The 105908-nt window shown below is 70.5% G+C and carries 116 protein-coding genes, 2 tRNA genes, 1 pseudogene and 2 riboswitches (2 of these 121 cut by a window edge); of the genes and pseudogenes, 60 read left to right on the forward strand and 59 right to left on the reverse strand.

The window, feature by feature from the left end:
- Both AC3ANR_RS07625 and AC3ANR_RS07630 read right to left on the reverse strand, forming a co-directional pair.
- Nucleotides 1–68: the 5' portion of an alpha/beta fold hydrolase gene (locus AC3ANR_RS07625; RefSeq protein ID WP_488291282.1), read on the reverse strand. The gene continues 739 nt to the left of window position 1, outside the view; 68 of the gene's 807 nt are visible here — the first part of the coding sequence; its start codon is at nucleotides 66–68; its stop codon lies off the left edge, out of view.
- A 1-nt stretch (nucleotide 69) separates the two neighbouring features.
- Nucleotides 70–1368, reverse strand: coding sequence for an O-acetylhomoserine aminocarboxypropyltransferase (locus tag AC3ANR_RS07630; protein WP_488291283.1), 1299 nt, complete (start codon nucleotides 1366–1368; stop codon nucleotides 70–72).
- Nucleotides 1369–1473: 105 nt separating this feature from the next.
- Here AC3ANR_RS07630 and AC3ANR_RS07635 point away from each other — a divergent pair, with 105 nt between their 5' ends.
- From AC3ANR_RS07635 to AC3ANR_RS07655, 5 genes are all read left to right on the forward strand, one after another.
- Nucleotides 1474–1938: a CBS domain-containing protein gene (locus AC3ANR_RS07635; protein WP_488291284.1), complete on the forward strand. Its 465-nt coding sequence runs from the start codon at nucleotides 1474–1476 to the stop codon at nucleotides 1936–1938.
- Nucleotides 1939–1959: 21 nt separating this feature from the next.
- Complete coding sequence (aroC, locus tag AC3ANR_RS07640; protein ID WP_488291285.1) at nucleotides 1960–3057, forward strand: chorismate synthase; 1098 nt, start codon at nucleotides 1960–1962, stop codon at nucleotides 3055–3057.
- A 7-nt stretch (nucleotides 3058–3064) separates the two neighbouring features.
- Nucleotides 3065–4243, forward strand: coding sequence for an MFS transporter (locus AC3ANR_RS07645; RefSeq protein ID WP_488291286.1), 1179 nt, complete (start codon nucleotides 3065–3067; stop codon nucleotides 4241–4243).
- Between the two features lie 186 nt (nucleotides 4244–4429).
- Entirely contained in the window at nucleotides 4430–6547 is a 2118-nt protein-coding gene (locus AC3ANR_RS07650) for a hybrid sensor histidine kinase/response regulator (protein WP_488291287.1), read from the forward strand.
- A gap of 101 nt (nucleotides 6548–6648) precedes the next feature.
- Entirely contained in the window at nucleotides 6649–7674 is a 1026-nt protein-coding gene (locus AC3ANR_RS07655; RefSeq protein WP_488291288.1) for an SDR family oxidoreductase, read from the forward strand.
- Here the strand turns inward: AC3ANR_RS07655 and AC3ANR_RS07660 are convergent.
- The 9 genes from AC3ANR_RS07660 to AC3ANR_RS07700 all read right to left on the reverse strand — a co-directional run bounded on the left by AC3ANR_RS07660 (nucleotide 7671) and on the right by AC3ANR_RS07700 (nucleotide 18034).
- The gene (locus AC3ANR_RS07660; RefSeq protein ID WP_488291289.1) at nucleotides 7671–8111 is read right to left on the reverse strand and encodes a response regulator; all 441 of its coding nucleotides are present in this window, start codon (nucleotides 8109–8111) and stop codon (nucleotides 7671–7673) included. The two genes, AC3ANR_RS07655 and AC3ANR_RS07660, sit on opposite strands and share 4 nt — an antisense overlap.
- A 95-nt stretch (nucleotides 8112–8206) precedes the next feature.
- Complete coding sequence (locus AC3ANR_RS07665; RefSeq protein ID WP_488291290.1) at nucleotides 8207–8599, reverse strand: response regulator; 393 nt, start codon at nucleotides 8597–8599, stop codon at nucleotides 8207–8209.
- 75 nt (nucleotides 8600–8674) lie between these two features.
- A complete protein-coding gene (gcvP, locus tag AC3ANR_RS07670; protein ID WP_488291291.1) occupies nucleotides 8675–11581 on the reverse strand; it encodes an aminomethyl-transferring glycine dehydrogenase in 2907 nt (968 codons plus the stop codon).
- A 28-nt stretch (nucleotides 11582–11609) separates the two neighbouring features.
- The gene (gene gcvH / locus AC3ANR_RS07675) at nucleotides 11610–11984 is read right to left on the reverse strand and encodes a glycine cleavage system protein GcvH (protein ID WP_488291292.1); all 375 of its coding nucleotides are present in this window, start codon (nucleotides 11982–11984) and stop codon (nucleotides 11610–11612) included.
- Between the two features lie 34 nt (nucleotides 11985–12018).
- A complete protein-coding gene (gcvT, locus tag AC3ANR_RS07680; protein ID WP_488291764.1) occupies nucleotides 12019–13080 on the reverse strand; it encodes a glycine cleavage system aminomethyltransferase GcvT in 1062 nt (353 codons plus the stop codon).
- 120 nt (nucleotides 13081–13200) lie between these two features.
- A riboswitch (glycine riboswitch) is annotated at nucleotides 13201–13307 on the reverse strand.
- Between the two features lie 11 nt (nucleotides 13308–13318).
- Nucleotides 13319–13409, reverse strand: a riboswitch (glycine riboswitch).
- Nucleotides 13410–13439: 30 nt separating this feature from the next.
- Nucleotides 13440–14717 (reverse strand): TRAP transporter large permease, encoded by a 1278-nt coding sequence (locus AC3ANR_RS07685; protein WP_488291293.1) that lies wholly within the window; start codon nucleotides 14715–14717, stop codon nucleotides 13440–13442.
- The gene (locus AC3ANR_RS07690) at nucleotides 14714–15208 is read right to left on the reverse strand and encodes a TRAP transporter small permease (RefSeq protein WP_488291765.1); all 495 of its coding nucleotides are present in this window, start codon (nucleotides 15206–15208) and stop codon (nucleotides 14714–14716) included. Before AC3ANR_RS07690 ends, AC3ANR_RS07685 begins: the two co-directional genes overlap by 4 nt.
- A 27-nt stretch (nucleotides 15209–15235) precedes the next feature.
- The gene (locus AC3ANR_RS07695; RefSeq protein WP_488291766.1) at nucleotides 15236–16162 is read right to left on the reverse strand and encodes a TRAP transporter substrate-binding protein; all 927 of its coding nucleotides are present in this window, start codon (nucleotides 16160–16162) and stop codon (nucleotides 15236–15238) included.
- A 189-nt stretch (nucleotides 16163–16351) separates the two neighbouring features.
- Complete coding sequence (locus AC3ANR_RS07700; protein WP_488291294.1) at nucleotides 16352–18034, reverse strand: electron transfer flavoprotein-ubiquinone oxidoreductase; 1683 nt, start codon at nucleotides 18032–18034, stop codon at nucleotides 16352–16354.
- A 137-nt stretch (nucleotides 18035–18171) separates the two neighbouring features.
- On the opposite strand from AC3ANR_RS07700, the gene AC3ANR_RS07705 reads away from it, so the two are divergent.
- Together AC3ANR_RS07705 and AC3ANR_RS07710 are read left to right on the forward strand one after the other, a co-directional pair.
- Nucleotides 18172–18954: an SDR family oxidoreductase gene (locus tag AC3ANR_RS07705; protein ID WP_488291295.1), complete on the forward strand. Its 783-nt coding sequence runs from the start codon at nucleotides 18172–18174 to the stop codon at nucleotides 18952–18954.
- A 5-nt stretch (nucleotides 18955–18959) separates the two neighbouring features.
- Entirely contained in the window at nucleotides 18960–19379 is a 420-nt protein-coding gene (locus tag AC3ANR_RS07710; RefSeq protein WP_488291296.1) for an acyl-CoA thioesterase, read from the forward strand.
- Nucleotides 19380–19639: 260 nt separating this feature from the next.
- Here AC3ANR_RS07710 and AC3ANR_RS07715 read toward each other — a convergent pair whose 3' ends face one another.
- The gene (locus AC3ANR_RS07715) at nucleotides 19640–20590 is read right to left on the reverse strand and encodes a glycerophosphodiester phosphodiesterase (RefSeq protein WP_488291297.1); all 951 of its coding nucleotides are present in this window, start codon (nucleotides 20588–20590) and stop codon (nucleotides 19640–19642) included.
- A gap of 141 nt (nucleotides 20591–20731) precedes the next feature.
- On the opposite strand from AC3ANR_RS07715, the gene AC3ANR_RS07720 reads away from it, so the two are divergent.
- The 4 genes from AC3ANR_RS07720 to AC3ANR_RS07735 all read left to right on the forward strand — a co-directional run bounded on the left by AC3ANR_RS07720 (nucleotide 20732) and on the right by AC3ANR_RS07735 (nucleotide 25595).
- Nucleotides 20732–22426 (forward strand): long-chain fatty acid--CoA ligase, encoded by a 1695-nt coding sequence (locus tag AC3ANR_RS07720; protein WP_488291298.1) that lies wholly within the window; start codon nucleotides 20732–20734, stop codon nucleotides 22424–22426.
- Between the two features lie 134 nt (nucleotides 22427–22560).
- On the forward strand, nucleotides 22561–23442 hold the full coding sequence (locus AC3ANR_RS07725) for an NAD(P)/FAD-dependent oxidoreductase (protein WP_488291299.1): 882 nt from the start codon (nucleotides 22561–22563) through the stop codon (nucleotides 23440–23442).
- Nucleotides 23443–23632: 190 nt separating this feature from the next.
- On the forward strand, nucleotides 23633–24745 hold the full coding sequence (locus AC3ANR_RS07730) for a mandelate racemase/muconate lactonizing enzyme family protein (protein ID WP_488291300.1): 1113 nt from the start codon (nucleotides 23633–23635) through the stop codon (nucleotides 24743–24745).
- 1 nt (nucleotide 24746) lies between these two features.
- Complete coding sequence (locus tag AC3ANR_RS07735) at nucleotides 24747–25595, forward strand: ion transporter (RefSeq protein WP_488291301.1); 849 nt, start codon at nucleotides 24747–24749, stop codon at nucleotides 25593–25595.
- Between the two features lie 27 nt (nucleotides 25596–25622).
- On the opposite strand, the gene AC3ANR_RS07740 is transcribed toward AC3ANR_RS07735, so the two are convergent.
- On the reverse strand, nucleotides 25623–25985 hold the full coding sequence (locus AC3ANR_RS07740; RefSeq protein WP_488291302.1) for an SPW repeat protein: 363 nt from the start codon (nucleotides 25983–25985) through the stop codon (nucleotides 25623–25625).
- A gap of 93 nt (nucleotides 25986–26078) precedes the next feature.
- Nucleotides 26079–27416, reverse strand: a complete 1338-nt coding sequence (locus AC3ANR_RS07745) for an NAD(P)/FAD-dependent oxidoreductase (RefSeq protein WP_488291303.1) — start codon at nucleotides 27414–27416, stop codon at nucleotides 26079–26081.
- 57 nt (nucleotides 27417–27473) lie between these two features.
- On the opposite strand from AC3ANR_RS07745, the gene AC3ANR_RS07750 reads away from it, so the two are divergent.
- The 3 genes from AC3ANR_RS07750 to AC3ANR_RS07760 are packed head-to-tail and all read left to right on the forward strand — an operon-like array spanning nucleotide 27474 to nucleotide 30054.
- Nucleotides 27474–28481 (forward strand): LLM class flavin-dependent oxidoreductase, encoded by a 1008-nt coding sequence (locus AC3ANR_RS07750; RefSeq protein WP_488291304.1) that lies wholly within the window; start codon nucleotides 27474–27476, stop codon nucleotides 28479–28481.
- Nucleotides 28482–28516: 35 nt separating this feature from the next.
- Nucleotides 28517–29551 (forward strand): methionine synthase, encoded by a 1035-nt coding sequence (locus AC3ANR_RS07755; RefSeq protein ID WP_488291305.1) that lies wholly within the window; start codon nucleotides 28517–28519, stop codon nucleotides 29549–29551.
- Nucleotides 29548–30054: a cupin domain-containing protein gene (locus tag AC3ANR_RS07760; protein ID WP_488291306.1), complete on the forward strand. Its 507-nt coding sequence runs from the start codon at nucleotides 29548–29550 to the stop codon at nucleotides 30052–30054. Before AC3ANR_RS07755 ends, AC3ANR_RS07760 begins: the two co-directional genes overlap by 4 nt.
- 3 nt (nucleotides 30055–30057) lie before the next feature.
- Here the strand turns inward: AC3ANR_RS07760 and AC3ANR_RS07765 are convergent, their stop codons facing one another.
- A complete protein-coding gene (locus tag AC3ANR_RS07765) occupies nucleotides 30058–31386 on the reverse strand; it encodes an erythromycin esterase family protein (RefSeq protein ID WP_488291307.1) in 1329 nt (442 codons plus the stop codon).
- Between the two features lie 149 nt (nucleotides 31387–31535).
- On the opposite strand from AC3ANR_RS07765, the gene AC3ANR_RS07770 reads away from it, so the two are divergent.
- Complete coding sequence (locus AC3ANR_RS07770) at nucleotides 31536–31688, forward strand: hypothetical protein (RefSeq protein WP_488291308.1); 153 nt, start codon at nucleotides 31536–31538, stop codon at nucleotides 31686–31688.
- Complete coding sequence (locus tag AC3ANR_RS07775; RefSeq protein WP_488291309.1) at nucleotides 31685–32086, forward strand: hypothetical protein; 402 nt, start codon at nucleotides 31685–31687, stop codon at nucleotides 32084–32086. Before AC3ANR_RS07770 ends, AC3ANR_RS07775 begins: the two co-directional genes overlap by 4 nt.
- On the opposite strand, the gene AC3ANR_RS07780 is transcribed toward AC3ANR_RS07775, so the two are convergent.
- Nucleotides 32076–33128 carry an NADP-dependent oxidoreductase gene (locus AC3ANR_RS07780; RefSeq protein WP_488291310.1) on the reverse strand — a complete coding sequence of 351 codons (1053 nt, stop codon included), beginning with the start codon at nucleotides 33126–33128 and terminating at the stop codon, nucleotides 32076–32078. The two genes, AC3ANR_RS07775 and AC3ANR_RS07780, sit on opposite strands and share 11 nt — an antisense overlap.
- A gap of 148 nt (nucleotides 33129–33276) precedes the next feature.
- Between AC3ANR_RS07780 and egtB the strand changes: the two genes are divergently transcribed.
- Genes egtB through AC3ANR_RS07795 form a run of 3 tightly spaced genes read left to right on the forward strand, consistent with a single transcriptional unit; the run spans nucleotide 33277 to nucleotide 35802 of the window.
- Nucleotides 33277–34533: an ergothioneine biosynthesis protein EgtB gene (gene egtB / locus AC3ANR_RS07785; protein WP_488291311.1), complete on the forward strand. Its 1257-nt coding sequence runs from the start codon at nucleotides 33277–33279 to the stop codon at nucleotides 34531–34533.
- Nucleotides 34527–35501: an L-histidine N(alpha)-methyltransferase gene (gene egtD, locus AC3ANR_RS07790; RefSeq protein ID WP_488291312.1), complete on the forward strand. Its 975-nt coding sequence runs from the start codon at nucleotides 34527–34529 to the stop codon at nucleotides 35499–35501. Before egtB ends, egtD begins: the two co-directional genes overlap by 7 nt.
- Before the next feature lie 19 nt (nucleotides 35502–35520).
- Nucleotides 35521–35802: a DUF427 domain-containing protein gene (locus AC3ANR_RS07795; protein ID WP_488291313.1), complete on the forward strand. Its 282-nt coding sequence runs from the start codon at nucleotides 35521–35523 to the stop codon at nucleotides 35800–35802.
- 316 nt (nucleotides 35803–36118) lie between these two features.
- On the opposite strand, the gene AC3ANR_RS07800 is transcribed toward AC3ANR_RS07795, so the two are convergent.
- Entirely contained in the window at nucleotides 36119–36586 is a 468-nt protein-coding gene (locus tag AC3ANR_RS07800) for a bacteriohemerythrin (protein WP_488291314.1), read from the reverse strand.
- A 198-nt stretch (nucleotides 36587–36784) separates the two neighbouring features.
- Here AC3ANR_RS07800 and AC3ANR_RS07805 point away from each other — a divergent pair, with 198 nt between their 5' ends.
- On the forward strand, nucleotides 36785–37513 hold the full coding sequence (locus AC3ANR_RS07805; protein WP_488291315.1) for a 2OG-Fe dioxygenase family protein: 729 nt from the start codon (nucleotides 36785–36787) through the stop codon (nucleotides 37511–37513).
- A 55-nt stretch (nucleotides 37514–37568) separates the two neighbouring features.
- Here the strand turns inward: AC3ANR_RS07805 and AC3ANR_RS07810 are convergent, their stop codons facing one another.
- Together AC3ANR_RS07810 and AC3ANR_RS07815 are read right to left on the reverse strand one after the other, a co-directional pair.
- Nucleotides 37569–38342 carry an SDR family NAD(P)-dependent oxidoreductase gene (locus AC3ANR_RS07810; RefSeq protein WP_488291316.1) on the reverse strand — a complete coding sequence of 258 codons (774 nt, stop codon included), beginning with the start codon at nucleotides 38340–38342 and terminating at the stop codon, nucleotides 37569–37571.
- A gap of 16 nt (nucleotides 38343–38358) precedes the next feature.
- Nucleotides 38359–39024 (reverse strand): RluA family pseudouridine synthase, encoded by a 666-nt coding sequence (locus AC3ANR_RS07815; protein ID WP_488291767.1) that lies wholly within the window; start codon nucleotides 39022–39024, stop codon nucleotides 38359–38361.
- Between AC3ANR_RS07815 and AC3ANR_RS07820 the strand changes: the two genes are divergently transcribed.
- The 3 genes from AC3ANR_RS07820 to AC3ANR_RS07830 are packed head-to-tail and all read left to right on the forward strand — an operon-like array spanning nucleotide 39023 to nucleotide 41117.
- Nucleotides 39023–39391 (forward strand): DMT family protein, encoded by a 369-nt coding sequence (locus tag AC3ANR_RS07820; protein ID WP_488291317.1) that lies wholly within the window; start codon nucleotides 39023–39025, stop codon nucleotides 39389–39391. The genes AC3ANR_RS07815 and AC3ANR_RS07820 overlap by 2 nt on opposite strands.
- Nucleotides 39392–39451: 60 nt before the next feature.
- Nucleotides 39452–40099: a DUF47 domain-containing protein gene (locus AC3ANR_RS07825; RefSeq protein ID WP_488291318.1), complete on the forward strand. Its 648-nt coding sequence runs from the start codon at nucleotides 39452–39454 to the stop codon at nucleotides 40097–40099.
- A 7-nt stretch (nucleotides 40100–40106) separates the two neighbouring features.
- The gene (locus AC3ANR_RS07830; protein ID WP_488291319.1) at nucleotides 40107–41117 is read left to right on the forward strand and encodes an inorganic phosphate transporter; all 1011 of its coding nucleotides are present in this window, start codon (nucleotides 40107–40109) and stop codon (nucleotides 41115–41117) included.
- A 183-nt stretch (nucleotides 41118–41300) separates the two neighbouring features.
- Here the strand turns inward: AC3ANR_RS07830 and AC3ANR_RS07835 are convergent, their stop codons facing one another.
- The 3 genes from AC3ANR_RS07835 to AC3ANR_RS07845 form a co-directional block, all read right to left on the reverse strand.
- Nucleotides 41301–41840 carry a GNAT family N-acetyltransferase gene (locus AC3ANR_RS07835; protein WP_488291320.1) on the reverse strand — a complete coding sequence of 180 codons (540 nt, stop codon included), beginning with the start codon at nucleotides 41838–41840 and terminating at the stop codon, nucleotides 41301–41303.
- 101 nt (nucleotides 41841–41941) lie between these two features.
- Nucleotides 41942–42388, reverse strand: coding sequence for a hypothetical protein (locus AC3ANR_RS07840; RefSeq protein ID WP_488291321.1), 447 nt, complete (start codon nucleotides 42386–42388; stop codon nucleotides 41942–41944).
- Entirely contained in the window at nucleotides 42385–42909 is a 525-nt protein-coding gene (locus tag AC3ANR_RS07845) for a GNAT family N-acetyltransferase (RefSeq protein WP_488291322.1), read from the reverse strand. Before AC3ANR_RS07845 ends, AC3ANR_RS07840 begins: the two co-directional genes overlap by 4 nt.
- Before the next feature lie 143 nt (nucleotides 42910–43052).
- Here AC3ANR_RS07845 and rpsP point away from each other — a divergent pair, with 143 nt between their 5' ends.
- The 6 genes from rpsP (at nucleotide 43053) to AC3ANR_RS07875 (ending at nucleotide 47053) form a co-directional block, all read left to right on the forward strand.
- Entirely contained in the window at nucleotides 43053–43316 is a 264-nt protein-coding gene (gene rpsP / locus AC3ANR_RS07850) for a 30S ribosomal protein S16 (RefSeq protein WP_488291323.1), read from the forward strand.
- Nucleotides 43317–43323: 7 nt separating this feature from the next.
- Nucleotides 43324–43893 carry a ribosome maturation factor RimM gene (gene rimM, locus AC3ANR_RS07855; RefSeq protein ID WP_488291324.1) on the forward strand — a complete coding sequence of 190 codons (570 nt, stop codon included), beginning with the start codon at nucleotides 43324–43326 and terminating at the stop codon, nucleotides 43891–43893.
- A gap of 51 nt (nucleotides 43894–43944) precedes the next feature.
- Entirely contained in the window at nucleotides 43945–44712 is a 768-nt protein-coding gene (gene trmD / locus AC3ANR_RS07860; protein ID WP_488291325.1) for a tRNA (guanosine(37)-N1)-methyltransferase TrmD, read from the forward strand.
- A gap of 134 nt (nucleotides 44713–44846) precedes the next feature.
- Nucleotides 44847–45239 (forward strand): 50S ribosomal protein L19, encoded by a 393-nt coding sequence (gene rplS, locus AC3ANR_RS07865; RefSeq protein WP_488291326.1) that lies wholly within the window; start codon nucleotides 44847–44849, stop codon nucleotides 45237–45239.
- 67 nt (nucleotides 45240–45306) lie between these two features.
- Nucleotides 45307–46026: a CoA pyrophosphatase gene (locus tag AC3ANR_RS07870; protein WP_488291327.1), complete on the forward strand. Its 720-nt coding sequence runs from the start codon at nucleotides 45307–45309 to the stop codon at nucleotides 46024–46026.
- A gap of 34 nt (nucleotides 46027–46060) precedes the next feature.
- Nucleotides 46061–47053, forward strand: a complete 993-nt coding sequence (locus AC3ANR_RS07875) for a CobD/CbiB family protein (RefSeq protein WP_488291328.1) — start codon at nucleotides 46061–46063, stop codon at nucleotides 47051–47053.
- Nucleotides 47054–47060: 7 nt separating this feature from the next.
- On the opposite strand, the gene rsgA is transcribed toward AC3ANR_RS07875, so the two are convergent.
- From rsgA to AC3ANR_RS07890, 3 genes are read right to left on the reverse strand one after another with little or no spacing between them, the layout of a single operon-like run.
- Nucleotides 47061–47984 (reverse strand): ribosome small subunit-dependent GTPase A, encoded by a 924-nt coding sequence (rsgA, locus tag AC3ANR_RS07880; RefSeq protein ID WP_488291329.1) that lies wholly within the window; start codon nucleotides 47982–47984, stop codon nucleotides 47061–47063.
- A gap of 18 nt (nucleotides 47985–48002) precedes the next feature.
- Nucleotides 48003–48341, reverse strand: a complete 339-nt coding sequence (locus AC3ANR_RS07885; RefSeq protein ID WP_488291330.1) for a 4a-hydroxytetrahydrobiopterin dehydratase — start codon at nucleotides 48339–48341, stop codon at nucleotides 48003–48005.
- Nucleotides 48338–49609: a M48 family metallopeptidase gene (locus tag AC3ANR_RS07890; protein ID WP_488291331.1), complete on the reverse strand. Its 1272-nt coding sequence runs from the start codon at nucleotides 49607–49609 to the stop codon at nucleotides 48338–48340. The genes AC3ANR_RS07885 and AC3ANR_RS07890 overlap by 4 nt, the downstream gene beginning before the upstream one ends.
- A gap of 32 nt (nucleotides 49610–49641) precedes the next feature.
- On the opposite strand from AC3ANR_RS07890, the gene orn reads away from it, so the two are divergent.
- Together orn and AC3ANR_RS07900 are read left to right on the forward strand one after the other, a co-directional pair.
- The gene (gene orn, locus AC3ANR_RS07895) at nucleotides 49642–50229 is read left to right on the forward strand and encodes an oligoribonuclease (RefSeq protein WP_488291332.1); all 588 of its coding nucleotides are present in this window, start codon (nucleotides 49642–49644) and stop codon (nucleotides 50227–50229) included.
- Between the two features lie 199 nt (nucleotides 50230–50428).
- Complete coding sequence (locus tag AC3ANR_RS07900; protein ID WP_488291333.1) at nucleotides 50429–52117, forward strand: DEAD/DEAH box helicase; 1689 nt, start codon at nucleotides 50429–50431, stop codon at nucleotides 52115–52117.
- A 70-nt stretch (nucleotides 52118–52187) separates the two neighbouring features.
- Here the strand turns inward: AC3ANR_RS07900 and AC3ANR_RS07905 are convergent, their stop codons facing one another.
- Together AC3ANR_RS07905 and AC3ANR_RS07910 are read right to left on the reverse strand one after the other, a co-directional pair.
- Nucleotides 52188–53426 carry a multidrug effflux MFS transporter gene (locus AC3ANR_RS07905; RefSeq protein ID WP_488291334.1) on the reverse strand — a complete coding sequence of 413 codons (1239 nt, stop codon included), beginning with the start codon at nucleotides 53424–53426 and terminating at the stop codon, nucleotides 52188–52190.
- 62 nt (nucleotides 53427–53488) lie between these two features.
- Nucleotides 53489–53758: a hypothetical protein gene (locus AC3ANR_RS07910; protein ID WP_488291335.1), complete on the reverse strand. Its 270-nt coding sequence runs from the start codon at nucleotides 53756–53758 to the stop codon at nucleotides 53489–53491.
- Nucleotides 53759–53833: 75 nt separating this feature from the next.
- Between AC3ANR_RS07910 and AC3ANR_RS07915 the strand changes: the two genes are divergently transcribed.
- The 4 genes and pseudogenes from AC3ANR_RS07915 to AC3ANR_RS07930 all read left to right on the forward strand — a co-directional run bounded on the left by AC3ANR_RS07915 (nucleotide 53834) and on the right by AC3ANR_RS07930 (nucleotide 54942).
- Nucleotides 53834–54064, forward strand: a complete 231-nt coding sequence (locus AC3ANR_RS07915) for a hypothetical protein (RefSeq protein WP_488291336.1) — start codon at nucleotides 53834–53836, stop codon at nucleotides 54062–54064.
- 78 nt (nucleotides 54065–54142) lie between these two features.
- Nucleotides 54143–54316, forward strand: a complete 174-nt coding sequence (locus AC3ANR_RS07920; protein ID WP_488291337.1) for a DUF2188 domain-containing protein — start codon at nucleotides 54143–54145, stop codon at nucleotides 54314–54316.
- Between the two features lie 371 nt (nucleotides 54317–54687).
- Nucleotides 54688–54741 (forward strand): annotated as a pseudogene (locus AC3ANR_RS07925) (hypothetical protein); the annotation flags it as partial.
- Between the two features lie 48 nt (nucleotides 54742–54789).
- Complete coding sequence (locus AC3ANR_RS07930) at nucleotides 54790–54942, forward strand: hypothetical protein (protein WP_488291860.1); 153 nt, start codon at nucleotides 54790–54792, stop codon at nucleotides 54940–54942.
- 62 nt (nucleotides 54943–55004) lie between these two features.
- Here AC3ANR_RS07930 and AC3ANR_RS07935 read toward each other — a convergent pair whose 3' ends face one another.
- On the reverse strand, nucleotides 55005–55403 hold the full coding sequence (locus tag AC3ANR_RS07935) for a TerB family tellurite resistance protein (RefSeq protein ID WP_488291338.1): 399 nt from the start codon (nucleotides 55401–55403) through the stop codon (nucleotides 55005–55007).
- Between the two features lie 11 nt (nucleotides 55404–55414).
- Nucleotides 55415–55846, reverse strand: a complete 432-nt coding sequence (locus AC3ANR_RS07940) for a TFIIB-type zinc ribbon-containing protein (RefSeq protein ID WP_488291339.1) — start codon at nucleotides 55844–55846, stop codon at nucleotides 55415–55417.
- Here AC3ANR_RS07940 and nhaR point away from each other — a divergent pair.
- The 7 genes from nhaR to AC3ANR_RS07975 all read left to right on the forward strand — a co-directional run bounded on the left by nhaR (nucleotide 55769) and on the right by AC3ANR_RS07975 (nucleotide 61805).
- Nucleotides 55769–56683, forward strand: a complete 915-nt coding sequence (gene nhaR / locus AC3ANR_RS07945) for a transcriptional activator NhaR (protein WP_488291340.1) — start codon at nucleotides 55769–55771, stop codon at nucleotides 56681–56683. The genes AC3ANR_RS07940 and nhaR overlap by 78 nt on opposite strands.
- Before the next feature lie 325 nt (nucleotides 56684–57008).
- Complete coding sequence (locus AC3ANR_RS07950) at nucleotides 57009–57365, forward strand: universal stress protein (RefSeq protein WP_488291341.1); 357 nt, start codon at nucleotides 57009–57011, stop codon at nucleotides 57363–57365.
- A gap of 64 nt (nucleotides 57366–57429) precedes the next feature.
- Nucleotides 57430–57936, forward strand: a complete 507-nt coding sequence (locus tag AC3ANR_RS07955) for a universal stress protein (protein ID WP_488291342.1) — start codon at nucleotides 57430–57432, stop codon at nucleotides 57934–57936.
- A gap of 99 nt (nucleotides 57937–58035) precedes the next feature.
- Nucleotides 58036–59109 carry an NAD(P)-dependent alcohol dehydrogenase gene (locus tag AC3ANR_RS07960; protein WP_488291343.1) on the forward strand — a complete coding sequence of 358 codons (1074 nt, stop codon included), beginning with the start codon at nucleotides 58036–58038 and terminating at the stop codon, nucleotides 59107–59109.
- A 46-nt stretch (nucleotides 59110–59155) separates the two neighbouring features.
- The gene (locus AC3ANR_RS07965) at nucleotides 59156–60217 is read left to right on the forward strand and encodes a TerC family protein (protein ID WP_488291344.1); all 1062 of its coding nucleotides are present in this window, start codon (nucleotides 59156–59158) and stop codon (nucleotides 60215–60217) included.
- Nucleotides 60192–61070, forward strand: a complete 879-nt coding sequence (locus AC3ANR_RS07970) for a universal stress protein (protein ID WP_488291345.1) — start codon at nucleotides 60192–60194, stop codon at nucleotides 61068–61070. The genes AC3ANR_RS07965 and AC3ANR_RS07970 overlap by 26 nt, the downstream gene beginning before the upstream one ends.
- A gap of 39 nt (nucleotides 61071–61109) precedes the next feature.
- Nucleotides 61110–61805 (forward strand): 3-hydroxyacyl-CoA dehydrogenase NAD-binding domain-containing protein, encoded by a 696-nt coding sequence (locus tag AC3ANR_RS07975; RefSeq protein WP_488291346.1) that lies wholly within the window; start codon nucleotides 61110–61112, stop codon nucleotides 61803–61805.
- Here the strand turns inward: AC3ANR_RS07975 and AC3ANR_RS07980 are convergent.
- The 4 genes from AC3ANR_RS07980 to AC3ANR_RS07995 all read right to left on the reverse strand — a co-directional run bounded on the left by AC3ANR_RS07980 (nucleotide 61774) and on the right by AC3ANR_RS07995 (nucleotide 65770).
- The gene (locus AC3ANR_RS07980; RefSeq protein WP_488291347.1) at nucleotides 61774–62766 is read right to left on the reverse strand and encodes an acyl-CoA dehydrogenase family protein; all 993 of its coding nucleotides are present in this window, start codon (nucleotides 62764–62766) and stop codon (nucleotides 61774–61776) included. The two genes, AC3ANR_RS07975 and AC3ANR_RS07980, sit on opposite strands and share 32 nt — an antisense overlap.
- A 13-nt stretch (nucleotides 62767–62779) precedes the next feature.
- A complete protein-coding gene (locus AC3ANR_RS07985; RefSeq protein ID WP_488291348.1) occupies nucleotides 62780–63937 on the reverse strand; it encodes an acyl-CoA dehydrogenase family protein in 1158 nt (385 codons plus the stop codon).
- Nucleotides 63938–64034: 97 nt separating this feature from the next.
- The gene (locus tag AC3ANR_RS07990; RefSeq protein WP_488291349.1) at nucleotides 64035–64937 is read right to left on the reverse strand and encodes a LysR family transcriptional regulator; all 903 of its coding nucleotides are present in this window, start codon (nucleotides 64935–64937) and stop codon (nucleotides 64035–64037) included.
- A gap of 38 nt (nucleotides 64938–64975) precedes the next feature.
- The gene (locus AC3ANR_RS07995; RefSeq protein ID WP_488291350.1) at nucleotides 64976–65770 is read right to left on the reverse strand and encodes a crotonase/enoyl-CoA hydratase family protein; all 795 of its coding nucleotides are present in this window, start codon (nucleotides 65768–65770) and stop codon (nucleotides 64976–64978) included.
- 140 nt (nucleotides 65771–65910) lie between these two features.
- Between AC3ANR_RS07995 and AC3ANR_RS08000 the strand changes: the two genes are divergently transcribed.
- Both AC3ANR_RS08000 and AC3ANR_RS08005 read left to right on the forward strand, forming a co-directional pair.
- On the forward strand, nucleotides 65911–66873 hold the full coding sequence (locus AC3ANR_RS08000; protein ID WP_488291351.1) for a Bug family tripartite tricarboxylate transporter substrate binding protein: 963 nt from the start codon (nucleotides 65911–65913) through the stop codon (nucleotides 66871–66873).
- Nucleotides 66874–66913: 40 nt separating this feature from the next.
- A complete protein-coding gene (locus AC3ANR_RS08005; protein ID WP_488291352.1) occupies nucleotides 66914–67648 on the forward strand; it encodes a hypothetical protein in 735 nt (244 codons plus the stop codon).
- Nucleotides 67649–67662: 14 nt separating this feature from the next.
- On the opposite strand, the gene AC3ANR_RS08010 is transcribed toward AC3ANR_RS08005, so the two are convergent.
- The 7 genes from AC3ANR_RS08010 to AC3ANR_RS08040 form a co-directional block, all read right to left on the reverse strand.
- Nucleotides 67663–68634 carry a Bug family tripartite tricarboxylate transporter substrate binding protein gene (locus tag AC3ANR_RS08010; protein WP_488291353.1) on the reverse strand — a complete coding sequence of 324 codons (972 nt, stop codon included), beginning with the start codon at nucleotides 68632–68634 and terminating at the stop codon, nucleotides 67663–67665.
- A gap of 16 nt (nucleotides 68635–68650) precedes the next feature.
- Nucleotides 68651–69862, reverse strand: a complete 1212-nt coding sequence (locus AC3ANR_RS08015) for a CaiB/BaiF CoA transferase family protein (protein ID WP_488291354.1) — start codon at nucleotides 69860–69862, stop codon at nucleotides 68651–68653.
- A 541-nt stretch (nucleotides 69863–70403) separates the two neighbouring features.
- A tRNA-Lys gene (locus tag AC3ANR_RS08020) sits at nucleotides 70404–70479 on the reverse strand.
- A 13-nt stretch (nucleotides 70480–70492) separates the two neighbouring features.
- A tRNA-Ala gene (locus AC3ANR_RS08025) sits at nucleotides 70493–70568 on the reverse strand.
- A gap of 59 nt (nucleotides 70569–70627) precedes the next feature.
- Nucleotides 70628–71986: an NAD(P)H-dependent oxidoreductase gene (locus tag AC3ANR_RS08030; RefSeq protein WP_488291355.1), complete on the reverse strand. Its 1359-nt coding sequence runs from the start codon at nucleotides 71984–71986 to the stop codon at nucleotides 70628–70630.
- A gap of 108 nt (nucleotides 71987–72094) precedes the next feature.
- Nucleotides 72095–72976, reverse strand: a complete 882-nt coding sequence (locus AC3ANR_RS08035) for a phytanoyl-CoA dioxygenase family protein (RefSeq protein ID WP_488291356.1) — start codon at nucleotides 72974–72976, stop codon at nucleotides 72095–72097.
- 11 nt (nucleotides 72977–72987) lie between these two features.
- Complete coding sequence (locus tag AC3ANR_RS08040) at nucleotides 72988–73674, reverse strand: GntR family transcriptional regulator (RefSeq protein ID WP_488291357.1); 687 nt, start codon at nucleotides 73672–73674, stop codon at nucleotides 72988–72990.
- Between the two features lie 97 nt (nucleotides 73675–73771).
- Between AC3ANR_RS08040 and AC3ANR_RS08045 the strand changes: the two genes are divergently transcribed.
- The gene (locus AC3ANR_RS08045) at nucleotides 73772–74590 is read left to right on the forward strand and encodes an alpha/beta hydrolase (protein WP_488291768.1); all 819 of its coding nucleotides are present in this window, start codon (nucleotides 73772–73774) and stop codon (nucleotides 74588–74590) included.
- 128 nt (nucleotides 74591–74718) lie between these two features.
- On the opposite strand, the gene AC3ANR_RS08050 is transcribed toward AC3ANR_RS08045, so the two are convergent.
- The 3 genes from AC3ANR_RS08050 to AC3ANR_RS08060 form a co-directional block, all read right to left on the reverse strand.
- On the reverse strand, nucleotides 74719–75627 hold the full coding sequence (locus AC3ANR_RS08050; protein WP_488291358.1) for a hypothetical protein: 909 nt from the start codon (nucleotides 75625–75627) through the stop codon (nucleotides 74719–74721).
- Nucleotides 75628–75653: 26 nt separating this feature from the next.
- Nucleotides 75654–76631: a GMP reductase gene (locus AC3ANR_RS08055; protein ID WP_488291359.1), complete on the reverse strand. Its 978-nt coding sequence runs from the start codon at nucleotides 76629–76631 to the stop codon at nucleotides 75654–75656.
- A gap of 136 nt (nucleotides 76632–76767) precedes the next feature.
- Nucleotides 76768–77454 (reverse strand): hypothetical protein, encoded by a 687-nt coding sequence (locus AC3ANR_RS08060; RefSeq protein ID WP_488291360.1) that lies wholly within the window; start codon nucleotides 77452–77454, stop codon nucleotides 76768–76770.
- Between the two features lie 31 nt (nucleotides 77455–77485).
- Here AC3ANR_RS08060 and AC3ANR_RS08065 point away from each other — a divergent pair, with 31 nt between their 5' ends.
- Nucleotides 77486–79882, forward strand: a complete 2397-nt coding sequence (locus AC3ANR_RS08065; protein ID WP_488291361.1) for a UvrD-helicase domain-containing protein — start codon at nucleotides 77486–77488, stop codon at nucleotides 79880–79882.
- A gap of 55 nt (nucleotides 79883–79937) precedes the next feature.
- Here AC3ANR_RS08065 and AC3ANR_RS08070 read toward each other — a convergent pair whose 3' ends face one another.
- On the reverse strand, nucleotides 79938–80501 hold the full coding sequence (locus AC3ANR_RS08070; RefSeq protein WP_488291362.1) for a hypothetical protein: 564 nt from the start codon (nucleotides 80499–80501) through the stop codon (nucleotides 79938–79940).
- A 254-nt stretch (nucleotides 80502–80755) separates the two neighbouring features.
- On the opposite strand from AC3ANR_RS08070, the gene AC3ANR_RS08075 reads away from it, so the two are divergent.
- On the forward strand, nucleotides 80756–82129 hold the full coding sequence (locus AC3ANR_RS08075) for an SRPBCC family protein (protein WP_488291363.1): 1374 nt from the start codon (nucleotides 80756–80758) through the stop codon (nucleotides 82127–82129).
- A gap of 20 nt (nucleotides 82130–82149) precedes the next feature.
- On the forward strand, nucleotides 82150–82635 hold the full coding sequence (locus AC3ANR_RS08080) for an aromatic-ring-hydroxylating dioxygenase subunit beta (RefSeq protein WP_488291769.1): 486 nt from the start codon (nucleotides 82150–82152) through the stop codon (nucleotides 82633–82635).
- Between the two features lie 125 nt (nucleotides 82636–82760).
- Here AC3ANR_RS08080 and AC3ANR_RS08085 read toward each other — a convergent pair whose 3' ends face one another.
- The 3 genes from AC3ANR_RS08085 to tsaE all read right to left on the reverse strand — a co-directional run bounded on the left by AC3ANR_RS08085 (nucleotide 82761) and on the right by tsaE (nucleotide 84994).
- Nucleotides 82761–82967, reverse strand: a complete 207-nt coding sequence (locus tag AC3ANR_RS08085) for a YMGG-like glycine zipper-containing protein (protein WP_488291364.1) — start codon at nucleotides 82965–82967, stop codon at nucleotides 82761–82763.
- A gap of 186 nt (nucleotides 82968–83153) precedes the next feature.
- Nucleotides 83154–84488, reverse strand: coding sequence for an N-acetylmuramoyl-L-alanine amidase (locus AC3ANR_RS08090; RefSeq protein WP_488291365.1), 1335 nt, complete (start codon nucleotides 84486–84488; stop codon nucleotides 83154–83156).
- Entirely contained in the window at nucleotides 84485–84994 is a 510-nt protein-coding gene (gene tsaE, locus AC3ANR_RS08095; protein ID WP_488291770.1) for a tRNA (adenosine(37)-N6)-threonylcarbamoyltransferase complex ATPase subunit type 1 TsaE, read from the reverse strand. Before tsaE ends, AC3ANR_RS08090 begins: the two co-directional genes overlap by 4 nt.
- Before the next feature lie 27 nt (nucleotides 84995–85021).
- On the opposite strand from tsaE, the gene queG reads away from it, so the two are divergent.
- The gene (gene queG / locus AC3ANR_RS08100) at nucleotides 85022–86101 is read left to right on the forward strand and encodes a tRNA epoxyqueuosine(34) reductase QueG (protein ID WP_488291771.1); all 1080 of its coding nucleotides are present in this window, start codon (nucleotides 85022–85024) and stop codon (nucleotides 86099–86101) included.
- Here the strand turns inward: queG and AC3ANR_RS08105 are convergent.
- Nucleotides 86045–86950: an AEC family transporter gene (locus tag AC3ANR_RS08105; RefSeq protein ID WP_488291366.1), complete on the reverse strand. Its 906-nt coding sequence runs from the start codon at nucleotides 86948–86950 to the stop codon at nucleotides 86045–86047. The genes queG and AC3ANR_RS08105 overlap by 57 nt on opposite strands.
- Before the next feature lie 117 nt (nucleotides 86951–87067).
- On the opposite strand from AC3ANR_RS08105, the gene AC3ANR_RS08110 reads away from it, so the two are divergent.
- Genes AC3ANR_RS08110 through AC3ANR_RS08125 form a run of 4 tightly spaced genes read left to right on the forward strand, consistent with a single transcriptional unit; the run spans nucleotide 87068 to nucleotide 90936 of the window.
- Nucleotides 87068–88039, forward strand: a complete 972-nt coding sequence (locus tag AC3ANR_RS08110) for a tripartite tricarboxylate transporter substrate binding protein BugE (RefSeq protein WP_488291367.1) — start codon at nucleotides 87068–87070, stop codon at nucleotides 88037–88039.
- 5 nt (nucleotides 88040–88044) lie between these two features.
- Complete coding sequence (xerD, locus tag AC3ANR_RS08115) at nucleotides 88045–88971, forward strand: site-specific tyrosine recombinase XerD (RefSeq protein WP_488291368.1); 927 nt, start codon at nucleotides 88045–88047, stop codon at nucleotides 88969–88971.
- A 7-nt stretch (nucleotides 88972–88978) separates the two neighbouring features.
- A complete protein-coding gene (locus AC3ANR_RS08120; protein WP_488291369.1) occupies nucleotides 88979–89959 on the forward strand; it encodes a Bug family tripartite tricarboxylate transporter substrate binding protein in 981 nt (326 codons plus the stop codon).
- 8 nt (nucleotides 89960–89967) lie between these two features.
- A complete protein-coding gene (locus AC3ANR_RS08125; RefSeq protein ID WP_488291370.1) occupies nucleotides 89968–90936 on the forward strand; it encodes a threo-3-hydroxy-L-aspartate ammonia-lyase in 969 nt (322 codons plus the stop codon).
- 12 nt (nucleotides 90937–90948) lie between these two features.
- Here AC3ANR_RS08125 and AC3ANR_RS08130 read toward each other — a convergent pair whose 3' ends face one another.
- Nucleotides 90949–91545 carry an NAD(P)H-dependent oxidoreductase gene (locus AC3ANR_RS08130; protein WP_488291371.1) on the reverse strand — a complete coding sequence of 199 codons (597 nt, stop codon included), beginning with the start codon at nucleotides 91543–91545 and terminating at the stop codon, nucleotides 90949–90951.
- Nucleotides 91546–91680: 135 nt separating this feature from the next.
- On the opposite strand from AC3ANR_RS08130, the gene AC3ANR_RS08135 reads away from it, so the two are divergent.
- A complete protein-coding gene (locus AC3ANR_RS08135; protein WP_488291772.1) occupies nucleotides 91681–92859 on the forward strand; it encodes an MFS transporter in 1179 nt (392 codons plus the stop codon).
- Here the strand turns inward: AC3ANR_RS08135 and AC3ANR_RS08140 are convergent.
- The 3 genes from AC3ANR_RS08140 to AC3ANR_RS08150 form a co-directional block, all read right to left on the reverse strand.
- Nucleotides 92825–93523: an alpha/beta hydrolase family protein gene (locus tag AC3ANR_RS08140; protein WP_488291372.1), complete on the reverse strand. Its 699-nt coding sequence runs from the start codon at nucleotides 93521–93523 to the stop codon at nucleotides 92825–92827. The two genes, AC3ANR_RS08135 and AC3ANR_RS08140, sit on opposite strands and share 35 nt — an antisense overlap.
- Entirely contained in the window at nucleotides 93508–93804 is a 297-nt protein-coding gene (locus AC3ANR_RS08145) for a hypothetical protein (RefSeq protein WP_488291373.1), read from the reverse strand. The genes AC3ANR_RS08140 and AC3ANR_RS08145 overlap by 16 nt, the downstream gene beginning before the upstream one ends.
- A 354-nt stretch (nucleotides 93805–94158) precedes the next feature.
- The gene (locus AC3ANR_RS08150) at nucleotides 94159–94950 is read right to left on the reverse strand and encodes a ferritin-like domain-containing protein (protein ID WP_488291374.1); all 792 of its coding nucleotides are present in this window, start codon (nucleotides 94948–94950) and stop codon (nucleotides 94159–94161) included.
- A 73-nt stretch (nucleotides 94951–95023) separates the two neighbouring features.
- Here AC3ANR_RS08150 and AC3ANR_RS08155 point away from each other — a divergent pair, with 73 nt between their 5' ends.
- Together AC3ANR_RS08155 and hslO are read left to right on the forward strand one after the other, a co-directional pair.
- Nucleotides 95024–95548, forward strand: coding sequence for a gamma carbonic anhydrase family protein (locus AC3ANR_RS08155; RefSeq protein WP_488291375.1), 525 nt, complete (start codon nucleotides 95024–95026; stop codon nucleotides 95546–95548).
- A 35-nt stretch (nucleotides 95549–95583) separates the two neighbouring features.
- Nucleotides 95584–96561 (forward strand): Hsp33 family molecular chaperone HslO, encoded by a 978-nt coding sequence (gene hslO / locus AC3ANR_RS08160; protein WP_488291376.1) that lies wholly within the window; start codon nucleotides 95584–95586, stop codon nucleotides 96559–96561.
- Between the two features lie 3 nt (nucleotides 96562–96564).
- Here the strand turns inward: hslO and AC3ANR_RS08165 are convergent, their stop codons facing one another.
- The 6 genes from AC3ANR_RS08165 to pyrG all read right to left on the reverse strand — a co-directional run bounded on the left by AC3ANR_RS08165 (nucleotide 96565) and on the right by pyrG (nucleotide 101835).
- A complete protein-coding gene (locus AC3ANR_RS08165) occupies nucleotides 96565–97203 on the reverse strand; it encodes an AAA family ATPase (RefSeq protein ID WP_488291377.1) in 639 nt (212 codons plus the stop codon).
- Between the two features lie 22 nt (nucleotides 97204–97225).
- Nucleotides 97226–97507 carry a cell division protein FtsB gene (gene ftsB, locus AC3ANR_RS08170; protein WP_488291378.1) on the reverse strand — a complete coding sequence of 94 codons (282 nt, stop codon included), beginning with the start codon at nucleotides 97505–97507 and terminating at the stop codon, nucleotides 97226–97228.
- 139 nt (nucleotides 97508–97646) lie between these two features.
- Nucleotides 97647–98930, reverse strand: a complete 1284-nt coding sequence (eno, locus tag AC3ANR_RS08175; protein WP_488291379.1) for a phosphopyruvate hydratase — start codon at nucleotides 98928–98930, stop codon at nucleotides 97647–97649.
- A gap of 36 nt (nucleotides 98931–98966) precedes the next feature.
- On the reverse strand, nucleotides 98967–99272 hold the full coding sequence (locus tag AC3ANR_RS08180) for a DUF1330 domain-containing protein (RefSeq protein ID WP_488291380.1): 306 nt from the start codon (nucleotides 99270–99272) through the stop codon (nucleotides 98967–98969).
- Nucleotides 99273–99296: 24 nt separating this feature from the next.
- Nucleotides 99297–100154: a 3-deoxy-8-phosphooctulonate synthase gene (kdsA, locus tag AC3ANR_RS08185; RefSeq protein WP_488291381.1), complete on the reverse strand. Its 858-nt coding sequence runs from the start codon at nucleotides 100152–100154 to the stop codon at nucleotides 99297–99299.
- Between the two features lie 13 nt (nucleotides 100155–100167).
- Nucleotides 100168–101835 (reverse strand): CTP synthase, encoded by a 1668-nt coding sequence (gene pyrG, locus AC3ANR_RS08190; RefSeq protein ID WP_488291382.1) that lies wholly within the window; start codon nucleotides 101833–101835, stop codon nucleotides 100168–100170.
- A 125-nt stretch (nucleotides 101836–101960) separates the two neighbouring features.
- On the opposite strand from pyrG, the gene coaBC reads away from it, so the two are divergent.
- The 3 genes from coaBC to AC3ANR_RS08205 all read left to right on the forward strand — a co-directional run bounded on the left by coaBC (nucleotide 101961) and on the right by AC3ANR_RS08205 (nucleotide 104352).
- Nucleotides 101961–103181, forward strand: coding sequence for a bifunctional phosphopantothenoylcysteine decarboxylase/phosphopantothenate--cysteine ligase CoaBC (coaBC, locus tag AC3ANR_RS08195; RefSeq protein WP_488291383.1), 1221 nt, complete (start codon nucleotides 101961–101963; stop codon nucleotides 103179–103181).
- Entirely contained in the window at nucleotides 103178–103624 is a 447-nt protein-coding gene (gene dut, locus AC3ANR_RS08200) for a dUTP diphosphatase (RefSeq protein WP_488291384.1), read from the forward strand. Before coaBC ends, dut begins: the two co-directional genes overlap by 4 nt.
- Nucleotides 103625–103791: 167 nt before the next feature.
- Nucleotides 103792–104352, forward strand: coding sequence for a glycine zipper 2TM domain-containing protein (locus AC3ANR_RS08205; protein WP_488291385.1), 561 nt, complete (start codon nucleotides 103792–103794; stop codon nucleotides 104350–104352).
- A gap of 77 nt (nucleotides 104353–104429) precedes the next feature.
- Here the strand turns inward: AC3ANR_RS08205 and AC3ANR_RS08210 are convergent, their stop codons facing one another.
- Nucleotides 104430–104948, reverse strand: a complete 519-nt coding sequence (locus AC3ANR_RS08210; RefSeq protein WP_488291386.1) for an FKBP-type peptidyl-prolyl cis-trans isomerase — start codon at nucleotides 104946–104948, stop codon at nucleotides 104430–104432.
- A gap of 21 nt (nucleotides 104949–104969) precedes the next feature.
- Between AC3ANR_RS08210 and AC3ANR_RS08215 the strand changes: the two genes are divergently transcribed.
- Nucleotides 104970–105908: the 5' portion of a JmjC domain-containing protein gene (locus tag AC3ANR_RS08215; RefSeq protein WP_488291387.1), read on the forward strand. The gene runs 186 nt beyond the window's last position; 939 of the gene's 1125 nt are visible here — the first part of the coding sequence; the start codon lies at nucleotides 104970–104972; its stop codon lies beyond the right edge, outside the window.

Below are 105908 nucleotides of genomic sequence, written 5' to 3' on the forward strand. Positions count from 1 at the left end.
CTGGCCGGATCGAACGGCTTGCCGCCCGTGTAGCAGTAGGTGCGTTGCCCGTTGACGGTGATGTCCATGTCAGGCCGCCTTTTCCGCCGCCCGCAGCGCGCGCTTGAGGTCGTCGATCAGGTCGTCCGGGTCCTCCAGGCCGATGGACAGCCGGATCGTGCCCTGCGTGATGCCGGCGCCGGCCAGCGCGTCGTCCGTCATCCGGAAGTGCGTGGTGCTGGCCGGGTGGATCACCAGCGAGCGGCAGTCGCCCACGTTCGCCAGGTGGCTGAACACGCGCAGCGCCTCGATGAACCGGCGTCCCTGCTCGCGGTTGCCCTTCATGTCGAAGCTGAACACCGAGCCGGCCCCGCGCGGCAGCAGCTTCTGCGCCAGCGCATGGCTCGGGTGCGAGGGCAGCATGGGATGGCCGACCCGATCGACGAACGCATGCCCGGCCAGGAACTGCACCACCTTCTCGGTGTTGCGCATGTGCCGCTCCATGCGCAGCGGCAGCGTCTCGATGCCCTGCAGGATGAGCCATGCGGTGTGCGGGCTCATGCTGGCGCCGAAGTCGCGCAGGCCCTCGCGGCGCGCGCGCAGCAGGAAGGCGCCGACGGTCGACTCCTCCGTGAACACCATGTTGTGGAAGCCGTCGTACGGCGCGCTGAGCTCGGCGAAGCGGCCCGAACGCTCCCAGTCGAAGCTGCCGCCGTCGACCACGATGCCGCCGATCACCGTGCCGTGCCCGGAGAGGAACTTGGTCGCCGAGTGGTAGACCAGGTCGGCGCCCAGCGACAGCGGCTGCATCAGCCAGGGGGAGGTGAGGGTGGAGTCGACCAGCAGCGGCACGCCGGCCTCGTGCGCGATCGACGCCACGACCGGGATGTCCAGCACGTCCAGCCCGGGATTGCCCACCGTTTCGCCGAACAGCAGCTTGGTGTTCGGCCGGATCGCGGCCCGCCAGCCGTCGATGTCGCCCGGCTTGACGAACGTGGTGTCGATGCCGAAGCGCCGCAGCGTGTAGTGCAGCAGGTTCTGCGAGCCGCCGTACAGCGCCGTGCTGGCCACGATGTGCGAGCCCGAGCCCATCAGGGTGGCGATCGCCAGGTGCAGCGCGGCCTGGCCGCTGGCGGTGGCGATGGCGCCGATGCCGCCTTCCAGCGCCGCCACCCGCTGTTCGAGCACCGCGTTGGTGGGGTTGCTGATGCGCGAGTACACGTGCCCCGAACGCTCGAGGTTGAACAGCGACGCCGCATGCTCGCTGGACTCGAACACGAACGAGGTGGTGAGGTGGATCGGGACCGCGCGGGCGCCGGTCGCGGGGTCGGGCGCGGCGCCGGCGTGCAGCGCCAGGGTGTCGAAGCCGGGGTCGGAATAGCCGGGCATGTTGTCTCCTTCGGGTCCCTCTCGAGGTGCGGTTCCGGGGGATTGTGGGCTATATTGCAGACGCGGCCCGCGCCGCCGCAACGCCAACGCCATGAGGAGACAGCCATGAAGGTCAGCGACATCCTGCGCGTCAAGGGCAACACCCTCTACACCGTGGCCCCCGACGAACCGCTTTCCCGCGCCATCGAGACGATGGCCGACAAGGACATCGGCTCGCTGGTGGTCATGGAGCACGGCGACCTGGTGGGCATGCTCACGTTCCGCGAAGTGATCCAGTGCATCGTCAAGAACAACGGCGTCGTGGGCGAGCGCCTGGTGCGCACGGCGATGGACGACCACCCCCTGACCTGCACCTCCGAGACGGAACTGGACGAGGTGCGCCGCATGATGCTCGAGCGCCACGCGCGCTACATGCCGGTGATGGACCGCCGCATGCTGATGGGGGTGATCAGCTTCTACGACGTGGCCAAGGCGGTCGTCGACAGCCAGAACTTCGAGAACCGGATGCTCAAGGCGTACATCCGCGACTGGCCGGCGGCCGAGGATTCGCAGCCCTCGGCCCAGCTCTGACGCTCGGGGATAATCGCCGCCATGAGCGGCAACACCTTCGGCACCCTGTTCGCGGTCACCAACTTCGGTGAGTCGCACGGGCCGGCCATCGGGTGCGTCATCGACGGCTGCCCGCCGGGCCTGGAGCTGTCGGAGGCCGACATCCAGCCCGACCTCGACCGGCGCCGCCCGGGCACCAGCCGGCACGTCACCCAGCGGCAGGAAGAGGACAAGGTCGAGATCCTGTCGGGCGTGCACGAAGGCCGCACCACCGGCACGCCGATCTGCCTGCTGATCCGCAACACCGACCAGCGCAGCAAGGATTACGGCGACATCGCGCAGACCTTCCGACCCGGCCACGCCGATTACGCCTACCTGCAGAAGTACGGCTTGCGCGATCCGCGCGGCGGCGGGCGCTCGTCCGCGCGGCTGACGGCGCCCATGGTGGCCGCCGGCGCGGTGGCCAGGAAATGGCTGGGCCGCAAGCACGGCATCGTGTTCCGCGGCTGCATGCAGCAGGTGGGCGACATCGAGGTCGGCTTCGAGTCCTGGGATCACGTGCCGAACAACCCGTTCTTCGCCCCGGTGGCCGACGTCAGCCGCCTGGAGGCGTACATGGACGGCCTGCGCAAGGCCGGTGACTCGTGCGGCGCGCGCATCCGCGTGACGGCCAGCAACATGCCGGCCGGGCTGGGCGAGCCGCTGTTCGACAAGCTCGACGCCGACATTGCCTGGGCGATGATGGGCATCAACGCGGTCAAGGGCGTGGAGATCGGCGCCGGCTTCGCCAGCGTCACGCAGCGCGGCACGACCCACGGCGACTCGCTCACGCCGCAGGGCTTCGCCAGCAACAACGCGGGCGGGGTGCTGGGCGGCATCAGCACCGGCCAGGACCTGGACGTCTCCATCGCCATCAAGCCCACCAGCTCGATCATCAGCCCGCGCGACTCGATCGACGTCCATGGCCGGCCCACCCAGGTGGTGACCAAGGGGCGCCACGATCCCTGCGTCGGCATCCGCGCCACCCCCATCGCCGAGGCCATGCTGGCCCTGGTGGTGATGGACCATGTCCTGCGCCACCGGGCGCAGAACGCGGACGTGCAGCCGCCGCTGCCACCCATCGCGGCGTCGTACCTCTGAGGCGGCGATGACCGCCGCCCCGGCGCCGCGGCGCCAGCTCGCGCCGTTCGCCGCGCTGTCGGCGACCTATTTCGCCCACATCGGGTTCTTCAACCCGTACCTGCCGCTGTGGCTCAAGCACCTGGGGCTGCCCATCGTGGTGATCAGCCTGCTGACCTCGGTGCAGTCGTTCACCCGCGTCTTCGCGCCCTACGCCTGGGGCGCCCTGTCCGACCACACCGGCGAGCGCGTGCGGCTGTTGCGCTGGTCGGCCGCCATCGCGCTGGTCTGCTCGCTGGGCCTGTGGTGGCAGGGCGGGGCGTGGTGGGTGGCCCTGGTGCTGCTGCTCATGTTCACGCACACCAGCTCGATGATGTCGCTGACCGAGGCGGCGATGGCGCACCTGGTGGCCGGCGACTGGGGCCGCTACGGGCGGGTGCGCCTGTGGGGCTCGGCGGGCTTCATGCTCACGGTGTTCTGCGCGGGCGCCTGGTTCGAGCACTTCGGCATGGGGCACTTCCCCGGCTGGACGCTGCTGACCCTCGCCGCGGTGCTCGTCTGCACGCTCTGGCTGCCCGACACACGCGAGAAGCCCGTGCAGTCGCACGACCGCGGCGCGCCCGTCGGGCCCGTGCTGCGGCAGCCGGCCGTGCGCTGGTTCTTCGCCTCGCTGTTCTTCCACGTGATGGCGCACTTCGCCATCTATGGCTTCTTCTCCCTCTACCTTGACGCGCGGGGCCACAGCAAGGCGACCATCGGCGCGCTGTGGGCCGTGTCGGTGCTGGTCGAGATCGCCTGGTTCTTCTCGCAGGGGCGCTGGCTCGGCCGCCTGCGCATGACCCGCTGGCTCGTCGTCTGCGGCGCGGCCACGGTCGTGCGCATGGGCTTGACAGGGGCGGGCGGCGGCTGGCTGCCCGCGCTCTATGCGGCCCAGGTGCTGCACGCGCTGACCTTCGCCACCCACCACACGACCTGCATCGCGATGATCTCGCGCCACTTCCCCGGCCGGCTGCGCGGTCGCGGCCAGGCCCTGTTCACCGTGGTGGGCTACGGACTCGGCGGCGTGCTCGGCGTGGTGGCCGGGGGCGCGCTCGCTTCCCGCTGGGGCTTCGAAGCGCTGTACGGCGTGGCGGCCCTGCTGGCGGTGCTGGCGACGGCATGTGCTCGCCGGACGGATCAGCTGGAACGCATGGCGCCAGCAACCTGATGCATCTGTTACGCCTCGGCGTGGCTCATGTTTCGATAGCGGGGACGTGAGTACTGTCGCGGCATGCAGCTCACCTGGGGTGAGACTCCGATGGCAATGCCGTGCACCGCCGCTGCGCCGTGAGGATGCGGTGGCCGGGCGATTGCCGCTACTCTGGCTCGGCACCTTCCAGGACCGCATCGCATCATGCTCAGCAGGATCGAACCGCCGCCGACCCGCCCCCTCCAGGGCGGCGTTGCGCCGTCCGATCCGCAGACGGCCATCCTCGACCTGGAGGAGACGCTCCAGCAGAGCGAGGAGCGGCTGCAGCTGGCCCTGGACGCCGGCGGCATGGGCATCTGGGAGATCGACCTGCTCAACGAGCGCAGCACGTGGTGGCCCGGCATGGAGCGGCTGCACGGGCTGCCGGCCGGCTCGCCCGCGCTGCACGGCGATGCCTTTTTCGAGGTGGTCCATCCCGGCGACCGCGAGCGCATCAAGCGCGCGATCGAGCAATCCGTGGACGGAACCGGCTGGCACCGCGTCGAGTACCGCGTCGTCTGGCCCGACGGCCGCGTGCGCTGGATCGAGGCCCGCGGCCGGGTGCGGCGCGGCACCGACGGCCGGCCGCTGTCGATCGGCGGCGTGTGCCTGGACGTCACGCGGCGCAAGCACACCGAGGACGGCCTGAAGTTCCTCGCCCATGCCCAGGAGGAGCTGTCGGGCGTGGCGGACTACCAGACGACGATCGACCGGATCGCGCGGCTGGCCGTGCCCGATTTCGCGGACTGGTGCGCCATCGACCTGCTGCAGCCCGACGGCTCGCTGCGGCGGGTGGCGGCCGCGCACATCGACCCGGACAAGCTGCCGCTGGTGCACGAGCTGCACCGCCGCTTTCCCCCCGATCCCGGCAGCCCCAGCGGCACCTGGCAGGTCCTGCGCAGCGGCCGCGGCGTGCTGGTCGCCGACATCACCCCCCACATGCTCGAGGCCGAGGCCACCGACAGGCAGCTGCTCGGGCTGCTGCAGGACCTGGGCCTGCGCTCGTACATCGGCGCGCCGCTGATCGTGCGTGGACAGGCGATCGGCGTGCTGACGTTCATCAACGGCGAGTCGCGGCGGCTCTACGATGCCGACGACCTGGCGCTCGCCGAGAAGCTGGCGCACTGCGCGGCGGTGGCGATCGACAACGCGCAGCTCCTGCTGGCCCTGAAGGACGCCGACCGGGCCAAGGACGTGTTCCTGGCCACACTGGCGCACGAGCTGCGCAATCCGCTCGCGCCGATCTGGAACGGCCTGACGCTGGTCAAGCGCGCCCGGGGCGACGTGCAGCGCATCGAGCAGGTGAGCGGCATCATGGAACGCCAGGTCGGCCAGCTCGCCCGCCTGGTGGACGACCTGCTGGACGTCTCGCGCATCGCCGCCGGCAAGATCGAGCTGCAGAAGGAGCCGACCAACCTCGTGCACGTGATCGGCGCCGCGGTGGAGATCAGCCGGCCGCACATCGAGGCCGCGCACCACAAGCTCTCGATCTCGTTCCCCGACGGGCCGACCCACCTGGTGGCGGACCCGGCGCGGCTGGCGCAGGTGTTCTCCAACCTGCTGAACAACGCGGCCAAGTACACCCGCCGCGGCGGCCGCATCGACGTGGTGGTCGAGGCCGCCGGCGACGAGCTGGTCGTGCGCATCCGCGACAACGGCACCGGCATCGCGCCCGAGATGCTGCAGAAGGTGTTCGGGCTGTTCACCCAGATCCAGCAGCCCAACGAGCGGCGCCAGGGCGGCCTGGGCATCGGCCTGTCGCTGGTGCAGGGGCTGGTCCGCCTGCACGGCGGGCGTGTCTACGCGCACAGCGACGGCGTCGACAAGGGCTGCGAGTTCACCGTGTGCCTGCCGCGCACGGGCGCGGGCGCCCCGGGGGCCGCCGCGGCGCAGGCCTCCGACGGGCCGGCGCCACCGGCGCCGGGCTCGGCGCGCCGCATCCTGGTGGTCGACGACAACGAGGACGCCGCCAGCACGGTGGCCGAGCTGCTCGAGATGTCGGGCAATGCGGTCGCCGTGGCCAACGACGGCGCCACCGCGGTGCGCATGACGTCGGAGTTCCGGCCCGACGTGGTGCTGCTGGACATCGGCCTGCCCGACTTCAACGGCTACGAGGTGGCCCGCCGGATCCGCCGCCTGGAAGGCGTGCGCCAGCCGATCCTGATCGCGCTCACCGGCTGGGCGCAGCAGCAGGACAAGGACGCCGCCGTCGAGGCGGGCTTCGACCACCACTGGACCAAGCCGGTCGACCCGGCGCGCCTGCAGGAGCTCGGCTCGCGCTGAGCCCGGGCTGTCGGTCCGCTCCGACACCGGCGTCCCGCCCGCGGCGACAGCGATGGGCCGTTGCCGTGGCGATCATGGGCCTTTGTCCGCAAGGAGGCTGCATGAACGACAGACCGGGCGCCAAGGGCGCCAGCCGCGGCGCGGCTGAGACGGCCGACGCAACCGCCGAAAAACAGCGCGAGATCCAGCGCGAGCAGGACCGCAAGGACGCGGCCAAGGCCAGGGATGGAGGCGGCGACGGCGGCGAGGCGCGGAAATCCCCCCGCACGGGCCGCCCCCAGCCCGAGGACCTGCCCGCGCAGCACATCGCCAAGCCCGGCATCGAAGCCGGGATGGCACTGCGGCCGCGCTTCGAGGCGCCCGACTACCGCGGCAGCGGCAAGCTCGAGGGCATGGCCGCGCTGATCACCGGCGGCGATTCGGGCATCGGCCGCGCGGTGGCGGTGCTGTACGCGCGCGAAGGCGCCGACGTCGCGATCGTCTACCTGAGCGCGCACGAGGATGCGCAGGAGACCCGGCGCTGGGTCGAGAAGGAGGGGCGGCGCTGCCTGCTGATCCCGGGCGACGTGAAGGACTCCGCGTTCTGCAGGCAGGCCGTCGAGCGCACCGTGCGCGAGTTCGGGCACCTGGAGGTGCTGGTGAACAACGCGGCCTTCCAGGAGCACGCCGACTCGCTGGAGGACATCACGGACGAGCGCCTCGAGGAGACGATGAAGACCAACATCTTCGGCTACTTCTACATGGCGCGCGCCGCGCTGCCGCACCTCAAGCCCGGCGCCTCGATCATCAACACGGGCTCGGTGGTGGGCCTGCGCGGCAGCGGGCACCTGCTGGACTACTCGGCCACCAAGGGCGCGATCCATGCATTCACCATGTCGCTCGCCTCGAGCGTGCTGGACAGGGGCATCCGCGTCAACGCCGTGGCGCCGGGGCCGGTGTGGACGCCGCTGAACCCGGCCGACCAGGCCGCCGGGAAGGTGGCGCAGTTCGGCAAGTCCAGCGACTTCAAGCGGCCGGCCCAGCCGGAGGAACTGTCGCCCGCCTACGTGTTCCTGGCCTCGCCGGCCTGCGCCAGCTACATCACGGGCATCGTGCTGCCGGTGACGGGCTCGGTGGGCGCCACCTAGGCGGGCGAGCCCGGCGTGCCGGTTGCCACCCAGCGAGCATGCAGCCGCCGCATCGCGGCGCGCAACTCGTCGTAGTCGGTGGCCTTGCGCACGTAGTCGCTGGCGCCGCTGGCCAGGCAGTCGGTCACGTCCTTCTCCTCGAGCGAGGAGGAGTGGATGACGACCGGAAGCTCCCGCGTGCGCGGGTCGGCACGCAGCGCACGCAGCACCTCCAGCCCGCCCAGGCGGACCAACTTCAGGTCGAGGATGACCAGGCGCGGCTGCACGCGGATGTCGCGGCCGGCGTGCGGGCCGCGCGCGAACAGGTAGTCGAGCGCCTCGATGCCGTCGGCGGCCGTGCTCACGCGCTCGCGCTCGCAGCATTCCTCGAGCGCGAGCGAGATCAGTTCGAGGTGGTCGGGGTTGTCGTCCACGACCAGGATGTCGGGGGGCTTCATCGTCAAGCGCTGCATCGGCCTGCCGGCCGGACTCACCCTGGATCGCTCCCCGGTCTGCGCCGGGATCCAGGCATTATCGCTGGGCCTGCCTGACGTCAGTCTTGCGGTAGCGCGGGCCGGCCCGAGGCCAGCCGGATGCACCAGTCCAGCAGCGCATCGGTCTCGATCGACTTGTCGAACACCTCGTCGCTGCCGAGCGCCTGGCACTGGTCGCGCACCAGGTGGCTGGCGGTGGCGGTGAGCACGACGACCTTGCGCGACGGGTCGCGCCCCTGCACCGCCCGGAGCACGTCCAGCCCGCTGCCTTCCCCCTCGAGCAGCAGGTCCACCACCGCGAGCTGCCAGTCGTTGGCGGGGTCCTGCAGCCAGGCGGCGGCGTCGCGGGCCGTGGCGGCCTGGCCGACGGTGCGGATGCCCGCCAGCTCGGCCAGCGCCTCGACCAGGCTGTCGCGGATGGCGATGCTGTCCTCGACGATGAAAGCGTTCACGGCCACACGGATCCTCGGGCTGCCCGGCGATGATGGCACGACAGGTGCCGCCGCGCTACGGGCCGGGCCCGGGCATCACTCGTAGGCGGACATCGGCACGCAGCTGCAGAACAGGTTGCGGTCGCCATAGACGTTGTCCACCCGGCCGACCGGCGACCAGTACTTGGCGTGCCGGCGCGAGTCGGCCGCGCCGGCCCCGCCGAGCGCCGCGCCGACGTCGCGCGGGTAGGCGTGGGTCCACTCGCCCTGCAGCAGGCTGGCGGCCGTGTGGGGCGCGTGCTTGAGCGGGTTGTCGTCCTGTGGCCAGTCGCCGCGTTCGACCCGGCGGATCTCCTCGCGGATGGCGACCATGGCCGCGATGAAGCGGTCGAGCTCCTCGAGCGTCTCGCTCTCGGTCGGCTCGACCATCAGCGTGCCGGCGACCGGGAACGACAGCGTGGGGGCGTGGAAGCCGTAGTCGATCAGGCGCTTGGCCACGTCCTCGGCCGTCACGCCGCTCGACTCCTTGAGCGGCCGCAGGTCCAGGATGCACTCGTGAGCCACGTGGCCGTTGGCGCTGGCGTACAGCGTGGGGTAGTGGTCCTTCAGGCGCGCACTGATGTAGTTGGCCGACAGGATCGCCACCTCGGTGGCCTGGCGCAGGCCCTCGGGGCCCATCATGCGGCAGTACATCCAGCTGATCGGCAGCACCGCCGCGTTGCCCAGCGGCGCCGCCGACACCGCCCCTACCGGGTGGCCGGTGAGGCCACCCGCCTCGTGGCCGGGCAGGAAGGGCACCAGGTCCTCCACCACGCACACCGGCCCGACGCCGGGGCCGCCGCCGCCGTGCGGGATGCAGAAGGTCTTGTGCAGGTTCAGGTGGCTCACGTCGCCGCCGAACTCGCCCGGCGCCGCGACGCCCACCAGCGCGTTCATGTTGGCGCCGTCCACGTACACGCGGCCGCCGTGTGCATGGACCATCTCGCACAGTTCCTTGACCTGCATCTCGAACACGCCGTGCGTGCTGGGGTACGTGATCATCACGCAGGCCAGGTTGGCGGCATGCTGCTCGCACTTGGCCTTCAGGTCCGCGAGGTCGACGTTGCCGCTGGCGTCGCAGGCGGTCACCACCACCTGCATTCCGGCCATCTGCGCGCTGGCCGGGTTGGTGCCGTGCGCGGAGGAGGGGATCAGGCAGATGTTGCGGTGCCCCTGCCCGCGGCTCTCATGCCAGGCCTTGATCGCCAGCAGGCCGGCGTACTCGCCCTGCGAGCCCGCGTTGGGCTGGAGGCTGATGCCGGCGTAGCCCGTGGCCTGGCAGAGCCATTCGCGCAGCTGCGCGTCGAGCTCGGCGTAGCCGGCCAGCTGGTCGGCCGGCGCGAACGGGTGCACGTGCGCGAACTCGGGCCAGGTGATGGGGATCATCTCGCTGGTCGCGTTCAGCTTCATCGTGCAGCTGCCCAGCGGGATCATGGTGCGGTCCAGCGCCAGGTCCTTGTCCGACAGGCTGCGGATGTAGCGCAGCATGCCGGTCTCGCTGTGGTGGGTGTTGAACACCGGGTGCGTGAGGAACGCGCTGGTGCGGCGCAGCTCCTGCGGGATCGCCGGCTCGATGCCCTTCTCGAAGCGCGCGACCTGCGGCAGCTCCTGGCCGGGCCTGGCGAAGATCGTCCACAGAAGTTCCAGGTCGGCCCGCGTGGTCGTCTCGTCCAGCGAGATGCAGATGAAATCGCCCCAGGCGGCGCGCAGGTTGGCGCGCAGCGAATGGCCCTTGGCCACCAGCGTGGCCGTTGCCTCGCCCGTGTGCAGCGAGACGGTGTCGAAGAAGGCGTCGGCGCGCGGCTGGTAGCCCAGCTGCTCCAGGCCCCTGGCCAGGATGGCCGTGTAGCTGGCCACGCGCTGGGCGATGCGCCTGAGGCCCTGCGGGCCGTGGTAGACGGCGTACATGCTCGCCACCACCGCGGGCAGCACCTGCGCCGTGCAGATGTTGGAGGTCGCCTTCTCGCGGCGGATGTGCTGCTCGCGCGTCTGCAGGGCGAGCCGGTAGGCCGGGTTGCCGTGCACGTCGACGCTGACGCCCACCAGGCGTCCGGGCAGCGAGCGCTTGTACTCGTCGCGGCAGGCCAGGTACGCCGCGTGCGGGCCGCCCGCGCCCATCGGCATGCCGAAGCGCTGGGTGGTGCCGACCACGATGTCGGCGCCGAACTCGCCCGGCGGCACCAGCAGGGTGAGCGCCAGCAGGTCGGCGGCCACGATGAAGGCGGCCTGCTTGCCGTGGGCCTGCTGCACGTCCGCGCGCAGGTCGTCGATGCGGCCGCTGGTGCTGGGGTACTGCGCCAGCACGGCGAAGTAGTCGCCCGCCAGCAGCTGCTTCCATTCGTCCGCCGAATTGGCCAGCACCACCTCGATGCCCAGCGGCCTGGCGCGCGTGCGCACCACCTCGATCGTCTGCGGGTGGCAGTCGCCGGCCACCACGAAGGTGCTGGACTTGCTCTTGACGCTGCGCTTGGCCAGCGTCATGGCTTCCGCGGCGGCCGTCGCCTCGTCGAGCATGGACGCGTTGGCGATCGGCATGGCGGTGAGGTCGCAGACCATGGTCTGGAAGTTCACCAGCGCCTCCATGCGGCCCTGCGAGATCTCGGCCTGGTAGGGCGTGTACGCGGTGTACCAGGCGGGGTTCTCCAGGATGTTGCGCAGGATGACGCCCGGCGTGAGGGTGCCGTAGTAGCCCTGGCCGATGAAGCTGCGGTACACCCGGTTCCTCGACGCGATGGCGCGCAGTTCGGCCAGCGCCTCGGCCTCGGTCAGCGGCGCCGGCAGCTTCATCTGCGAGCTGCGCGCGATCGAGCGCGGCACGATGCTCTCGACCAGCGAGCGGCGCGAGGCCTCGCCGATGGCCGACAGCATGTGCCGTTCATCCTCCGGCCCGATGCCGATGTGGCGCGGAATGAATTCGGCGTGGTTCTCGAGCTCGCCCAGGGGGCGGGCGGATTGCATCAGCATGTGGGGGGCTCCGTTGGGCGTCCTGGCGTCAGGCGTTCTTCGAGAAGTCCGCGTACGCGGTCTCGTCCATCAGCCCGTCGACCTGGGACGCGTCGTCGAGCTGGACCTTGAAGAACCAGCCGCCGCCCAGCGGATCGCTGTTGGCCAGCGCCGGGTCGGCGCGCAACGCCTCGTTGACCTCGGTCACCTTGCCGGTGAGCGGCATGAACACGTCGGCGGCCGCCTTGACCGATTCCACGACGCCCGCGACCTCGCCCTTGGTGTAGCTGCGGCCGACTTCCGGCAGGTCGACGAACACCACGTCGCCCAGCGCGTCCTGCGCATGCACGGTGATGCCGACGGTGGCCGCGTTGCCGCCCTCGAGCTTGATCCATTCGTGGTCCTGGGTGTACTTGACGGTCATGGCGGTTCTCCTTGGTGTTGGGTGGGTGTCGGGGTCAGCCGCGGTGGTAGCGCTGCGGCACGAAGGGCATGGGGCACACCTCCATCGGCACGGCCTTGCCGCGCACGATGGCGTTCAGGCGCGTGCCGGGCGCGGTGTGGGCGGTGGCCACGTAGGCCATCGCGACCGGCTTGTCGATCGTGGGGCCCAGCAGGCCGCTGGTCACTTCGCCGACCTTGGCGCCCGAGCCGTCCTGCAGTTCGGTGTGCTCGCGCACCGGCACGCGCTCGAGCGCGACCAGGCCGACCCGCTTGCGCTGCACGGGCACGGTGCCATCGAGCTGGCCGAGCACGCGCTCGGCGCCGGGAAAGCCCCCCGCGCGCGCGCCGCCGTTGCGCCGCACCTTCTGCATCGCCCAGGTCAGCGCCGCCTCGACCGGCGTGGTGCCGGTGTCGATGTCGTTGCCGTAGAGGCACAGGCCCGCCTCGAGCCGCAGCGAGTTGCGCGCTCCCAGGCCGATCGGCTTGACCTCCGGCTGGGCCAGCAGGGCGCGCGCGAGCGCGTCGGCCTGCGAAGCCTCGACCGAGATCTCGAAGCCGTCCTCGCCGGTGTAGCCGCTGCGCGTGACGAACAATTCGCCGCCGTCCCAGGCGAAGCGGTCGCCAGTCATGAACACCAGCCGGCCGACGCCGGGCAGCAGCCGCTGCAGCGCGTCGACGGCCTGGGGCCCCTGCAGCGCCAGCAGCGCGCGCTCGGGCATGGGGACGACCTGGCAGCGCTGGCCGATGTGCTGGCGGATGTGGGCGATGTCGCCTTCCTTGCAGGCGCCGTTGACGATGACGAACAGGTCGTCGCCGCGGTTGACGAACATCAGGTCGTCGATCACCGTGCCCTGCTCGGTCAGCAGCAGGCCGTAGCGCTGCTTGCCCGGCGCGAGGCCGATCACGTCGACCGGCATCAGGGTCTCGAACGCGGCGGCCGCGTCGGCGCCCTCCAGGCGCAGCTGGCCCATGTGCGAGACGTCGAACAGGCCGGCGGCCTGGCGCGTGTGGTGGTGCTCGGCCATCAGGCCGGCCGGGTACTGCACCGGCATGCTGTAGCCGGCGAACGGGACCATGCGGGCCCCCAGCTCCAGGTGAAGCGCGTGCAGCGGGGTGGTGCGAAGCTCGGACGAAGCGGGTGCGGACAAGCGGCTCTCCAGGTGGCAGGGGCAGTCGGTTCCATGGCCGAAACCATGGGCGCCCCTGCTGTCCGCTTTACCTGAGAGATTCACCCCCGGCGGGGGCTTGCTCCTTCGGTGGACCCGGCCCTTGCGGCCGTGCGTCTCTCTCCAGCAAGGCAACGCCCCGTTGCCGGGGCGCTCGCCAGTCCTGGGTGCCTGAGCGTTCGGCTGTGCGCCTGCGCCTTCGGCGGCTCCGTGGAGGAGCGCTCTCCTGACGAACCCGGATTGTAGTGTGAGTGCGTGCGCGCCGCCGCTCAGCGGCCGTACGACAGGTCGCGCAAGCCCAGCGAGAGACCGGGCACGTAGGTGATGAGCATCAGGCAGCCCAGCACCACCAGCACGAAGGGAATCAGCTGCGTGACGATTCGGTCCAGCGAGATGCGCGCCACCGTGCAGGCGGCGAACAGGTTGACCCCGAACGGCGGGGTGATCATGCCCAGCGCCAGGTTCACCACCATGATCAGGCCGAAGTGCACCGGGTCGATGCCGAAGTGCTGGGCGACGGGCGCCAGGATCGGCGCCAGCACGATGATCGCGGCGCTGGTCTCGATGAACATGCCGATGACGAACAGCGCGGCGTTCACGCCCAGCAGGAAGTACGCCGGGGTCTTGAGCACCTGCTCCAGCCAGTGGCCGATGGCGTCGGGCACGCCGGCGCGGGTGATGAGGAACGCGAACAGGCCGGCGTTGGCGATGATGAACATGATCACCGACGACGAGATGACCGACTTGCGCAGGATGACGTACAGCTGCGGGATCCGGATCTCGCGGTAGATGAAGATGCCCACCACCAGCGCGTAGAACACCGCCACGGCCGACGCCTCGGTGGGCGTGAACACGCCGCCGTAGATGCCGCCGAGGATGATGACCGGCATCAGGAGGGCCCAGCCGGCCTGCGCCAGCGCGCGGCCGAAGGGCAGCCTGCCGTCGCCGTCGGCCTGGCCCAGGCCCTTCCACTTGCAGTAGACCCAGACGAACAGCATCAGCGCGCCGCCGATCAGCAGGCCGGGGCCGAAGCCGGCGATGAACAGCTCGCCGATCGAGACTTCGGCGCTCACGCCGTACAGGATCATGGGGATCGAGGGCGGGATGATGACGCCCAGTTCAGCGCTGGTGGCCTGCAGCGCGGCGGCCCAGGTGACCGGATACCCGTGCTTGACCAGCGCGGGGATCAGGATGGCCCCGATGGCGAACGTGGTGGCGACCGAGGAGCCCGAGACGGCCGCGAAGATCATGCAGGTGAGCACGCAGGTCATGGGAAGCCCGCCCTGCACGCCGCCCACGATGCTCTTGGCGAATTCCACCAGCCGGCGCGAGATGCCGCCGGTCTCCATCAGGTTGCCGGCCAGGATGAAGAAGGGAATCGCCGCCAGCGGAAACTTGTTGATCGCCCCGAACATCTCCTTCACGGAGATCAGCATGTTCGCGTGGCTGGCCTGGATGCCCAGCAGGGCCGACAGGCCGATCGAGACGGCCACCGACACGCTGAGCGCGAAGCACAGCACCATGGTGGCGAGCATGGCCGTGGTCATTGGGCGGTCTCCAGTTCATGCCGCACCGGATCGAGGTAGTTGCCGATGATGCCCAGGATGCAGAACAGGGATCCGACCGGCATGGCCACGTAGCCCCAGAACATCGAGACGGATTCGAGGCCGGCCATCGACTGGACCTGGCCACGCACCGCATAGTCCCAGCCCCACCACAGGATGACCAGCACCAGGATCAACGCGGCCACGCTGACCACGGCGTCGAGCACGCGGCGCCACCGCGGCGGGCTCCAGCGGTACAGCACGTCGACGCTGACCATGGAGCCCTGGCGGAATGCCATCGGGATGCCCAGGAACACCATCCAGATCAGCGACAGGCGGATCAGGATCTCGGTCCACTCGGCCGGCGTCTCCAAAATGAAGCGGGTGAGGATCTGGAACAGCCCGAGGCTGCTGGCCACGGCCAGCATCAGGCAGGCGCCGGCCATGGCCACACCCGTGGTCACGCGCTCGACACGCAGGAAGGCGTCTTTCAGGGGCACGGCGTGGGGCGGGACCTGCGGTTACTTGTAGTTGCGGATCTTGTCCAGCGTGGCCTTGCCGAACTGCTTCTCGAACTCGGCGTTCACCGGCGCGAGCGCCTGCACGAACTTGGCCTTGTCGACGTTGTCGATGACCGTCATGCCCTTGGCGCGCAGGTCGGCCACGCCCTTGGCGTCGTCTTCGTCGACGCGTGCGCGGTTGGCCTTGGTGCCCTCCTTGGCGGCGTCGAGGAACGCCTGCTTGTCGGCGGCACTGAGCTTGTCGAACGCGCCCTTGTTCATCAGGAAGATGCAGGGCGAGTACACGTGGCCGGTCAGCGACAGGTGCTTTTGCACCTGGTCGAACTTGGCCGAGATGATCACCGACAGGGGGTTCTCCTGGCCGTCGACGGTGCCCTGCTGCAGGGCGGTGAACACCTCGGGGAAGGCCATCGGGGTGGTGATGATGCCGAACCCCTTGTAGGCGGCGATGTGCACCGGATTTTCCATCGTGCGCATCTTCAGGCCGCGCAGGTCCTCGGGCGTCTTGACGTCGCGCTTGCTGTTGGTCATGTGGCGGAACCCGTTCTCCGCCCAGGCCAGGGCCTTGAAGCCCTTGGCGTCGAACTTGGCCAGCATGTCCTGGCCGATCGGGCCGTCGAGCACCGCGCGGGCATGGGCCTTGTCGCGGAACAGGAACGGCACGTCCAGCACCTTGGTCTCGGGCACGAAGTTCGGCACCGGGCCGGTGGAGCTGAAGGTCAGTTCCTGGGTGCCCAGCTGCACCGCCTCGATCGACTCGCGTTCGCCGCCCAGGGCACCGTTGTAGAAGGTCTGGATCTTGTAGCGGCCGTTCGTGCGCTTCTCGACCTCGCGCGCGAAGGTGTCGATCGCCACGCCCTGGTGTGAGTTCTGCGCCGTCGAGATGCTGATGCGCATCGTGGTCTGCGCCAGTGCGGCGCCGCTCATGACCAGGCCGGCGGCCAGGGCCGCGAACAATCGGTTGAATCTCACAACAGTCTCCTGAGGCATTTCGACGAAACGGAGACTATGCCCCGCGACGGCCGTGCTCGCCACGGGGGTTCTACTAGCTCTTGCCCCTGGCAATGCGGCCGGTGCCGCCACCGGCGCGGGACGGCCGCGCGCAGCCGTGGTGCGTCACATGTTGGTGTAGTTCGGCCCGCCGCCGCCCTCGGGCACCACCCAGACGATGTTCTGGGTCGGGTCCTTGATGTCGCAGGTCTTGCAGTGCACGCAGTTCTGCGCGTTGATCTGCAGGCGCTCGGCGCCGGTGGACTCGTCCTGCACGAACTCGTACACGCCGGCCGGGCAGTAGCGCTGCTCGGGCCCGGCGAACTCGGGCAGGTTGATGCGCGTGGGCACCGTGGGGTCCTTGAGCGTCAGGTGCGCGGGCTGGTTCTCCTCGTGGTTGGTGTTCGAGATGAACACCGAGGAGAGCCGGTCGAACGTGAGCTTGCCGTCGGCCTTGGGATAGGCGATCGGCTTGCACTGCGACGCATGCTTCAGGGACACGTGGTCGGGCTTGTCGCGGTGCAGCGTCCAGGGGATGCTGCCGCCCAGCAGGTACTGCTCCACGCCCGTCATGAGGGTGGCGACGGTGCGGCCCTTCTTGAACCACTGCTTGAAGTTGCGGGCCCGGTTCAGCTCGGCGTAGAGCCACGACTTCTCGAACGCCTCGGGGTACGCGGCGAGCTCGTCGTGCTGGCGGCCTTCGCCCAGCGCCGCGAACGCGGCTTCGGCGGCCAGCATGCCGGTCTTGATCGCGCCGTGGCTGCCCTTGATGCGCGAGGCGTTCAGGTAGCCGGCCTCGCAGCCCACCAGCGCGCCGCCCGGGAACACGGTCCTGGGCAGCGACAGCAGGCCGCCCACGGTGAGCGCGCGCGCGCCGTACGCCAGGCGCTTGGCGCCCTTGCCCTCGAAGTACCAGCGGATGTTCGGGTGCGTCTTGAAGCGCTGGAACTCCTCGTACGGCGACAGGTACGGATTGCGGTAATCCAGCCCGACCACGAAGCCGACGGAGACCTGGTTGTTCTCCATGTGGTACAGGAACGAGCCGCCGTAGGTCATCTCGTCGAGCGGCCAGCCCGCGCTGTGCAGCGCCAGGCCCGGCTTGTGGCGCGACGGGTCGATCTCCCAGACTTCCTTGATGCCGATGCTGTAGCTCTGGGGATCGCGGCCCTCGTCGAGCTTGAAGCGGCTGATCAACTGCTTGCCCAGGTGTCCGCGCGAGCCCTCGGCGAAGACGGTGTACTTCGCATGCAGCTCCATGCCCAGCTGGAAGTTCTCGGTCGGCTGGCCGTCCTTGCCCACGCCCATGTTGGCGGTGGCCACGCCCTTGACCGAGCCGTCGTCGTTGTAGAGCACCTCCGCCGCGGGGAAGCCCGGGAAGATCTCGACGCCCAGCGCCTCGGCCTGCTGGGCCAGCCAGCGCACCAGGTTGGCCAGGCTGGCGACGTAGTTGCCCTCGTTGTGGAAGTTGCGCGGCAGCAGGAAGTTGGGCGTGCGGGTGGCGCGCGTCTCGCTGAGGAACAGGAAGATGTCCTCGGTCACCGGCACGTTCAGCGGCGCCCCCTGGGCCTTCCAGTCGGGGATCAACTCGGTGAGCGCGCGCGGGTCGACGATGGCGCCCGAGAGGATGTGCGCGCCGGGTTCGGAGCCCTTCTCGAGCACCACCACCGACACCTCGCGGTCGTGCTGCGCGGCCAGCTGCTTCAGGCGGATGGCGGTGGCCAGTCCCGCCGGGCCGGCGCCGACGACGGCCACGTCGTACTCCATCGCTTCGCGGGGGCCGAACTGGGCGAGGATCTCTTCTTGTGTCATCGGGGTCTCGTCGATAATGGTTTGGCCGCACGCGCCGCGGGGCAGCGTCGCTGGCGCGACTGCAATTCTATGCGGCGACCCTGCACGATCGGGGCGCCGTTTCCCTCCCGGAAACCGCTTTTAGGCAGGAGACCCTCGTGAGCTACAGCATCGACTTGTCGGGCCGTGTCGCCCTCGTGACCGGCGCGTCCAGCGGCCTGGGGGCGCAGTTCGCGCGCACCCTGGCGCGCGCGGGCGCCGCCGTGGTGCTGGCCAGCCGCCGCATCGAGAGGCTCAAGGAACTGCGCGCGCAGATCGAGGGCGAGGGCGGCGATGCGCACGTCGTCGCCCTGGACGTGACGGACACCGACAGCATCAAGGCCGCCGTGGCGCATGCCGAGACCGAGGTCGGCTCCATCGACATCCTGGTCAACAACTCGGGCGTGAGCACCACGCAGCGCATCCAGGACGTGACGGAGGAGGACTTCGACTTCATCTTCGACACCAACGTCAAGGGCGCCTTCTTCGTCGCGCAGGAAGTGGGCAAGCGCATGCTGGCCCGCGCGCGCGGCGCCGCGCCGGGCACCTTCACGGGCGGGCGCATCATCAACATCGCCTCCATGGCGGGCCTGCGCGTGCTGCCGCAGATCGGCGCCTATGCGATGAGCAAGGCCGCGGTGGTGCAGATGACCAAGGCGATGGCGCTGGAGTGGGGACGCTTCGAGATCAACGTCAACGCCATCTGCCCCGGCTACATCGACACCGAGATCAACCACCACCACTGGTCCACCGAGCAGGGCCGCAAGCTGGTGCAGATGCTGCCGCGCAAGCGCGTGGGCCAGCCGCAGGACCTGGATGCGCTGGTGGTCCTGCTGGCCAGCAGCGAAAGCCATTTCATCAATGGCGCGGTGATCGCCGCCGACGACGGCTTCGGGGTCTGAGCACGATGCGCCTGGAGCTGCCCGCCGCCAAGAAACTGGTCCACGCGATGACCATGCCGATCCGCTGGGGCGACATGGATGCGATGGGCCACGTCAACAACACGCTGTACTTCCGCTACCTCGAAACCGCGCGCATCGACTGGTTCCGGGCACTGGACTGCCTGCCCGACCCGCAGGGCACGGGGCCGCTGATCATCAATGCGTTCTGCACATTCCACAAGCAGCTGGAGTTCCCCGGCGACATCCGGCTCAAGATGTACGTCAGCGACCCGGGCCGCAGCTCGTTCGAGAGCTGGGCCACCATCGAGCGCCTGGACGATCCCGGCGTGGTCTATGCGTCCGGCGGGGCGACCACCGTGTGGGTCGATTTCCCCAAGCAGAAGTCGGTGCCGATTCCGGACTGGTTCCGCAAGCACCTGGAGTGACCGGAGCGGGCTGGGGCGGTCTTCGCGGTGGATGACGGATCGGCCTGTCATCGCGGCGGATGACAGGATCTGGCCTGTCGCTGCGGCGAGGACCGCATCGGCCCGTCATTCCGGCGAAGGCCGGAATCCAGCGACTGCGCCCATGAGAGCCGCGGGACTGGATTGCGGGTCGAGCCCGCAATGACAGCGGCAGGGCGCACACGCCCCCACCCGAGCCGCGGGACTGGATGGCGGGTCGCGCCCGCCATGACAGGCAAGAGTCAGGGCACGGCCGCCGGCAGCGCCATGCCCTTGCGCTCCATCACGGCGCGCACCCGGTCGGGGTAGTCGGAGATGATGCCGTCCACGCCCATGTCGACCAGGCGGGCGATGTCGGCCTCCTCGTTCACGGTCCACGGGATCACCTGCAGGCCCAGGCCCTGGCCCTGCCGGACCAGGTCGGGCGTGAGCGCCTGGAAGTTCGGCGACCAGGTCGTGCCGCCCGCGGCCTTGACCATCGCCGGCACGCTGCCGTGCTGCGCCAGGGTGAAGCCGGCGCTGGCGACGGGCGAGTCGAAGGTCGCGCCGCGCTGCGACTGCGACGTCAGGTACACGGTGCGGATGCGGGGCGCCACCCTGCGCAGCACCTGCAGCGTGCGCCAGTCGAAGCTCTGGATCATCACCCGGTCTTCCATGCCGGCGGCGCGCACCGCCTGCAGCAGCGCCTGCACGAAGGGCTCGGGCTCGAGCGTGTTGGCCGGGTTGCGCGGGTCCAGCTTGGTCTCGATGTCGAACTGCACCCGGTCGGCGCCCAGGCGTCGGGCCAGCTCGAACACGGACGCCAGCGTCGGGATGCGCGTGCCGTCCATCGCCTGCTGCTGCGGGAACGACTTGGCGTAGGCGCTGTCCGGCCGCAGCCGCCCGACGTCGAACGCCTGCAGCTGGGCATGCGTCAGTTGCCGGATCGGCACCGGCGCCGTGATCCACTGGCCGTCGGGCCCGCGCGCCAGGTCGGGGTTGAGCACGGGATCGTGCGAGAGCACGACCACGCCGTCGGCGGTGACGGCCGCGTCCATCTCCAGCGTCGTCACGCCCAGCCGCAGCGCGTGCTCGAACGCGGGCAGCGTGTTCTCGGGCCGCAGCCCGCGCGTGCCGCGGTGGCCCTGCAGGTCGAAGGCGTGGGCGGAGAGCGCCGCCGCGGCAAGGAGCAGGGCGCAGAGGCGGGAGAGCATCGGGCGGTCCGGGGTGGTGGGGACCGGCGCATCATAAGGACGGGCTGCCGCCGTCGCGCAGGCGACGCGCTTGGGGCTTTTCCCGTGCCGCGCGCGCGGGCGAGCCGCTAGGCTGGGGCGTCTTTCGTGGAGACCCCTTCCTTGGACCGCCCCCACCACCGCTTCTGGCCCAAGCGCCTGCCCCATGCCCTCACGCCCCCGCAGACCTCGCTGTGGGACAACCTCGCCATCAGTGCCCGCCGCTATCCGGACAAGACGGCGCTGGTGTTCTTCGGCCGCGAACTGAGCTACCGGCAGCTCGTGCAGCAGGCCGAGCGGCTCGCCGCGCGGCTGCATGCGATGGGGGTGCGCAAGGGCGACCGCGTGATGCTGGACATGCAGAACTGTCCGCAGCTCATCATCGCGCACTTCGCGATCCTGCGCGCCAATGCGGTGGTCGTGCCGGTGAACCCGATGAACCGGGCCGAGGAGCTCAAGCACTACATCACCGACCCGGACGCGCGGGTCGCCATCTGCACCGGCGACGTCGCCGCCGAGGTGGCCAAGGCCGATGCGCAACTGCCGCCGCAGCAGCGCCTCGCCCACCTGGTCGTCACGCAGTACACCGATGCCTTCGATGCCGGCCAGCAGGGCGACCAGGCACCGCCCGAGACCTGGCGCGACTGGCTGCTGGCCCGCCACCCGCTGCCCGCGCTGGCGTCGGGCCAGGTGATGGACTGGGACACGGCGCTCGACAACGACCTGCCGGTGCCGGACCTGCAGGTGGGCATCGCCGACCTGGCGGTGCTGCCCTACACCAGCGGCACCACCGGGCTGCCCAAGGGCTGCATGCATCCGCACCGCAGCCTGATGCACAACGCCGTCGCCAGCGCCGTCTGGGGCAACGGCACGGTCGAGAACGTCACGCTGCTGGTGGTGCCGATGTTCCACATCACGGGCATGGTCAGCGTGATGCATTCGAGCATCTATGTCGGTGCCACCGTCGTGCTGATGCCGCGCTGGGACCGCGAGCTGGCCGGCCGCCTGATCTCGCGCTGGAAGGTCACCACCTGGACCAACATTCCGACCATGGTGATCGACCTGATGGGCAGCCCCAACTTCGAGCACTACGACCTGTCCAGCCTGGGCCACATCGGCGGCGGCGGCGCCGCGATGCCGCAGGCGGTGGCGCAGCGGCTGCTCGACCAGTTCGGCCTGCGCTACGTGGAAGGCTACGGCCTGACGGAGACGGCGGCCCCGTCGCACACCAACCCGCCCGATGCCCCCAAGCAGCAATGCCTGGGCATCCCCTTCATGAGCTGCGATGCGCGCGTGGTCGATCCCGAGACGCTGCGCGAGCTGCCGCCCGGCGAGCAGGGCGAGATCGTCATCCATGGCCCGATGGTGTTCGACGGCTACTGGAAGCGCCCGGAGGCGACCGCCGCCGCCTTCATCGAGTTCGAGGGCAAGCGCTTCTTCCGCTCGGGCGACCTCGGCCGCATGGACGAGGACGGCTACTTCTTCCTCACCGACCGCCTGAAGCGGATGATCAACGCGTCGGGCTTCAAGGTCTGGCCGGCCGAGGTGGAGGCGCTGATGTTCCGCCACCCCGCGATCCAGGAGGCCTGCATCATCTCGGCCAAGGACGCCTACCGCGGCGAGACGGTCAAGGCCGTCGTCGTCCTGCGGCCCGGCCACAAGGGGCAGGTGACCGAGCAGCAGATCATCGACTGGTGCCGCGAGAACATGGCCGTCTACAAGGTGCCGCGCATCGTGCAGTTCGTCGACGCGCTGCCCAAGAGCGGCAGCGGCAAGGTGATGTGGCGCAGCCTGCAGGAGGCCGAAGCCGCCCGGTAGCGCGGCAGCGAGAGGCGCGCCTTTCCTGCCTGGTCACTGGCTCCAGCCCTACGGCCCGGCCGTGCGGCCGCGCCGATCATGGCGGCCATGCTTCACCGTCCACCAGCCCCGGTCCCGAGCGCATGAGCGGCGACATGCTCGACTGCCTGATCGTCGGCGGGGGGCCGGCGGGCCTCACCGCCGGCGTGTACCTGGCCCGCTACCGGCGCAACGTCCTGCTCGTCGACGCGGGGGAAAGCAGGCTGACGTGGATCCCGCGCTCGCGCAACGTGCCGGCGTTCCCCGACGGCATCCCCGGGCCCGACCTGCTCGTGCGCCTGCGCGAGCACGCGGGCCGCTACCGCGTGCCGATGCGCCAGGCGCGCGTCGAGCGCCTGGCTGGCGAGGACGGCGGCTTCGAGGCCGAAGTCGACGGGCGAGTGCTGCGCGCGCGCAAGGTGCTGCTGGCCACCGGCGCCCGCGACGTGGTGCCCGAGCTGCCCGGCATGGACGATGGCCTGGCGGCGGGCAACGTGCGCTACTGCCCCGTGTGCGACGGCTTCGAGACGCAGCGGCGGCGCGTGGCCGTGCTGGGCAAGGAGGTCCATGGCCTGCGCGAAGCCCTCTTCGTCGCCGGGTTCGACAACCAGGTCACGTGGCTGTCGCTGGGCACCCAGGAGCTGGTGCCGGCCGGGCAGCTGGCCGAGCTGCGCGAGCGCGGCGTGCTGGTGGCCGACCAGCGGCCGCTGCACATCCGCTGCGTGCCGGGCGAGGGCGTCGAGGTCGAGATGGTCGACGGCCGGCGGCTGGTGTTCGACGTGCTCTATCCGGCGCTCGGACTGACGCATGCGTCCGGCCTGGCGACCGCGCTCGGTGCGCAAGCCGAGGAGGACGGCCAGCTCGCCGTCGACGACCACCTGCAGACGACGGTGCCGGGGCTCTATGCCGCCGGTGACGTGGCGGCGGGGCTGAACCAGATCGCCGTGGCCTACGGGCACGCGGCGATCGCCGCGACGGCGATCCACAACGCGCTGTGACGGCGCCGTTCGGGCGCAGGCGGGTGCGGGTGGCGGTTGGCCCTCGGTGTCATGGACTCGCCGTGCCTGGTGCAATAGGCAGCGTCGGTTGGGCCCCGGGGGTACGCGGCAGGCGGCGCCTGGCAGGGCCTCATCCCTCCGCCGCGCACGGACGCAGCCGGTACGATCGCCCCAAGGAGACGACGCCCCCATGAAGATCCAGCAGGTCACCCCGTTCATCCTCCATGTGCCGGTCACGGGATCGCAGATCGCGGACAGCACGCACACGATCACGCACTGGGGCGTGGTCGGTGCGCGCATCGACACCGAGGACGGCCTGTCGGGGTACGGGTTCACCGGCACCCACGCGCACCTGCCGGGCGACCAGCTCATCGCGCGCTGCATCGCCGATTGCCATGCGCCATTGCTGGTGGGCGAGGACGCCCATGATGTGCAGCGCCTGTGGACGCGGCTGGCGCGCAACCCGGCGCTGCAGTGGATCGGCCGGGCCGGCATCACGACGCTGTCGCAGGCGGCGATCGACGTCGCGCTCTGGGACCTGAAGGCCAAGCGGGCCGGCGTGCCGCTGTGGAAGCTGCTGGGCGGGCAGGTGCGCGAGAAGGTGCGTGCGTACAACACCGACATCGGCTGGCTGAGCATCCCCGACGAGCAACTCGTCGACGGCGCGCGGCGCGCCGTGCAGCAGGGCTTCTCGGGCATCAAGATCAAGGTGGGCTCCACGGTCGAGCGCGACCTGCGGCGGCTGCAGGCCGTGCGGCAGGCGATCGGGCCGGACGTCACGCTGGCCGTCGACGGCAACGGCAAGTGGGACCTGGCGACCTGCCTGCGTTTTTGCCGCGGGGCCGAGCCGTTCGACGTCTACTGGTTCGAGGAGCCGCTGTGGTACGACGACGTGAAGGGCCATGCGCAGCTGGCCCGCGCCACCACGATTCCGGTGGCGCTGGGCGAGCAGCTCTACACCCAGGACGCGTTCGCCGAGTTCTTCCACCAGCAAGCCATCCACTGGGTCCAGCCGGACGTCACGCGCATGGGCGGGCTGACCGAGGTGCTGCGCGTGTGCGAGACGGCGCATGCGTACCGCCTGCCGGTCGCTCCGCATGCGGGGGACATGAGCCAGGTCCACGTGCACCTGAGCTACGCGCATCCGGCCTGCGCGGTGCTCGAGTACATCCCGTGGATCAAGGAGTGCTTCACCGAGCCGGCCGAGGTCGTCGACGGGTTCTTCCGGCTGCCGCAGCTGCCGGGCGCCGGCACGACCCCGACGCCGCAGGCCATCGAGCGCTTCGGCCGCCCGGTGGCCTGAGATGGAACGCCCCGCTCCCGACACCCCACCGCCGCAAGGCTGGCGCCGGCGCCTGTACCGCGTCATCTGGGAATCGGACACGCCGGCCGGCCGCCTGTTCGACCAGGTGGTGGTGGCCGCCATCCTGGTCAGCGTGGCCGTGGTGCTGGCCGACAGCGTGCGCAGCTGGCACGACCGCTGGGCCGGCGTGTTCACGACCGCCGAGTGGGGCTTCACGCTGCTGTTCACGATCGAATACGTGGCGCGCCTGGCCAGCGTGCGCCGGCCGTTGCAGTACGCGGTCAGCTTCTTCGGCGTCGTCGACCTGTTGGCCGTGCTGCCCACCTACCTGGCGCTGTTCGTGCCCGAGCTGCACGCGCTGATCGACGTGCGCATCCTGCGGTTGCTGCGGATCTTCCGGATCCTGCGCCTGACCGCCTACGTGGCCGAATACCAGGTGATGGGCGAGGCGCTGTGGGCAAGCCGGCGCAAGATCCTGGTGTTCCTGGCCGCGGTGCTGATGATCGACCTGGTCGTGGGCACGGTCATGTATGTCGTGGAGGGGCCGGAGAACGGCTTCCACGACATCCCGACCTCCGTCTACTGGGCCATCACGACCATGACCACGGTGGGCTTCGGCGACATCACGCCGAAAACCGACCTGGGCCGCTTCATCGCCTCGGCCATGATGCTGGTGGGCTGGGGCACGCTGGCGGTGCCCACGGGCATCGTGACCGCGGAGATGACGATCCGCCGGCACATGCGCGTCCCCACCGTGCCGCGCGCGTGCACGGAATGCGGCGCCGCGGGCTATGGGCCCGAGGCGAACTACTGCCAGCAGTGCGGCCGGCCCCTGCCACCGGTGGCCTGAGGCCGCGCCGCCTGCCGCGCGAAGGCGTCAGCCGACCATGCGGTGCCACCAGCCGCCGTACTCGTCGTCGGTCGCCAGCACCCACACCGTGAGCACGACCGCCGCCAGGCCGGTGAACAGTGCCACCTGCACCGCCAGCATGGTGCTGGAGAAGCCCAGGATCCACGGCGACGCCATCAGCGCGACGCCCACCGCTGCCCCGAACCACTCTTCCCACGCCTGCGGCAGCAGGATCGCCCCGACCGCCGTCGCCAGCAGCAACACACCCGCCACGACGAGCGTGGCCATCGCGATCCGCGGCTGCTGCAGGCCGAGGATCCAGGGAGACAGAATCAGCCAGGCGCCCAGCAAACCGTTGACCGGGTCCTGCCAGTGCTTCCACCGCTTCATACCGAACTCCTTCCCGCCCGAGGGACGGTACTGGCTTGGAGTTGCCTGGAGCGTGGGCGTTCACCCCGACCGTGCACGAAGCCGCGCTCGCACTCAGCCGTCCGCGGGCGCTGGTTCGATGTCGGCCACCACCCGCGCGTAGCGCTGACGGCTCCAGTAGGCCGATGCCCAGTCGATCAGCACCACGATGCGGTTGCGAAAGCCGATCAGGAACCAGATGTGCGCGAACAGCCAGAACAGCCAGGCCGGATAGCCGCTGAACTTCAGGTGGCCGACGGGCGTGGTGAGGTCGACGACGGCGGCATGGCGCCCGATGGTCGCCAGGTTGCCGTAGTCGCGGTAGCGGAAGGGCTCGGTGGCTTCGCCGGCCAGCCGGTGCAGCAGGTTGGCGGCGGCCAGCCGGCCCATCTGCTTGGCGGCGGGCGACACGCCCGGCACCGGCGCGGGCGCCCGGCCCGGGACGTGGCTCGACGCCGCCGCGAGGTCGCCCACGACGCTGATCTCGGGATGGCCCGGCAGCGACAGGTCCGCCGCGACGACCAGGCGTCCGGCGCGATCGACCTCGGCGCCCGTGGCCTGGGCGAGCTGCCGGCCCAGCGGTGAGGCCGCGACGCCGGCGGCCCAGACGACGCAGCGGCTGGCGATTCGGTAGGGCGCGCCCTCGGCGGGTTGCACTTGCAGGCCGTGGGCGTCGATGGTCGTCACGCGCGCGCCGGCCCGCACCTCGACACCCAGCTTGCGCAGCTGGCGCGCCGCGCGCTCGCTCAGGTCCTCGGGCATGGACTGCAGCACGCGCGGGCTGCCCTCGACCAGCAGCACCTTGGCGCTCGCCGGATCGATGCGGCGGAATTCGCCGGGCAGGGTCTGGCGCGCGATCTCGGCCAGCGTGCCGGCCATCTCCACGCCCGTCGGGCCGCCGCCGATCACCACGAAGGTGAGCCAGGCGGCGCGCCGCTCGGGATCGGCCTCCTTCTCGGCGGTCTCGAAGGCGAGCAGCACGCGACGCCGGATCTCGAACGCGTCGTCCAGCGTCTTGAGCCCCGGCGCGAACGGCGCCCACTCGTCGTGGCCGAAGTAGCTGTGGGTGGCGCCCGCCGCGACGACCAGGTGGTCGTAGGGCAGGGCGCCGCCGTCGGTCAGGCGCACCACGCGCGCGGCCGCATCGATGCCCGCCACCTCGCCCAGCAACGTGGTCACGTTGGCCTGCTTGCGGAACAGGTAGCGCACCGGCGCGGCGATCGCGGGTGCCGACAGGCCCGCGGTGGCGACCTGGTACAGCAGCGGCTGGAACAGGTGGTGGTTGGTGCGGTCGACCAAGGTGATGTCCACCGGCGCGTCGCGCAGCGCCCGGGTGGCCTCGAGTCCGCCGAAGCCGCAGCCGATGACCACCACGCGCGGGCGCCGTGGCGGGGCGGGGGAAGCCAGGGTCATGCATGGATTATCGGCAACCCCACTTCGCGCCGGCGCCGCTTGTGCGAAGCTCGCCCCATGCCGTCTCCGTTACGACTTTCCGTGCTCGACCAGTCGGTCGCCCGCGCGGGCCGGCCGCAGGACGAATCGATCCGCGACACCGTCCGCCTCGCCGAGCGCTGCGAGGCGCTGGGCTACCACCGCTTCTGGCTCAGCGAGCACCATGCGCTGCCCACCCTGGTGGGGACCGCGCCCGAGGTGCTCATGGCCGCCGTCGCCGCGCGCACGCAGCGCATCCGCATCGGCAGCGCCGGCGTCATGCTGCCGCACTACGCGCCGTTCAAGGTCGCCGAGCAGTTCCGGGTGCTGGACGCGCTGGCCCCCGGCCGCATCGACCTGGGCGTGGGCCGCGCGCCGGGCAGCGACCAGCGCACGGCGCGGCTGCTCAACCCCAACCTGCGCTCGGCGGACGACTTCCCGCAGCAGGTGCTCGAGCTCAAGGCCTGGGTGAGCGGCGAGGACCTGCCGCCCGGCCACCCCGGCCACGGCGTCAGCGCGCTGCCGGTCGCGGCCACGGCGCCGCAGCTGTGGATGCTGGGCAGCTCCGGCTATGGTGCGCAGCTGGCGGGCCATTTCGGCATGCCCTACGCGTTCGCCCACTTCATCACCGACGGCGAGGGATGCGAGGGCGCGCTCGACCTCTACCGCTCGACCTTCCGTCCCGGCTGGATCGGGCAGCCGCAGGCGACCGTCTGCCTGTCGGTGCTGGCGGCCGAGACCGAGGAGGAGGCCTGGCACCAGTTCAAGAGCCGCGAGCGCGCCCGCATCGACCGGCGCACCGGCCGCTTCGGCCCGCTGCTGCCGCCGGAGCAGGCGCCGCGCGAGTACTCGCCCGCCGAGCAGGCCGAGGCGCAGCTGCTGCGCGAGCGTGCCATCGTCGGCAGCGCCGCGCAGGTGCGCGACCGGCTGCTCGGGCTGGCGCAGCGCTGGAAGGTCGACGAGCTCGTGCTGGTCACCTGGTCCTGGGACCCGGCGGCGCAGCGCCGCTCCTACGAACTGCTGGCCGGCGCCTTCGGGCTCGGCTGACGACGTCACCGCACAACCACCACGAGGAGACCGCCATGTTCCCCACCGCGATCGCCGGCAGCCTGCCCAAGCCGTCCTGGCTGGCCGAGACCCACAAGCTCTGGCCGCAGTGGAAGCAGCAGGGCGATGCGCTGCGCGAGGCCAAGGGCGATGCCACGCTGCTGTGGATCAAGGCGCAGGAGGACGCGGGCCTGGACATCGTGGGCGACGGCGAGCAGGCCCGGCAGCACTTCGTGCACGGCTTCCTCGAACAGGTCGAGGGCATCGACTTCGAGCACAAGGTGAAGATGGGCATCCGCGACAACCGCTACGACGCGATGGTCCCGCAGGTGGTGGCGCCGCTGCGGCTGAAGGGGCGGGTGCATGCCTTCGAGGCGCGCCTGGCGCGCGCCCACACCAAGCACAAGCTGAAGTTCACGCTGCCGGGGCCGATGACCATCGTCGACACGGTGGCCGACCGCCACTACGGCGACCGCGTGCAGCTGGCGATGGCCTTCGCCGAGCTGCTGAACCAGGAGGCGCTGGCGCTGCAGGCCGACGGCGTCGACGTGATCCAGTTCGACGAGCCGGCGTTCAACGTCTACATGAAGGACGCCGCCGCCTGGGGCGTGCGGGCCCTGGAGCGTGCGGCGCAGGGCCTGACCTGCACGACCGCCGTGCACATCTGCTACGGCTACGGCATCGAGGCCAACAACCGCTGGAAGCAGTCGCTCGGCGAGGAGTGGCGCCAGTACGAACTGGTGTTCCCCGCGCTGGCCGCCAGTTCGATCCGGCAGGTCAGCCTGGAGTGCTACCACTCGCACGTGCCGCCGGAGCTGATGAAGCTGCTGGCCGGCAAGGACGTCATGGTGGGCGTGATCGACGTCGCCAGCGACGAGATCGAGACGCCCGAGCAGGTGGCCGACACCATCGGCCGCGCGCTGCAGTTCGTCGCCCGCGAGCGCCTGATCCCCTGCACGAACTGCGGGCTGGCGCCGATGGACCGCGACATCGCGCTGCGCAAGCTCGAGGCGCTCGCCCAGGGCGCCGCGCTGGCGCGCCAGCGCTACGGACAAGGAGCGACGGCATGACGCAAGGCCACGACCACCCCCACGGCGATCACGACCACGGAGAGCCGCGCTGGAAGCACGACGGCGTGCGCGTCGTGCCCGGCAACCAGCTCGACCCGAACGTGCCGTCCACGCCCGGCATGGACCGCAAGGCGGCGATCAACTTTGCGCGCGTGGGCGCGCAGAAGCTGTGGGCCGGGACGGTGACGATCCACCCCGACGCCAAGACGGGCGCGCACCACCACGGCCACCTGGAAAGCGTGATCTACGTCGTCAAGGGCCGCGCGCGCATGCGCTGGGGCGACCACCTGGAATTCACGGCCGAGGCCGGCCCGGGCGACTTCATCTACGTGCCGCCGTACGTGCCGCACCAGGAGATCAATGCCAGCCCGACCGAGGTGCTGGAGTGCGTGCTGTGCCGCAGCGACGGCCAGGCCGTCGCCGTCAACCTGGACATCGAGCCGGTCGAGAAGCCCGAGCAGGTGCTGTGGGTCGATCCCACGCATCCGCACGGCGGCGTCTAGCGTTCAGGTCCCTTCCGGATAGGTCTCCGGGATCTCGGCTTCGGCCGGCTGGGGCGCGTCGGGCAGTGGTTCCAGGGCGCGCGTGCGGTCCAGGTGCACGATCGCATCGAACTGCGCGCCGATGCGGGCGGTGAAGTAGTGGCTCTGCCGCTCCGTGCGGGGCAGGTAGATCACGCCGATGGCGCGCTCGAGCAGCGGCTCGTCCAGCAGCTCGCGCAGGGCCGGGTCGGCATGCGGCTGCAGCACGAAGTCGCCCAGGCCGGTGGCATGGAACAGCGCTTCCCAACTGCCCGCCAGGCCCGGTACCACCTCCTTGAGCTGCGCGGGCTGGTCCCAGTCGGACGCCGCGCGCACCGTGCCGTCGTAGGTGGTGAACCCGACCAGGAACGTCTCCTGCGGCCAGCGCTTGCGCATCAGCTCGCCGACGTTCCATTCGCCCTGGTCGGCCATGCCTGTGGCGCGCGCGTCGCCCAGGTGCGAGTTGTGCGCCCACACGGCCATGCGCGGCGGGCTGCCGGTGCGCTCCTGCAGGTGGGCACTGAGTGCCTGCAGCGTGTCGGTCATGTGCAGGTCGCGCAGGTTCCAGGACGAGGCGCGGCCGCGGAACATGCTGCGGTAGTACTGCTCGGCATTGCGGATCAGCCGGGCGTTCTGCTGCGCATGGAACAGCGCGTCGGGGTCGCCGTCCTGCGCGGGTGGGCGCGACCGCATCAGCTCGGTGAGCTGCGCCACCACGCCGTCCTCGCAGCTCACGCCGGTGCCGAACCCGGCGGCGTAGCCGTACGCCTGCAGGTTCTGCTGGAAGTGGTCGAAGCAGGCGTAGCGCAGCCGGGCGCGCCGCGCGGCTTCCGGGTCGGCCCGGTCGAGGTACTCGAGCACCGCATGGACTGAGCCGAACAGGCTGTACAGGTCCATGCCGTACACGCCGGCCTGCTCCCAGGGCGGCAGGCCGTGGTTGAACTCGCGCAGCCAGGCGATGAAGTCGCGCACGACCGTGTTGCGCCACATCCAGGTCGGGAACCGCACGAAGCCGGCCAGTGCCTCCTCGGCCGTGCCGCCCGCCAGCCCCCGCACCCAGCGGTTGATCCGCCAGGCGTCGGGCCAGTCGCCCTCGATCACGACGGCGCGGCAGCGATGGTGCTCGATCAGCGACTGCGTGATGCGGGCGCGGAAGGCGTAGAACTCGTGCGTGCCGTGGCTCGCCTCGCCCAGCAGGGCGATCCGGCGCGTGGCCACCGCGTCGAGCAGGATGCGATCGGGTTCGCGCCCCGCCACCGGGCGCGCATGGCGCCGCACGTCGTCCAGCAGCCGGGGAGAGGGGCCGTGATCCATGCGGCGGTCGCAGCAAGCGCCGTGCCGCGGCGCCTGATGTCGGCCCGGTCCTACGGCGCGGCGCGCCGCGCGGCGCCGCCTCCTTCGGCTTGTCCTACAAGCGCGACGGCCGGGCTTGGCTACAACCGGCTTTCTCATCAGGAGGCCCCATGCTGCTGCAGCGCTGGATACCCGTCGACGCGACCGTGCACGCGAGCCCCGCGCTCGTGCGCCGCTTGCAGGCGGCGCTGGTCGTGCTCGTGGTGCTGGTGACCCTGGCGGGCACCTTGTCCATCACGCTCTCGCCGGCGGTGGCGCCATGAAGCCGTGGCTCGCGGCCCTGGGCCTGGCGCTCGCGACCGCGGCGGCCGCCAAGCAGCCGCCGGTGGCCAAGCTGGCGGGGGCGCACGGTGTTCCCAAGCCCGGTTCGTACGGACGCGTCGAGGTGCGCGGCCGCGTGCCGCCCCTCGTCTCGGCGCAGCCGACGGTGGTGGAGTGGCAGGCCGCCGAGGACCGCAAGCCGCCGGTCTACCTGTACGTGCCACCGGGCCAGGTGCGGCGCTGGAGCCAGCACTGCGCGAAGTGGAGTGCCTGCGACCGGCCGGTGTACTTCGTGCGGGTGGACGACAGTCCGAGCCGCCTGGGCGCGTGGAAGCAGCGTCGCCTGGCCGGCGGCGAGGCCGGCCTGCAGGCCGCCAACCGCTTCGGCTTCACCGACTGAGGGCTTCCGCCTGCGCGACCTGCAACACCAGCTTGCCGAAGTTCCCGCCCGTGAAGAGCCGGTTGAGCGCCTCGGGGAAGTGCTCGAGGCCCTGCACGACGTCCTCGCGGCTCTTCATGCGCCCGTCCTTCAGGTAGCCGGCCAGCTCGGCCACGGCCTGCGGGAAGCGGTCCACGTAGTCGAACACCACCATGCCCTGCATGCGCGCGCGGTGGACCAGCAGCGAGAGGTAGTTGCGCGGCCCCTGCACGGGCGTCGTGTTGTTGTACTGGCTGATCGCGCCACAGATCACGATGCGCGCGTGCATCGCCAGCCGCGCCAGCACCTCGTCCAGGATGTCGCCGCCCACGTTGTCGAAGTAGACGTCCACGCCCTTGGGGCAGTGCTCCTTCAGGCCCGCGCGCACGTTGCCGGCCTTGTAGTCGATGCAGGCGTCGAAGCCGAGTTCGCTCACGACCCAGTCGCACTTGGCGCGGCCGCCGGCGATGCCCACCACGCGGCAGCCCTTGATCTTGGCGAGCTGGCCCACCGTCTGGCCCACCGCGCCGGCCGCGCCGGACACGACGACCGTGTCGCCGGGCCGGGGCTGGCCGACGTCGAGCAGGCCGAAGTACGCCGTCATGCCCGGCATCCCCAGCACGTTGAGCCATTGGGTGATGCTGCCCAGGCGCGGGTCGATGCGCACCAGCCCCGCTCGGCGCGCGCCTTCGGCGTCGAAGGCCGCGTACGCCTGGACGCCCAGCGCGCCCGAGACCAGCGTGCCTTCGGGCAGGCCGGCGTGCGAGGACGCCAGCACCCGGCCGACGCCGCCCGCGCGCATCACCTCGCCGATGCCCACCGGCGCGATGTAGCTCTTGCCTTCATTCATCCAGCCGCGCATGGCCGGGTCCAGCGACAGCGCGAGCGTCTGCACGAGCAGCCCGCCCGCGGGTGGCGGCTGCACGGGCTCGGCGGTCTGCTGCCAGTCCTCGCGCGTGGGCAGGCCCACCGGGCGGCGCGCGAGCCGGAACTGTGTGTTGGTGAGTTGGGCGAGGTCGGTCATGGCGGTCTCCTGGTCGCACCGATCGTAGGCGCGCCGGCGGCCGCGCGCCGTTGCGCGCGCGACAGTGCCCCGCGTCCCACCCGTCCCGCGCCTGCATGCTGTAATGGCCGGCGGCGGCAACGCGACCCAGCCTCGTAGGAACTCTTCCATGTCCAGCCAGCCATCCCTCCTCGCCCGGCATGCCGCCGGCCTGCGCGGCGCGATCGCCGATCGCTTCGCGGCCGTGCGCGCCCACAGCCTGCGCCTGGCGTCCACCCTGACCGCCGAGGACCAGTGCATCCAGTCGATGCCCGATGCCAGCCCGACGAAGTGGCACCTGGCCCACACCAGCTGGTTCTTCGAGGCCGTGGTGCTCGGCCCGCATGCGGCGCGCTACCACCCCTTCCATCCCGCGTTCGCGCACCTCTTCAACTCGTACTACGAGTCGCTGGGCCCGCGCCACCCGCGGCCGCAGCGCGGGCTGCTGACTCGTCCTTCGCTGGACGACGTGCATGCCTACCGCGCGCATGTCGACGCCGCCATGCAGGAGTTCATCGCCTGCGCGCCGGATCACGCCTGGTCAGCGGCCGGCCCGCTGGTCGAGCTGGGGATGCAGCACGAGCAGCAGCACCAGGAACTCATCGCCACCGACATCGTCCATGCGCTGTCGTGCAACCCGCTGCTGCCGGCCTGGCAGCCGCAGGAAGGGGCCACGCTGCGGCTGGCGAGCAGCGTCGCGCCGTTGCGCTGGCTGGCGCATCCGGGCGGCGCGGTGGAGGTCGGCCACGCGGGTGAGGGGTTCGCCTTCGACAACGAGACGCCGCGCCACCGCGTGTGGCTGCAGCCGTTCGAGCTGGCCGACCGGCTCGTGACCTGCGGCGAGTACCTGCGCTTCATGGAGGACGGCGGCTATGCCCGCGCCTCGCTGTGGCTGTCCGACGGCTGGGCCGCCGTGCAGTCGAACGGCTGGACGGCACCGTCCTGCTGGCTGGCCCCGGGCGACCCGCGCGCGCCGTCGGCCGGGTGGCAGGTGTTCGGTCCGCACGGCGTGCGGCCGCTCGACCCGGCCGCGCCGGTGGGCTCGCTGAGCTTCTATGAGGCGGCCGCCTATGCCGAGTGGGCCGGCGCGCGGCTGCCGACCGAGTTCGAATGGGAGGCGATGGCGGCGGCGCCCGGCATCGCCCAGGCGACCGGCCACGTGTGGCAGTGGACGCGCTCCTCGTACGACCCCTATCCGGGGTTCCGCCCGCACGCCGGATCGGTGGGCGAATACAACGGCAAGTTCATGGTGGGGCAGGTGGTGCTGCGCGGCGGCAGTGCCTTCACGCCGCCCGGCCACGCCCGGCCCACCTACCGCAACTTCTTTCCGCCGGCGGCCCGCTGGCAGCTGTCGGGGCTGCGGCTGGCCCGGGGGGTGGCATGCTGAGCATCGCCCAAACGACCCAGCGCGCCGTCGATGCGGCGCTGCAGGCGCAGGCCTCGCCGTTCCTGGCCGACCTGCAGCGCGCGCTGGCGGCGCCCCCGCATTCGATCTCGCCGAAGTATTTCTACGACGAGGAAGGCTCGCGCCTGTTCGATCGCATCTGCGACCTGCCCGAGTACTACCCGACCCGCACCGAGCGCGCCATCCTCACCGAGTTCGCCGGCGAGATCGCGGCCGAGGTCGGCGCGGGGGGCGACCTGGTCGAATTCGGCGCCGGCTCGTGCAGCAAGGTGCGGCTGCTGCTGCCGGCCCTGCGGCCGCGGCGGTTCGTGCCCATCGACATCTCCGCGGCGCACCTGGAGCAGGCGGCCGCGTCGCTCGAGCGCGACCACCCCGGCCTGCTGGTCCTGCCTGTCGCGGCCGACTACACGGCGGGCGTGCATCTGCCACCGCCGCTGGCCGGCGCGCGCCGCATCGGCTTCTTCCCCGGCTCGACGATCGGCAACTTCACGCCCGCGGAGGCGCTGCAGTTCCTGCGCGGCGCGGCGCGCCTGCTGCGCGGCGGGGGCCTGCTGCTCGGCGCCGACCTGGTGAAGGACCCGGGCGTGCTGCATGCCGCCTACAACGACGCCCAGGGCGTGACGGCGGCGTTCAACCTGAACCTGCTGGCGCGCGCCAACCGCGAACTGGGCGCGAACTTCGTGCTCGAGCGGTTCTGGCACAGTGCGTTCTACAACGCGGGCGAGCAGCGCATCGAGATGCACCTGGTGAGCCGCGAACGCCAGGACATCGAGCTGGGGGGCGACACCTTCCGGCTCGAGCCGGGGCAGTCGCTGCACACCGAGAATTCGCACAAGTTCAGCATCGAGGGCCTGCGGCGGCTCGCCGCGCAGGCGGGCTTCCGGCCGGGCCGGGTGTGGACCGATCCGGATCGCCTGTTCAGCGTGCACTGGCTGCACGCGCCCGACTGAAGACAAGGAGCGAAGGGCAATGAAGGCCACCTGGAACGGAGCGGTGATCGCGCAGAGCGATGACACGGTGCTCGTGGAAGGCAACCACTACTTCCCCGAGGACTCGCTCGACCGCAAGTACGTGAGTTTCTCCAACCACCGGACCACCTGTCCGTGGAAGGGGCAGGCGAGCTACTACTCGCTGCTCGTCGACGGCGAGCTGAACGCCGACGCCGCGTGGTACTACCCGGACCCCAAGCCCGAGGCCGAGATGGTGCGCGGCCGGGTGGCGTTCTGGAAGGGCGTCAAGGTCGAGCCCTGAAGGGCGGCTGCCCCGTCGTCTGCGGGGCCGGTTTTCGCCATCGCTCGAGCCGAGAGTTGTCATTGCGGGCTCGACCCGCAATCCAGCTCCAATGGCAACCAGAGCCCCTGGATGCCGGGTCAAGCCCGGCATGACGAAGTGGGTGGCGTGTCCTGGCCGCTGGCCGGAGGCGAGTGCTCGTCATTGCGGGCTTGACCTGCAACCCAGCTCCAATGGCAACCAGAGCCCCTGGATGCCGGGTCGAGCCCCGCATGACGGAGCCATGGAGCGACGGGGCACGGCGGCCCCGCCATGACCGACACGCCGCGGCCGTCTTTCAGTGGCAGGCGCCGCCGCAGCCCGTGATCGCCTCGGCGGGCAGGGCCGCCGGCTGCGCCAGCTGGCCGCTGCGCAGGTCGTAGCCGACGCCGCGCAGGTGCAGCGCCAGCGCCGCATCCATCGTCTGTGCGTGCTGGGGAAACCAGTCCGCCAGCTCGCGGATCATCTGCCGGATCGGGGCCAGCTGGCCTTCGCCGGCCAGCCTGGCGCCTTCGCGCAGCACCTGCAGCACGACCTGGTGCTGGGTGGCGTGGCAGTTCACGCTCGCAAACCCGGTGTCCCGCATCCAGGCGTCCTCGCGACCGAAATGGTCGGCGGTGTGAGCCACCAGCTCGTCCCACCGAGCGGCCACCTCCGCGTCGCCGGCGGCCTCGCAGCGGGCCAGCAGGTCCACGAATTCGCGGTGGGTGTCGTCCATCACGTCGAGGCCGAGTTCGAGGGCCTCGGACCAGGGCAGTCGTGCCATGGGGCATGTCTCCTTTGCAGCGCGGCAGGGTAGGGCCGGCGCACGGCGGCGGCCTTGATCCAGGTCATGCACCGGCGAACGATCGCGTCGCACTCGCGGGGCCGCGTCAGGGCGCCGCCGCGAAAAAAACGCGCGGTGCGGCCGCTCACGGCGCCGCACCGCGGCAGGGAACGCGGCCCGCGGCGGTAAGCTCGCCCCATGCTGCTCACCCCTTCGTACTCGGCGGCCAGCGAGGCGCCGTCGCTGCTGCGCTCGCGCGGCTATGCGGTCGTCAGCCCGCACGGCGTGGCCGAACTGGCGGGTTGCGCGCTCGCGCAGCTGCAGGCGCTCGTGCCCTCGTGGGACGACCTGCCGCCGGACACCTACCTCAAGGACGGCGGGCGCTACCGGCGCCGACGCCACTCGTGCTTCGTGGTGCAGGACGACGCGGTCCGGCAGGCGCCGCACCGCGCGCACTGGCAGCCGGTCGAATACAACGCCCTGCACGGCGGCATGCAGCGCTGGTTCGAGCCGATGCGGCCCGGGGTCGCGTCGGCACCGGCGTGGGACGGACTGCTGCGCGGGCTGGCGCGCGTGTGCTCGCAGCTGAAGGGGCCGCAGCCCTGGTTCGTCGAGGCCCACCAGTTCCGCATCGACACCACCGACGGCATCGGCCGGCCCACGCCCGAAGGCGCGCACCGCGACGGCGTCGACCTGGTGGCGGTGTTCCTGGTCGCGCGCGAAGGCGTCAAGGGCGGGGAGACGCGGGTGTTCGACGCGCACGGCCCGGCGGGCCAGCGGTTCACGCTCGGCGAGCCGTGGAGCCTGCTGCTGCTGGACGACGAACGCGTGATCCACGAGACCACGCCGATCCAGCCCACCGCCCCGGGCGGGCACCGCGACACGCTGGTGCTGACCTACCGCGCCGGCGGCTTCCAGGGCGACTGACCGGCGGCGCCAGCCCCGGGCCGGCGCCGCGCCGGCCGGTGCGCCATGCGCCGCCTCAGGCGTCGCGGACGTCGCCCACCGGGTTGCGGCCGAAGTCGGGCCGGGCCAGGTAGCCCAGCACGCGCGCCGCGGCATCGTGCGGCGAGGTGAGCACGCCCTGGTCCTTCATGCCCCGGAAATTGCCGACGTCGGGAAAGCGAGACGGATCCGCGCTGCGCAGCTGCACCTGCATGTCGGTGTCGATCACGCCGGGCGCGAGCGAGCACACCAGCGCGCCGTGGGGCCGCTGCGCCTCCTCCAGCGCCACGCACCGGGTGAAGTGGTCCATGCCGGCCTTGGCGGCGCAATAGGGAGCCTGCGACGCCATCGCCCGCCGGCCGAGGCCGGACGAGATGTTCAGCACCCGGCGCGCGCAGGTCCAGGACGCGGTCGCGTGCAGGAAGGCGCCGGTCAGGAGCATCGGCGCCTCCAGCCCCACGCGAAGCGCCTGCGCGAGGTCGGGCGCGGGGATGTCCCCGATGGGGGCGATGGCGGGGATGACGCCGGCGTTGTTGATCAGCGTGACGCTGGCCAGCCGCGCCGGGTCCTGCGCGGACAGCCAGGTCTGCAGCTTCGCCGCCACCGTCTCGGCGCGGGCCAGGTCCTGCGGCCACTGTTCGAGCGTGCGTCCGGCGTCGCGCGCCCGCGCGGCGAGCGCGTCGCTGGTCTTGCGCGAGATGCACAGCAGGTCGTGCCCGGCGTCCAGCAGCTGCTCGGCCATGGCGAGCCCCATGCCGCGCGAGGCGCCGGTGAGGATGGTGAGGTGGGTGGCGGAAGTCATGCGCCGCATCGTACGCGGGCGGCGCCTAGAACGGCGCCGGGCTGTGCCATTGCAGCGGATGGCCGTCCACCGGGTGCGCCAGCGCCAGCTCGCTGGCGTGCAGCAGCAGGCGCGGGCTGGCGGCGGCGACCTCGGGCGGCGCGTACAGCGCGTCGCCGACGATCGGATGGCCGATGGCGTGCAGGTGCACGCGCAGCTGGTGCGAGCGGCCGGTGACGGGTTCGAGCTCGATCCGGCTGGTGCCGGGCAGCGGGCCGGCGCCCACGAGGCGCCACCGCGTCATGCTGGGGCGGCCGCGGACCGGATCGACCTGCTGGCGCGGCCGGCGGGGCCAGTCCGCGCCGAGCGGCAGGTCGATCGTTGACCAGCCGTCCCCGGCCTCCTGGCGGGGGACGCCCTGCACGACGGCCACGTAGCGCTTGCGCACCTGGCGGCGCTCGAAGGCCATCGACAGCGCCCGCTGCGCGGCGGGACCGCGGCCCAGGATCCACAGGCCCGAGGTCGCCATGTCCAGGCGGTGCACCACGAGCGCGTCCGGAAACAGCGCCTGCACGCGCCGCGCCAGGCAGTCCTGCTTGTCCTCGCCGCGGCCCGGCACGCTCAGCAGGCCGGCGGGCTTGTCGACCACGATGCACGCGGCGTCCGAGTGCAACACCGTGACATCGCCCGTTCCCGATAATCCTTGCACCATGCCTTTCGCCACCGCCATGCCCGCCTCGCTGCAGACCATTGTGCTGCTGGTCTGCTCCAACCTGTTCATGACGATGGCCTGGTACGGCCACCTGAAGAACCTGGCCGGCAAGCCGTGGTGGATCGCGGCGCTGGTCAGCTGGGGCATCGCGCTGGCCGAATACCTGCTGCAGGTGCCGGCCAACCGCATCGGCTTCGCCCAGGCCGGCTTCTCGGTGGCGCAGCTCAAGATCGTGCAGGAGGTGATCACGCTGTCGGTGTTCGTGCCGTTCGCCGTGGTCTACCTGAACCAGCCGCTCAAGCTCGATTACCTGTGGGCGGCCCTGTGCATGGTGGGTGCCGCCTACTTCATGTTCCGCGGCGCCTGAAGGGCGCGCGGGCGCGCCCGGCTACACTCGCCAGTCACCAATTTTCACGGACGGGTCCGAATGCTCTTCGGCAAGCTGCTGCCGCGAGAAGGCAACTTCTTCGACATGTTCAACCAGCACGCGGCCCGCGTCGTCGAGGCCGCGCATGCGTTCGCCAAGCTGGTGGCCAACTACTCCGATCCCGCGCTGCGCGAGCAGTACAACCGGGAGGTCGACAACGCCGAGCGCGCCGCCGACCGGGTCACGCACGAGGTCAATCGGCTGATCCACAAGACGTTCATCACGCCGATCGACCGCGACCAGATCCACACGCTGATCAACACGATGGACGACGTGGCGGACCTGATCCAGGATTCCGCCGAGACCATGGCCCTGTACGACGTGCGCCAGGTCAACGAGGAGATCACGCGCCTGACGGACCTGTCGGTCAAGTGCTGCGAGCGGGTCAAGGAAGCCGTCGCCCTGATCGGCGGGCTGGCCGACGCGGCCACCGCCGAGGCCGCGCTCAAGACCTGCGAGGAGATCGACCGGCTCGAATCCGACGCCGACCGGGTGATGCGCTCGGCCATGAGCCGGCTGTTCCGCGAGGAGCCGGACGTGCGCGAGGTGCTCAAGCTCAAGGCCATCTACGAGCTGCTGGAGACCATCACCGACAAGTGCGAGGACGTGGCCAACGTCATCGAAGGCATCATTCTCGAGCACTCCTGAGCACCGCATGAACGCGACCCAAGCCGCCCTCTGGGTGGTGATCATGCTGGTGGCCCTGGCCCTGGCGTTCGATTTCATGAACGGCTTCCACGACGCGGCGAACTCCATCGCCACGGTCGTGTCGACCGGCGTGCTGCGGCCCACCACGGCCGTCGTGTTCGCCGCGTTCTTCAACTTCGTGGCCGTCTTCATCTTCCACCTGAGCGTGGCGGCGACCATCGGCAAGGGCATCGTGGAGCCGGGGGTGGTGGACACGCACATCGTGTTCGGCGCGCTCCTGGGGGCCACGGCCTGGAACCTGCTCACCTGGTGGTACGGCATTCCCAGCAGCTCGTCGCACGCGCTGATCGGCGGCATCGTGGGCGCCGTGATCGCCAAGACCGGCGCCCAGGCGCTGATCGGGGCCGGCATCTGGAAGACGGTGCTGTTCATCTTCGTCTCGCCGCTGCTCGGTTTCCTGCTCGGCTCGCTGATGATGGTGCTGGTGTCGCACGTGTTCCGGCGCGCCACGCCCTCGCGCGTGGACCGCTGGTTCCGCCGCCTGCAGCTGGTCTCTGCGGGCGCCTACAGCCTGGGCCACGGTGGCAACGACGCGCAGAAGACCATCGGCATCATCTGGCTGCTGCTGATCGCCAGCGGCCATGTGGCGGCCGGCGACAAGTCGCCGCCCGCCTGGGTGATCACCGCCTGCTACCTGGCCATCGGCGCGGGCACCATGTTCGGCGGCTGGCGCATCGTCAAGACCATGGGCCAGAAGATCACCAAGTTGAAGCCCGTGGGCGGCTTCTGCGCCGAGACCGGCGGGGCGCTCACGCTGTTCCTGGCCACCGCGCTGGGCATCCCGGTATCCACCACGCACACGATCACCGGCGCCATCGTCGGCGTCGGCTCCACGCAGCGCGCCAGCGCCGTGCGCTGGGGCGTGGCGGGCAACATCGTGTGGGCCTGGATCTTCACCATCCCCGCCGCCGCCTTCATGGCCGGCATCGGGTACTGGATCAGCCTGCAGCTGTTCTGATCCTGGATTCCGGCCTTCGCCGGAATGACGCGGTGGGGTGTCATGGCAGGCTCGGCCCGCGGTCCAGGCCGTCCCCGTGTTTCACGGCAGGGTGTCATTGCGGGCTTGCCCGCAATCCAGGCCCGGAACGACACGGTGCGCTGTCATTGCGGGCTTGACCCGCAATCCAGCCGTCCCGGTGCTTCAGCCCGGGATGATCACCGGCGGCTTCGGATGCAGCCGCGCCATCGACAGGCTGTCGACGAAGCGCCCGCCCGTGAGCGAGTAACCGCGGTGGCGGCCCTCCTCGACGAAACCCAGGCTCTCGTACAGCGCCCGCGCGCGGGCGTTGTCGGCGTGCACGTGCAACTCGATGCGCAGCACGCCGGCCCAGTTGTCGGCCCAGTCCAGCAGGCGCTGCATCATGCGGCGGCCGACGCCGCGGCCCTGCCACTCGGGGGCGATGGCGATGCCCAGGTCGCGCACGTGCAGGCGGCGCAGGCTCATGCCGACCGAGTGCAGGCCGGCGCAACCCACCACCTCGCCGCCCGCCACGGCCACCAGGCGGCAATCGCGCGTCTCCACCTTCTGCAGGTGCTCCAGGCGCGAGGCGACCGGCATGTCCGGCAGCTGCAGCGTGCCTTCGGCCGTGCCGATGCGCCCGAGCAGGGCGGACGTGCCCAGGGCGTCGGCCGGTTCGGCGGCACGGATCACGATGGCGTCGGCTGGCTGGGTGGCGGCCATGAAGCGGCTCCTTCGGATGCGGGTGAATGGACGAGCCACTGTAGCGGCTGCCGGCGCCGGCGCGCCATGCCGGCTCGGCATCGGCCCATGCGCGGCCCCCGCTACTCGGAGATCCGGCGGCCTTCCTCGACCTGGGCCTGGAAGTAGCCCTGGAAGCTGATGGCGATGCTGGTCATGAGCACGCCGGCGCCGACCATCAGCGACAGCACGATGGCCCAGATGGTCGCCCAGCGGGTCTGGCCGGCGGGCGCCTCGGGGTCGGCCGCCGGGTTGAAGCGGGCGTTCCACTCCGGAGGCTTGCGCAGGCCGTAGACGATGGCGGTGAGGCAGCAGCCGGCCACGGTGAAACCGAGCACCGGCACCAGCACCCAGCTCAGGGCGTCGTCCTGGCCCAGTGACCACATCCGCAGCACGCCGTAGGCGCCCACCAGCGTGGGCAGCGGCAGCAGCCAGCCGAGAAGATCGCGCGGGCCGTGCAGGTAGAAGCGATGCAGCCCCAGCGGGCCGCCCAGGAAGGCCAGCCAGGCGGCGAGTGTCTTGCTCTTCATGCCTCGGGCGCCGTGGCGTCCCCGGCGCCCAGCGGCCGGTCCATCAGCACGATGTCCAGCCAGCGGCCGAACTTCCAGCCGCACGAGGCGATCGTGCCCACCGGCTGGAAGCCCAGCGCCCGGTGCACGCCGACCGAGCCGGCGTTGGCCGAGTCGCCGATCACGGCGATGAGCTTGCGCACGCCGGCCGCTTCGGCCTGCGCCGCCAGCGCGGCCAGCAACTGCTTGCCCAGCCCCTGGCCCGCCGCGTCGGGGTGCAGGTAGATCGAGTCCTCGGCCGAGTAGCGGTAGGCCGGCCGGGGCTTGAACCACTGGCAGTAGGCGTAGCCCAGCACCTGGCCGCCGCGCTCCAGCACCAGCCAGGGCAGGCCCTTGGCCAGCACGTCGGCCCGGCGGGCCGCCATCTCCGCCTCGGTGGGCGGGGTGGTCTCGAAGGTGCCGGTGCCGTGCAGCACGTGGTGGGCATAGATCGCGGTGATCGCGGGCAGGTCGGCTTCCGTGCTGGGGCGAATGGTGCTCATGGGGGAGGGTCGGCTATAATCGCGGGCTTTCCAGCGTGTCGCTGGCCGGGTGGCCATGTCGCGTGTCTCAACGCTGGAAGACACTCCGCGCAGCCGCCGCATCCAACGTGAAGCAGCGGCTCGTACCACCCGAAGGATAAATCATGGTCGTGATTCGACTCTCCCGCGGCGGCTCCAAGGGCCGTCCGTTCTTCAACATCGTCGTCGCCGACAAGCGCGTGCGCCGCGACGGCCGCTTCATCGAGCGCCTGGGTTTCTACAACCCGACGGCCAAGGACAACGAGGAAGGCGTGCGCATCGCCCAGGACCGCCTGACCTACTGGCGCAGCGTCGGCGCGCAGGCTTCGCCCACGGTGGAGCGCCTGCTCAAGCAAGCCGCCGCCAAGGCGCCCGCCGCCGCGGCCTGACGCCTCGATGATGTTGCCGGGCCTGGAGCCCGCGGAACTTCCCGCGGACGCCGTCGAAGTCGGGCGCATCCACGACGCCTGGGGCGTCAAGGGCTGGTTCAAGGTCCTGCCCCACAGCGCTTCCCCGGAGGCGCTTTTTTCTTCCCGGCGCTGGTTCCTGCAGCCGTCCGAGCGGGCGGCCAAGCCGCCCTTTTCCGGCACGGTGCTGCTGCGCGTGCGCGAGGCCAAGGAGCATTCGGACAGCGTCGTCGCCCACGCCCATGACGTGGACGACCGCGATGCCGCCGAGGCGCTCAAGGGCTCGCGCATCTTCGTGCCGCGTTCGAGCTTTCCCACCGCCGCCGACGACGAGTACTACTGGGTCGACCTGATCGGCCTGCAGGTCGTCAACCGCGAAGGGCTGGTGCTGGGCGAGGTGCGCGACCTGATGGCCACCGGCCCGCAGACGGTGCTCGTGCTCGCCTACGACGACGGCGGCAAGCCCGCCGAGCGCATGATCCCGTTCGTGTCGGCCTTCGTCGATGCGGTGGACCTGCCGGGCCGGCGCATCACCGTCGACTGGCAACCGGACTACTGAGGCCCTGCCGGGCCCGGCCCGGCCACGCGGACCGGGCCCGACAATCGCCCCATGCGCTTCGACGTCCTGACCCTGTTTCCCGAACTGTTCGGGCCGTTCCTGGAGAGCGGCGTCACGCGCCGCGCGTACGAGATGCGGCAGGTCGACGTGCGCCTGTGGAACCCGCGCGACTTCGCCGAGGGCAACTACCGGCGGGTGGACGACCGGCCGTTCGGCGGCGGCCCGGGCATGGTGATGATGGCCGAGCCGCTGGCGCGCTGCCTCGCGGCCGTGCGCGCCGAGCGGGGCGAGGGCGCTCCCGTCGTGCTGTTCTCGCCCACCGGCAGCCGCCTGGACCATGCCGCGGTCGAGGGCTGGTCGGCGGGCGCCGGCGCCATCCTGCTGTGCGGCCGCTACGAGGGCATCGACCAGCGCTTCATCGACGCCCACGTGGACGTGCAGCTGAGCCTGGGCGACTTCGTCCTGTCCGGCGGCGAGATCGCCGCCATGGCGCTGCTCGACGCAGTGGCCCGGCTGCAGCCGGGCGTGCTGAACGACACCGGCAGCCACGAGGCCGACAGCTTCAACCCGGCCATCGACGGCCTGCTGGACTGCCCGCACTACACCCGGCCCGAGGACTGGGAGGGCCGCCGCGTGCCGGCGCCGCTGCTGTCGGGCCACCATGCCCAGATCGAGCGCTGGCGCCGCGAGCGCCGCCTGGAGGCGACGGCCCGGCTGCGTCCCGACCTGCTGGCCGCCGCCCGCTCCGCGGGCCGGCTGACCGCCTCGGACGAGGCGTTCCTGGCCCGCCTGGCGCCGGGCCGGCCCGCCGGGCTATAATCACAGGCTCTCCGATCCTCTGCCCGGCCGTCAACAGTCGAAGGAAGGACGCCACGCGCGTCGTTCCGGGCCCCTTGACCGGGTGCCGCGACATCCTTTCCAACCAGGCGCGGGCACGATCGACGGAAACCACCATGAACCTGATCCAGACCCTCGAGCAAGAGGAAATCGCCCGCCTGGGCAAGAAGATCCCCGACTTCGCCCCCGGCGACACGGTGATCGTGAGCGTCAACGTCGTCGAAGGCACCCGCAAGCGCGTGCAGGCCTACGAGGGCGTGGTGATCGCCAAGCGCAACCGCGGCCTGAACAGCGGCTTCACCGTGCGCAAGATCTCCAGCGGCGAAGGCGTCGAGCGGACCTTCCAGACCTACAGCCCGCTGATCGCCGGCATCGAGGTCAAGCGCCGCGGCGACGTGCGCCGCGCCAAGCTGTACTACCTGCGCGAGCGCAGCGGCAAGTCGGCCCGCATCAAGGAAAAGCTGGCCCACGGCACCCGCTCGGCTGCTGCCGCCCCCGCCGCCGAGTAAGCGTCCTTCCGCTGCAGGCGAAGCCGCCGCCGGCCTTTGGGGCTCGCGGCGGTTTTTCTTTTCCACCATGACCAACGAACGCGTCCCGCCGCTGCCGCCCGACCTGGTGCCGCTGTCCAAGCTGCCCAACTTCGACCCGCGCACCGTGCCGGTGGCGGCGATCGATTCGCACCTGCCGGCCGTCGTGCCCGAGCAATTGCGGCCCGGCGCGATCCGCCAGCGCTTTCGCTTCCCGCCGCCGTGGGAGCCGGAGGCGCGGGCCGAGCCGCGCTTCACCGATCGCCAGCTGGCGCATGCCTCGGTGCTGGTGCCGATCGTCCTGCGCGAGCGGCCTACGGTGCTGCTGACCGAGCGCACGGCGCACCTGTCGACCCACTCGGGGCAGATCGCCTTTCCCGGCGGCAAGCGCGACGACACCGACCGCGACGCGGCCCACACGGCGCTGCGCGAGGCCGAGGAGGAGATCGGCCTGGCCGGCGAGCACGTCGAGGTCGTCGGCCAGCTGCCCACCTACACCACGGGCACGCGGTTCGTCGTCACGCCGGTCATCGCCTTCGTGCAGCCGCACGCGCCGCTCACGCTCAACGAGCACGAGGTCGCCGACGCGTTCGAGGTGCCGCTGCAGTTCCTGATGAACCCGGCCCACCACCGCCGCCACGTGATGGATGCGGCCGGCGCGCGCCGCGAGTGGTTCTCGATGCCGTACATGGACGGCACGACCGAGCGCTTCATCTGGGGCGCGACCGCGGCGATGTTGCGTAATTTCTACCGCTTCCTCGCGGCCTGACGGCGCCGGCCGGGCCGGCCCGTATCATCGGCCCATGAGTTTCTTCGCCATCCTGTTCGCGCTGCTGATCGAGCAGGTGCGGCCGCTGGCGCGCCACAACCCCATCCACACCGGCTTGCGCTCGTGGGCCCGCTGGGCGAGCCGCAACTTCGACGCCGGCAAGCCGCACCACGGCTGGATCGCCTGGGGCGTGGCCACGCTGGCGCCCGCCATCGCGGCGCTGGCGATCCACTGGGCGCTGCTGCTCACGCTCGGCTGGCTGGCCGCGGTGGCGTGGAGCGCCGCCGTGCTGTACGTGACGCTGGGCTTCCGGCAGTTCAGCCACCACTTCACCGCCATCCGCGACGCGCTGGACGCGGGCGACGAGGACCGCGCCCGCGAACTGCTCGCGCAGTGGCAGCAGGTCGACGCGGCGCAGCTGCCACGGCGCGAGATCGTCCGGCACGTGATCGAGTACTCCGTGCTGGCGGCGCACCGGCACGTGTTCGGGGTGCTGGCCTGGTTCTCGGTGCTGGCCGCGTTCGGCCTCGGGCCGGCGGGCGCGGTGCTGTACCGGATGGCCGAGTTCGTGACCCGCTACTGGCGCCACCGCAGCCGGGTGCAGCCGGTGAGCGAGGCCGCGCAGCTGGCCGCCGTGCGCGCCTGGTACGTCATCGACTGGCTGCCGGCGCGCATCACGGCGCTCGCCTTCGCCGTGGTCGGCAGCTTCGAGGAGGCCATCGACTGCTGGCGCAACCACGCGCAGCGCTTCCCGAACGACAACGACGGCGTGATCCTCGCCGCCACCTCCGGCGCCGTGAACGTGCGGCTGGGCGGCGAGGCGCTGCGCTCGGCGTTCGCGCCCAACGGCTCGCAGGCGTTCAACGCCGCTTCGGCGGCCGCGGCCACCGAGGCCGACAGCGAGAGCACCCCCGGCCGCGAGGCCGAGCCCGCGCACCTGCGCAGCATCGTGGGCCTGGTCTGGCGCACGGTCGTCCTGTGGATGGTGCTGCTGGCGCTGCTCACGCTGGCGCGCCTGCTGGGCTGACCCGCGTTCACCAGCGCGGCGGCTGGCTCAGTTCCTCGAACAGGTCGCAGTAGATGCGGTACCGGTTGGCCGTGATCAGGCCGGCCCCGTCGGCATGCGCCACCGCGGCGATGACCGCGCAGCCGGGCTCGTGCCGGTGCGTGCAGTTGTGGAACCGGCACTGGCCCAGGTGCGGCCGCAGGTCGCGCATCAGGCTGGCCAGGGCCATCGGCTCGATGTGGTTCAGGCCGAATTCCTGGAACCCCGGGGAGTCGATGAGCGCGGTGCGCCGCTGCGCGTCCACCCAGTACCAGGTGGTGCTGGTCGTGGTGTGCTTGCCCGAGTTGAGTGCGCGCGAGATCTCGCCGGTCTGCACCAGCGCGCCGGGCACCAGCAGGTTGATCAGCGTGCTCTTGCCCGCGCCCGAGGGGCCGAGCACCAGCGTGGTCTTGCCTTCCAGGTGCGCCAGCAGGTGTTCGCGGTCGACGTCGCCGGACAGGCGCAGCGACAGCGGCAGCACGCCGTAGCCCATCTGCTGGTAGGGCCGCAGGCGGCCCCACGCCCGCTCGAACGGCTCGACGAGGTCGCTCTTGTTCAGGGCGATCAGCGGCGTGATGCGCTCGGCCTCGGCCGCGATCAGCGCGCGCGCGAGCTGCTGCTCCGAGAACTCGGGCTCCGCAGCGATCAGCACCAGCACCTGGTCGAGGTTGGCGGCGAAGGACTTGGTGCGGATCTCGTCCTGGCGGTAGAAAAGGTTGCGGCGCGGCTCGACGCGCTCGATGGTGCCCTCGTCGTGGGAGGGGCGCCACTGCACGCGGTCGCCCACGACCGCCTGGGTCTTCTTGCCGCGCGGGTGGCAGATGCGGCGCGCGCCGTCGGGCGTCTCCACCAGGCAGTGGCGGCCGAAGCCGGCCACGACCAGGCCCGCGTCCAGCCCCGCCGCGTCAGCCAAGCGCCGCCTCTCGCAGGCTCATGCGAGCAGCGCGTCGACCAGCGCCGCGCATTCGAAGTCGGTGTCGGACAAGCCCTGCACGTCGCGCGTGTTCCAGCGCACCACGCAGCGGTCGTAGTGCACCGACAGGTCGGGATGGTGGTCCTGCACGTGGGCGATGAAGGCCACCGCGTTCACGAACGCCATGGTCTCCTGGTGGTTGGCGAAGGTGAAGGTCTTCTCGATCGCCACGTCCGGCCCGTCGCCGGCGAGCTTCCAGCCCGGCGCGGTGGTCAGGCGCGAGACCACCTCGGTGGGGCCCAGCGCGCGCCGCGGGATCAGCGACCAGTCCTTCTTCCTCATCATCGAAACACTCATGCGGCACCTCCGGCGACGGCCATCCGCGCCAGGCGCTCGGACGCCGGCGGATGCGAGTAGTAGAACTTGACGAACAGCGGATCGGGCGTGAGCGTGGATGCGTTGTCCTCGTACAGCTTGAGCAGCGCGCTGCGCAGGTCCTCGCGCCCGGTCTGGGCGACGGCGAAGGCGTCGGCCTCGAACTCGTGCCGGCGCGACAGCTGCGCCATCAGCGGCGAGACGAAGAACGAGAACACCGGCACGACCAGCAGGAACAGCACGAGCGCCAGCGCGTCGTTGGGCCCCTGCAGGTTGGGCGCGACGCCCAGGCCCAGGTAGAACCAGGGCTGCGTGGCGGCGTAGCCCAGCAGGGCGAAGCCGAGCAGGCTGAGCGCGAACAGGCCGGCGATGCGCTTGACGATGTGCTTGTGCTTGAAGTGCCCGAGCTCGTGCGCCAGCACCGCGTCCACCTCGCCGGGGGCCAGCTTGGCCAGCAGCGTGTCGAAGAACACCACGCGCTTGGCGGCGCCGAAGCCGGTGAAGTACGCGTTGGCGTGCGCGCTGCGCTTGCTGCCGTCCATGACGAACAGGCCCTTGGCCGCGAAGCCGCAGCGCTGCATCAGGGCGGTGACCCGCTGGCGCAGCGTCTCGTCCTCCAGCGGTCGGAACTTGTTGAACAGGGGCGCGATGACCGTCGGATAGAGCACCAGCAGCAGCAGGTTCAGGCCCATCCAGACCCCCCAGGCCCACACCCACCACAGCCTGCCGGCCGCGCCCATCAGCCACAGGATCAGCCAGGCGATGGGCAGGCCGATCACGGCGCCGAGCACCAGGCCCTTGGCCATGTCCGCCAGCCACAGGCGCCACGTCATCTTGTTGAAGCCGAACCGCTCCTCGATCACGAAGGTCTGGTACAGCGTGAAGGGCAGGTCGAGCACGCCGCCGATGACGGCGAAGCACGCCAGCAGCGCGAGTTGCTGGGCCATGCCGGGGCCGAGCCAGCCGAGCAGGGCCTGGTTCAGCGCGTGCAGGCCCCCCAGCAGCGTCCACGCCATCAGCACCACCGCGCCGAAGGCCATCTCCATCAACCCCAGGCGCCCCTTGCTGATGGTGTAGTCGGCCGCCTTGCGGTGGGCCGCGAGCGACACGGTGCCGGCGAAGGCGGCCGGGACTTCATCGCGGTGCAGCGCCACGTGGCGGATCTGGCGCGAGGACAGCCAGAACTTCACGGCCAGGCTCGCCACCAGGGCAGCCGCGAAGGCGAGGGTCCAGACGTACGGCGAAAGCATCAGTCGAGTGTAGGCGATGCGACAATCCATCGATGCCAGAGAAGACGCCTTCCAACGCCACGCCCACGCTCGCGAAAACCGACCTGAACCTGGTCTGGCTCGACTGCGAAATGACGGGGCTGAACCCCGAGGTCGACCGCATCATCGAGATCGCCGTGATCGTCACCGGGCCCGGCCTGGAGCCGCGCGTGGAAGGCCCCGTGTTCGCCATCCACCAGAGCGACGAGCAGCTGGACAAGATGGATGCCTGGAACAAGGGCACGCACGGGCGCAGCGGGCTGATCGACCGCGTCAAGGCGTCCACCGTCGACGAGGCGCAGGCGGAGGAGACGCTGCTGGCCTTCCTGGCCAAGTACGTGCCCAAGGGCGCCTCGCCCCTGTGCGGCAACACGATCGGGCAGGACCGCCGGTTCCTGGTCAAGTACATGCCGAAGCTGGAAGCGTTCTTCCACTACCGCAACCTCGATGTGAGCACGCTCAAGGAGCTGGCGCGCCGCTGGCGGCCCGAGGTGTACAACAACTTCAAGAAGCAGCAGGCCCACACGGCGCTGGCCGACGTGCACGAGTCCATCGACGAACTGGCCCACTACCGGGAGCACTTCCTGCGCCTGGGGTCTTGAGGATTTGGGGAAAACCCGGATCTGTGGGACAATAGCGGGCTTCGCGGCGCTCCATGCGCCGTTTCCTCGCATCTCCCTTCATGCACAGGCTCGCTGAATGAGCCACCGGCGCCCGGCGCGCCGGATGTCGTCTGATGGTTGATGTTCCTTAACCATTGACGACGGCCGCTCCCTCCGGGCGCGGTCGCAAGAGAACTTCATGACCGACACGTTCGACGTGCAGGGCGACTTCGCGCCTGCGCAATCCTCCGACATCGACACCACCACGACCTCCGTCGCCACGCCGGCGCCGGCGCCGGCGCTGCCGAACGGCTTCGTCAAGCTGGGCCTGGCGCCCGAACTGATCCGCGCCGTCGAGGACCTGGGCTTCACGCAGCCCACCGCGGTGCAGGCCGAGGCGATCCCGCGCGCGCTGCCCACCGGCGGCGAGGGCGAGGCCGCCTACATCGACCTGATGGTCTCCAGCCAGACCGGCAGCGGCAAGACCGCCGCGTTCCTGCTGCCCGTGCTGCACACGCTGATCCAGCAGCAGGCGGACGCCGAGGAGCAGGAGCGCGCCGAGCAGCAGCGACTGGCCGACGAGGCCGCCGCGCGCGGCGAGGCGCCGCCCAAGCGCAAGCGCCGCAATCCGGCCGACCCGCGCCACTTCAAGGCCGCCACGCCCGGCGCGCTGATCCTGTGCCCGACGCGCGAACTCGCGCAGCAGGTGGCGCACGACGCCATCGACCTGGTCAAGCATTGCAAAGGCCTGCGCATCGCCAACGTCGTGGGCGGCATGCCGTACCAGATGCAGATCGCGCGGCTGCAGAACGCCAACCTGGTGGTCGCCACGCCGGGCCGCCTGCTGGACCTGCAGCGCTCGCAGCAGATCAAGCTGGACCAGGTGCGCTTCCTGGTCGTCGACGAGGCCGACCGCATGCTGGACCTGGGCTTCGCCGACGACCTGGCCGAGATCAACCAGCTGACCAGCGCCCGCCACCAGACCATGATGTTCAGCGCCACCTTCGCGCCGCGCATCCAGCAGCTGGCCTCGCGCGTGATGCGCCAGCCGCAGAAGGTGCAGATCGACTCGCCGCAGGAAAAGCACGCCAACATCAAGCAGGTGCTGTTCTGGGCCGACCATGCGCAGCACAAGCGCGCGATGCTGGACCACTGGCTGCGCGACGCGTCGATGGACCAGGCGATCGTGTTCGCCTCGACCCAGATCGAATGCGACGGCCTGGCCAACGACCTGCAGCAGGAGGGCTTTTCGGCCGTCGCGCTGCACGGCGCGCTCAGCCAGGGCCTGCGCAACCGCCGCCTGATGGCGCTGCGCAACGGGCAGGTGCAGATCCTGGTGGCCACCGACGTGGCCGCGCGCGGCATCGACGTGCCGACGATCACGCACGTGTTCAACTTCGGCCTGCCGATGAAGAGCGAGGACTACACGCACCGCATCGGCCGCACGGGCCGCGCGGGCCGCGATGGCCTGGCCGTCACGTTCGCCGAGTTCCGCGACCGCTTCAAGATCTTCGACATCGAGGCGTACACCAAGCAGCCGTTCCATGCCGACGTCATTCCGGGCATGGAGCCGCAGCAGCGCGCCCCGCGCGCGCCGCAGGGCTTCGGCGGCAAGGGCCGTGGCGGCCCGCCGCCGCACCGCAGCGGCGCACCGCGCCGCAACGGCGGCGGCGACTTCGGCCGCAGTGGTGGTGGCGGCGGCGAATATGGCCGCAAGGCCGGCTTCGGTGACTTCGGTGGTGGTGGCGGCGAGCGCGATGGCCGCCGCGCCGCCACGCCGTGGGAAAAGCCCGCGCAAGGGTTCGCCAAGCCGGCGCGCCCGGCCGGCGGCGGCAAGGCGTTCGTGCCGCGCGACGCCAAGAAGCGGGCCTACAAGCCCGCGCGCTGAACGCCAGGGGCCCAGCGCCCCTGCGCCGATCGCATCCAACGCGCCGGAATCCCCGGCGCGTTTTTCCTTGTCAGGCCGGATGCGCCGTCGGATGGCGGCCGATGTCGGGCCAGCGCCAGTGGACGTAGATCCATGACAGCAGGCCCACGCCCAGCATCAGCAGCGAGGAAACCGCCAGCGCCCGCGTCGAGTGCATCACGAGCGGCGCGATCGCACCGGCGACGATCCCGTTGGCCGTCGAGCCGATCACCGCCTGCAGCGACGAGGCCATGCCGCGCCGCTCCGGGCTCAGGTCCAGCACCAGCAGGGTGATCACCGGCACCATCAGCGCCCAGCCGAACGCGAAGAACGCGATCGGCCACAGGGCCCAGGACACGTGCGCCGGCCACAGCAGGTTGGCCGCGACGTTCACCAGCGCCGTCGCCAGCATGATCACGAAGCCGTGCCGGATCTGGCGCTTGGGCGCGATGTGGCCGGCCAGCCGCCCGCTCAGCCAGGCGCCGCCCATGATCCCGGTGATGGTGAGCACGAAGAACCAGAAGAACTGCGTCGGCGCCAGGCCCAGGTGCTCGCCCAGGAACGCCGGCGCGCACAGCACGTACAGGAACACGCCGTTGAAAGGCACGCCGCTGGCCAGCGCGAGCAGCAGGAAGCGTGGGTTGGCACCGAGCTGCCAGTAGCCCTGCATCAGGTTGCGCACGTGGAACGGCTGGCGGTGCGTGACGTGCAGCGTCTCCGGCAGCAGCTTGTAGTTGGCCGACCAGAGCAGCACGCCGATGCCGGTGAGGAACCAGAACACCGCATGCCAGCCCGCGTGCACGAACAGCCAGCCGCCGATGATGGGTGCGATGGCCGGCGCGACGCCGAAGTAGATCGTCACCTGGCTCATCACCCGCTGGGCCTGGGCCGGCGGGAACATGTCGCGGATCACCGCGCGCGAGACGACGATGCCGGCACCGGTGGACAGGCCCTGCAGGCCGCGGAAGAACACCAGCTGGCCGATCGTCTGCGACAGTGCGCAGCCCGCCGAGGCGATCGTGAACACCGCGATGCCCCACAGCACCACGGGGCGGCGGCCGAAGCTGTCCGACAGCGCGCCGTGGAACAGGTTCATGAACGCGAACCCGAACAGGTACGCCGAGAGCGTCTGCTGCATCTCGACGGGGCTCGCGCCCACCGCGGCCGCGATGCCCGAGAACGCCGGGATGTAGGTGTCGATGGAGAACGGGCCGAGCATGCCCAGCATTGCCAGCAGCACGGCGAGCGCCCAGCGCGGCGCCCGCCACAGGGTGGCGGCGTCGGGATTCATGCGGAGGAAGCGGAAAGGTGCAGGGGGGCGATGCGGGTCATGCCGACCCGCATCCTACCGGCTCAGGCATGCCCCATCTCGACAGTGCGCTTGCGCGCCAGCCGGGGACCGGCCGGCGGCGGCACCTCGGGGTCGAAGAACGCCTTGTCCAGGTGGCGCGAAAAGCGGGTGAACCAGCTCTCGCGCGGATAGAAGGCCGTGCCGCGCGGGCCGCTCACGCGCACCAGGCCGTCGGGCTGCAGGACGACGGTGAAGCTGTCGGGCTCGCGGCCGCTCGCCCGCAGCAGGTTCGCGAGCAGCTGGCGCTCATTGGGGCTGATGTCTTGGATCACCGGCGGATGATGGCAAGGCGCGTGCCTGAGCGGTAGCGAACGATCGCCCGCCGCCGTGTAGGACGCCGTCTCACCATGAGCTCGCCCTGGCGCGGCTGGCGCACGGCGGCCGACAACGCCGTCCTACGGCCGCGCGGCCGCGACCCCACCACGATCGATCCCGACTGGGAGATGGAACTCCCAACCTGGGAGGCGGAACTCATGGCACCGGAAGATGCAGGCCTGGTCGGGACACCATATTTCTGGACGGGCATCGCGGCGGCGCTCGCCGTCTGGGGCGGCGTGATGCTGCTCCTCTGGTCCTGACCGGCGGCCCGGGAGCGGGCTCCGACCGTCGCGGGCGTTGCGGTCATGCCCTGGACGACTGGACGTTACCCACCCTCCATGCGCCACCTGCCGCCGCCCGTGCGCGACAAGGCGGTACAGATCGCGAACGCGCTGCTGGACGAGGGGCATGACGAGGGATTCGCCATCCGCGTGGGCATCGCCAAGGCCAAGGAGTGGGCGCGCCACCACGGACTCGACGACGGTGGCGAGGCGGGCCCGGACACGGACTGAACGCCGCGCGCCCGCGCGCGATCTGGACAAGGAGCGGATCAGGCCCGGCGTTCGCGCCCGGTCTGGAATCGGCGGTCAGGTCCAGCACGCGCGGCACGTAGCGCTGTGTCTCGTGGAAGGGCGGAACCCGCGGCGACCGACTCGCCGGTGGGGAACGACTCGTCGACGTGGCAGGTTGCGGGCCATCGATCGCGCATGCAGACGGTGAGCTTCATGCTGCCGGTCAACGGGGGAGAGTCGCTGTCGCTTCTGCTCGCGGTCTTGCTCGGCATCGCATTGCCGATCCAGCCGGCCCAGGTACTGTGGGTGAACATGGTGGGATCGGTCGCACTGGCGATGGTGCTGGCTTTCGAACCTACCGAGCGGGAGTCATGCGGCGGCCGCCCCGGCCCCCCGGGGACCCGCTGCTCTCGCGTTTCCTGGTTTGGCGGATCCTGCTGGTCTCGACGCTCTTTTTGGCCGGCATCTTCGGCATGTGGCTGTTCCGAACCGAGGCGCTGCCACTGGACTGGGGCCTGCGCCTCGTGGCCGTGGGCATCCTGCTGCTGGTCGTGCTGGAGGCCGAGAAGTCCGTGCTGCGCCGCGTCGGCGGGTTCCATGAAGGCGGCGCGAAGGCAATTCCATGACGAATCTACCGTATCGAACGGGGCAGGCCGGGCGTGGGCCAGCCTCCGTCACCGGCATCCCCTTACGCGGGTTCGCACGAGGGGATCTGCCACTGGTGCAGGGCGTGCGCAAGCATCGCGTTCTCGGCTTCGGCGAGGTGGCTGTCTGCCTGCGCAACGGCGTGACAGATGTCCAGCACGATCCTGCGAAGCCGGGGATCGGTCACGTCGTCGAGCACGCAGCTCACCGCGATGGGGTGCAGCCCGCCCGAGCAGTCCCAGTTCGCGCCGAACTCGAACAGGTCGCGGGCGAGGTTCTCGAGAACATCCTGCATCTCCATCGGATTGATCTGCAGGCGCTCGTGGACGCCCAGGCGGACGAGGACATTGAGCTCGCTGCGGGAGACGGCTCCGTCCGCGAGCAGCAGGAGTGCGACGACGCGCGCGGCGGCGCGCGGGCTGTCGGCGGGATAGCGGCGCATGGGGATTCCTTTCAGTCGAAGAGTTCGGAAAGCCAGCTTTCGCGGCGCCGCCCGCGCGCGCCGGGACGTCCGGCATCGCGTGCCCAAGGGTGGTCTCCCGGCGTGCCGCTGTCGTCCCTGGCCCGCCGCGGCTCGGCGCGGTCGAGGATCTTGTCGAGCTCCCCGCGGTCCAGCCATACCCCGCGGCAAACCGGGCAAGAGTCGATTTCCACGCCCTGGCGCTGCGCAAGGACCAGGCGAGTTGATGTGCAAGTGGGGCAGTACATGTGGGTTCGCTCCGTGGTGATGGAACTCACTGTAGGGACGACGACCTTGCTTGAAAAGTCGAAAAATAGCGACGACCATTCCAGGAAACCGAAGCGCCAATGAACTACAAGCACCTTCAATACTTCTGGATGGTCGTGCGCGAAGGGGGCGTCGTGCGCGCGAGCGAGAAGCTGCATCTCTCTCCTCAGACCCTCAGCACCCAGATCGACCAGCTCGAGGAGCGCCTTGGGCTGCCCCTGCTCAGGAAGGCGGGGCGCGGCGTGGAGCCCACGGAAGCGGGACGGATGGTGATGCAGTACGCGGACGAGATCTTCACGTTGGGACGGGAGATGGAGGACGCGCTTCGCGGCGGGCGTGATGCACCGCGTGCCCCGGTGCTCAAGGTGGGGTTCGTCGATTCGGTGCCCAAGGCGATTGCCTACCATGTCCTGGAACCCGCGCTGCGACTGCAGCCGGCGCCGCGGCTTGTCTGTCCGGAAGGCAAACTGACCAACCTGATGGCCGAACTCGCCCTTCGCCGGGTGGACCTCGTCGTCTCGGATGTTCCACTGCCTGGCAATCTGGGGGTGAAGGCGTACACCCACCTGCTGGGGCGCAGCGCCATCGCCTTCTTCGCGTCGGACAAGCTGTCTGCCCGACACGGGATCACCGCGCGCCAGGCACGCGCCCGCTTTCCCGGATGCCTGCAACTCCTGCCGATGCTGCTTCCTGGGTCGGAATCGGCGTTGCGGCCGCGGGTCGATGCCTGGATGCGCCAGCACGACCTGTCGCCACCGATCGCGGCGGAGTTCGAAGACACGGCCCTGATGAAGGCGTTTGGCCGCGAAGGGCTGGGCTGCTTCCCGGCACCTGCGATCCTTGCCAAGGAAATCTCCAGGCAGTACCAGGTGGAGCAGGTCGGCGCGCCGCAGGACCTGGTGGAGGAGTTCTACGCGATCTCGGTCGAGAGGCGGATCACGCACCCGGGCGTCGCCGCCATCACGGAAGCGGCCCGCAGCGAGCTGTTTGCATAGGCGTCCCGGCAAGGGGGAAGCCGGTGTCGGTTCCAGAATACCGAAGGATGCGACCGGAAAATCTGCTTTTCGCGCCCTAGCGACTCCCGCAAGATTCCACCCATTCCCACCGGATGTGGTGCACAGAAGGGGTCGCTTGATGAATGTCGTCGAAAGTCCAGGCATGAGCGTCGCCGCTCGAGGAACGTCTTGCGGACGACCACCACGGGGAGCAGCCGAGGCGTGCGAGATCGCCCTGGTGCCGGGCCCACTGCACATCGCTCCCACAGGCCTGCGCCGGTATCCCCCAGACAGCCCGCAGGCGGTGGCCGGCCGGAGATCCTCCTTGTCCACGTCGTGCCCGAACTGTCTCGGCTCGTCATCCCCGGCTGGCTTCACCGCGAAGTGGATACCGGTATCGAGCCGGCGCAGGCGCGCGCGATGCAGGACGCGGCCTTCCGTACGGTTTTTCGCGCCGGTTCAGGTCATCCTCCGCGCTGCGGGACTGGACGCCGTCGAGGCGCGCCGCGTCGGCAGCGATCCGGGAGACGCACTCGCTGCCTATGCGCAGGAAGTCAAGCCGGACGTCCTCGCGATGGGGTCGGTCGGCTTCGGTGCGCACCGGTTCTCTTCGTTGGGATCGGTCGCAGCGCGGGTGGCCACCCGCACGGCCTCGTCGCTCCTCCTGGTGCGCGAGAAGTAGGGGTTGTTCCGCTTCTCTGGGGCAGCCATCGGGACTCCATTCAACCTTGCCTGGGCCCATTCACATGACCACGCTCCTCCTTCCTTGCGACGGATCGCCCGATGCACTGCTCGCGGTACGCCACGCAACGCGCGCCTTCCGCCGCGGAGACGCTCGAATGATCCATCTCCTCAACGTGCAGCCTCCCTTCTCCGCGCATATCGCGCGGCACGTCGGCCGTGAACTGCGTGCCGAATTCCATCGCGAACGCGCCGACGAAGCGCTGGCCGAGGCGAGGCGGATGCTCGACGATGCTGCCGTCGCGCATTGCGTGCACATGGAGGTCGGCGATAAGGCTCGGTGCATCGCTGACGCTGCGCGCCGGCTGCGCTGCGACCGGGTCCTCATCGGTACGGCGCGCAAGAGTGCGCTGGTGCGTGCGGTGGAGGACTCGCTGACCAGCCGCCTCATCGAGCGCTGCTCGGTGCCTGTCGAGGTGATTGGCGGCGCCCCGGCTGGCTTGATCGAACGGGTCGGCGTCCCAGCCGGCGTGGGCGCCGGCCTCGCGTTGCTTTGGGTGGGCGGGTCCTGAGCTGTGCCGGTTTCGACCGGCTCACCAGTTGACCAGCGTCAACTCTCAGGCGGCCTTCAGTGTGAAGATTCCAGCGCAATCCTGGGACAGGAGGTTCTCATGGGCAAGATGAAGGCAGCGGTGTTCGTCGAACCCGGTCGGATTGTGCTTGACGAGAAGCCGATTCCAGATGTGGGGCCGCTGGATGCACTGTTGCGCGTGACCACGACAACGATCTGCGGCACGGACGTCCACATCCTGAAAGGCGAGTACCCAGTGGCCAAGGGCTTGACCGTCGGGCACGAACCGGTGGGAGTGATCGAGAAGCTCGGCTCGGCAGTTCGCGGCTATCACGAGGGCCAGCGCGTGATCGCCGGCGCGATCACGCCCAGCGGTTGGAGCAATGCCTGCCAATGCGGCTACGGCGCGCAGGACGGCGCGGGCACCGCCCACGGCTGGAAGCCGCTGGGCGGCTGGCGATTCGGCAACACCATCGACGGTTGCCAGGCCGAGTACGTGCTTGTGCCTGATGCGATGACGAATCTCGCCGTGGTTCCTGACGGATTGACCGACGAGCAGGTGCTGATGTGCCCCGACATCATGTCCACCGGCTTCGGCGGCGCCGAGAGCGGCGGCATTCGCATCGGTGACACGGTAGCCGTCTTCGCGCAAGGACCGATCGGCCTGTGTGCCACCGCCGGAGCCAAGCTCAGCGGCGCCACCACCGTGATCGGCGTAGACCGCATCGCCGGCCGGTTGGAGATTGCGCGGCGCATGGGTGCGGACGTCGTGATCGACGCGAGCCGCCAGGAGCCCGTGCAGGAGATCATGCGCCTCACGAACGGCCGGGGCGTCGACGTCGCAATCGAGGCGCTGGGGATCCAAGCGACCTTCGAGTCCTGCTTGCGCGTGCTGCGGCCCGGTGGCACTTTGTCCAGCCTGGGCGTGTATTCCGGTGACCTGAAGATCCCGTTGGATGCCTTCGCCGCAGGGCTCGGCGACCACAGGATCGTCACAACGCTTTGCCCAGGCGGCAAGGAGCGCATGCGCCGGCTGATGTCGGTGATCCAGGCCGGACGTCTGGACCTGGGTCCGATGGTGACGCACCGCTTCAAGCTCGACGACATCGAGAAGGCCTACGAGCTGTTCGGACACCAGCGTGACGGCGTGCTGAAGGTCGCGATCACGCCGTGATCGGGTCCACGACGAATCGCGCAACCCGCCATCGCAAGAAGGATCCATGGACGTCACCGCAACGCCCCAAATGTGGATGCTGTTCGGCGGCCTCGTGCTTGCCGCGCTCGCCATCGACTTCTTCGCCCTGAACAGGCAAGGCGCCCACTCCGTCTCGATCCGCGAGGCGGCGATCTGGTCTGTGATATGGATGGCGGTCTCCGGGATGTTCGTGGGCTGGCTCTGGTGGTACCTGGGTGGCGCCTCCGAAGATGCGCAGCGGCAGGCGCTCGCGAGTGCCAAGTCCCTGGAGTTCGTGACGGGCTACCTGGTGGAGAAAGCCCTCGCCGTGGACAACATCTTCGTGTTCCTGATGCTGTTCACCTACTTCGGCGTGCCGGCGGAGTACCAGAAGCGGGTGCTGATGATCGGCATTCTCGGCGCCCTCGTGCTGCGCGCCGGCATGATCCTGGTGGGCGCTTGGCTGATCGCGCAGTTCCACTGGATCCTCTACGTCTTCGGAGCATTCCTCGTCTTCACCGGCGCCAAGATGTGGTGGGCGGCGGGCCAGGAGCCGGACCTGGACAACAACCCGATGCTCAGGTGGATCGATCGCCACATGAAGATCGCGCCGGGGTACGACGGTGAGCGCTTCTTCACGCGGGTCAACGGCGTTCGGATGGCCACCCCGCTGCTGGTTGTCATCCTGCTGATCGGAATCGTGGACGTGATCTTCGCCGTGGACTCGATTCCCGCGATCTTCGCGATCACCACCGACCCCTTCATCGTGCTCACTTCCAACGTGTTCGCCATCCTGGGCCTGCGCGCGATGTACTTCCTGCTCGCCGGCATGCACGAGCGCTTCCACCTGCTCACCTACGGGCTTGCGATCGTCCTCGTGTTCATCGGCGCCAAGATGCTCCTCATCGACGTCTACAAGATCCCGGTTGCCTGGTCTCTGGGCTTCACGGTCCTGGTGCTGGCCGCGACCATGTTGCTGTCCCTGAGGGTTCCTCCGAAGGGACGCCCCGTGGGCGCCTACCCGTTCGCGGCCAAGCGCAAGCCGGAGCACGGAGCCAGTCCATCTGCGGGCCAAAGAACCGTTGAACATCCTGCTAGCCATCGATGATTCCGACGCGGCGCTGCACGCCTGTCGGCTCGTTGCCGCTTACGCCGGCAACCGTTCAGCGTTGCGCGTGACGCTGCTCAATGTGCAGCGTCCGCCGGTCCATCTCCTGCCGCAGGCCGGCCTGCCGCAGCCCGTGCTGGAAGCAGCACAGCTGGAACAAGGACGACGCCGGCTCGAGGAAGTGCGCCGCGTGTTCGAGCCGCGCTCGTTCGACCTGGAATCCGTAGTCCGCATCGGGGCACCCAGCGACATCATCCTTGCCGAGGCTAGCGAGCGAGGTGTCACGGCACTGGTGATGGGCAGCGGTCGGCCCGGTGTTGTCGGAGGCTACAAGATCGGCTCCGTGGCCCTGCGTGTTGCAACAGCAGCCGACCGTCCCGTGGTACTGGTACGGCCGGACGCCAAGCTTCCGATCGAGCTCGGAAGACGCGTGCGCGTGACGGCGCCGGTGGACGGATCGCCCGAGTCCCTGCGGGCGATCGAGCGGCTCGCGTCCTGCGCGGAACCGCTTGGTCGCATGCACGTGGACCTGGTCCATTTCGGCCCCCCGCTGAGCCTGGCTGCCGCGATAGCACCGCCTCACGACGACATAGTGAAGCAGTCGAGTTCCTTGGAGTCGGACAAGGCTCTTCAAGCGGCAGCAAAGATGCTTTCTGCTGCCCGGATCACCCACGTAGAGCATCGATTGACGGGAGCGCCCGACGTTGGGGTTGCCGCTTTCGCAAGACTGCACGCGGCAGACCTGATCGCGATGGCCACGCGTGGGCGCGGCGCGATGCACCATCTTCTGATGGGCTCGGTGGCACTGAGGACGGCGCACGAAAGCGAAGTGCCTGTGGTCCTGATGCGCTGATCTTTTCTCCCGTCCGATGCGAGAGCTCATGGTTCATGTGTGCAGCCACTCACGGTCGCGATCCTGCGGATGCTCCGGGAATCCCTAGGCGCATCGCGCTCGGATGCTCATTCCGCATCGCCGGTGCGCGTTGCGATGGTGCTCAGTCGGTGGCCCACGTCAGGCCCGCTCGAAAACCGCCGCGATGCCCTGGCCGCCGCCGATGCACTCGTCACCAGCGCTCGTCCGGGCGGCTCCATTCCGAAATCCTCCACTCTCCAGGACACCATGAGCCTTCAATCCGTCGGCGTGATCGGCGCCAGAACCATGGGCAACGGCATCGCGCAGGTCTGCGCGCTGGCCGGGCTCGACGTCACGATGATCGACGTCTCCACCGCCGCCCTCGAGCGGGGCCTGTCGACCCTCCGCTCCAGCCTGGACAGGCTGGTGCAGAAGGAAAAACTCCAGGACGTGGAGAAGGACCAGGCACTGCGCCGCATCCGGACCACGACCTCCTACGAGGACTTGAAGGGGGTCCACTTCGTCATCGAGGCGGCCACCGAGAACCTCGAGCTGAAGCTGCGCATCCTCAAGGAGATCGAGCGCGTGGTGGACGGCGACGCGGTAATCGCAAGCAACACCTCGTCGATCTCGATCACGCAGCTCGCGGTGCCGGCTTTCTCCGGACCACGAGTCCTGACCCGGGGTGGTCCCCGGGCGTCCCTCACGCCAGCAGCATCCGCGCGAAGTCCGTGAACAACGGCTCGTCCGCGGTCATGCACAGGCGGCCGAGCTCGCGGTTCCAGTGCGTCTCGGAGCCGTGCGCCAGTCGCCAGTCGTGCAGGCGGCGGGTGTACAGCTGCAGGTCGTATTCCTCGGTGACGCCGATCGCTCCGTGCACCGCGTGCGCGGTGGCGGCCACCAACTGCGCGGCCTCGCTGGCACGTGCTTTCGCCACCGCGCAGGCGGCCGGGCGCGGGAGGACGCCGTCGCTCGTGTGGAACGCGGCTTCCGCCGCCATGGACGCGGCGGTGACGTGTTCGGCCATCACGCTCATCTGGTGCTGGATCGCCTGGAACTTGCCGATCGACTTGCCGAACTGCACCCGCTCGTTCGCATACGCCATCGTCATGTCGAACACGCGCTTCATGGCGCCGGCGAGCAGCGATGCGTGCACCGCGGCGGCCAGGGCCTGCAGCTGACGGGGCTGGACAGTGCTTTCCAGCACCGTGGCCGAACCTGCGTCCCAGCGGAACGAGGCGGCAAGGCTGCCGCGCACGCCGGTGGCCTGCTGGCGCGCACCCGCCACCGGCAGCAGCACCAGGAGATCGCCGGCCGCACCCATCACGTGCGATGCGGTGCGTCCGAAGGGAACGAGCTCCGCCTGGAGGGTCCCGTCGGCGCCGCGCGACAGCGCCGGAGCGAAGGTGATCAGTCCTTGCGGCAACTGGCCGTGCGAACGAACCAGCGCGCGGGCGGCCATGGTCTGCGCCAGCGGCAGCGGCAGCGCGTACATGCCGCATAGGTGGACCACCGCATGGAAATCCGGCCAGCCGGCGTTGCCGCCGCCATCCTCTTCGCTGGCCAGCAAGGCGTGAAAGCCCGATTCCTCCAGCGCCGCGGCCAGCGGAGCTGCGCTGCCGCCGGCCTCGATGGCTCGCACGGCCTGGGGAGTGCAGCGATCCTCCAGGATCGCTTCAATGGCTTCGGCGAACATCCGTGTCGTCCTTTCAGCGCAGGCCGAGGCCGCGCGCGATCATGCCGCGCAGGATCTCGCGGGTGCCGCCGCGCAGCGAATAGGTGGGAGCCATCTGGCTCACGTAGGCGAGGGCGCGCAGCAGTTCGCCGTCCGGCGGCCGTGCGGGGTCCGCTCCCGTCGCGGCTTCCACCAGCGCCGGGATCTCCTGTTCGAACGTGGTGCCCAGGTCCTTGACCAGCGCCGCTTCGACCACCGGGCTGCCGCCGGCGGCGAGCTTCGCGGTCACCGCGATGGACATCTGGCGCAGCGTTGCCAGGTGACTGGCGCAGCGGCCGATCGTCTCCAGGTGCTGCTCGGCCTGTCCGGTCTCGCGCAGCCACCGGATCCAGGAATCCAGGAGAACGATGCTGGAGTACAGGCGCTCGGGCCCACTGCGTTCGAACGCGAGCTCCGCGTTCACCTGCTGCCAGCCCTGGCCTTCCTCGCCGACCAGCGCGCCCTCGGGCAGCAGGACGTCGTCGAAGAACATCTCGCTGAAGTGCGCGTCGCCCGTGAGGTCGACGATCGGCCGCACCGTGACGCCGGGCAGCTTGAGGTCGACGATGAACTGTGACAGTCCCGCCTGCCGCTCGGCCGGCGTGCCGGACGTGCGCACGAGCGCGATGCTGTAGTCGCACTTGTGCGCGTTGGTTGTCCAGACCTTGCGTCCGTTCAGGCGCCAGCCTTCGCCGGTGCGCACGGCACGCGTGCCGACGCTCGCCAAGTCCGAGCCCGAGTTGGGCTCGCTCATGCCGATGCAGAAGAACACCTCGGCCCGGCAGATGCGTGGCAGGTAGAACTGTTTCTGCGCCTGGCTGCCGAACTTGTTGATCAGCGGTCCGCTTTGCCGATCGGCGATCCAGTGCGCGCCCACCGGCGCGCCGACGGCCAGCAGTTCCTCCACCAGCACGTAGCGACGGAACGCGTCGAGATCGGCGCCGCCGAAAGCCTTGGGCAACGTGACGCCGACCCAGCCGCGGGCCGCGAGCTTGCGGCTGAATTCGGCATCGAAGGCCATCCAGGAGCGGGCGCGGGAATCGGCGCCGGCGGCGGGCAGCTCGCGCGCGATGAAGTCCTTGACTTCGACGCGGAACGCCTCGGCCTCGGCCGGAAGCTCGGCGCGTCGGAGATTGTCGAGAAGGTCAGCCATGGATCGGGGAAGGGTCGAAGTGGCCGCGAGCTTAGGAGGCCGGAGCTGCCCTGTCCAATAGCGATTTGCGCGCCGGCCATAGGCAGACGCGATGACGTCAGCCGCGTATGCTGGCCTGCGGGAACGCCTTGGTCAGGTCGATGAAGCGCCGTGCCGCAGCACTTTCGCTGCCGCCCAGGTAGGCCAGGGCGAGCGTGGTCTCCGGCGCGTCGCTCGTGTGCAACCTGCGGTACACCACCTGCGGCTCGCGATGCCCGCGCATCACCTCCGGCACCAGCGCGATGCCCAGCCCGCTTTCCACCAGCGCCACGAGCGTGGGGACCTGCGTGGCTTCCTGCGCGATCTTCGGCAGGAAGCCGGCCGCCTCGCAGGCCGTCATCGCGGCCACCTGCAGGCCGGTGGCATCGTCGGCCGTGTACATGATGAAAGCCTCGTTCGCGAGGTCCACCAGCCGCAGCGAGTCGCGCGCGGCCAGCGGGTGCGTCCGCGGCAAGGCGACGACGAAGCTGTCGCGCTGCAGCGTGTGCAGCGTGGCGGAGTGCGACTGCAGCAAGGGCGTGCGCACGATGCCGACGTCGAGCGCCTCCTCGTTCAGCATTTCCAGGATGCGGGTCGACGTGCCCTCGCGCAGCACCAGCTCCACGCCGGGATACTGGCTCCGGAAGCTGGGGATCAGTGTCGGGATCAGCCGATAGATCGCCGAGCCGACGAAGCCGATGCGCAGCTTGCCGCCGGTGCCTTCGGCCGCATCACGCGCGGTACGCAGCAACTGCTCGCCGTGGTACAGCAGGCGCCGTGCCTCGAGCAGGGCGGCCTGTCCGCTGGGCGTCAGGAGCACGCCGGTGGGCGTGCGTTCGAACAGCTTGGTGCCGAGCTCCGTCTCCAGTTTCTGGATCGAGACCGAGAGGGCCGGTTGTGCGATGTGCAGGCGCTCGGCCGCGCGGCTGAAGTTCAGCGTCTCGGCCAGTACGTTGAAATGGCGAATGCGTCGCAGGTCCATGGGCACACGGGGGAGTGGGCCCGAGCATACCCGGCTCGCTAGCGGTCGTAACGGGCCGCGCGCTTTTCCAGGAAGGCGTCCACCGCCTCCCGGTGGTCGTCGGTCTTGTGGGACACCGCCTGGAACACGGCCGAGAGTTCGAGCACTGTATCCAGCCGCGAATGCAGGGCCTCACGCATGAGGCGCTTGGCCAGCCGCAGGCTGTGCGACGAGTTCGCCGTGATGCGGCCGGCGAGCTCGCGCGCGGCATCCATCAGCTGCTCGTGCGGCACGACGCGCGAGACCAGGTTCCAGGCGAGCGCCTGCTGGGCGTCGATCATGTCGCCGGTGAAGGCCAGTTCCGCGGCGCGCGCCAGCCCGATCGTGCGCGGCAGCAGCCAGGCGCCACCGTCGCCGGGGATGATCCCCAGCTTCACGAAGCTCTCGGCGAACCTGGCCTTCTCGGAGGCGATGCGGATGTCGCACATGCAGGCCAGGTCCAGCCCCGCGCCGAGGGCATGGCCATTGACCGCTGCGATCACCGGCACTTCGAGATTGAACAGGGCCAGCGGCAGCCGCTGGATGCCCCGGCGGTACTCCTGCCGGATGTCCATCTCCGAGACCTCGGGTGTCGCCTGGCGCTTCATCTCACGGATGTCGCCACCGGCGCAGAACGAGGGTCCGTTCCCCGTGAGGATCACGCAGCGCACGCTGCGGTCCGCGTCGATGCGGTCGATCGCCTGCAGCAACTCGGCCACCGCGGTGTTGCCGGTGAGCGGGTTGCGCTGCTCGGGCTGGTTCATGGTCAGCGTGACCAGGGCGCCGTGCTGTTCGTAGATGAGGAAGTCGGGCATGGTGTTTTCTCGGATCGTCGCGAGACTATGGTGGCTGGGGACCGCAAGTCCAATAGCGAATCGGCGAATGGCCATCGCGTTTCCGTATAGCGGCAGGCCGGCGGTATAACGGCCGACGAAGACACTAGGAGACAAATGCGATGAAGCTGTACAACCGCCTCGTGGCCGGCATGGTGCTGGCCTTCAGCGCCGCGGCTGCCGTGGCGCAGCCCTATCCCAGCCGGCCCGTCACGCTGATCGTGCCATTCCCCGCCGGCGGCGTGACCGACGTCGTGGGCCGTGCGGTGGCCGCCCGGCTGTCGACGGAACTGGGCCAGCCAGTGGTGGTGGAGAACAAGGCTGGCGCCAGCGGCGCATTGGGCAGCGCGGTGGTGGCGAAGGCGGCGCCGGACGGCTACACCCTGTTGCTGGGCAACATCTCCACCTTCGGCACCAATCCTGCCACCTTCGCGAAGCTGCCGTACGACCCGATCGCGAACTTCACGCCGGTGTCCCTGCTTGCCGTCCAGCCGCTGGTGATCGCGGTGCATCCCTCGGTGCCGGCGCAGAACCTCGCCGACCTGGTCAAGCTCGCCAAGGAGAAGCCCGGATCACTCACCTTCGGCACCGCCGGCAGCTCGATCCAGCTCGCGGTGGAGCTGTTCAACACCATGACGGGCATCAAGATGCTGCACGTGCCCTACAAGGGCAGCGCACCGGCCATCACCGACCTGATCGGAGGCCAGGTGAACGTGCTGTTCGATCCGATCTCCACCCTGTATCCGCAGGTGCGTGCGGGCAAGGTCCGTGGCCTGGGTGTCAGCACCGCGCAGCGCTCCCCCGCCGCGACGGAGCTGCCCACCGTGAACGAGAGCGGCGTCCCCGGCTACGACGTCAGTTCCTGGCAGGCCCTCCTGGTGCCGGCCGGCACCCCGCCCGCCATCGTTCAGCGCCTGAACGCCGCCGTGGCCAAGGTGCTGGCGCAGCCGGAGGTGCACGAGCTGTTCGCGAAGCAGGGCGCGGTGGCCACGGCCTCGACGCCGGAAGCCGCGGCGCAGCACGTCCGATCCGAGATCGCGCGCTGGAAGAGTGTCGCCGCGGCGGCCGGCGTGAAGCCGGAATGAGTGCCGCACCGTCGCTTCGATCCGCAACGAGGAGCCATCCATGATTGCCACGGGCACGCAGGCACATTCGGCACGGCGGCGCCGCGAGATCGCCGTTGCCGAGAGCACGTTCTTCAAGGGCGAGTGGATGGAGTGCGGCCAGGACCCGGTCCTCTCGCCGACGGTGTTCCTGGCGGAGCAGCCGCCCGACTACACGCTGCAGACCCACTTCCACCGGCAGAACCAGTTCCAGCTGTTCGTGGCCGGCAGCGGCACGATCGGGCGGGTCCCGGTGGACCCGGTGACCGTGCATTACGCGGGTGCGTACACCGGCTACGGACCGCTGCTGTCAGGACCGGAAGGGCTCAAGTACTTCACGATCCGGCCGGTGTTCGACACCGGGTTCATTCCCGCCACCGAAGCGCGGGAGAAGATGGTGCGCGGCCCGAAACGGCATGCGCAGGCGTCGCTGGGTGCGCCGTGGAGCGAGCAGCAGCTGTCCGCCCTGGCGCGCATCGACGAGAGCTTCGCGATCGCTCCCGAGCGGGGCCTCGCCGTGCGGCATGTGCGGCTGCCGCCCGCGGCACGCTGGTCGTTTGCGCACGTCGCGGCGAGCACCGGCGCGTTCGTGTTCGTGCTGTCCGGGACGCTGGACGCCGCCGGCCAGGCGCTGGGTTTGTGGGAGTCGGTGTTCGCCACCGCCGATGAGACGCTGGAGCTGGTGGCCGGCAGCGCGGGCGCGGAACTGGTCGCCCTGCACGTGCCGCCGACGGAACCGGAGTACGCGCCGCGCTGAGCGGCGCTCCCGGCTTACTGCGGCGTGACGCCGGCCTGCTGGATCACCGTCTTCCAGCGGGTCAGCTCGCTGAGCAGGAAGCTGCCGTACGCCGCGGGCGTGCCACCGTAGACTTCGGCGCCGCTGGCGCGCAGCTTGTCGACGAATTCCTTCTGCTGCAGCGCCTTGTTCACCACCGCATTGAGCCGGTTGACGATCGCGGGCGGCGTGCCGGCCGGCGCCACGATGCCGTTCCATGCGGTCAGCTGCATGTTCGGCAGGCCCGTGGCCTCGCCCAGGGTCGGCACGTCGGGCAGCATCGGCGTGCGCTGGTCGGAGGCGATCGCCAGCGGCACCAGCTTCTTGTCCTGGATGAAGGGCACCAGCGTGTTCAGCGTCGTCACCATCATCTGCGTGCTGCCGCCCACCAGGTCGGTCAGGGCGGGCGCCGTGCCCTTGTACGGCACGTGCTCCATCTTCAGGCCCAGCTCACTGGCCACGAGCGCGCCCGCCAGGTGGTCGATGGTGCCGCTGCCCGACGACGCGTAGTTCAGCTTGCCGGGCTGCTTCTTCGCGAGCGCGGTGAACTCGCGCATGGTGCGGGCGGGCAGCGTGGGATTGACCGCGACCACCAGGGGAACGCCGGCCGTGCGCACCACGGGCACGAAGTCCTTGATCGGGTCGTGCTTCGCCGAGGTGTACAGCAGCGCCCCGAGCAGCAGTGACGACGTGTTGTAGAGGATCGTGTAGCCGTCGGCGGGCGCGCCGGCGACCAGCGTCGAGGCGACGTTGCCCCCGGCCCCCGGCTTGTTGTCCACGATGACGGGCTGGCCCAGCTGCTCGCTCATCGCCTGCGCGAAGTGGCGCGCATTGACGTCGGTCGGTCCGCCTGCGGGGAACGCGATCACCATGCGGATCGGGCGGCTGGGATAGGGCTCGGCGGCCACGGCGCTGGTCACTGCGACCACCGCGAGGACGGCTGCGCAGAGCCGGTTCAGGCACTTCATGGATGTCTCCTTGGTATCAATCGTTGGCGTTCCTGCGAGCGGCGCTGAGGCGCGCCACTTCGGCTTCGTCGATGCCCGCTTCGCGCAGCACTTCGGCCGTGTGTTCGCCGGCTCGCGGCGCATGCCGGCGCAGTTCATAGGGGGTGGCACTGAAGCGCAGGGGCGAGCGCACCTGCTGGTAGGTGCCTTCGCTCGGGTGCGTGCCGACTTCCATGAAGCCGGTGGCCACCACGTGCGGGTCGTTCTTGAGGTCGTCGATGGCGATCACCGGCATGCACGGGATGCTGGCTTCGTCGCAGAAGGCCACCCAGTCCTGGGTGGAGTGGCGCGGCGCGTGCTCGTCGATCAGTGCGTACAGCTCGTCGACGTGGGTGACCCGATCGGCCATCGTGCGGTAGCGCGGCTCGCCGGCCAGCTCGGGCCGGCCGATGAAGGCGAAGAAATCCTTCCAGTTGCGGTCCGAGTAGGGAAGGATGCAGGCGAAGCCGTCGCTGGTGCGGTAGGGCTTGCGCGTGCTGGAGAGCTGGCGCTTGAAGCCGGCCTTGCCGAGCGGCGGCTCGAACGCGGCAGGCCCGAAGTGCTCAACCAGAGTGAAGTCGATGGAGACCTCGAACATGGGCACCTCCACCTCCTGGCCGCCGCCGCCACGCTCGCGGTGCACCAGAGCGCCGAGCACGGCATAGGCGATCGCCTGGCCGGCGATCTTGTCGCACCAGGCCATCGGCGCATAGCGGGGTTCGCCATGCAGCTGCTGGTTCAGCGCCGCGAAGCCGGAGCCGGCTTGCATCAGGTCGTCGTAGGCGGCTTTCTGTCCGTACGGTCCTGCCTCGCTGAAGCCGCGGGCGGCGCACAGCACCAGGTTCGGATTGACGCTGCGCACGCTGTCCCAGTCGAGCCCGAGCCGAGCGGCGGCCTGGGGCCGCAGGTTGTGCACCAGTGCGTCGGCGGAAGCGATCAGGCGATGCAGGGCGCGCTGCGCACCCTCGTCCTTCAGGTCCAGTTCGATGCTGCGCTTGTTGCGGTGCAGGTTCAGGACCGAGCCGCCCATGCCCGCATGGTGGTAGGGACCGTAGTTGCGGAACGAGTCGCCCTCCGGCGGCTCGACCTTGATCACGTCGGCGCCCATGTCCGCGAGGATCCGGGTGCCATAAGGACCCATGATCACGGTGGTGAGGTCGAGGATGCGGAGCCCGGCGAGTGGGCCGGAGGAGGCGGGAGGACGGCTCACGAAGAAACTTCCGTTCAAGGTTTGGGCTAGGCACTTCCCGGACCCGGCGGTTGCTGCATCAGCAAAGGTCCGGGACGGGCTGCTCGAGCTTGGAGCAAAGGGTAAGGTTTGTTGTCGGGCCGGTCCAATACCGTTTCGCGCCCGGTCTATAGACAAAAGCCATGGCGGCGCAGCGCGCTCGGGACTACGTCAGCGACGGTGGCCCAAACCACCAGCGACCTGGAGCGACAGGACATGGCGCGGCGTGGCAGCCCTGTCCAAAGTGACGCGATCTTGTCAATCCGTCTGGACCGGCGTGTCCGTCGAAAGCTGAAGCAGATGTTGTTGCGAAACGCCTGGGCTCCAGGAGCGGCCCGCCCGGGCCGCACTGGCCCCCGGCAGCTGCCACAAGCAGACCAGGCTTGAGGAATGTGTGGCCGCTGCTTGCTCAGCTTGCAGCACGAGAACTGCATCGAATGTCACTGAACTGTCACCGGCCAGCACAAAGAAAAGCGGCGCTACCGATGCGATAGCGCCGCTTCCATGTGCCACAAGGCTTGGGTGGTGGGTCCTGAAGGATTCGAACCTTCGACCTACGGATTAAGAGTCCGCTGCTCTACCAACTGAGCTAAGAACCCGAAAACAGTGTTGTGGTGGAGAGGAGGAGGATCGAACTCCCGACCTTCGCATTGCGAACGCGACGCTCTCCCAGCTGAGCTACCCCCCCACAACGAGCGTTATTTTAGCGCATTGCGGAGCGGTTTCGCGGCCGGCGGTTCGAATTGCTCATGCGGCCTGCTGCAACGGGGTCGCGAACAGGTCTTCCATCTGCTTGCGCAACTGCCAGGCACGGGTGGAGGTGTCCATCGCCACGTCGTTCCACGACAGCGACTGGCCCTTCTTCACCGGCCGAACGACCTTGATGCCATGCGCCAGGCCCAGCGGCAGGCCGCCCAGGCGCACCGAGGTGTCCGCCGGCAGCAGCTTGCCCCAGACCGTGTAGCCGCCTTCGCCGTCGAGCAGCTCGCCGGGCGCCAGGTCGCGCTTGGCGGTGGCCACGACGTCCGCGTTCCAGCCGGTGGCCACGCCGGTCGGCTCGCCGCGCAGCGCCACCGAGGCCACGGACACGCCGACTTCCAGGCCGATGAGGTGCCAGCGCTTGTAGAGGGTGAAGTAGCGCCCGCTGGGGTCGGTGTGGGCGTTGTATTCCTCGAAGCAGTTGCGGATGTACTCGGTCTCGGCCTCGACCGTCACCCACACGCCCATGCGGATGTCGTAGGGGATCTTGCGGCCGTCGGGCTCGAGCGAGGAGATCACCTCGACCATGCCCTTGCGCTCGAGCACGCCGCCTTCGCTGCGCGGGCGGGTCACGTACGGGATGTCCTCCACGCTCGCCGGCGGATAGAGCAGGCCGTTGCCCGGCACGCCCAGCCCCGTGGCGTTGGCCACGGCGGTGCTCTCGATGGCGGGCTTGGAGCCGTCCAGGAAGCTGTTGAACATCTTGGGGTTCAGCCCGCCGCGCTGCGCCTGCTCGGGCGTGAGGCCGTAGTTGCCCCACACCGTCTCGGGCGTGGACTCGCAGAAGTGCGGCAGCCACTTGTGGCCGCGCCCGGCCGCCACCACCGGAAAGCCGCAGGTGCGCGCCCAGTCCACCAGGTCGCAGATCAGCGCCGGCTGGTCGCCGAACGCGAGCGAATACACCACGCCGGCCTCGGCCGCGCGGCGCGCCAGCAGCGGTCCGCAGAAGGCGTCGGCCTCCACCGTGACGTTGACCACGTGCTTGCCGTGCGCGAACGCCTCGAGGCAGTGGTCCACCGCGGCGATGGGATGGCCCGTGCATTCGACGATCACGTCGATGGCCGGGTGCCGCACCAGCGCCTGCCAGTCGTCACCGACGTGCGTGGTGCCGGCCTGGATGGCGGCATCGAGCGAGGCGGCCCCGGCGCGCTGCGCCTCCCAGCCCACGCGGGCGAGGTTGGCGCGCGCATTCGCGGGCGACAGGTCGGCGATGCCGGCCAGGTGCACGCCCGGCGTGCGCGGCACCTGGGCCAGGTACATGCTGCCGAACTTGCCGGCGCCGATCAGGCCGATGCGCACCGGCTTGCCGGCGGCGGCGCGTTGCTGGAGTTTGGAATACAGGTTCATGGGCTCTCCGGAGGCTTGTCATTGCGGGCTTGACCCGCCATCCAGCGCGGGTCGCGGACGAGGTCCTGCAACTGGATGCCGGATCGAGTCCGGCATGACGGGTTGCGGTTACGCCGCCTGCTTCATCTCGTCGATCGGCACGCTGCTGGTCTGCAGGGCGCTGGCCGGCAGGCCGTCCTTCCACGGCAGAACGACCGGGTAGGGCGTGAGCAGGCAATCGTCGGGCAGGCACTCGATCGGCCGGAAGTCGCGGTGCGCGATGTACTCGGGCCGCTTGAAGCGCCGGATGTGGTTGGACACCGCGCACAGGCTCAGGTAGACGCTCACGCGGTTCCACGGCGAGAGGTTGCTGCTGGACGCATGCAGCAGGCAGCTGTGGAACAGGATCATCGAGCCGGCCGGGCCCTTGGGGCTGACGATGCCGCCGTTCTTGCCGCCCGCGCGTTCGACCAGCTGGGCGATCAGCGCATGGTCGACGGTCCACAGCGGATAGCTGGTCGTCGTCAGGTCGTGGCGGGCTTCCACCACGCCCTTCTTGTGGCTGCCCGGAATGAACATCAGCGGGCCGTTGAACTCGTTCACGTCGTCCAGGAAGATGGCCACGTTCATCGCCCGCTCGGTGGGCATCATGTCGTCGTTCAGCCACGTGCCGTAGTCCTGGTGCCACTGCCAGACGTCGCCCTCGAAGGCCATCTTGCCGTTGATCTTGAACTGGTGCATGTAGACCTTCTCGGCAAAGAGGTCCACGACCGGTTCGACCATGCGCGGGTGGCGGGCCAGGCGCGCGAACGGCTCGCTCACCAGGTGGGCGGCAAAGTTCGTGCGCACGGCGTCGCTGCCCTTCTCGCGCACGTTGTAGGCCTCGCGGCGGGCATAGAGGTCCGGCACCGCGGCCGTCAGCGTCCCGATCTCGGCGGGCGTGAACAGGCCGGGGAAGAACAGGTAGCCGTCGCGGTCGAACTGCTCGATCTGCTGGCTCGATAGGCGCATCGCTTGTCTCCTCAGGTGGGGGTGGGCGGGGAAGGGGAAGCCAGCAGGCCGGGCAGCCGCCGCGCGAGGTTCTCGGCGGCGTGCCGGCCGTGCTGCTCCATGAGGCGGGCGGCCGCGTCACCGTCGCCGGAAGCGATCGCCCGCGCGATCGCCTCGTGTTCGTCCCACACCGCGTCGCGCTGGCGCGACTGCTGCAGCACCGCCCCCATCACCCGGCGCAGGTGGTGCCAGTGCTGGTGCGCGCTCTGCGCGATGAGCGGGTTGCCCGAGGCGGCATAGATCGCGTCGTGGAACGCGAGGTCGGCGTCGATCATCGCGCGCACGTCGCGCCCGCGGGCCGCCGTGCGCCCCCGCGTGACGAGCGAGGGATCGAGCCGGTGCCGCGCCTGCGCGGCGAGCCGCGCCGCCAGCGCGTCCAGCGCCCCGCGCACCTGGTAGACCTGCAGCGTCGATTCGGTGTCCAGCGGCGCGACGATCACGCCGCGGCCCGGCGCGTCCTGCACGAAGCCGTCCTTCTTCAGCAGCCGCAGCGCCTGCAGCACGGGCTGGCGCGACACGGCCAGCTGATCCGCGATATCTTCCTGCGTGATGCGCTGCCCCGGCGCGAGCCGGCCCTCGCTGATGGCGTCGAGCAGGCTGCGGTACACCCGGTCGACGAGGTCGGGCGCGGTCTCCAGCCGGACGAGCGGGGCGGGCATCGGGGTAGACCGGTTGGTCTGTATACAGAATACAGGAAAAGGAGCGAGACAGGTGGCGAAAGAAGTGAACCTCCAGGACGGCGAGTGGCTCGACCGCATGTACAACAACCGGGCGCTCGTGCCCGCGCACGAGCAGCATTTCGCCCGCTGGCGCAGCGCCTCGGCCCAGGCGCGGCAAACCTGCGAATGCGTGCTCGACGTGCCGTACGGCGACACGCCGGGGCAGAAGCTCGACGTGTTCCCGGCGCCGCGCTCGTTCGCGCAGACCGTCGTGTTCATCCACGGCGGCTACTGGCGCTCGCTGGACAAGAGCGACCATTCGTTCGTCGCGCCCGCCTTCCAGGAGGGCGGCGCCTGCGTGGTGGTGCCCAATTACGACCTCTGCCCCGCGGTCACCATTCCCGACATCACGCTGCAGATGGTGCGGGCGCTGGCGTGGACCTGGAAGAACGCGCCCACCTACGGGGGCGACCCGCGCCAGATCACCGTCATCGGCCACTCGGCGGGGGGCCACCTCGCGGCCATGATGCTGTGCTGCGACTGGCGCCGGGCCGATCCCGACCTGCCCAGCGACGTCGTGCTCAAGGCGTTGTCGATCTCGGGCCTGTACGACCTCGAGCCGGTGGGGCGCACGCCGTTCCTGAAGGACGCGCTGCGCCTGACGCCCGCCGACGCGCGGCGGGCCAGCCCGGCGTTCCTGCCGGCGCCGGCGGCCGGCACGCTCTACACGGTGGCCGGCGCGGACGAGAGCCCCGAGTTCCTGCGCCAGAACGGGCTGATCCGCGACGCGTGGGGCCAAGGCTGCGTGGAGGTCTGCGAGGCGCTGCCGGGGCTGAACCACTTCAGCGTCGTCGAGGCCATGGTGCAGCCGGGGCACCCGCTACAGCAGCTGGCGCAGGAGCTGGTCTGGCGCTGAGCGCGCCGGTCAGTGGCCGGCGCCGAAGCCGTTCCGGGCGCTGACCGAGACGCATCGGGCCGTCGGCGCGGTGCTGCGGCTGGTCGTGCGCGGCGGCGCCGCTGCGAGGGCCAGGAGGGAGGCGCGTTTCATCGGATGTCGCAGGGGGTGGTCCTGGTCTGCTCGCCGTTCTCGAAGCATAGGCTGGACGCCGGAACGGCCAGTCCGTTGATCACGTGGGCATGCACGACCTGGGGCCCGTGCATGCGCCCGTTGCGGAATGCGGACTCGCGGATCTTCTGTGCGCCCAGGTACGTCACCGTCCGCAGGCGCGCGCCGTCGGCGACGCTCGTCGTGATGGTGTCGCTGGCCGGCTTGCCGTCGACGGCGGTGCGGATCAGCATCAGTGATTTCCAGCCGTCGCCCGCCGGGAAACGGTAGGACAGGGTGGCCGTCACCGCCTTCGGGGTGGGCCTGGCGGGCATCAGGGCCGCCACGGCGGGGTCGGTGTACCGCGTGGTCGTGCCCAGGTGCAGCGACCGCTCGATGACCACGCCCGTCCTCTCGCCGTCGGGCAGCACGCCGGTCTCGACGTAGGTGCGCGTGCGGGTGCGGGCCACCAGGTTCTCGCTCTCGCTGACCAGCGTGTGCTCGACCCAGCCCTTGAAGACGCCGGCCGGGTGGCCGTCGCGGCAAGCCGCCTCGACGGGCCGCACCACCACGTCCTCGAACCGGCTCGGCTTGCGCTGCCGCCCGCGCGGCGCGCGGTCGTCCGCTCGTGGCCCGGCACTGGGGGACGGCGCGCCGGGCAGCCGCACGCCGACGATGCGGCCCAGGGCCTCGGGCGGCACGTCGCAAGGAAAGGCCGCGCCCGCCGCGGGCAGGGCGAAGAAGGCCTGCGGATCGGCCGCATAGCGGTCGATGTCGGCGCCGGCACGCCGTGCCCAGTCGGCCAGCTGCGGGTCGTCCAGCACGGGAAGGGTCGCCGCGTGCGCGGCGGCCAGGGCCAGCGACGCGGCCGCCGCGGCGGAGGCCAACCGTGGCGTCACGAGTTGCATCGGCCCATTCTGCGGACGCAGGCGCGTTACATCAAGAGGTGCTCGCCCGCGTTGTCGCCGCCCAGGATCACGTAGTTGACCTTGCGGATGTCCATCAGCCGCTTGCCGCCGGCGTAGCTGACGGAGCTCTGGATGTCTTCCTGCATCTCGCGCAGGGTGTCCTCCAGCCGGCCCTTGACCGGCTCGAGGATGCGCTTGCCCTCGACGTGCTTGTACTCGCCCTTGTTGAAGTCGCTGGCGCTGCCGTAGTACTCCTTGTACAGGCGGCCGTCGACCTCGACGGTCTGGCCGGGCGACTCCTCGTGGCCGGCCAGCATGGAGCCGATCATCACCATGGTCGCGCCGAAGCGGATGCTCTTGGCGATGTCGCCGTGCTCGCGGATGCCGCCGTCCGCGATGATCGGCTTGGTGGCCACGCGGGCGCACCACTTGAGCGCCGACAGCTGCCAGCCCCCGGTTCCGAAGCCGGTCTTCATGCGCGTGATGCACACCTTGCCCGGGCCGATGCCCACCTTGGTGGCGTCGGCGCCCCAGTTCTCCAGGTCGATGATCGCTTCCGGTGTGCCGACATTGCCGGCGATCACGAAGGTCGAAGGCAGCCTGGCCTTCAGGTGCGCGATCATGTTCTTCACGCTGTCGGCATGGCCGTGCGCGATGTCGATGGTCACGTAGTCGGGCGCCAGGCCCTCGCGGGCGAGCGCGTCGACGGTGTCGTAGTCGGGCTTCTTCACGCCCAGCGAAATGGAGGCGTACGCGCCCTGGTCCTTCATGTGGCGCACGAACGCCAGGTTGTCCAGGTCGAAGCGGTGCATCACGTAGAAGTAGCCGTTGCGGGCCAGCCAGAGGCAGATCCGCTCGTCCACCACCGTCTTCATGTTCGCGGGCACCACGGGGATGCGGAAGGTGCGGCCGCCCAGCTCCACGCCGGTGTCGCACTCGGAGCGGCTGTCCACGCGGCACTTGCGCGGCAGCAGCAAAACTTTGTCGTAGTCGAAGATTTCCATGGCCAAGCCTCTCGGGAGAGAAAGTCGTTGAAGAACGAGTGAGCGCTTGGACTGGGAGCCCGGCCTGGCCGCGCCGGGCGCAGCCCGGGGACCAAAGAAAAACCGGGTCCCAAATGCTTGGGCCCGGTGACTGATTCTACCGCTGCGCGCGCGCCGGCGCGCATCCGGATTCCGAGATGGCCCGGATCACGCCGCGCGCATCTTCCACCCAGCCGACCACGCGCAGCCGCTCGGCGTGGGTGCCCTCGGGAATGGCCATCGGCCGTGCCTCGCGGTGCCGACCGGGACCGGCCCAGTCCAGCTGCAAAACGTTACGCACGAGGTGGCGCTCCACCGGCGTGCCCTCGGTGCCCGCGGGCAGCGTCTCCACCAGCGCCAGCCAGGCCGTCCAGGGTCCGCCGCCGGCGGCGCGCAGCTCGATCGAGGTGCCGATGTAGCCGTTGAACGGCAGCCCGTGCGCCACGCGCAGGCGGCCCGCCGCGCCTTGCCGCGCCGCGCGGGCCAGGCCGGTCGGCAGCGGGAGCGGCTGGCCCAGCGCCTGCAGGCGCTCCAGCCCGTCGCGGCGGGCCGCCATCGCGAGCGGCGCGTCCTCGCCCTGGGCGCCGGGCACGATCCAGTCCAGCGCGAGTTCGCCGCGCCGCGCGCGCGGGGCCGCCGGATCCTGCCAGCACGATCCGCAGTCGGCATTGATGAACCGCTCCAGCAGCGCCCCGGGCGGGGGCCGCCCGTCGCTCGCGCAGAACGACTGGGCCGAAGCGGCGCCGGCCGACAGCAGGGCCAGCGCGGACAGCAGGAAGCGGGTGCGCGGGGCGGCGCGTGACATCCGGAAGCAGGGGGCCTTTCTACAATGCCGTATGTTCCCAGAAGTCGATGCCGCGTCGCCGCTGCTGCAGCACCTCAACCCCGAGCAGCTCGCCGCGGTCACCCTGCCGCCGGAGCATGCCCTGATCCTCGCCGGAGCCGGGTCCGGCAAGACCCGCGTCCTGACCACCCGCATCGCCTGGCTGCTGTCCACGGGCCAGATCAGCCCGGGCGGCGTGATGGCCGTGACCTTCACCAACAAGGCGGCCAAGGAGATGATGACCCGGCTGCAGGCGATGCTGCCGGTCAACGTGCGCGGCATGTGGATCGGCACCTTCCACGGCCTGTGCAACCGGTTCCTGCGCGCCCACTACAAGCTGGCCAACCTGCCGCAGAGCTTCCAGATCCTGGACACGCAGGACCAGCTGTCGGCCATCAAGCGGCTGATGAAGCAGTTCAACGTCGACGAGGAGCGCTTCCCGGCCAAGGAGACGCAGTGGTTCATCGCCGGCTGCAAGGAGGACGGCCTGCGCCCCGGCGACGTGACGGCGCGCACCGACGAGGACCGCAAGAAGGTCGAGCTCTACGCGCTGTACGAGGAGCAGTGCCAGCGCGAGGGCGTGGTCGACTTCGGCGAGCTGATGCTTCGCAGCTACGAGCTGCTGCGCGACAACGACCCGATCCGCCAGCACTACCAGCGCCGCTTCCGCCACATCCTGATCGACGAGTTCCAGGACACCAACCGGCTGCAGTACGCCTGGATCAAGATCTTCAGCGTCAATCCCGACGGTTCGCCCGGCGCCGGCAACGCCGTGTTCGCGGTCGGCGACGACGACCAGAGCATCTATGCGTTCCGCGGCGCGCGCGTGGGCAACATGGCCGACTTCGTGCGCGAATTCCAGGTGCGCCACCAGATCAAGCTGGAGCAGAACTACCGCAGCTTCAGCAACATCCTCGATTCGGCCAACGCACTGATCAGCCACAACAAGGGCCGCCTGGGCAAGAACCTGCGCACCGACCAGGGCCCGGGCGAGCCGGTGCGCGTGTACGAGGCGCCGACCGACCTGGCCGAGGCGCAGTGGCTGGTCGAGGAGATGCGCCACCTGGTGCGCGACCAGGGCACCGAGCCCGGGCTGCTGCGGCGCGAGATCGCCGTCCTGTACCGCAGCAACGCGCAGAGCCGGGTGATCGAGACGGCGCTGTTCAATGCCGGCGTGCCGTACCGCGTGTACGGCGGCCTGCGCTTCTTCGAGCGGGCCGAGATCAAGCACGCGCTCGCCTACCTGCGCCTGCTGGAGAACCCGCACGACGACACCAGCTTCCTGCGGGTGGTGAACTTCCCGCCGCGCGGCATCGGCGCGCGCAGCATCGAGCAGCTGCAGGACGCCGCGCGCACCGCGGGCTGCTCGCTGCACGACGCGGTGAGCGCCACCACCGGCAAGGCGGGCGCTAACCTGGGCGCCTTCGTCGCCAAGGTCGACGTGCTGCGCGAGCAGACGCAGGACCTGTCGCTGCGCGAGATCATCGAGCTGGTGCTGCAGCACTCCGGGCTCATCGAGCACTACAAGGCCGAGCGCGAGGGCGCCGAGCGGATCGAGAACCTGGAGGAACTGGCCAGCGCCGCTGAGAGCTTCGTCATGCAGGAGGGCTTCGGGCGCGACGCCGTGGCGCTGCCGGTGGACGAGCTGCGCCAGAGCCCCGCGAGCCAGGGGCTGGATCCGGACCAGCCGCTGCTCAACGAGCCCGCGCCCGACTACGTGCCGCCCGATGCGGACACCGGCGAGACGCTCTCGCCGCTGGCCGCCTTCCTCACCCATGCCGCGCTGGAGTCCGGCGACAACCAGGCGCAGGCCGGCCAGGACGCGGTGCAGCTCATGACGGTGCACTCGGCCAAGGGCCTGGAATTCGACGGCGTGTTCGTCACCGGCCTCGAGGAGGGCCTGTTCCCGAGCGAGCGCTCGCTTGCCGACTACGAGGGGCTGGAGGAGGAGCGCCGGCTGATGTACGTGGCGATCACGCGGGCGCGCAAGCGGCTGTACCTGAGCTACTCGCAGACGCGCCTGCTGCACGGGCAGACCCGCTACAACGTGCGCAGCCGCTTCTTCGACGAGCTGCCCGAGCACGCGCTCAAGTGGCTGACGCCGAAGAACCAGAACTTCGGCGGCTCGGCGTTCGGCTTCGGCGCCGGCTACGGCAGCACGCGCCAGCCGTCCGGCCAGGGCTCGGCGTGGAACCGCGAGACTTTCGCCAGCCCGCCCGTGCCGGTGCAGAAGGCCGCGCCCTCGCACGGCCTGAAGTCCGGCATGCAGGTGTTCCACACCAAGTTCGGCGAGGGCACCGTGCTGTCCATCGAAGGGCAGGGCGACGATGCCCGCGCGCAGGTCAAGTTCCCGCGCCACGGCGTCAAGTGGCTGGCGCTGGCGGTGGCCAAGCTGACCCCGGTGACCTGAGGCGGCGCCCCAGGCGCGGCCGCGCTCTCGGGCGGCCCACCCCGTCAGGGGCGGCTCACTCCATGTGGAGCCACTGCTCCTCGGGCAGCGCGCGCAGGAAGGCGAGCACCTGGCCGGCGGCCTGGTGGCGCGCGGCCCATTCGAGGTGGTCGCGCAGGCACAGCCGCTTGACCATCGCCGAGGTGACGCGCCAGGCCTGCGGGGGGATCGGCAGCGGCGGCTGCCACTGGCCGTCGACCTGGCGCTTGCCCGGCAGCAGGTCGTACAGCGCCTGCCAGGCCTGCAGCTTGGGACAGACGCGGTTGTTGCGGCGCGCTTCCACCATCAGCGCATCGAGCCCGGCGGTGTCGACCGCGGCGGCCGGCTGTGCGGGGGAGCCGGGCAGGCCGGCGGGCGCGGTGGGGGCATAGGCGGCGTCGGCCGGCGCCGTGGCGGCGGGCGCCAGTTCCGCCGGCACGCTGGGCGCCGATGTCGACAGGCCCTGCTCCTGCCGCTCCGTCAGCTCCGTGAACAGGGCCCAGGCGGTGTCGGTGTTGCGCTCGTGCACGTCGGGTTCGGGAATGCTGTCGCCATACAGGTAGGGGTCTTCGAGACCGCGTTGCTTGGGAGGCGATTGCATGGGGACTCCATCCGGCGTGGGAAGGTGCGCCAAAGCCGACTGTACAGCGGCCATGCCTGGTTGCCCATCCGTCCGAGGGCCGAGCCTGGTTTTCACGGCATGGAAACGCCCGGTCCGCGCCGGCCGCCGGGTCTTGCCGTTCCCGGGCGCGGCCGCGGCGCCCCCCCCGCAGGACGATCACGGGCTCAGCGGCGGGGCCACCAGCGGCCCGATTGATAAGTTCACTTATCATTCCGCGCAGGAGGCACCCCGCCATGAATGCTCCCGAGACGCTGTCGCGCTGGACCGCCGCCGGCTCCAGCCGCGTGCCGTTCTGGGCCTACACCGACCCGCAGCTGTACCGCCGCGAGCTCGAGTCGATCTTCTATGGGCCGCACTGGTGTTACGTGGGCCTGGAGATCGAGGTGCCCAACGTCGGCGACTACAAGCTCAGCTGGGTGGGCGAGCGCCAGGTGATCCTGGTGCGCGACCGCGTGGCGCCCCGGGACCGCGGCACGGACCACGGCCTGCGGGTGGTGGAGAACCGCTGTGCCCACCGCGGCGTGCGCTTCTGCCAGCAGCCGCACGGCAACGCCCGCAGCTTCGTGTGCCCGTACCACCAGTGGACCTACAAGCTCAATGGCGAGCTGGCCGGCCTGCCGTTCAAGGACGGCGTCAAGGCGGTCGGGCCCGACGGCGCCGAGTGCGTGCAGGGCGGCATGCCGGCCGGCTTCGACCTCAAGGCCAACGGGCTCACCCGGCTGCGGGTGGAGGTGCTGCACGGCCTGGTGTTCGCCACCTTCAGCGACGCGGCCGAGCCGCTGCGCGACTACCTCGGGCCGCAGATCCTGCCCTGGCTGGACCGCATCTTCGCCGGCCCTTCGACGGAGCCCGGGACAGGCCCTTCGACGGGGCCCAGGACAGGCCGGCAGCTCACGCTGCTGGGCTACAACCGCCAGCGCATTCCGGGCAACTGGAAGCTGATGATGGAGAACATCAAGGACCCGTACCACCCGGGCCTGCTGCACACCTGGTTCGTCACCTTCGGGCTGTGGCGCGCCGACCAGAAGAGTCGCATGGTGATGGACGAGCACGGCCGGCACGCGGTGATGATCTCGCGGCGCAACGACGGCGGCGAGAACCGGACCGTCACCGAGGGCGTGACCTCGTTCAAGGCCGACATGGCGCTGCACGACACCCGGCTGCTGGACGTGGTGCCCGAGCCGTGGTGGAAGGTGCCCGATCCCGCGAACCCGGGCACGGACATCATGCCCACCGTCACCATGATCACGCTGTTCCCGAGCGTGATCATCCAGCAGCAGGTCAACTCGCTGTCCACGCGCCACATCGTGCCGCGCGGGGAGGGCGGGTTCGATTTCGTGTGGACGCACTTCGGCTTTGCCGACGACACGCCCGAGATGACGCAGCGCCGCCTGCGGCAGGCCAACCTGTTCGGGCCGGCCGGCTTCGTCTCCGCCGACGACGGCGAGGTGATCGAGTTCAGCCAGGACGGCTTTCGCCAGTGGGGCGAGGACGGCAGCACGCTGTGCGAGCTGGGCGGCACCGGCACCGGCGGCACCGAGCACATGGTCACCGAGACGCTGATCCGCTCGATGTACGCCTATTGGCGCAAGGTGATGGGCGTATGAGCGCGCAGCAGGCGAACGACATGGACCGGCTGCTGCTGCAGCTGGAGATCGACCAGCTCAATGCCGCCTACGCGGCGGCGCTGGACGAGAAGCGCTTCGACGACTGGCCACAGTTCTTCGTCGAGGACGGGCGCTACACGGTGCAGGCGCGCGAGAACTTCGACCGCGGCCTGCCGCTGGCGCTGATGGCGCTGGAAAGTCGCGGGATGATGCAGGACCGGGTGTACGGCGTCACGCAGACGATCTACCACCGGCCCTACTACACGCGCCACGTGGTGGGCCCGGCACGGATGCTGCCGGCGCAGGCCGGTGATCCGGGGGGCCTGGTTCGGGCCCAGTCGAACTACGCGGTCTTCCGCACCCGGCCGGGCGATGCGAGCGAGGTGTACAACGTCGGGCGCTACATCGACGAGATCGTGCGCACCGAAGACGGCCTGCGCCTGGCCAGCCGCCGCTGCGTGTACGACAGCGAGATGGTGCTCAACTCGCTGATCTACCCCATCTGATCGCCGACGAGGCGACCTTCGATTCGTCCGGCTGCCCGGTGGGCAGGTGGAGAGGGGTCCCCGCCTTCGCGGGGACAACCAACGAACCAGAAGCGTAGGGCCCGCTCGCGCGGGCCCTTGCATCCTTATTTCTTGGTCGCTTCGTGGCCCAGGTAGCCGCCGACGGCCGCGCCGCCCAGCGTGCCCAGGGTGCCGCCGCCCACGGCGTTACCCACCACGCCGCCCACCGCGGCGCCGCCCACCGTGCCGGCCGTCTGGCGGTCCATGGTGCCGCAGCCGGTCAGGCTGATCAGGGTTGCGGCAGCCAGGGCCGCGAAAAGCTTGGATTTCATACCGTTCACCTTCGAGTTTGCGACCGCCAAAGGCGCGGCCTGCCTGTGCGATGAACTTTAGAAACGAGCCCGGCCGCGACCTGTAGGAGGGGCGACACAGGGGGTGTCGGCACCCCCCGCCGGGCTGTGCCAGCCAAGGCACGGCGGCCTTGCAAGACCCAGCGGGGCGGCCGTGCAGGCGCGCCGCTAGACGGTGCGGCTGCGCGCCAGCGGCGGATTGGCCGCGAAGTAACGCACGATGCCGCGCAGCAGGGCGTCGGCCAGCTGCTCCTGGTAGGCGTCGCTGCGCAGCTTGGCCTCTTCCTCGGGGTTGCTGATGAAGGCGGTCTCCACCAGCACGCTGGGGATGTCCGGCGCCTTGAGCACCGCGAAGCCGGCCTGCTCGACGTTGCGCTTGTGCAGCTGGCCCACGTGGCCGATCTCGCCCAGCAGCGCGCCGCCGAGCTTGAGGCTGTCCTTGATCTGGGCCGTGGTGCTCATGTCCAGCATGGCCCGCGCCACGCTGGCATCGGCCGCCTTGACGTTCAGCCCGCCGATCAGGTCGGCCTTGTTCTCCTTGTCCGCCATCCAGCGCGCGGCCGAGCTGGACGCGGCGCCGTGGCTGAGCGCGAACACGCTGGCGCCGCGCGCCGTGGGCGTGATGAAGGCATCGGCATGGACGCTGACGAACAGGTCGGCCTGCACGCGGCGGGCCTTCTGCACGCGCACGTGCAGCGGCACGAAGAAGTCGGCGTCGCGCGTGAGGAAGGCGCGCATCGGGCTGCCGTTGACGACGGTGGCGTTGATGCGCTCGCGCAGCCGGTGCGCGACCTGCAGCACCACGTCCTTCTCGCGCGTGCCGCCGGGGCCGACGGCGCCGGGGTCCTCGCCGCCGTGGCCGGGGTCCAGCGCGATGATGATCAGGCGGTCGGTGCGGGCGACATCCGGCAGCGGCGCCGGCGGCTCGCTGGCCCGGGGCCGCGGGCGCGGCGCGGCATTCTGCTGGCGGGCCATCAGCTCGCCCAGCGGGTCCGAGCCGAACACGGGCGACGTGGGCACCTCCCTGGGCGGCGCGGTGCCGTCGCGCATGCGCTCGGCGATCAGTGCCTCCAGCGGGTCGGCCGCCTGCAGCGGGAAGAAGTCGATCACCAGCCGGTGCTGGTAGGCCGCCACCGGCGGCAGCGTGAACACCTGCGGCAGTGCCTGCTGCTTGAGGTCGATCACCAGGCGCACGACGTTGGGCGCGAACTGGCCCACGCGGATGCCCGCGATGTACGGGTCGTCGGCCCGCACCTTGGCCACCAGCTCGCGCAGGGCGGGGTTGAGGTCGATGCCCTCGATGTCGACCGCCAGCCGCGGCGGGCTGGGCACCACCACCTGCTTCGAAGAAAGCTGCCCGTCGGACTCGATGGTCACGCGCGAGTAGTCCGGCGCCGGCCAGATGCGCACGGCCACGATGGTGGCGCCGCGCGCGATCTGGGCGCTGCCGAGCAGGAGGACGACCGAGCCGCCACGCAGGACGTCGCGCCGCCGCAGCGTCATGCCAGCAGCTCCCGCCCGCGCGCGGTGCCGGCCTCGATGCGCACCAGCCGGTCGCCATCGGGCTGCAGCGCGATGTGGATGTCCAGGTCGGCGGCGGGCAGCAGGCCGGCGGCCTTCTCGGGCCACTCGGCCAGCTTCAGGCCGGCGCCGTCGAACAGGTCGCGAAAGCCCGCGTCTTCCCATTCGCGCGGATCGTCGAAGCGGTAGAAGTCGAAGTGCCAGGCCGGGCCGGTGCGGGCCTCGTGCGGTTCGACCACCGCGTAGGTCGGGCTCTTGATGCGGCCGGCGACACCCAGGGCGCGCAGCAGGTGGCGCACGAAGGTGGTCTTGCCCGCGCCCAGGTCGCCGTGCAGGGCGATGAACGCGTCGGCGACCTGCGGGTGCGCGGCCAGGCGGCGAGCGAAGGCGTCGGTGTCGTCTTCGGACGTCCAGCGCAGGGTGGCGCCGCCGCTGCCCGGCGGTGGGGGGCTTCCTACAATCGGCGGGTGATTCGGCTTGGCGCTCAGATCGACGGTCCTTCGCTGGTGGCAGCCATCGGGCAATGGGGCCGTGAGCTGGGATTCTCCCAAATCGGCGTGGCCGGCGTGGACCTGTCCGACGCCGAACCCGGTTTGTTGCAGTGGCTGTCCAACGGATTTCACGGCGACATGGCCTACATGCAGGCCCACGGCCTCAAACGGGCCCGCCCCGCCGAACTGGTGCCCGGCACCTTGTCGGTGATCACGGCGCGCCTGGACTACCTGCCGGCGGCCACGCCGGCCGGCTGGCAGGCGATCGAATGGGACCGGCTGCAGCGGCCGGGCGTGGGCGTGGTGTCGCTCTATGCCCGCGGCCGCGACTACCACAAGGTGCTGCGGCAGCGGCTGCAGAAGCTGGCCGAGCGCATCGCGCAGGAGGTCGGGCCGTTCGGGCACCGCGCCTTCACCGACTCGGCCCCGGTGCTCGAGGTCGAACTGGCCTCGCGCAGCGGCCAGGGCTGGCGCGGCAAGCACACCCTGGTGCTCAGCCGCGATGCCGGCTCGATGTTCTTCCTGGGCGAGATCTATGTCGACCTGGTGCTGCCGCCGACCGCGCCCGCCTCGGCGCACTGCGGCAGCTGCACCGCCTGCATCGACATCTGCCCCACCGGCGCGATCGTCGGGCCGCAGCGGCTGGACGCGCGCCGCTGCATCTCGTACCTGACCATCGAGCACGCGGGCCCGATCCCCGAGGAACTGCGTCCCAAGATCGGCAACCGCATCTACGGCTGCGACGACTGCCAGCTGGTGTGCCCCTGGAACAAGTACGCGCAGCGCAGCGCGCTGCCCGATTTCGACGCCCGCCCCGGACTGGCCGGTGCGCCGCTGGCCGAGCTGCTGGCGTGGAGCGAGGAGGAATTCCTGCGCCGCACCGAGGGCGGCCCGATCCGCCGCATCGGCCACGAGCGCTGGCTGCGCAACGTGGCGGTGGCAGCGGGCAATGCGCTGCGGCAAGGCGACGATCCCGGCCTGCGCCGGGTGCTGCAGTCGCTGCAGGCGCATCCCAGCGCGCTGGTGCGCGAGCACGTGGCGTGGGCGCTAGCGCAAGACGCCGAGCGCGAGCGTCAGGCTGATCGGGCCGAGGATGGTCGATAGCGTCACCAGCCCGGCGACGTAGGCGCCGTTGTAGCCCATGCGCGAGGCCAGCACGTACGCGCTGGAGGCGGTCGGCAGGCCGGCGAAGGCGAGCAGCACGACGGCCTGCGTCGCATCGAGCCGGAACAGGCGCACCAGCCCGAACGCCACCAGCGGCAGCGCCAGGTGCCGGATGGCCAGCACGGACGCCGTGAGCGCGCGCGATTGCGCCAGGCTGCGCAACTGCATGCCCGCGCCGGCGGCCATCAGGCCCAGGGCAATCGAGCTGCCGCCGATGCGCGCCACGGTGGGCTCCAGCAGCGCCGGGATCGACAGGCCCAGCAGGTTGGCCGACAGCGCCGCCGCCGTGGCCACGATCAGCGGGTTGCGCACCAGCGCCGCCAGGAAGCCGGTCTGCGCATGCCGCGCCATCGGCCACACGGCCGCGACGTTGAACAGCGGCACGCACACCCCGATCAGCACCGCCAGCAGCTGCAGCCCGCGCGCGCCGGCCATGCGCTCGGCCAGCGCCAGGGCGACGAAGGAGTTGAAGCGGAACGCCACCTGCGCGGCGGCCGCGTGCTCGCGCCGGTCGATGTGGCGGCCCAGCCCCGGCACGTGCGGGACCAGGTACGCCAGCGCGATGCCGCTCAGCCCGAGCAGCAGCCCGGCTCCGATGAGCCCCGAGGCTTCGCCCAGGTCGATCGGGCTGCGCAGGATCGACTGGAACAGCAGCACCGGGAACAGCACGTGGTAGACGAGGCGCTCGACCTGCTCCCAGACCTCGCGGTCCAGCGGCGTGTGGCGGCAGATGAGGAAGCCGACCACGATGAGGGCGAAGTCGGGAAAGAGCAGGCGGGCGAACTCCACCTGCCGAGCATAGCGGCCTCGGGGTTGTCCCCTATGTGGATTCCACAGCGCCGGGCCCCCGCACCGGCAGGTACGATGCGCGGGTTTAGATCTCGAAGCATTGCAAGGAGAGTTCGCATGAAACGCCGTGACTGGATCGCCCTGGCCGCCGCGACGGTGGCCCTGGCCGCCGGACCCGCGCTGGCCCAGGGGTATCCCAACAAGCCGATCAAGCTGGTGGTGCCCTTCGCCCCCGGCGGCACCACCGACATCATCGCCCGCGTGATCGCCGATCCGCTGGGCAAGGCGCTCGGCCAGGCCGTGGTCGTCGAGAACAAGGCCGGCGGCGGCGGCGTGATCGGCGCGTTGCAGACCTCGCGCGCCACGCCCGACGGCTATGAGCTGGGCGTGGCCACGGTGTCGACCACCGCGGCCAACCCGGCGATCAACCCCAAGATCCCGTACAACCCGGTCACCGACTTCACCCCGATCGTCAACATCGCGGCCACGCCCAACGTGATCGCGGTGCACCCGGGCTTCCCGGCCAAGGACTACAAGTCCTTCGTCGCCGAGCTGAAGAAGAACCCGGGCAAGTACTCGTTCTCCTCCTCCGGCACCGGCGGCATCGGCCACCTGCAGATGGAGCTGTACAAGAGCCTCTCGGGCACCTTCGTCACCCACATCCCGTACCGCGGCGCCGGCCCGGCGCTGAACGACACGGTCGCCGGCCAGGTGCCGATGATCTTCGACAACCTGCCCTCGGCGCTGCCCTTCATCAAGGAAGGCCGCCTGGTGCCGATCGTGGTGTCCGCCCCGCAGCGCCTCAAGGAGCTGCCCAACGTGCCCACGTTCAAGGAAGTGGGCCTGGAGCCGGTGAACCGCCTCGCGTACTACGGCATCTACGGTCCCAAGGGCCTGCCCAAGGAGGTCGTCGAGAAGGTGCACGCCGGCGTGCTGAAGGCGCTGGCCGATCCCGCCGTGCGCCGCCGCATCGAGGACACCGGCTCCATCATCATCGGCAACACGCCCGAGCAGTTCACCCAGCAGATCAAGGCGGAATACGACATCTACAAGAAGTTGGTCGACTCGGCCAAGCTGAAGCTCGACTGACGCGCGTGCCGGCCGCAGCCGCCTCGCGATCCAAGCCGCCCGCGGGCGGCTTGTTCGCTTGCGTCGACGACTTCATCGATGCCCTCTGGCTCGAGGAGGGGCTGGCGGCCAACACGCTGGCCGCCTACCGCCGCGACCTGACGCTGTACGCCGCCTGGCTGCGCGGCCACGGCCGCGACCTCGAGGCCACGACCGAAGCCGACCTGCACCGGTACTTCGCCGACCGCCACCGCCACACCAAGGCCACCACCGCCAACCGGCGGCTCACCGTCTTCAAGCGCTTCTTCCGCTGGGCGCTGCGCGAGCGGCGCATCCAGGCCGACCCGACGCTCAAGCTGCAGTCGGCGCGGCAGCCGCTGCGCGTGCCCAAGACCCTGACCGAGGCCCAGGTCGAGGCGCTGCTCGCCGCGCCCGACGTCGACGCGCCGCTGGGGCTGCGCGACCGCACCATGCTCGAGCTGATGTATGCGAGCGGGCTGCGCGTGAGCGAACTGGTGACGCTCAAGATCCACCACACCAGCCTGGCCGAGAACGTCGTGCGCGTGATGGGCAAGGGCGGCAAGGAGCGCCTGGTGCCGTTCGGGCAGGTGGCGCGCGACTGGATCGATCGCTACCTCGCCGAGGCGCGCGGCGCCATCCTGGGCGGGCGCCAGAGCGACGACCTGTTCGTCACCGCGCGCGGCCAGGGCATGACGCGCGCGATGTTCTGGGTGATCGTGAAGAAGCACGCCCGGGCCGCCGACATCGCCTCGCCGCTGTCGCCGCACACGCTGCGGCATGCGTTCGCCACGCACCTGCTCAACCACGGCGCCGACCTGCGCGCCGTGCAGATGCTGCTGGGCCATGCCGACATCTCCACCACCACCATCTACACCCACGTCGCGCGCGAGCGGCTCAAGCAGCTGCATTCGCAGCACCACCCGCGCGGCTGAACACACCATGACCTCCAGCACCACCTTCACCCGACGCGTCGCACTCACGGCGCTCGCCGCCGGCGTCCTGCCGGCGCGGGCGCAGTCCGCCTGGCCCACCAAGCCGGTGCGCGTGATCGTGGCCTACCCGGCCGGCGGCGTCAGCGACACCGTGGCGCGCGCGCTGGCCGACCGGCTCGCGCCCGCCTGGGGCCAGCCCGTCGTCGTCGAGAACAAGGCCGGCGCCAGCGGCAGCATCGGCCTCGATGCGGTGGCCAAGTCGGCGCCCGACGGCCACACGCTGGGCTTTTCCGCGATCAGCCCGCTCGCGCTGACGCCCCACCTGGGCAAGTCGCCCTTCGATCCCGCGCGCGACCTGGTGCCGGTGGTCAGCGTGATGGACTCGCCCGTGCTGCTGCTGGCCACCAGCGCGACGCCCGCGCGCGACCTGCGCGAGCTGCTGGCCACGGCGCGGGCCAGGCCCGGCGCCGTGCGCTGGGCCACCTCCGGCCCGGCCTCGCTGGGGCACCTGATGCTCGAGCAGCTCAAGGCCGCCGCCAAGGTCGACATCACGCACATCCCGTACAAGGGCGGCGGCCAGCAGATCAACGACGCCCTGGGCGGCCAGTTCGAGGTGCTGTCGGTCAACGCCAGCGCCACCATCAGCCAGCACGTCAAGGCCGGCAAGCTGCGGGTGCTGGCCGTGGGCGCGCCGGCGCGGCTGGAAGCCTTCCCGGCCGTGCCGACGCTCGGCGAGCTGGGCTTCGCCGCCGCCAACCTCAGTTCGCTGTTCGGGCTGTTCGCGCCCGCCGGCGTGCCGGCCGCGGTGGTGGAGCGGATCAACGCCGACGTCAACCGCGTGCTGGCGCTGCCGGACGTGCGCGCCCGCCTCGTGGCCGGCGACAACGTGCCCACCGGCGGCACCGCGGCCGCCTTCGCGCGCGAGATCGCGCAGGAATCCGAGAACAACGCGCGGATCATCAAGTCCGCCAACATCCACGCCGAGTGAGGACGACCATGCTGCAATTCACCGACATCGAAGCCGCCGCTGGCCGGCTCGCAGGCGTGGCGCACCGCACGCCGGTGCTGACCTCGCGCACGCTGGATGCCCTGCTGGGCGCGCAGGTGTTCTGCAAGGCCGAGAACCTGCAGCGCATGGGCGCCTTCAAGTTCCGTGGCGGCTACAACGCGGTGAACTCGCTCACCGACGCGCAGCGCGCGCGCGGCGTGGTGGCGTTCTCGTCCGGCAATCACGCGCAGGCGGTGGCGCTGGCCGCCAGTCTGCACGGCTGCAAGGCCACCATCGTGATGCCCCACGACGCGCCGGCGCTCAAGCTGGCCGCCACGCGCGGCTACGGCGCCGAGGTGGTGATCTACGACCGCTACAAGGAAGACCGCGCCGCCATCGCCGCCCGCCTGGTGGACGAGCAGGGCGCGAACCTGATCCCGCCGTTCGACGACCTGCGCGTGATGGCGGGGCAGGGCACCGCGGCGCTGGAACTGGTGCAGGACGCGGGCCCGCTCGACGCGCTGATCGTCTGCGCGGGCGGCGGCGGCTTCCTCTCGGGCTGCGCCGTGGCGGCCAAGCACCTGCTGCCGGGCATCGCGGTGTACGGCGCCGAGCCGGAGCGCGGCAACGACATGCAGATGTCGCTGCGCGAGGGGCGCATCGTGTCCATCGACGTGCCGCGCACGATCTGCGACGGGCAGCAGACGCAGGCGGTGGGCAAGCACCCGTTCGAGGTGATCCGCGCGATGGTGAGCGACGTCCTCACCGTGCCCGACCCGGTGGTGGTCGAGGCGATGCGGTTCGTCTTCGAGCGCATGAAGGTGGTGCTGGAGCCGTCCGGCGCCTGCGCCCTGGCCGCGCTGATGCACCACCGCGACCGGTTCCGCGGCCAGCGCGTGGGCGTGACGTTCTCGGGCGGCAACATCGGCGCCGACCGGTTCGCGGCGCTGGTCAGCGGCGCCGAAGCGGTGGACTGAGCGGGCGGCTCCTCACTGCGCGCTGGCGCCGAGCGCGCGCAGCCGGGCGGTCCACTTCGCCGCCTCGGCGGGCTTGAGGTTGCCCACCATGCCCACCAGCGTCTCGTGCACCGGCGCGATGCCGACGAAGCCCAGGATGTTGCGCTCCAGCGAGCGCACGCTGTGGGCGCGGAAGTACCAGCGGTACACCAGGGCCGGCATCCCCATCGTCACCACCACGCGTGCCGAGCGGCCCTTCAGCGCCTTGATCCCGAACGGCGATGCATCGCCGCCGCCATTGCCCTCGGCCTTGAACGCGAAGCCGGGCCGCGCAACCTGCTCCAGGAAGGCCTTGAGCAGCGCCGGCATGTCGCCCAGCCAGAGCGGAAAGAAGAACACCAGGTGCTGCGCCCAGCGGATGTCCTCCTGCGCGGGCCGCAGGCCGGCGGGCAGCTCGCCGTGCTCCCACTCCTTCTGGCTGCGCAGCACCGGGAAGTCCAGGTCCGCCACCCGGATCGTTCGCACCTCGTGCCCCGCCTCGCGCGCGCCGGCCGCATAGGCGTCGGCGAGCGCATGGCACAGGTGCGGCGCGGCGTTGTCGGGATGGCCCTGGACGAGGAGGACATTCATGGCGCCAGTGTCCCGCCTGCGCGCCGCGCGCACTTGATGCCCGTCAGCCTCGGTTAGAGTCGGCGGGCACCTTCCGCCGCCTCAGCCTTGGCTTCCAACGCAACCACTTCCACCGCCGCCCGCGGCAGCTGGGCCATGCTGCTGGCCCTGATCGGCGGCTTCGCGCTCAGCCAGGCGTTCCGCACGGTCGCGGCCATCATGGCGCCGCCGCTGCAGAAGGAGTTCGGCCTGTCGCCCTCGCAGCTGGGGCTGTTCGCCGGCGCCTTCCACTTCGCCTTCGGTGGTCTGCAGCTCTTCATGGGCATGGGCATCGACCTGTGGGGGCCGCGCCGCACGGTGCTGGCGGTGTCGCCGCTCACCATCGTCGGGGCGCTGATCGCCGCCACCGCGCACGACTTCACGCAGCTGCTGGTGGGGCAGGTGGTGATCGGCATCGGCTGCGCGCCGGCGTTCCTGGTGTGCACGGTGTTCATCGCGCGCTGGTTCCCGCCCGAGCGGTTCGCCCCGGTGTCGGGCGCGGCGCTGGGCCTGGGCACCGTGGGCCTGCTGCTGACCGGCACGCCGCTGGCCTGGGTGATCGAGCAGTGGTCCTGGCGCACCGGCTTCCTCACGCTGGCGGTCGGCGCCGCCGCCGCGTGGACCGCCATCTTCCTGCTGGTGCGCGACGCGCGCTCGCCGGCCTCCGAAACGCCGGCCAGCCCGCTGGCGGCGCTGCGCGGCTACGGCGAGCTGTTCCGCCTGCCCCACACCTGGGGCATCGTGGCGCTGGGCCTGTTCACCTACGCCTCGTTCCTGGCGCTGCGCGGCCTGTGGCTGGGGCCGCTGCTCGTCGAGCGGCATGGCTTCAGCCTGGTGCAGACCGGCAACGTGGCGCTCGTGTTCTCGCTCATCAGCATCGCGGGGCCGACGCTCTATGGCCGCATCGACCCGGGCGACCGCCGCCGGCGCCGCTGGCTGGTGAACTACACGCTGGGCATGGCGGGCCTGTTCGCCATCATGGCGTTCACCCGCTCCGTGCTGGTGGACGTGGGCGTCGGCGCGGTGATGAGCCTGTTGTCCGGCTACATGGTGCTGCAGTACGCCGACGTGCGCGCCGCGTATCCCTCGCGCATGATCGGCCGCGCCATGGCCCTGTTCACCATGGCCATGTTCATGGGCGTGGCGCTGATGCAGTGGCTCACGGGGCTGGTGGCCGGCGCCGCGCCCGCGCTGCACGTGGAGACCTACGCCGCGGTGCTGGGATCGATCGCGCTGATGCTGGCGGGCGCCGCGCTCGCCTTCAGGTGGCTGCCGGCGCCCCCGTCGGCCCGCTGAGCATCCACGCGGCCATCGCGTCCAGCAGTTCCTCGCGCACCTGCGCATCGGTGCGGCCGGACCGCGCGAGCACGTGGAACGCGTGGTCGGCGCCCTCGACGACGTGCAGCGTCGCCAGCGCGCCGAGCCGGCCCGTCACCTCGCGCACCAGCGGCAGGTCCGCCAGCGCGTCGCGCGTGCCCTGCAGGAACAGCATCGGTGCGTCGACATCGGCAAGGTGCTCGGCCCGGCTGGTGGACGGCTTGCCCGCCGGGTGCAGCGGAAAGCCGAGGAACACCAGCCCGCGCACGCCGTGAAGCGGCTGTGCCGCCTGGGCCTGCGAGGTCATGCGGCCGCCGAACGACTTGCCGCCCGCGAACAGCGGCACGCCGGGACAACGCGACGCGGCCTCGGCAACGGCGGCGCGCACCGCCGCCTGCGCGGTGGCGGGCGGGTCAGGGCGGCGCGACCCCTGTTCCATGAACGGGAACTGGAATCGCAGCACGGCGATGTCGCGCCCGGCCAGCCCTTGCGCGATCGCGGCCAGGAACGGGTGGTCCATGCCGGCGCCCGCGCCGTGCGCCAGCACATAGCAGGCGCGCGCCCGCGGTGCGCCGTCGAGCAGGGCGGAGAGCGGCCCGGCCGGGCCGGCCAGCGTGAGCGCCTGGGTCACCGGGTCGGGCACTCCGGACCGGGATCCTTGAGCGGCGGGCCGCAACGCCGGAACGCCTCGGCCTTGACGCCGTGCACGGTGCGGTAACGCGCGTAGCAGGCGGCGCTGCGCTCGTACTCGCGCTGCAGCCGCTCGCAACGCTGCGCGGGCGTCTCGTTCGCCGGCACGGGCTCGGCCGCGCTGGCGGGGCGTTCCGGTCGGTGCGGTGGTGGTGTCGTGCCGTTCGAGGCCGCAAACGACGCCGGGCCGGCGCTCGCGAGCAAGCACAGCAGCAAGGTGGGAGCGGCGCGCATGGGCGCAGTGTCCGTCATGGCGCGCCGCGTGACAAACGACCCGGTTGGAGCGCGCAACGGTGCGCTACGCGGCCCCAACCGGCGTCATGCCGGGCCTGACCCGGGCGCGCTCCGCAGCCCCACCGTCGTCATGCCGGGCCTGACCCGGGCGCGCTGCGCAGCCCCACCGTCGTCATGCCGGGCTCGACCCGGCATCCAGTCCCCAGGCCACGGTCGCACCTGGATGGCGGGTCAAGCCCGCCATGACGGACGCTGGGGATGGCCTGTGAAGCCCCCATGACGGCCGGTGCACGACGACGCGGCGCCGCTGGCGCGGCCGCGCCGCGTCCCTGCAGCAGCCAGGCGAGCTCGTCGTCACTGCAGCAGCCACGCGAGCTCTTCCTCGGAAAAACCCGCCCGCCTGCGCGCTCCCGTGTTGAAGGGGGGATACAGCCGCGGCGCCGCGTAGCGCTCGACGAGCTGCGGGTACAGCGCGAGCGGATCGAGTCCGGCGCGCTCGCAACACCAGCGGTACCAGTGGTTGCCGATCGCGACGTGGCCGACCTCGTCGCGCAGGATCACGTCCAGGATCTCCACCGCCCGCAGCGCCTCGGGCGTGCCGACCGCGCGCAGCTTCTGCTGGATCTGGGGCGTGGCGTCGAGGCCGCGCGCCTCCAGCGTGCGCGGCACCAGCGCCATCCGCGCCACCACGTCGGCCGCGGTCTTCTCGCACATCGCCCACAGGTTGTCGTGCGCCGGGAAGTCCCCGTAGGCATGGCCGAGCGTGGCGAGGTGGTCGCGCAGCAGCGAGAAATGGAAGGCCTCCTCGGCCGCCACGCTTACCCAGTCGAGCCGGAACGCCGCCGGCATGCCGTCGAAGCGCCAGGCGGCGTCCAGCGCCAGGTTGATGGCGTTGAATTCGATGTGGGCGATGGCGTGCAGCAGCGCCGCCAGCCCCTCGCGCTTGAACGGCGAGCGGCGCGGCACGCGCGCCGGATGCACCAGCTCGGGCCGCTCGGGGCGGCCCGGCACGGCGCGCCGCGGCGCCGGCGCGCTGTCGGCCACCGGCAGCCCGGGCGCCTGCGCGTGCAGGGCCAGCGCGGCCGCGGCCTTGCGTGCCGGATCCGCCTCGCACAGGGCGTCCAGCGCCAGTTGGCGTAGCTCCATGGCGGGCGATTCTAGGCAGCCGGGCGGCGCGACCCGGCTCCCTACAATGGTCGTTTTCGACGCAGGAATTCGCATGGCGGTGTATGAACTCGACGGCCGGGCCCCGCAGCTGGGCCAGGACGCCTGGGTGGCCGAGACGGCCACGGTGATCGGCAACGTGGAACTGGGCGACCAGGCCAGCGTCTGGTTCGGCGCCGTGGTGCGCGGCGACACCGAGCGCATCCGCATCGGCGCGAGGACCAACATCCAGGACGGCTCGGTGCTGCACGCCGACGCCGGCAAGCCGCTGCTGATCGGCGCCAACGTCACCGTCGGCCACCAGGTCATGCTGCATGGCTGCACGGTGGCGGACGGCGCCCTGGTGGGCAACCAGGCCGTGATCCTCAACGGCGCGCGCATCGGCCGCAACTGCATCGTCGGCGCCGGCAGCGTGGTCACCGAGAACAAGGAGTTCCCGGACAACTCCCTGATCATCGGCGCCCCGGCCCGCGTGGTGCGCACCCTGGACGAAGCGGCGGCGACCATGATCGCCAACAACGCCGAGCACTACGTCGCCAACGCCCGCCGGTTCGCCAAGGGCTTGAAGAAGGTCGGCTAGGCGCCATCTCTAGCAGCTTTGGCACCTGCAGTTCCATGTCCGAGCTCCACAAATTCCTGTTCGACGGCCTTCCCGTGCGCGGCGCGCTGGTGCGCCTGACCGACGCCTGGACCGACATCCTGGGCCGCCGCCAGGACAACAGCGCCACCGGCGCCTGGCCGCCTCCGGTGGCCGAGCTGCTGGGCGAGATGGCGGCCGCCGGCGTGCTGATGCAGTCGAACATCAAGTTCAACGGCGCGCTGATCCTGCAGATCTTCGGCGACGGCCCTGTGAAGGTGGCCGTGGCCGAGGTGCAGCACGACCTGTCGCTGCGCGTCACCGCCAAGGTGGTCGGCGACGTCGCGCCCTCCGACCGCCTGCCCGACCTGGTGAACGTGCGCAACCAGGGCCGCTGCGCCATCACGCTGGATCCGCGCGACAAGTTCCCGGGCCAGCAGCCTTACCAGGGCGTCGTGCCGCTGCACGGCGACCAGCGCGAGAAGATCACCCGGCTCAGCGACGTGCTGCAGCACTACATGCTGCAGTCCGAGCAGCTGGACACCACGCTGGTGCTGGCCGCCGACGGCAAGGTCGCGGCCGGCCTGCTGATCCAGCGGCTGCCGACGCAGGGCGAGGGCAACCTCGCCGGGTCGCTGGTCAGCAAGGCCAACGAGGACGAGATCGGCGTCAACGAGGACTACAACCGCATCGCCACGCTGGCGGCGAGCCTGCAGCGCCAGGAACTGCTGGAGCTGGATGCCGACACCATCCTGCGCCGGCTGTTCTGGGAGGAGAAGCTGCTGCGCTTTCCGGCGCAGGCGCCGCGCTTTGCCTGCACCTGCAGCCGCGACCGGGTGGGCAACATGATCCGCGGCCTCGGGCGCGACGAGGCCGACAGCATCGTGGCCGAGCAGGGGCAGATCGAGGTCGGCTGCGACTTCTGCGGCCAGCAGTACCGCTTCGACGCGGTCGACGCCGCGCAGCTGTTCGCCTCGCCGGGCGACCAGCCGCCGGTCACCTCGGCCGTGCAGTAACGCTCAGGCGGGGCGGCGCAGCGCCGCGAACAGCCGGTGCTCGCACGCCGGGTCGCTGCACTTCTCGCACGACCAGGTCCAGCGCACGGCCGCCCCTTCCTCGGGAGCGGGCTTTTCGCCCAGCAGCGCCCGCACGGGCGCCAGCGCATGGCGCACGCGTGAATCGCCTTCGCCGTACACCACGCGGTAGGCGATGCCGTGCCGCCCGAGCAGGTCGCGCAGCTGCGCATCCACCGCGGCGCGCACCTGCGCGCTCTCTCGCTGCAGGCCGTCGGGCCGCCACGGCAGGTCCAGGCCGGTGACCAGGGTGAGCGCGTAGCGGCGCTGGCGCTCGACCGCGAAGCGCAGCAGCTCGCCGTCCTCGAACAGCATGCCGCTGTACAGGGCCACGAGCAGGGCGGTGGTGTCGGCGATGACGACGTCGGCGCGCCCGGCCGCCTCGTCGACCAGGCGCTCCTGCTCGCGGGCGATCGGCAGTTGCTCCTCGGGCCGCGGGGCGCGGCCCTCGCGCCCGCACCAGGCGCGCAGGACCTCGGGCACGACCGCGACGCGCCGGCCCTGCGCCTGCAGGGCGGCGGCCATGGCGTGCGAGAGGGTGGTCTTGCCGGTGCTCTCGGCACCGAGCAGGGCGATCGCCGGCATCACCGGGCGCGGGCCCGCCGCCTCACCGGGGCGGGACGACGTTGACGAAGATCTCGTTGGGCTTGACCATGCCCAGCTCCAGCCGCGCCTTCTCCTCGACCATCTCCAGGCCCTCCTGCAGGTCGCGCACCTCGGCGGCCAGGCGGTCGTTGGCCTGCTGCGCCCGCGCGTTGGCGGCGTTCTGCTGCTGCAGCTTGCGCTGCATCTCGCCCACGCTGCCCACGCTGCCGCGCCCGAACCACAGCTGGGCGTGCACGATGCCGAGCAGCGCGATCAGCAGGACCGGGACGAGGCGGGTGGACATTCAGTTCACTCCAATGCCACTCGCATCGACCGTGCCCGCCCCACGCACACGGCCATGCGCGGGCCACCGCGGAACCGGCTTTGCCGGGCCGCTGGTGGCGCCCCTCGAGGGGAGGCGCCGAAGGCGCTTCGGGGTGGTCTCATCGCAGGTTGTAGAACGCGGCGCGGCCGGGGTACTGGGCGATGTCGCCCAGGTCTTCCTCGATGCGCAGCAGCTGGTTGTACTTGGCCATGCGGTCCGAGCGCGACAGCGAGCCGGTCTTGATCTGGCCGGCGTTGGTGCCCACCGCGATGTCGGCGATGGTGCTGTCCTCGGTCTCGCCCGAGCGGTGGCTGATCACCGCCGTGTAGTTGGCGCGCTTGGCCATCTCGATCGCGGCGAAGGTCTCGGTCAGCGTGCCGATCTGGTTGATCTTGATCAGGATCGAGTTGGCGATGTTCTTCTGGATGCCTTCCTTGAGGATCTTGGTGTTGGTGACGAACAGGTCGTCGCCCACCAGCTGCACCCGCTTGCCCAGGCGGTCGGTCAGCTCGCGCCAGCCGGCCCAGTCGCCCTCGGCCATGCCGTCCTCGATGCTGATGATCGGGTACTTGTCCACCCAGCCGGCCAGGATGTCGGTCCAGGCGCCGGCTTCCAGCACCTGGCCCTCGGCGTCCAGCTTGTAGCGGCCGTCCTTGAAGAACTCGCTGGAGGCGCAGTCCAGGCCCAGGGCGATCTGCTCGCCGGGGCGGTAGCCGGCCGCCTCGATGGCCTGCAGGATCATGCCGATGGCCGCCTCGTGGTTCTCGACGTTGGGGGCGAAGCCGCCCTCGTCGCCCACCGCGATGCTCATGCCCTTGTCGTGGATGATCTTCTTGAGCGCGTGGAACACCTCGGCGCCGTAGCGCAGGGCTTCCCGGAAGTTCGGGGCGCCCACCGGGATGATCATCAGCTCCTGCAGGTCCAGGTTGTTGTTCGCGTGCGCGCCGCCGTTGACCACGTTCATCATCGGCACCGGCAGCTGGCAGCCGTTCATGCCGCCGAAGTAGCGGTACAGCGGCAGGCCCGATTCCTCGGCGGCGGCGCGCGCCACGGCCATCGAGACGGCCAGCATCGCGTTGGCGCCCAGGCGGCTCTTGTTCTCGGTGCCGTCCAGGTCGATCAGCGTCTTGTCCAGGAAGGCCTGCTCGGACGCGTCCAGCCCCAGCACCGACTCGGAGATCTCGGTGTTGACGTGCTCGACGGCCTTGAGCACCCCCTTGCCCAGGTAACGGCCCTTGTCGCCGTCGCGCAGCTCGATGGCCTCGCGCGAGCCGGTGGAGGCGCCGGAGGGCACGGCCGCGCGGCCCATGGTGCCCGACTCCAGCAGGACGTCGCATTCCACGGTGGGGTTGCCGCGCGAATCCAGGATCTCGCGGCCGACGATGTCAACGATGGCGCTCATTCAGTGCTTCTCTCTGCTCGTAGTTTGGGAATCTTGTCAGACCGGGGCGGCCACGCCTTCGACCACGATCATGTTGAAGTAGTCGGTGGCGCCGGCGCGGTGGCTGCGGGCCTGCGCGTATTTCTCGCTGTCGTACCAGGCCCGGGCCTGCTCGTAGCTGGGAAAGCGCAGCACGGCCACGCGGTGCGGCTGCCAGTCGCCTTCGAGCGACTCGCTGCGGCCGCCGCGCACCAGGTATTCGCCGCCCGCGGCCTTCACGGCCTCAGGCGCCCGGGCTGCGTACTCCTTGTAGCGGTCCGGGTCGGTGATGTTCATTTCGACGATGACGTAGCCGGCGGGCATGGGGAGTCTCCTGGGTGGCGGATGTCAGGCCGCGAAGTCGTTTTCGAGGAAGCCGTTCTTCTTGGTCACCTGGTCGAGCGCGAGCAGCGTCTCCAGCAGGGCCTTCATGTGCTTGAGCGGCACGGCGTTGGGGCCGTCGGACAGCGCCTTGGCGGGGTCCGGGTGCGTTTCCATGAACAGGCCGGCCACGCCCACCGCGACGGCGGCGCGCGCCAGCACCGGCACCATCTCGCGCTGGCCGCCCGAGCTGGTGCCCTGGCCGCCGGGCAGCTGCACCGAGTGGGTCGCGTCGAACACCACCGGCGCGCCGGTCTCGCGCATGATCGCCAGCGAGCGCATGTCCGAGACCAGGTTGTTGTAGCCGAAGCTGGCGCCGCGCTCGCAGGCCATGAACACGTCGTCGGGCAGGCCGTTCTCGCGCGCGGCGGCACGGGCCTTGTCGATGACGTTCTTCATCTCGTGCGGGGCGAGGAACTGGCCCTTCTTGATGTTCACCGGCCGGCCCGACTGGGCGACGGCGCGGATGAAGTCGGTCTGCCGGCACAGGAACGCCGGCGTCTGCAGCACGTCGACCACCTTCGCCACCTCGGGCACCTCGGCCTCGGAGTGCACGTCGGTGAGCACGGGCACGCCCAGCTCCCGCTTCACCTTGGCCAGGATCTCCAGGCCCCTGGCCATGCCGGGGCCGCGGAAGCTGCTGCCCGACGTGCGGTTGGCCTTGTCGTAGCTGCTCTTGAAGATGAAGGGGATGCCCAGCGAGCCGGTGATCTCCTTCAGCCGCCCGGCGACATCCATCTGCAATTGCTCGGACTCGACGACGCAGGGGCCGGCGATGAGGAAGAACGGCCGGTCGAGGCCGACGTCGAAACCACAGAGCTTCATGGGTGGGGACCGGTCAGGCGACCGCCTTGAGCTTGTTGCCGGCGTGCTGGTGGTCCACCGCCGCCTTGATGAAGGCATTGAACAGCGGATGGCCATCCCAGGGCGTGGACTTGAACTCGGGGTGGAACTGCACGCCCATGAACCACGGGTGCACGTCCTGCGGCAGCTCGACGATCTCGGTCAGGTGCTCGCGCTGGGTGAGGGCCGAGATCACCAGGCCGGCCTTGCGCAGCTGGTCCAGGTAGTTGACGTTGGCCTCGTAGCGGTGGCGGTGCCGCTCGGTGACCACGTCGCCGTAGATCTGGTGCGCCAGCGTGCCCTTGGCGACGTCGGAGCTCTGCGCGCCCAGGCGCATGGTGCCGCCCAGGTCGCTGTTGGCGTCCCGCTTGTTGACGCTGCCGTCGGCGCCGTGCCACTCGGTGATCAGCGCGATCACCGGGTTGGGCGTGGCGGGCTCGAACTCGGTGCTGTTGGCCTCGGCCAGGCCGGCGACGTGGCGGGCGTACTCGATGGTCGCGACCTGCATGCCCAGGCAGATGCCCAGGTAGGGCAGCTTGTTCTCGCGGGCGAAGCGCGCCGCCTGGATCTTGCCTTCGATGCCGCGCTTGCCGAAGCCGCCTGGCACCAGCACGGCGTCGTACTTGGCCAGCTGCTGCACGTTGCCCGACTCCAGCGTCTCGGAGTCGACGTAGTCGATCTTCACGCGCACGTGGTTCTTCATGCCCGCGTGCTTGAGCGCCTCGTTCAGCGACTTGTAGCTGTCGGACAGGTCGACGTACTTGCCGACCATGGCGATGGTGACCTCGCCCTGCGGATGCTCCGTCTCGTAGACCAGGTCGTCCCAGCGCTTGAGGCTGGCCGGCGGGGTGTTCAGGCGCAGCTTGTCGCAGATCAGGCCGTCCAGGCCCTGCTCGTGCAGCATGCGCGGCACCTTGTAGATCGTGTTCACGTCCCACATGGAGATCACGCCCCACTCGGGCACGTTGGTGAACAGCGAGATCTTGGCGCGCTCGTCGTCGGGGATCTTGCGGTCGGCGCGGCACAGCAGGGCATCGGCCGAGATGCCGATCTCGCGCAGCTTCTGCACCGTGTGCTGGGTCGGCTTGGTCTTGAGCTCGCCGGCGGCGGCGATCCACGGCACGTAGGTGAGGTGCACGAAGGCGGTCTGGTTGGCGCCCATGCGCAGGCTCATCTGCCGCGCCGCCTCCAGGAAGGGCAGCGATTCGATGTCGCCGACCGTGCCGCCGATCTCGACGATGGCCACGTCGGCCGCGCCCGGCTCGCCGAAGCGCGCGCCGCGCTTGATGAATTCCTGGATCTCGTTGGTCACGTGCGGGATCACCTGGACGGTCTTGCCCAGGTAGTCGCCGCGGCGTTCCTTCTCGAGGACGGACTGGTAGATCCTGCCGGTGGTGAAGTTGTTGACCTTGCCCATGCGGGTGGTCACGAACCGCTCGTAGTGGCCCAGGTCCAGGTCGGTCTCGGCGCCGTCGTCGGTGACGAACACCTCGCCGTGCTGGAACGGCGACATCGTGCCCGGATCGACGTTGATGTACGGATCGAGCTTGATGAGGGTGACTTTGAGGCCCCGCGATTCCAGGATCGCAGCGAGGGAGGCTGAGGCGATTCCCTTGCCCAGGGAGGACACCACACCGCCGGTGACGAAGACGAATTTGGTCATGTCGTTCGGAAGGCTGGGCCTTCCGGGTGGTGGTAATGCGCGATTATAAGGAGAGGCACGCGGCCGGCCGACCTGTGCGGGCTCCCGGCGGGCGGCGTGGCGCACAGGTCATTACACTCCGCCCCATGAGCGACCTGCAGGGCAAACACCTGGTGCTCGGCCTGACGGGCGGCATCGCCTGCTACAAGGCCGCCGAACTGTGCCGGGCTTTCATCAAGGAGGGCGCGAGCGTCCAGGTCGTGATGACCGAGGCCGCCGAGCGCTTCATCACGCCGGTGACCATGCAGGCGCTGTCCGGCCGACCGGTCTTCACCTCGCAGTGGGACGTGCGCGAGCCGAACAACATGCCGCACATCAACCTCTCGCGCGAGGCCGACGCCATCGTCATCGCGCCGTGCAGCGCGGACTTCATGGCCCGCCTGGTGCACGGGCGGGCCGACGAGCTGCTCAGCCTGATGTGCCTGGCCCGCCCGATCGGCCGCGTGCCGCTGCTGATCGCGCCGGCGATGAACCGCGAGATGTGGGCGCACCCGGCCACCCAGCGCAACATGGCGCAGCTGGCCGGGGACGGCGCCACCATCCTGGGCGTGGGCTCGGGCTTCCAGGCCTGCGGCGAGACCGGCGACGGCCGCATGCTCGAACCCCACGAGCTGCTGGAGGACGTCGTCGCCCACCTGCAGCCCAAGCTGCTGCGCGGCCAGCGCGTGGTGGTCACCGCCGGCCCGACCTTCGAGCCGATGGATCCGGTGCGCGGCATCACCAACCACTCCTCGGGCAAGATGGGATTCGCCATCGCCCGCGCCGCCCGCGAGGCGGGGGCGGAGGTCACGCTGGTGGCCGGGCCGGTGCACCTCGCCACCCCGCGCGGCGTGCGCCGCATCGACGTGCAGTCGGCCCAGCAGATGCTCGAGGCCACCGTGGCCGCCACCGCGCAGGCCGACGTGTTCGTCGCCACCGCCGCCGTGGCCGACTGGCGGCCGGCCAGCGTCAGCGCGGACAAGATCAAGAAGGCCGAGGGCGGCTCGCCGCCCGCGCTGGCCTTCGCCGAGAACCCCGACATCCTCAAGACCGTCGCCGGCGGCGAGCGCGCCCGGGCCGGGCGGCTGTTCTGCGTCGGCTTTGCCGCCGAGAGCGGCGACCTGCTGGCCAACGCGCAGGCCAAGCGCGCCCGCAAGGGCGTGCCGCTGCTGGTCGGCAACATCGGCCCGGCCACCTTCGGGCGGGACGACAACGAACTGCTGCTGGTCGACGCCGACGGCACGCGCGAGATCCCGCGCGCCTCCAAGCGCGAGCTCGCGCGCATCCTCGTCGCCGAGATCGCCCGGCGCCTGCCCCCCACCGCATGAACATCGACGTCAAGATCCTCGACCCGCGCATGGCGGACCAGCTGCCCGCCTATGCCACCCCCGGCAGCGCCGGCCTCGACCTGCGCGCCTGCATCGACGAGCCGGTGCACCTGGGCCCCAACGCGTGGCACCTCATTCCCACCGGCATCGCCATCTGGATCAAGGATCCCGGCCATGCCGCGCTGATCCTGCCGCGCTCGGGGCTGGGCCACAAGCACGGCATCGTGCTGGGCAACCTCGTGGGCCTGATCGACAGCGACTACCAGGGCCAGCTGATGGTCAGCTGCTGGAACCGCAGCGGCACGCCGTTCGTGCTCAACCCGATGGAGCGCCTGGCCCAGCTGGTGATCGTGCCGGTCGTGCAGGCCCGCTTCAACGTCGTCGCCGAGTTCCCCGCCACCCAGCGCGGGGAGGGCGGCTACGGCTCGACCGGCAAGGGCTGAGCCTTTCCCCGCGGCCCGGGGTGCTCCTACACCCCCTCCCGAGGGTTCCTACAGCGATGCGCGGCATCGGCGTTCCTCTGCCGCATGCGCAACTGCCTGTAATGGATGCACGGGGCGCGCCTGCCGGGCTGCGCCGAGAGTCATCCATTGCACAAGGAGAGCACCCGATGCGCAGTTCCAACCGTCTTGCTTCCATTGCCGGCGCCACCGCCGTCGCCGCCCTGCTGGCCGCCTGCGGCAGCAACCCGACCCAGCCGGTCGCCAGCACCTATCCGACCTCGAGCTATCCGACCAGCTCCTATCCGTCGTCCACGTACCCGTCCACCGCCCAGGTGCAGACCGCCCCGACCGCGGCTGTCGAATGGGGCCGCGTGACCGACATCCAGACCGTCTCGATGGGCCAGACCAGCGCCACCAACCCCAGCGTGGGCAGCGCGGTGGTGGGCGGCATCATCGGTGCCGTGGTCGGCAGCGCCATCGGCAAGAACATCGACAACGGCCACAGCCGCGCGGGCACCACGGTGCTGGGCGGCGCCGCCGGTGCCGCGATCGGCAACCGGGTCGGCCAGAACCGCGAGGCGGCCAGCGCCGGCGCCAGCGGGCCGGCCTACCGCGTGAGCGTGCAGACCGACCAGGGCGCCGTGCGCACCTACGAGGTCGGCGGCCTGGGCGACCTGCGCGTGGGCGACCGCGTGCGCGTCGAGAACGGCGTGATCTACCGCTCGTAAGCGGCAGCGCCGCCCCGCCACCGGCGGGGCGCCAACGACAAGGGGCGCCAAACGGCGCCCCTTGTCGTTGGCGGGCCTCAGTGCAGCGTGGTGCCGCCGGGCGCCTGCGATTGCACCTTGAAGAAGCCGGTGCCGGTGGTGCCGCGGCCGACTTCGTCCTCGGTGGCTTCGCGCACGGCCTCAACCTTCAGGTGCAGCCGCAGGGCGATGCCCGCGAGCGGGTGGTTGGCGTCCACCACGACGTGCTCGGGATAGATCTCGGTCACGGTGTAGAGCAGGTCCCTGGGCGCGGCGGGGTTGCTGCCGGCGGGCAGGCCCTCGAAGGTCATGCCTTCCTCCAGCTGCTCGGGGAACAGGCCGCGCGGCTCCAGGAACACGAGCTGGTCGTCGTAGTCGCCGAAGGCGTCCTCCGGCTCCAGGTGCAGGTCGAGCCGGTCGCCGGGCTCGTGGCCCTGCAGCGCCTCCTCGATGCGGGCGAGCAGGTCATGCCCCCCGACGAGGAATTCCACGGGCTCGTCCAGCACGTCCAGTTCCTCGCCGAGCGTGTCCTTGAGCGTCCAGGTCAGCGCGACGACGCATTGCGGGGTGACTTCCATGGGCGAGAATTGTCGCAGTTCATGGACATCGATGCGCCCCTGCCGCTGCTCGGCGGCCTCTCTCCCTCCCGCTTCATGCAACGCCACTGGCAGCGCAAGCCGCTGCTCGTGCGCGGGGCGGTTCCCGGCATCCAGCCGCTGCTCGACCGCGCGACGCTGTTCGAGCTCGCCGGCCGCGACGACGTCGAGTCGCGCCTGGTGGTGCAGGGCGACGACGGCTGGCGGATGCGCCGCGGCCCGTTCGGCCGCCGCGCGCTGCCGCCGTTCTCGCGCCCGCGCTGGACCGTCCTGGTGCAGGGGCTGGACCTGCACCTGGACGCCGCGCACCAGCTGCTGCAGCAGTTCCGCTTCGTGCCCGAGGCGCGGCTGGACGACGTGATGGTCAGCCACGCCACCGACGGCGGCGGCGTCGGCCCGCACTTCGACAGCTACGACGTGTTCCTGCTGCAGGTGCAGGGCCGGCGCCGCTGGCGCTACGGGCGCCAGCGCGACCTGCGGCTGCAGGAGGGCGTGCCGCTGAAGATCCTGCAGCACTTCGAGCCGGAGGAGGAGCACGTGCTCGAGCCCGGCGACATGCTGTACCTGCCGCCGCGCTACGCGCACGACGGCATCGCCGAGGGCGAGTGCCAGACCTGCTCGATCGGCTTTCGCTCGCCGGCGGCCGCCGAACTCGCGCGCGAGCTGCTGCAGCGCCTGGCCGAGGACGTGGACGGCGAAGGCGAGCCCGTCCTGTACCGCGATCCCGGCCAGCCGGCGGTGGCGCAACCGGGCGCGATCCCGGACGCCCTGCAGCAGTTCGCCGCCGACGCGGTGCGGCGCGCGCTCGACGATCCCGATGCGCTTGCGCGGTCGCTGGGCGAGTCGCTCAGCGAGCCCAAGCCCGCGGTGTGGTTCGAGGGCGGGCGGGCGCCGCGGCGCGGCCAGGCGCTGGTGCTCGATCGCCGCACCCGCATGCTGTAC

This window comes from Ramlibacter sp. JJN2-2R, from assembly GCF_057747835.1.

What these genes read in the sequence shown, in the direction of transcription:
- gcvH (WP_488291292.1), bottom strand. Translation starts at nt 11,984, where the DNA reads ATGACCGTCAAGTACACCCAGGACCACGAATGGATCAAGCTCGAGGGC.
- AC3ANR_RS07695 (WP_488291766.1), bottom strand. Translation starts at nt 16,162, where the DNA reads ATGAGCGGCGCCGCACTGGCGCAGACCACGATGCGCATCAGCATCTCG.
- AC3ANR_RS07650 (WP_488291287.1), top strand. Translation starts at nt 4,430, where the DNA reads ATGCTCAGCAGGATCGAACCGCCGCCGACCCGCCCCCTCCAGGGCGGC.
- AC3ANR_RS08035 (WP_488291356.1), bottom strand. Translation starts at nt 72,976, where the DNA reads ATGCGCCTATCGAGCCAGCAGATCGAGCAGTTCGACCGCGACGGCTAC.
- AC3ANR_RS07655 (WP_488291288.1), top strand. Translation starts at nt 6,649, where the DNA reads ATGAACGACAGACCGGGCGCCAAGGGCGCCAGCCGCGGCGCGGCTGAG.
- AC3ANR_RS07740 (WP_488291302.1), bottom strand. Translation starts at nt 25,985, where the DNA reads ATGAAGCGGTGGAAGCACTGGCAGGACCCGGTCAACGGTTTGCTGGGC.
- AC3ANR_RS08030 (WP_488291355.1), bottom strand. Translation starts at nt 71,986, where the DNA reads ATGAACCTGTATTCCAAACTCCAGCAACGCGCCGCCGCCGGCAAGCCG.
- AC3ANR_RS07820 (WP_488291317.1), top strand. Translation starts at nt 39,023, where the DNA reads ATGCCTTTCGCCACCGCCATGCCCGCCTCGCTGCAGACCATTGTGCTG.
- AC3ANR_RS07765 (WP_488291307.1), bottom strand. Translation starts at nt 31,386, where the DNA reads ATGGATCACGGCCCCTCTCCCCGGCTGCTGGACGACGTGCGGCGCCAT.
- AC3ANR_RS07955 (WP_488291342.1), top strand. Translation starts at nt 57,430, where the DNA reads ATGACCACGCTCCTCCTTCCTTGCGACGGATCGCCCGATGCACTGCTC.
- AC3ANR_RS07920 (WP_488291337.1), top strand. Translation starts at nt 54,143, where the DNA reads ATGCGCCACCTGCCGCCGCCCGTGCGCGACAAGGCGGTACAGATCGCG.
- AC3ANR_RS08055 (WP_488291359.1), bottom strand. Translation starts at nt 76,631, where the DNA reads ATGGAAATCTTCGACTACGACAAAGTTTTGCTGCTGCCGCGCAAGTGC.
- AC3ANR_RS07735 (WP_488291301.1), top strand. Translation starts at nt 24,747, where the DNA reads ATGGAACGCCCCGCTCCCGACACCCCACCGCCGCAAGGCTGGCGCCGG.
- AC3ANR_RS08110 (WP_488291367.1), top strand. Translation starts at nt 87,068, where the DNA reads ATGAAACGCCGTGACTGGATCGCCCTGGCCGCCGCGACGGTGGCCCTG.
- AC3ANR_RS07800 (WP_488291314.1), bottom strand. Translation starts at nt 36,586, where the DNA reads ATGGCACGACTGCCCTGGTCCGAGGCCCTCGAACTCGGCCTCGACGTG.
- aroC (WP_488291285.1), top strand. Translation starts at nt 1,960, where the DNA reads ATGAGCGGCAACACCTTCGGCACCCTGTTCGCGGTCACCAACTTCGGT.
- AC3ANR_RS08130 (WP_488291371.1), bottom strand. Translation starts at nt 91,545, where the DNA reads ATGAATGTCCTCCTCGTCCAGGGCCATCCCGACAACGCCGCGCCGCAC.
- AC3ANR_RS07875 (WP_488291328.1), top strand. Translation starts at nt 46,061, where the DNA reads ATGAGTTTCTTCGCCATCCTGTTCGCGCTGCTGATCGAGCAGGTGCGG.
- AC3ANR_RS07980 (WP_488291347.1), bottom strand. Translation starts at nt 62,766, where the DNA reads ATGTTCGCCGAAGCCATTGAAGCGATCCTGGAGGATCGCTGCACTCCC.
- AC3ANR_RS07750 (WP_488291304.1), top strand. Translation starts at nt 27,474, where the DNA reads ATGCCGTCTCCGTTACGACTTTCCGTGCTCGACCAGTCGGTCGCCCGC.
- AC3ANR_RS08210 (WP_488291386.1), bottom strand. Translation starts at nt 104,948, where the DNA reads ATGGAAGTCACCCCGCAATGCGTCGTCGCGCTGACCTGGACGCTCAAG.
- AC3ANR_RS08180 (WP_488291380.1), bottom strand. Translation starts at nt 99,272, where the DNA reads ATGCCCGCCGGCTACGTCATCGTCGAAATGAACATCACCGACCCGGAC.
- AC3ANR_RS08045 (WP_488291768.1), top strand. Translation starts at nt 73,772, where the DNA reads ATGTACAACAACCGGGCGCTCGTGCCCGCGCACGAGCAGCATTTCGCC.
- AC3ANR_RS07645 (WP_488291286.1), top strand. Translation starts at nt 3,065, where the DNA reads ATGACCGCCGCCCCGGCGCCGCGGCGCCAGCTCGCGCCGTTCGCCGCG.
- AC3ANR_RS07810 (WP_488291316.1), bottom strand. Translation starts at nt 38,342, where the DNA reads ATGCGGCGCATGACTTCCGCCACCCACCTCACCATCCTCACCGGCGCC.
- AC3ANR_RS08085 (WP_488291364.1), bottom strand. Translation starts at nt 82,967, where the DNA reads ATGAAATCCAAGCTTTTCGCGGCCCTGGCTGCCGCAACCCTGATCAGC.
- AC3ANR_RS07795 (WP_488291313.1), top strand. Translation starts at nt 35,521, where the DNA reads ATGAAGGCCACCTGGAACGGAGCGGTGATCGCGCAGAGCGATGACACG.
- AC3ANR_RS07745 (WP_488291303.1), bottom strand. Translation starts at nt 27,416, where the DNA reads ATGACCCTGGCTTCCCCCGCCCCGCCACGGCGCCCGCGCGTGGTGGTC.
- AC3ANR_RS07815 (WP_488291767.1), bottom strand. Translation starts at nt 39,024, where the DNA reads ATGGTGCAAGGATTATCGGGAACGGGCGATGTCACGGTGTTGCACTCG.
- kdsA (WP_488291381.1), bottom strand. Translation starts at nt 100,154, where the DNA reads ATGAAGCTCTGTGGTTTCGACGTCGGCCTCGACCGGCCGTTCTTCCTC.
- AC3ANR_RS07985 (WP_488291348.1), bottom strand. Translation starts at nt 63,937, where the DNA reads ATGGCTGACCTTCTCGACAATCTCCGACGCGCCGAGCTTCCGGCCGAG.
- AC3ANR_RS08125 (WP_488291370.1), top strand. Translation starts at nt 89,968, where the DNA reads ATGCTGCAATTCACCGACATCGAAGCCGCCGCTGGCCGGCTCGCAGGC.
- AC3ANR_RS07780 (WP_488291310.1), bottom strand. Translation starts at nt 33,128, where the DNA reads ATGACCGACCTCGCCCAACTCACCAACACACAGTTCCGGCTCGCGCGC.
- AC3ANR_RS08065 (WP_488291361.1), top strand. Translation starts at nt 77,486, where the DNA reads ATGTTCCCAGAAGTCGATGCCGCGTCGCCGCTGCTGCAGCACCTCAAC.
- AC3ANR_RS07840 (WP_488291321.1), bottom strand. Translation starts at nt 42,388, where the DNA reads ATGAAGAGCAAGACACTCGCCGCCTGGCTGGCCTTCCTGGGCGGCCCG.
- AC3ANR_RS07940 (WP_488291339.1), bottom strand. Translation starts at nt 55,846, where the DNA reads ATGCAGCTTCTCGCTCGCGCGCACGACGCCCCCTTCGCGCACGACCAT.
- AC3ANR_RS07660 (WP_488291289.1), bottom strand. Translation starts at nt 8,111, where the DNA reads ATGAAGCCCCCCGACATCCTGGTCGTGGACGACAACCCCGACCACCTC.
- AC3ANR_RS07710 (WP_488291296.1), top strand. Translation starts at nt 18,960, where the DNA reads ATGCGCCTGGAGCTGCCCGCCGCCAAGAAACTGGTCCACGCGATGACC.
- AC3ANR_RS07755 (WP_488291305.1), top strand. Translation starts at nt 28,517, where the DNA reads ATGTTCCCCACCGCGATCGCCGGCAGCCTGCCCAAGCCGTCCTGGCTG.
- AC3ANR_RS07830 (WP_488291319.1), top strand. Translation starts at nt 40,107, where the DNA reads ATGAACGCGACCCAAGCCGCCCTCTGGGTGGTGATCATGCTGGTGGCC.
- AC3ANR_RS07885 (WP_488291330.1), bottom strand. Translation starts at nt 48,341, where the DNA reads ATGAGTGTTTCGATGATGAGGAAGAAGGACTGGTCGCTGATCCCGCGG.
- AC3ANR_RS08070 (WP_488291362.1), bottom strand. Translation starts at nt 80,501, where the DNA reads ATGCAATCGCCTCCCAAGCAACGCGGTCTCGAAGACCCCTACCTGTAT.
- eno (WP_488291379.1), bottom strand. Translation starts at nt 98,930, where the DNA reads ATGAGCGCCATCGTTGACATCGTCGGCCGCGAGATCCTGGATTCGCGC.
- AC3ANR_RS07725 (WP_488291299.1), top strand. Translation starts at nt 22,561, where the DNA reads ATGCTCGACTGCCTGATCGTCGGCGGGGGGCCGGCGGGCCTCACCGCC.
- AC3ANR_RS07630 (WP_488291283.1), bottom strand. Translation starts at nt 1,368, where the DNA reads ATGCCCGGCTATTCCGACCCCGGCTTCGACACCCTGGCGCTGCACGCC.
- pyrG (WP_488291382.1), bottom strand. Translation starts at nt 101,835, where the DNA reads ATGACCAAATTCGTCTTCGTCACCGGCGGTGTGGTGTCCTCCCTGGGC.
- AC3ANR_RS08040 (WP_488291357.1), bottom strand. Translation starts at nt 73,674, where the DNA reads ATGCCCGCCCCGCTCGTCCGGCTGGAGACCGCGCCCGACCTCGTCGAC.
- AC3ANR_RS07915 (WP_488291336.1), top strand. Translation starts at nt 53,834, where the DNA reads ATGAGCTCGCCCTGGCGCGGCTGGCGCACGGCGGCCGACAACGCCGTC.
- AC3ANR_RS07845 (WP_488291322.1), bottom strand. Translation starts at nt 42,909, where the DNA reads ATGAGCACCATTCGCCCCAGCACGGAAGCCGACCTGCCCGCGATCACC.
- rpsP (WP_488291323.1), top strand. Translation starts at nt 43,053, where the DNA reads ATGGTCGTGATTCGACTCTCCCGCGGCGGCTCCAAGGGCCGTCCGTTC.
- egtD (WP_488291312.1), top strand. Translation starts at nt 34,527, where the DNA reads ATGCTGAGCATCGCCCAAACGACCCAGCGCGCCGTCGATGCGGCGCTG.
- AC3ANR_RS07930 (WP_488291860.1), top strand. Translation starts at nt 54,790, where the DNA reads ATGTGGCTGTTCCGAACCGAGGCGCTGCCACTGGACTGGGGCCTGCGC.
- AC3ANR_RS08145 (WP_488291373.1), bottom strand. Translation starts at nt 93,804, where the DNA reads ATGCGCGCCGCTCCCACCTTGCTGCTGTGCTTGCTCGCGAGCGCCGGC.
- AC3ANR_RS07960 (WP_488291343.1), top strand. Translation starts at nt 58,036, where the DNA reads ATGGGCAAGATGAAGGCAGCGGTGTTCGTCGAACCCGGTCGGATTGTG.
- AC3ANR_RS07760 (WP_488291306.1), top strand. Translation starts at nt 29,548, where the DNA reads ATGACGCAAGGCCACGACCACCCCCACGGCGATCACGACCACGGAGAG.
- AC3ANR_RS07730 (WP_488291300.1), top strand. Translation starts at nt 23,633, where the DNA reads ATGAAGATCCAGCAGGTCACCCCGTTCATCCTCCATGTGCCGGTCACG.
- rimM (WP_488291324.1), top strand. Translation starts at nt 43,324, where the DNA reads ATGATGTTGCCGGGCCTGGAGCCCGCGGAACTTCCCGCGGACGCCGTC.
- nhaR (WP_488291340.1), top strand. Translation starts at nt 55,769, where the DNA reads ATGAACTACAAGCACCTTCAATACTTCTGGATGGTCGTGCGCGAAGGG.
- trmD (WP_488291325.1), top strand. Translation starts at nt 43,945, where the DNA reads ATGCGCTTCGACGTCCTGACCCTGTTTCCCGAACTGTTCGGGCCGTTC.
- coaBC (WP_488291383.1), top strand. Translation starts at nt 101,961, where the DNA reads ATGAGCGACCTGCAGGGCAAACACCTGGTGCTCGGCCTGACGGGCGGC.
- AC3ANR_RS07825 (WP_488291318.1), top strand. Translation starts at nt 39,452, where the DNA reads ATGCTCTTCGGCAAGCTGCTGCCGCGAGAAGGCAACTTCTTCGACATG.
- AC3ANR_RS07805 (WP_488291315.1), top strand. Translation starts at nt 36,785, where the DNA reads ATGCTGCTCACCCCTTCGTACTCGGCGGCCAGCGAGGCGCCGTCGCTG.
- AC3ANR_RS08000 (WP_488291351.1), top strand. Translation starts at nt 65,911, where the DNA reads ATGAAGCTGTACAACCGCCTCGTGGCCGGCATGGTGCTGGCCTTCAGC.
- AC3ANR_RS07835 (WP_488291320.1), bottom strand. Translation starts at nt 41,840, where the DNA reads ATGGCCGCCACCCAGCCAGCCGACGCCATCGTGATCCGTGCCGCCGAA.
- AC3ANR_RS07715 (WP_488291297.1), bottom strand. Translation starts at nt 20,590, where the DNA reads ATGCTCTCCCGCCTCTGCGCCCTGCTCCTTGCCGCGGCGGCGCTCTCC.
- gcvP (WP_488291291.1), bottom strand. Translation starts at nt 11,581, where the DNA reads ATGCTGATGCAATCCGCCCGCCCCCTGGGCGAGCTCGAGAACCACGCC.
- AC3ANR_RS08050 (WP_488291358.1), bottom strand. Translation starts at nt 75,627, where the DNA reads ATGCAACTCGTGACGCCACGGTTGGCCTCCGCCGCGGCGGCCGCGTCG.
- AC3ANR_RS07890 (WP_488291331.1), bottom strand. Translation starts at nt 49,609, where the DNA reads ATGCTTTCGCCGTACGTCTGGACCCTCGCCTTCGCGGCTGCCCTGGTG.
- gcvT (WP_488291764.1), bottom strand. Translation starts at nt 13,080, where the DNA reads ATGGTCCCGTTCGCCGGCTACAGCATGCCGGTGCAGTACCCGGCCGGC.
- AC3ANR_RS08060 (WP_488291360.1), bottom strand. Translation starts at nt 77,454, where the DNA reads ATGTCACGCGCCGCCCCGCGCACCCGCTTCCTGCTGTCCGCGCTGGCC.
- egtB (WP_488291311.1), top strand. Translation starts at nt 33,277, where the DNA reads ATGTCCAGCCAGCCATCCCTCCTCGCCCGGCATGCCGCCGGCCTGCGC.
- AC3ANR_RS08120 (WP_488291369.1), top strand. Translation starts at nt 88,979, where the DNA reads ATGACCTCCAGCACCACCTTCACCCGACGCGTCGCACTCACGGCGCTC.
- AC3ANR_RS07900 (WP_488291333.1), top strand. Translation starts at nt 50,429, where the DNA reads ATGACCGACACGTTCGACGTGCAGGGCGACTTCGCGCCTGCGCAATCC.
- AC3ANR_RS08165 (WP_488291377.1), bottom strand. Translation starts at nt 97,203, where the DNA reads ATGCCGGCGATCGCCCTGCTCGGTGCCGAGAGCACCGGCAAGACCACC.
- rplS (WP_488291326.1), top strand. Translation starts at nt 44,847, where the DNA reads ATGAACCTGATCCAGACCCTCGAGCAAGAGGAAATCGCCCGCCTGGGC.
- AC3ANR_RS07775 (WP_488291309.1), top strand. Translation starts at nt 31,685, where the DNA reads ATGAAGCCGTGGCTCGCGGCCCTGGGCCTGGCGCTCGCGACCGCGGCG.
- ftsB (WP_488291378.1), bottom strand. Translation starts at nt 97,507, where the DNA reads ATGTCCACCCGCCTCGTCCCGGTCCTGCTGATCGCGCTGCTCGGCATC.
- AC3ANR_RS07770 (WP_488291308.1), top strand. Translation starts at nt 31,536, where the DNA reads ATGCTGCTGCAGCGCTGGATACCCGTCGACGCGACCGTGCACGCGAGC.
- AC3ANR_RS08075 (WP_488291363.1), top strand. Translation starts at nt 80,756, where the DNA reads ATGAATGCTCCCGAGACGCTGTCGCGCTGGACCGCCGCCGGCTCCAGC.
- AC3ANR_RS08155 (WP_488291375.1), top strand. Translation starts at nt 95,024, where the DNA reads ATGGCGGTGTATGAACTCGACGGCCGGGCCCCGCAGCTGGGCCAGGAC.
- AC3ANR_RS07700 (WP_488291294.1), bottom strand. Translation starts at nt 18,034, where the DNA reads ATGACACAAGAAGAGATCCTCGCCCAGTTCGGCCCCCGCGAAGCGATG.
- AC3ANR_RS08090 (WP_488291365.1), bottom strand. Translation starts at nt 84,488, where the DNA reads ATGACGCTGCGGCGGCGCGACGTCCTGCGTGGCGGCTCGGTCGTCCTC.
- AC3ANR_RS08010 (WP_488291353.1), bottom strand. Translation starts at nt 68,634, where the DNA reads ATGAAGTGCCTGAACCGGCTCTGCGCAGCCGTCCTCGCGGTGGTCGCA.
- AC3ANR_RS07935 (WP_488291338.1), bottom strand. Translation starts at nt 55,403, where the DNA reads ATGCGCCGCTATCCCGCCGACAGCCCGCGCGCCGCCGCGCGCGTCGTC.
- AC3ANR_RS07965 (WP_488291344.1), top strand. Translation starts at nt 59,156, where the DNA reads ATGGACGTCACCGCAACGCCCCAAATGTGGATGCTGTTCGGCGGCCTC.
- AC3ANR_RS07905 (WP_488291334.1), bottom strand. Translation starts at nt 53,426, where the DNA reads ATGAATCCCGACGCCGCCACCCTGTGGCGGGCGCCGCGCTGGGCGCTC.
- AC3ANR_RS08005 (WP_488291352.1), top strand. Translation starts at nt 66,914, where the DNA reads ATGATTGCCACGGGCACGCAGGCACATTCGGCACGGCGGCGCCGCGAG.
- AC3ANR_RS07990 (WP_488291349.1), bottom strand. Translation starts at nt 64,937, where the DNA reads ATGGACCTGCGACGCATTCGCCATTTCAACGTACTGGCCGAGACGCTG.
- AC3ANR_RS08080 (WP_488291769.1), top strand. Translation starts at nt 82,150, where the DNA reads ATGGACCGGCTGCTGCTGCAGCTGGAGATCGACCAGCTCAATGCCGCC.
- AC3ANR_RS07870 (WP_488291327.1), top strand. Translation starts at nt 45,307, where the DNA reads ATGACCAACGAACGCGTCCCGCCGCTGCCGCCCGACCTGGTGCCGCTG.
- AC3ANR_RS08205 (WP_488291385.1), top strand. Translation starts at nt 103,792, where the DNA reads ATGCGCAGTTCCAACCGTCTTGCTTCCATTGCCGGCGCCACCGCCGTC.
- AC3ANR_RS08150 (WP_488291374.1), bottom strand. Translation starts at nt 94,950, where the DNA reads ATGGAGCTACGCCAACTGGCGCTGGACGCCCTGTGCGAGGCGGATCCG.
- hslO (WP_488291376.1), top strand. Translation starts at nt 95,584, where the DNA reads ATGTCCGAGCTCCACAAATTCCTGTTCGACGGCCTTCCCGTGCGCGGC.
- dut (WP_488291384.1), top strand. Translation starts at nt 103,178, where the DNA reads ATGAACATCGACGTCAAGATCCTCGACCCGCGCATGGCGGACCAGCTG.
- orn (WP_488291332.1), top strand. Translation starts at nt 49,642, where the DNA reads ATGCCAGAGAAGACGCCTTCCAACGCCACGCCCACGCTCGCGAAAACC.
- AC3ANR_RS07995 (WP_488291350.1), bottom strand. Translation starts at nt 65,770, where the DNA reads ATGCCCGACTTCCTCATCTACGAACAGCACGGCGCCCTGGTCACGCTG.
- AC3ANR_RS08135 (WP_488291772.1), top strand. Translation starts at nt 91,681, where the DNA reads ATGCTGCTGGCCCTGATCGGCGGCTTCGCGCTCAGCCAGGCGTTCCGC.
- AC3ANR_RS07685 (WP_488291293.1), bottom strand. Translation starts at nt 14,717, where the DNA reads ATGACCACGGCCATGCTCGCCACCATGGTGCTGTGCTTCGCGCTCAGC.
- AC3ANR_RS07635 (WP_488291284.1), top strand. Translation starts at nt 1,474, where the DNA reads ATGAAGGTCAGCGACATCCTGCGCGTCAAGGGCAACACCCTCTACACC.